We start from the raw sequence: 114005 nt of genomic DNA, 5'->3' as shown, positions 1-114005 counted from the left end.
TATTCGCCGGCCCAGGCGCCTAGCCAGGCTGCCGCCGAACAGGGCTGGAAGCAGTTTTTCCATGACCCGGCACTGCAACAGATGATTCAGGTAGCCCTGGAAAACAACCGTGACCTGCGTGTCGCGGCCCTGAACATCGACGCGTTCTCCGCTCAGTACCGCATCCAGCGTGCCGATCTGTACCCGGCCATCTCGGCCAATGGCACCGGCAGCCGTCAGCGGCTCCCGGCGGACGCCTCGACGAGCGGTAAAGCGGGTATCAGCAGCTCGTACTCGGCCACGGTCGGCATCAGCGCCTATGAGCTCGACCTGTTTGGTCGGGTTCGCAGCCTGAGCGAAGAAGCCCTGCAGAAGTACTTCGCCACCGAAGAAGCACGGCGCAGTACCCAGATCAGCCTGGTGGCCAGTGTGGCCAACGCCTACATGACCTGGCAGGCCGACAAGGAACTGCTGAAACTGACCCAGGACACCCTCGGTGCGTTCGAGCAGAGCTACAAGCTCACCGCGCGCAGCAACGAAGTTGGTGTCGCTTCGGCTCTGGACCTGGCGCAGTCGCGTACCTCGGTGGAAAACGCCCGGGCGCAACTGGCCAAGTACACCCGTCAGGTCGCCCAGGATGAAAACAGCCTGGTGCTGCTGCTCGGCACCGGCGTCCCGGCCAATCTGCAAGCCGCCAAGCCACTGTCTGATGACCTGCTGAGCGATGTTCCGCCGGGCTTGCCGTCGGACTTGCTGCAACGTCGTCCGGATATCCTCCAGGCCGAATACAACCTGAAAGCCGCCAACGCCAACATCGGCGCGGCGCGAGCGGCGTTCTTCCCGAGCATCAGCCTGACCGCCAATGCCGGGACCCTGAGCCCGGACCTGTCCGGTCTGTTCAAGGGTGGTTCGGGCACCTGGCTGTTCTCGCCGCAGATCAACCTGCCGATCTTCAACGCCGGCAGCCTGCGCGCCAGCCTGGATTACTCGAAAATCCAGAAAGACATCGGCGTGGCGAACTACGAGAAGTCCATTCAAACGGCCTTCCAGGAAGTCGCCGACGGCCTGGCTGCCCGCCAGACCTACACCGATCAGTTGCAGGCTCAGCGTGATTTCGTTACCGCGAACCAGGACTACTACCGTCTGGCCGAGCGTCGCTACCGCATTGGTGTCGACAGCAACCTGACCTTCCTCGACGCCCAGCGTCAGCTGTTCAGTGCCCAACAGGCGCTGATCACCGACCGTTTGGCGCAGTTGAACAGCGCAGTCAATCTGTACAAGGCGCTGGGTGGTGGCTGGAACGAACAAACGGCGAAGAACGAGCCGTTGAAAGAAGAAGCGCCGAAGTTGAAGTTGTTCTGATAGCGCTTTGAAAAACAAGAAGCCCACCGATTGGTGGGCTTTTTGTTGGCTGCAGGAAAAAGTTGTGTCGACACTCATGACCCCTTCGCGAGCAAGCCCGCTCCCACATTTAACCGTATTCATCCTGGAGGAACTCGGTCGAATGTGGGAGCGGGCTTGCTCGCGAAGAGGCCCTGAACCTCACCCAAAAACCCGGTTCAATCTTGCGTTCGATAATCGCCCAAAACCCGCTTTCCCCAATTGAATCCGAACATCCGCGCCCCGCACCATTCGATCCACAAAACCAATAACAACAGGTTCGACACCATGCCCCCGCGCCCTGCCCTGTCCGGCTGATCGCCGCCGCTCCGCCCCCTGAATCCATCGTATTTCTGCACCGCTGAAAACGGCCGCAGCGCCGCCGTTCGCCCTAAAAAACAAGAGAGACTCCAGCTATGACCACCTCCCCCGTGCCTTACGCATTTCCCGGGCTGATCGCCCTGGCCCTTGCCGGCAGCGCCCTGCCCGCCGTGGCCGATGAGTCGGGTTTTGTCGATGGGGCCAAGGTCGACCTGAACCTGCGCAACTTCTTCATCAACCGCAATTTCACCAACCCGACCAAGGCCCAGGGCTTGGCTCAGGAGTGGACGCAAAGTTTTATCCTCGACGCCAAGTCCGGGTTCACTCAGGGCACCGTCGGGTTCGGTATGGACGTGCTGGGGTTGTACTCGGTGAAACTCGACGGCGGCAAAGGCACCGGCGGCACCCAGTTGCTGCCGCTTGATCACGACGGGCGCCCGGCGGACACCTTTGGCCGTACCAACGTGGCGTTCAAGGCCAAGCTGTCCCAGACCGAAGTGAAGGTTGGCGAGTGGATGCCGGTGTTGCCGATTCTGCGTTCGGATGACGGCCGCTCCCTGCCGCAAACCTTCCGTGGCGGGCAGATCACCTCGAAGGAAATCGACGGCCTGACGCTCTACGGCGGCCAGTTCCGCGCCAACAGTCCACGGGACGACAGCAGCATGACCGACATGTCGATGGTCGGAAAAGCCGCGATCACCTCGGACCGTTTCAACTTCCAGGGCGGCGAATACACGTTCAACGACAAGCACACCCAAATCGGCCTGTGGAATGCAGAACTCAAGGACATCTACAGCCAGCAATTCGTAAACCTGACCCATACGCAACCCATCGGCGACTGGACGTTGGGCGCCAACATCGGGTTCTTCTATGGCAAGGACGACGGCAGCGCCCTGGCTGGCGAACTGGACAACAAGACCTGGTCCGGCCTGTTCTCGGCCAGATACGGCGGCAGCACCTTCTACGTCGGCCTGCAAAAACTCACCGGCGACAGCGCCTGGATGCGCGTCAACGGTACCAGCGGCGGAACCCTGGCCAACGACAGTTACAACAACAGCTATGACAACGCCCAAGAGCGATCCTGGCAACTGCGCCACGACTACAACTTCGCCGCTCTGGGCGTGCCGGGCCTGACCCTGATGAACCGCTATATCAGCGGTGACAACGTGCACACCGCCACCACCACCGACGGCAAGGAATGGGGCCGCGAAAGTGAACTGGGCTACACCGTGCAAAGCGGCACGCTCAAGAACCTGAACGTCAAATGGCGCAACTCGAGCTTGCGTCGGGACTTCAACAACAACGAGTTTGATGAGAACCGGTTGATCGTCAGTTACCCGATCAGCCTGCTGTAAACACCCCTTCACCCCTGATGGCGCTCGGTCGGCGAAGGCCTGCATTTGATCGAAGTGATCCCTGCGTCCCTTAGGAGCTGCCGCAGGCTGCGATCTTTTGATCCTGAAACAACGTCAAAAGATCGCAGCCTGCGGCGGCTCCTACAGGGGAACCGTGCCATTTGTCAGGAGAAGTGGCACTTTGCCGGCCGGCGAGTAAAGTGACCAAACCTGAAGGACTCAGGTGAATAACCTTCCCGCTTCCGTTAGTTGATGTCGGTCCCCCAGTTGTGAGCCAGGTTGTCATCGGAAGACACCGTTGATCAGCAGAGGACCGCCTCATGATCGCCCGACTTACCGTCGCACCCGACTGGAACGCCAAAGCGTACCAGCAGTTTTCCCGCCTCAGGCAACGCCCGGTCACCGAACTGCTCGACCGCGTCAACCTGCGAAACCCCAAACACATTTATGACCTCGGTTGCGGCACCGGCATTGCCACGCAACTGTTGGCCAAACGTTGGCCACGTGCGCAGTTGCTGGGCGTCGACAGTTCCGCGCAAATGCTCGAAGAGGCGCGGTGCCTGCCGATCAAAGCTTTGTGGCAGCAGTGCGACCTGCTCGACTGGCAGCCCGAAAAACCGGCAGACCTGCTGCTTGCCGCCGCCGTGCTGCACTTCATCGATGGTCATCAAACGTTGCTGCCCAAGCTGCTCAGTCAATTGAATACCGGCGGCTGCCTGGCTGCGCACATGCCAGATTGGCGTGATGCGTTGTGGTATCGATTGATGCTCGACACCCTCGAAGACGGCGGCCCCGGCGGCACACCATTGGGTACGCCTGAACTGCGCCAGCGCATGGCAGCGCAGCCGTTATTGGCGCTGGAGGATTACTACCGTTTGCTCGCACCGTTAACCACTTCGCTGGATATCTGGGAGACCGAGCAGTTGCAAGTGGTCGACGGCAAATCGCCGGTGTATGACTGGGTCAAAGTGTCGGCACTGCGACCGGTGATGCAGGCGCTGGATTCAGCGGAGCAGGCGCGGTTTATCTATCACTATCTGATGCGAGTGCATAAACATTATCCGCAGGAGGCGAATGGGCATACGCTGTTTGCGTTCAAGCGGATATTTATTGTCGCCACGGTCTGATCGTCGCATCCACTACCGCTTTCGCGAGCAGGCTCGCTCCCACAGGGGAAATGCATTCCAATGTGGGAGCGAGCCTGCTCGCGAAGACGTCAGAAGGGGCAACCACTATTCGCGGGATTCGGTACCCAACTCATCCCAAACCGATTCCGCCAGATGGAACGTCGCATTCGCCGCCGGAATCCCGCAATAAATCGCGCTCTGCATGATCACCTCCTTGATCTCGCCACGGGTCACGCCGTTATTGGCGGCGGCGCGCAGGTGCAACTTGAGCTCTTCGTTGCGATTCATGCCGATCAGCATGGCGATGGTGATCAGGCTGCGGGTGTGGCGCTCCAGGCCCGGGCGGGTCCAGATATCGCCCCAGGCGTGACGGGTGATCATCTCCTGGAACTCCGAGTTGAACTCGGTCAGCGCGTTCAGGCTGCGGTCGACGTGAGCATCGCCGAGGACCGCGCGGCGGACTTTCAAGCCCTCGTCGTAACGTTGTTTCTCGTCCACAAAAAAACCCTCAATGGTTCGACAAAAACGCCAGCACCCGCTCGCTGAACGCGGCGCCGGCCTGGACGTTGGACAGGTGCGCGGCGTAGAACTCGGCGTACTCGGCGCCCTGCACGTGTTCCTGAATAAAGTGCCCACCGGACGGCGGCGTGACCGCGTCTTCGGTACCCGCGATCACCAGCAGCGGCACCTTGATCGAGGACAACTGATCACGAAAATCAGCATCGCGCACGGCGGCGCAATTGGCTGCGTAACCTTCAGGTGAAGTGGCGGCGAGCATGTCGGTGATCTTCTTCGCCGCCGCCGGATTGGCCTCGGAAAAATCAGCCGTAAACCAGCGCGCAATCGACGCATCACGCAACGCGACCATCGCTGCCGGGCCGTCACGCACCACGGTTTCGATTCGCGGGTTCCACACCGACGGGTCGCCGATTTTCGCGGCGGTGTTGCAAACGATCAGTTTGTTCAAACGTTGGCCGGCATTGATCCCCAGCCATTGGCCGATCAAGCCGCCCATGGACAAGCCACAGAAATGCGCACGTTCGATGTGCAACGCATCCAGCAGCGCCAGCACGTCACGGCCCAATTGCTCGATGCTGTAAGGTCCCGGCGTCACCAACGATTGACCATGGCCACGGGTGTCGAAACGTAGCACCCGGAAATGCTCGGTGAACGCTGAAATCTGCGCGTCCCACATGTGCAGGTCGGTGCCCAACGAGTTGGACAACACCAGCACCGGCGCATCGACCGGGCCATCGAGTTGCGGCCCTTGAATTTGGTAGTGCAGTTCGCCCTCGGCGAGTTGTACGAATGCCACAGCAGTCTCCTTCAGGCAGTCAACGCAAAATGTTCAGCCACCGCGCGCTCGACCCAGGTATGGGCCTGGCCGAGGTAGTGGGCAGGGTCCAGCAGTCGATCCAGTTCAGCAGGTGAAAGCTCAGCGGTCACTTGCGGCTCATCGCCGAGGACCGCGCGTAGATGACGCTGTTCGGCCACTGCGCGTTTGCAGCATTGTTCCAGCAGATGGTGCGCGGTATCGCGGCCGACTCGTTGCGCGAGAACGATGCTCACCGCTTCGGCCAGCACCAGACCTTGGGTCAAGTCGAGGTTGCGGGCCATGCGCATCGCGTCCACTTCCAGGCCTTCGGCGACCAGCAGTGCCTGCTGCAAACTGCCGGACACCAGGCAGCAAATCTCCGGCAGGGTTTCCCACTCGGCATGCCACAGGCCGAGGCTGCGCTCGTGTTCTTGCGGCATGGCGCTGAATAAGGTCGAGAGCAAACCCGGCACCCGCGTCGCCGCACCGATCAACACCGCCGCGCCCACCGGGTTGCGTTTGTGCGGCATGGTCGAGGAACCGCCCTTGCCCGGCGCCGAGGGTTCGAAGGCTTCAGCCGCTTCGGTCTGCATCAACAGGCTGATGTCGCGACCGAACTTGCCGAGGCTGCCAGCGATCAAACCGAGCACCGAACCGAACTCCACCAACCGATCTCTCTGGGTGTGCCAGGGTTGCTCCGGCAGCGCCAGTTGCAGCTCTTCGGCCAAGGCTGTGGCAATCGGCATCGCCTGTTCGCCGAGGGCCGCCAGGGTTCCGGAGGCGCCGCCGAATTGCAGCACCAGCAAGCGTGGTTTCAGTTCGCGCAGACGCTGGCGACTACGGGTCACGGCACCGAGCCAACCGGCGATTTTCATCCCGAGGGTGACCGGCGTCGCGTGTTGCAACCAGGTGCGTCCGGCCAGGGTTGTGGCGGCGTAACGTTGAGCCTGGGTAGCGAGGGTTTCCCCCAACTGCGCCAAATCGTTTTCGATCAGCGCCAGTGCACGACGCAGTTGCAACACCAGACCCGAGTCCATCACGTCCTGACTGGTGGCGCCCAAGTGCACGTAACGCTCGGCTTCGGCGTCGTTCGCGGCAATCTGTTTACCCAAGGCCTTGACCAGCGGGATCGCCGAATTGCCGGCCGTGGCAATCGCTTCACCGAGGGCGCCAAAATCGTAATGCCCGGCCTGACAAGCGGCTTCGATTGCGGCGACAGCCGTTTGAGGAATCAACCCGACGCGCGCCTCGGCCCGGGCCAGTGCGGCTTCGAAATCGAGCATGGCCTGAACCCGGCCCTGATCGCAGAACACTTCGCGCATATCGCGGGCAGTGAAATAGGCATCGAACAATTGATTGTTCGGTCGCTGGTTCATAAACAGTCCCTGGAAGCGTGGGCCGGCGCGGCCCACGGATGAAGATCAAAGGTCGTGGTGCAAATACTTCGCTTGTTTGGGCAGGCGCAGGCTGAACAGGAACGCCACCGCCATCATCACCGTGACGTACCAGTAGAAGGAGTTTTCCATACCCCCGGCTTTAAGGCTCAAAGCCACGTATTCGGCAGAGCCACCGAAGATCGCATTCGCCACGGCGTACGCCAGGCCGACGCCCAGTGCGCGCACTTCCGGCGGGAACATTTCGGCTTTTACCAGGCCACTGATCGAGGTGTAGAAACTGACAATCGCCAGCGCCACGGTAATCAGCACGAAGGCCAGAAATGGACTGCTGACACTTTTCAGACTCAACAGAATAGGCACGGTGAACAATGTTCCAAGGGCGCCGAACCAGAGCATCGAGTTACGTCGACCGATCTTGTCCGCCAGCATCCCGAACAACGGCTGCATGCACATATAAAGGAAGAGCGCGCCGGTCATGATGTAGCTGGCGGTCTTGGCGTGCATGCCGGCGGTATTCACCAGGTATTTCTGCATGTACGTAGTGAAGGTGTAGAAAATCAGCGAGCCACCGGCGGTGTAGCCGAGCACGGTGATGAACGCAGCCGTGTGGTTGCGGAACAGCGCAAGGATGCTGCCGGCGTCCTTGTTTTCGCGCATTTCCTTGCTGCTGGTTTCCTTGAGCGAACGCCGCAGGAACAGCGAAATCACCGCCGCCACTGCGCCGACCACAAACGGAATCCGCCAGCCGTAGGCACGTAAATCATCTTCAGTGAGGAACTGCTGCAGGATCACCACCAGCAACACCGCCAGCAACTGCCCGCCAATCAGTGTCACGTACTGGAACGAGGCGAAAAAACCGCGCTGGCCCTTGAGCGCAACTTCGCTCATGTAGGTCGCGGTGGTGCCGTACTCGCCACCCACCGACAACCCCTGAAGCAGACGCGCGAACAGCAACATGATCGGCGCCCAGACGCCGATGCTGTTGTAAGTCGGTAGACAAGCGATGAGCAATGAGCCGAAGCACATCATCAGCACCGAAATCATCATCGAATTCTTGCGCCCGTGCTTGTCCGCAACACGGCCAAAAATCCAGCCGCCAATGGGCCGCATCAGGAACCCGGCGGCGAACACGCCAGCGGTGTTAACCAGTTGCACCGTGGGGTTGTCGGACGGAAAAAAGGCAGGCGCGAAATAGATCGCACAAAAGGCATAGACGTAAAAGTCGAACCACTCGACCAGGTTGCCGGACGAGGCGCCGACAATCGCGAAGATCCGCTTATTGCGCTCCTCGCCGGTGTAGTGTTCGGTTGAAGCGGTAGTCGTTGTCATTGTTTTTCTACTCAATGGGGACAGTGAGAGTCTAGACATACTTCGCAACAGTCCTGTTCCACAGATGCTTTGGCAACACATATCCCTGTGGGAGCGAGCAAGCCCGCTCCCACAGGGGTTGCGGTGTTCATTCAATAATCGAAGAACACCGTCTCCTCATCTGTCCCCTGCAAAATCACGTTCCACTGATAAACACCCGATGCATCGGCCTTCGCCAGCAACGTACTGCGACGCTCCGCCGGGACACATTCGAGCAGCGGGTCCGCCACGTTGGCCGGCTCGCCATCAAAGTAGATCCGCGTCAGCAAGTGCTTCACCAACCCACGGGCAAACACCAGCACTACCAGATGCGGTGCCTGGGTCGAACCGTTCAAACCTTCAACCGTCCCAGGCTTGATCGTGGTGAAACGAAAGCGCCCTTCGGCATCCACCGGCACCCGGCCAAAACCTTCGAAGTTCGGGTCCAGGGGTTTGTCCTGCTCGTCTTCGGGGTGGTCATACTTGCCGGCGGCGTTGGCCTGCCAGACTTCCAGCATGGCGTCGTTGACGACATCACCGTTGCCATCCACCACTTGCCCGGTGATCGCCACGCGCTGGCCGAGGGTTTGTTCGACGGTCAGGTCTTCGCGGTTCAGCCAGGTCAGGCCGATGTGGTAATACGGCCCGACGGTGTGGGACGTGGTCGCGTTCAGCGTCATCTTATTTCTCCATCGGCGTGGCTTCGCGGCCGCGCAAGACGATGTCCCAACGGTAACCGAGGGCGTAGGAAGGGATGGTTTTTTCCAGGTCGAAACTGGCGATCAAACGTTCTTTGGCGCGGGTATCCGGCACGCAGTTGTAGATCGGGTCATAGGCCAGCAACGGATCACCCGGGAAATACATCTGAGTCACCAGCCGCGTCAGGATGCTCGGCCCGAACAGTGAGAAATGGATGTGCGCCGGACGCCAGGCGTTATGGTGGTTGCCCCACGGGTAGGCGCCAGGCTTGATGGTCTGGAACTGATACCAGCCATCGGCGTCGGTCACGGTGCGGCCGGTGCCGGTGAAGTTCGGGTCCAGCGGCGCGTCGTGCAGGTCGCGGGCATGGTTGTAGCGGCCGGCGGCGTTGGCCTGCCAGATCTCCACCAGAATCCCCGGCACCGGCAAGCCGTCTTCATCCAGCACGCGGCCGTGGATGATGATGCGCTCGCCCTGTGGTTCGCCCGTGTGCTGTGCAGTCAGGTCATTGTCCTGCGGGTTGATGCGCTCGGCGCCGATGGTCGGGCCGGTAATTTCCGACAGCGAATGGGGCAAAAACACCAACGGCTTCGACGGCGCGCGCCGGTTGGTGGATTGATACGTCGGGTGCAGGTATTCCGGCTGGGTGCCTTCTTGCGGGCGACGGTAACCAGGCTTGTCAGTCATTTCGCTTTCCTCTGTTCTTATAGTCGCGGCGGCGTGTCAGACGCGTTCGATCGCGAGTGCCAGACCTTGGCCGACGCCGACGCACATGGTCGCCAGACCTTTCTTGCCACCGGTCTTTTCCAGGTGATGCAGCGCGGTCAGCACCAAACGTGCACCGCTCATGCCCAACGGATGACCCAAGGCAATGGCGCCGCCATTCGGGTTGACCTGTGCGGCGTCGTCCGCCAGCCCCAGTTCACGCAGCACCGCCAAGCCCTGGCTGGCGAACGCTTCGTTGAGTTCGATCACGTCGAAATCGCTGACGGCCAAGCCGAGGCGCTCAGTGAGTTTTCGCACCGCCGGCACCGGGCCGATGCCCATGACCCGAGGGGCGACACCGGCGCTCGCCATGCCGAGCACTTTGGCGCGGGCCGTCAGGCCGTGTTTCTTCACGGCGTCGGCCGAAGCCAGAATCAACGCCGCCGCGCCGTCGTTCACACCGGAAGCATTGCCAGCAGTGACGGTTTTGTCGGGGCCGTTGACCGGTTTGAGTTTGGCCAGTGTTTCCAGCGTGGTGTCGGCGCGAGGATGCTCATCCTGCGTGACGACCGTTTCACCCTTCTTGTGGGCAATCCGCACTTCAACGATTTCTTCAGCGAAAAATCCTGCAGCTTGCGCGGCGGCTGTCCGTTGCTGACTGCGCAGGGCGAAAGCGTCCTGGTCCTCGCGGGAAATTTCGTAATCGTCGGCCACATTGTCGGCAGTCTGCGGCATCGCATCGACGCCGTACCGGGCTTTCATCAACGGGTTGATGAAACGCCAGCCGATGGTGGTGTCTTCCAGCTTCATGTTGCGCGAAAACGCCGCATCGGCCTTGCCCATCACGAATGGCGCGCGGGACATCGACTCGACGCCGCCGGCAATCGCCAGCTCCATTTCGCCGCTGGCAATCGCGCGGAACGCGGTGCCGATGGCGTCCATACCCGACGCGCAAAGGCGATTGAGCGTAACGCCCGGAATGCTTTCCGGCAGTCCGGCCAGCAGCAGCGCCATGCGCGCCACGTTGCGGTTGTCTTCGCCGGCCTGGTTGGCGCAGCCGAGGAACACCTCGTCCACCGCGTTCCAGTCCACCGACGGGTTGCGCTCCATCAGCGCCTTGATCGGCACGGCGGCCAGATCGTCGGCGCGAACCGCCGACAAGCCACCGCCGAAGCGGCCGATGGGGGTGCGGATCGCATCGCAGATATAAACGTCACGCATCATGCTTCTCCCGGTGCCTGGCCGTGGGCGGCGGCGGTGCGCGCTTCGAGATCGCGCAGCGCGGTCAGCTCGACCTCGGACGGTTCGGCGCTAGTCGCAACGTCATCGGCAAAACGAATCGCCCAACCGGTGGCCGCCGTGACTTGCTCGCGGGTCACGCCCGGATGCAGTGCGGTAACCACGAATTCATGAGTCTCGGCTTCCGGTTCCATGATGCACAGGTCGGTAATGATGCCGACCGGCCCGGCGCCCGGCAGGCCGAGACGCTTGCGCGAATCACCGCCCTCGCCATGGCCGACCGAAGTAATGAAGTCGAGCTTTTCCACAAACGAACGCGACGACTGTTTAAGGATGATCAACACGCTTTTGGCCGAGCCAGCAATCTCCGGCGCACCACCGGCACCCGGCAGGCGGACTTTTGGCGAGAAGTAATCGCCGACCACGGTGGTGTTGATGTTGCCGAAGCGATCGACCTGCGCCGCACCGAGAAACCCGACGTCGATGCGTCCGCCCTGCAACCAATAGCGAAAAATCTCACCGGTCGGTACGACGGTGTCAGCGGTTTCCGCCAGTTCACCGTCACCAATCGACAGCGGCAACACGCTCGGCTTGGCACCAATCGGACCCGATTCGTAGATCAGGACTACATCAGGTGAGGAAGTCAGCCGCGCCAGATTGGCGGCTTTCGACGGCAGGCCGATGCCGACGAAGCACACCGAACCGTTCTTCAAACGGCGGGCGGCGGCGACAGTCATCATTTCATTGGTGGTGTAAGTCATTACTTGGCCTCCGAAGCAGCGGCCAGCTTGGCCTGGAACTCGCTGAAGTCAGCGCAGCCGTGGATGTACTCGTTGATCCACGCGGTGAAGGTGTCGCGGTCCCGGGCAATCGGGTCCCAAGCCTGATAGAAACGATTGTCACGCTCGGTGTAACCGTGGGCGTAGGACGGATGCGCGCCGCCGGGCACATGGCAAACCGCGCTCAAGGCCCAGGTCGGCAGCACACAGGAGTTCATCGGCGCATTGAGGTCGTCGACAATTTCTTCGACGGTGACGATGCAACGCTTGGCCGCCAGCGCCGCTTCTTTCTGCACGCCGAGAATGCCCCACAGCAGCACGTTGCCCTTGCGGTCAGCCTTTTGCGCGTGAATCACGGTGATGTCCGGACGCACCGAAGGCACCGCCGCCAGCACTTCGCCGGTGAACGGGCAGGTAACAGTCTTGATCAGCGGGTTGACCTTTGGCAGGTCAGAACCGGCGTAGGCCCGCAACACCGCGAACGGCAGGCCGGAGGCGCCAGCGACGTAGGCATTGGCCAGGTCGGCGTGGCTGTGTTCTTCGATTTCCAGTGGGTGCGGCCACTGTTTCTCAACGGCGTCACGCAGACGGTGCAGCGAACCCACACCGGGGTTGCCGCCCCAGGAGAAAATCAGTTTGCGAGCACAACCGGCACCGATCAACTGGTCATAGATCAAGTCAGGCGTCATCCGCACCAGGGTCAGATCTTTCTTGCCCTGGCGAATGATTTCATGACCCGCCGCCGTCGGAATCAGGTGAGTGAAGCCTTCGAGCGCGACGGTATCGCCGTCGTTGACGAATTGCTTCACCGCGTCATGCAGCGAAAGGATTTCAGCCATGGGGCAGGCTCCCGTTTTGTTGTGAACCGACAGTGGAAGAAAAAGGCGCGAGGTTCAGCGCCGAAGTCCCTGAAGATTAAGCCCGCTAAAAATGCCAAACAATCCGATAATCGACTGAGTGTTCGTTTATCGAACAGATTGTTGTCTGGCTATCATTCTGTGTTGCCCCAAAAAGATCGCAGCCTTCGGCAGCTCCTACAGTGGAATGTGTACGCCTGTAGGAGCTGCCGAAGGCTGCGATCTTTTCCCACAACACCGCTATCTCAACCTGGAATCAGGTCGCATCCGCATGACTGACCATGCCTTTGATCACTACCGCCGTGGTCGCTAATGCCGCCGGTATCACCAACGCCGTCAGCACCTGCTCGAAGTTCCAGCCCAGGCCCAGCAGGGTCGCGCCCATCCACGCACCGAGGATCGCGCCGAAGCGACCAATCCCGAGCATCCACGACACACCAGTCGCCCGCCCCTGGGTCGGATAAAACCGCGCCGCCAGTGACGGCATCGCCGATTGCGCGCCGTTGACGCACATCCCGGCCACCAGCACCAACGTCGCCAGTAGCGTGATGTGGCCCAGGCTCTGCCCTACCGCGTAGGCAAACACCCCGGCCAACAGGTAGAAAATGCCGATGACCTTGTGCGGATTGAACCGGTCCATCGCCCAACCGACACCGACCGCGCTCAACACCCCGCCGAACTGGAACAACGCGCCAATGAACGCCGCCTGCTCCATGCTCGCGCCGCTGTCACGCATCAGCGTCGGCAGCCAACTGGTCAGCAGGTAAACGATCACCAGACCCATGAAGTAGGTCAGCCACAGCAGCAAGGTGCCGGTGCTGTAGGTACCGGAGAAAATCACCGCAAACACGTTGCGGGCCTTCACGGTTTTCTGTTCCGGCACGCTGAAGCTGGACGCCTGGGCCACCACTGTCGGGTCGATGGGTGCCAGGGTTTTGCGCACTTTGTCGGTGCCACGGTTACGGACCACAAGGTAACGCGCCGATTCCGGCAGCCAGAACAGCAAAACCACCGCGAGGATCAGCGGCAGAATCCCACCGATCAGCAACAGGCTGTGCCAGCCGAACGCCGGGATCAGCTTGGCCGAGATGAACCCGCCGCCAGCCATGCCGAGGTTGAAGCCGCAGAACATGCTGGTCACCAGCAGGGACTTTTTGCGCTCCGGGGTGTATTCCGACAACAGCGTGGTGGCATTCGGCATCCCAGCGCCCAAACCCAGGCCGGTCAGGAAACGCAGCACCAGCAATTGATCAACGTTGCTGCTGTAGGCCGAAGCCAGGCTGAAGATGCCGAACAGAAACACCGCGCCTACCAGTACGACTTTTCGCCCGAAGCGGTCAGCCAACGGGCCGGAACCCAGTGCACCGAAGACCATGCCAATCAGCGCGGCACTCATCACCGGGCCGAGGCTGGCGCGGTCGATGCCCCAGTCCTGGGAAAGGGCCGGCGCGATAAAACCCATGGCAGCGGTGTCGAGGCCATCGAGGAAGACAATCAGGAAACACAGGATCACCACCCGCCACTGGTAGCGCGAAATGGGTTGGGCATTGATGAAGGACTGCACGTCGAGGCAGTTTCCTACAGCAGACTGAGGCTGGTTCATTATTTTTATTCCACGCAAAGAACGCAGTCGAACAGGTACCGGCCAACGGCTGGCGCTGTCAAAAAAAGGAAGGTGTCGGGATCAGGCGACCTGGGTTTGGCAGGAAAACCGGTGGAAGCAGCGACAGTCGGGAAACGTACGCATGGGGGGTGGCCTCTTCTCATTATTATTGGGGTCGTCGTCCGGCGGCTGACCGAGGGTCAACAGCGCCGGATGACGCTGCCGCGACATTAATGATCCGAGGGAAAGAGCGTCAATTCGATAAACGCAACTCTGTGCGTTTATCGAACAGCTTAGGCGAAGACTGCTTATGCAAAAAGTTGTGCGCTGAGGTCGCGGCTGGCACTTAGCAAACCGGGCAAGAAGCGCTGCTCCAGTTCGTTGCGACTGACGCGTCCTGCGTGGGTACTGACGTTTAAAGCCGCCACCACCTGGCCGGAAGCGTCGTAAACCGGAACGGCAATCGAGCGCAGGCCTTGTTCCAGTTCCTGATCAACGATGCACCAGCCTTGCTGTCGCACCTCTTGCAGGCATTCAAGCAAGGCTTCGGGGGTGTGCAGGGTTCGGCTGGTCTTGGCCTGAAAATCCGCATGTTCGAGGTATTCGCCCAGCGTCGTGTCGTCCAGCGCGGCGAGCAGAATCCGGCCCATGGACGTGCAATAGGCCGGCAGACGCCCGCCCACCGACAAGTCCACGGAAATCAGCCGCTGGGTGGTCGCCGAGCGAGCGATGTAAAGAATGTCATCGCCTTCCAGCGTCGCCATGTTGCACGCCTCATGGAGTTGCTCGCTCATGCGGTCCAGGTACGGCTGGGCGGAGACCGCCAGTGGGGTCGAGGACACGTAGGCATGACCCAGGGTCAGGACTTTGGGCAGCAGCGAATAGGTGCGACCGTCGGTGGTGGCGTAGCCGAGTTTGATCAGGGTGTGCAGGCAACGTCGCACGGCGGCGCGGGGGATTTCCGTCCGATGGCTGATCTGGGCGATGGTCAGGTGGCGCTTGCGCTCCTGAAAGGCTTGCACCACCGCCAGGCCACGGGCCAGGGAGGTCATAAAGTCGGGGTCGCCGGTCATGGCCTGGATTCGTTTGGCCGGCGAGGCGACGATCGGCGGCGCCACTGAAGCGAAGGAGTTGCGCAGTTGATCGTTCATATCAGGTCCTTTTCCTACACGGATCAGTGGCTATTACAAGCGGCTCCTGGCCAGTACACAAGTCGCCGGCGACAAGATTGGGCGATTATCGAACCATCGACCGATAATCGCAATCGACGGCCGCCACCACCAGGCCCCTCAGTTTCCTATTCAGTAATGCTGTGAAATAAGGTTACTGTTGAGTGATCGCCGACTTAAGGGGCAATGTATGAGACCGAACTTGTCCGAGTTGTTGGCGCCAGAAACAGGTCGCTGAAAGTGGCAATGCGGAACTCTAATGCCCCTTAAAAGTTACGAGTAAAAAAAACATCACACACCAGGAACCACTTTTAACTCTCAAGAGATAGTGTTCTTCGAATCGACCGCTATAATGCACATCAGTGGCCCGCCGGTTTCTTACTTGCCGATTGTGCCACCCGGAGCGCGATGTCCCATCGCCGCCGCCCGCAGCAAGCACCTGACGCTTATGTGATAGACACCGCCAACGCGCTCGCTGAAACAGGATACTGAAGCTACGTCAGCTGTTTTCTCTGGTGCCGTGGCCGCCTGCAATATGGAACTGTTGATCACTCTGTCGTTAAAAAGCCGATGCCCTTTCAGGCATTGTCCTTTCAACGAACGTGGTCAGTAAATTCGATGCAGCGCGTTTCACCAGAATTTATCTCAACTCAATCAGGTAGCACTGTGACGAAAGACGAACTGCGCGCGGAACTTGAGCGCCAGGAACAACGTTACAAGGAAGTTTACGGCGGGGAAGTCACCACCTACGCCGCCCAGCCCGAACCGGAACGCAAGCCCTGGCGTAAACGCGCCACCGTTCAAGATCAGGCTTTCACCCAAGAACTACAGAAGATGGAAAAGGAACTCAAAGCCGAAGAGCCTTGACCGCTCCGGCTTGAATCCTTCAAGGGTCTGCGTCTGCTCCCGCTAAAAGCGCGGTGTATCGACCATGCCTTTCGCGCCCGCTACAAGCGGGCGGCGGCCACCTCACCCACCGGATGAGGCAAATGGCGCATGTCCGACCCTCTTCTCAGATATTTCATACAAGCGGTTTAGCCTCTCGCGCCCTCGAGAGAAACCCTTGTGGCTGCTAGCTTTTCAAAGAAAATCAAAGAGTTGCAAACCCCAGTAAAAAGCTGGGGCTTTGGGCTTCGCTACAAACTAATTCGTTGAAGAATGTTACCGACGAGCAGCTAGTGCATCGATTTCCAGTCTTTTCTGGCATAATCGCGCCCCCTTACGACCGGGTCAGAAAACCTTCATGATCGATTTATTCAGCGGACTAGATGCTTGGGTGCTTGTGAGCCTCTTGCTCGCCCTGGCCTTTGTCCTCGCCTTCGAGTTCATCAACGGCTTTCATGACACTGCCAACGCGGTGGCCACTGTTATCTACACCAAAGCCATGCCGCCTCATCTGGCGGTGTTCTTTTCCGGTGTGTTCAACTTTCTCGGCGTGCTGCTGGGCGGTGTGGGCGTGGCGTATGCCATCGTTCACTTGCTGCCGGTAGAGCTGCTGATCAATGTGAACACCGGACACGGACTGGCCATGGTGTTCTCGTTGCTTGCCGCCGCCATCACCTGGAACCTGGGCACCTGGTACTTCGGTATCCCTGCCTCCAGCTCCCACACCCTGATCGGTTCGATCCTCGGTGTCGGCCTGGCCAACGCGTTGATCAACGACATTCCGTTGGCCGATGGCGTGAACTGGCAGAAGGCGATCGATATCGGCGCGTCCCTGGTGTTCTCGCCAATAGCCGGCTTCATCGTTGCCGCGCTGGTGTTGATCGGCCTTAAATGGTGGCGCCCGCTGTCGAAGATGCACAAGACGCCGGACCAGCGTCGCAAGCTCGACGACAAGAAGCACCCACCGTTCTGGAACCGTCTGGTACTGGTGATCTCGGCCATGGCCGTGAGCTTCGTGCACGGTTCCAACGATGGCCAGAAAGGTATCGGCCTGATCATGCTGGTGTTGATCGGTATCGTGCCGGCGCAGTTCGTACTCGACCTGAGCAGCACCACTTACCAGATCGAACGTACCCGCGATGCGACCCTGCACTTGAGCCAGTTCTACAAGCGCAATGCCGACACCCTGGGTGAATTCCTGGCGCTGGGCAAAAGCGTGGAAGGCGACTTGCCGGAGAAATTCCGTTGCAACCCGCAACAGACCGAACCGACCATCAGCGCCCTGCTCGACACCCTCAAGGGTGTAGCCGACTACCATTCGCTGCCGTCGGAAAGCCGCATCGAAGTGCGTCGCTACCTGCTCTGCCTGGATGACACAGCACGCAAAGTCGCCAAGCTCCCAGGCCTGCAAGCCCGTGAAAAGGCTGACCTGGACAAACTGCGCAAAGACCTGACCACCACCACTGAGTACGCCCCGTTCTGGGTGATTCTGGCGGTTGCCCTGGCCCTGGGCCTGGGCACCATGGTTGGCTGGAAACGCGTGGTACTGACCATCGGCGAGAAGATCGGCAAGCAAGGCATGACCTACGCACAAGGCATGTCGGCACAAATCACCACCGCCGGCATGATCGGCCTGGCCAACATCTTCAGCCTGCCGGTGTCCACCACCCACGTCCTGTCCTCGGGCGTGGCCGGCACCATGATCGCCAACAAAAGCGGCCTGCAAGGTGGCACCGTCAAAACCATCCTGCTGGCCTGGATCCTGACCCTGCCAGCCACTGTAGCCCTGTCGGCCGGCCTGTTCTGGCTGGCGTCGAAGGCGCTGGGTAGCTGATACATCGCTGCAACGAAAAAGGCGCGTTCCGTGAGGTTCGCGCCTTTTTTGCTTTTTGGAGGTTTGGTTGGGGGGCATATCCGTTGCTGCGGGTGTTGCCGCTGGCGGTTTCGCCCTTACGGCGAGGCACTTTTTTCAAACGCCAAAAAAGTACCCAAAAAGGCTCGCCCCGGCGTCCGGCCCCTCGCCTAGGCTCGGCGTGCCTTCGTTCCGGTATTCATCTGGGGGCATCGCCTACGGTCGGCTTCGCTTCGACCTCCTCTCGATGTGTGCAGCTTCGCCGCACGGCGCTACGCGCCCACCCCCAGATGAACACCTCCACTCAGCCTCCCGAAGGGGCTGAAGATCAAGAGCCCCTCACCCTAGCCCTCTCCCGGAGGGAGAGGGGACTGACCGAGGTGTTTGGGGGAGCTACGCCGACGTGAAATACCGCGTCGAACTCAGACTTGAAAAGCACACAAATCGGCCCCCTCTCCCTCGGGAGAGGGCTGGGCGGGCGGCGTTCCGATGAGGGGCGAATCCACCACAAAACCAAAGCCGACCCTCTCGCTCTTCACCACTCATTAGGCCGAGCGTTAGCTCGCCTGCTCTTGATCTTGCTCTACCCGCCCCTTCGGGAGGCTGAGTGGAGGTGTTCATCTGGGGGGTGGGCGCGTAGCGCCGTGCGGCGAAGCCGCACACATCGAGAGGAGGTCGAAGCGAAGCAGACCGTAGGCGATGCCCCCAGATGAATACCGGAACGAAGGCACGCCGAGCCTAAGCGAGGGGCCGGACGCCGGGGCGAGCCTTTTTGGGTACTTTTTTGGCGTTTGAAAAAAGTGCCTCGCCGTAAGGGCGAAACCCTAAGCAGCCGTTACCGCAGCAACGGATATACACCCCCCCAAGAGCCCCAACCCCCCAAGAGCCTGGTCGGCCCAAAGGCCGCCAAGGCAAAAAAAGGGCAACCGAAGTTGCCCAAAATGCCTTGCGTGCTCATTGCGTCCGGAAAGACCTACGGTTTGCGCTTATGGGAATCCTTCCAGATGAAATATCCAAACCCTGCAAAAAACAGAACCATGAGGCCGACTGTCAGCACTCCGGCGATCACCACGTTATCGAAAAACATGACTGGCCTCCTGCACTTGCCCTGTTGCGATGGGGCTAAGTTAACCAATCGGGCAGGAGAGAAAATTGACCGGGATCAATGCCGCCCGAGACTGGGCGTAAAGGAGGGGAAATAACTGACCTGCATCAATCGATGCAGGGGGTTTCAACGCTTTTTCGGTTTGTTTTTCGGCTTTTTCTTCGCTTTACCCAACGGCATGGCCTGCTCGAACGCCTGGCGGACTTCGTTCAGGCGCTTATCGTTGAGGTCATGAACCCGCTTGGCGCGTTCGGCATTAAGGTCGATCAGTTTGTCGTCTTGGCTCATGGTGTTCAGTGCATCGCTGGAAAGAATCACAACTGCCGCATCACTGGCAGGACTGAACCAATAATGCAGCCTGACGCCAGCGCTGACCAGCCACCGGCTTAAACAGCCTAAAACAATTCATGTGAGCGACAACGGTCAAATCTGGATATCGACCCAAAGCCCTTGGCGCGGCTGATCGTCTATCAACGGTGCGACCGGCACGGTGTTGTCGGCATTGAGTTCGTCACCGGGAATCGCCAGGTGTTCTTCCGGGTCCTCATCGGCCTCGCGACGGCGGCGATCTTGCTCCTGCTTTCGGCGCTGTTCTTCGCGCAGTTGCAGGGCGGCCTCTTCCGGGTCGCGTTTTTGCATGTCGATCGTGCTGTCGCTGGAGCTTTCCTGCACAGGCACTACCGGCGGAATGTCCGGGCGCTGGCGGATCGGGTCCTGCTGTGAGGTGATCGGCACGGCACTCAAGGGCAGCATCGGTTGCAGCATAATTATTAGTCTCCTGTCTTCAGGCTGTCGGCTGCGCAGGTTGCGACTTGAGCCATCGGTCGCAAAGTTGTGAACCAGCACACGTGCGGGCCGCTATGTTTTATCCGACAGCACAGAACTCAAGCGTTCCCCAAGATCAAAAGATCGCAGCCTTCGGCAGCTCCTACATGAGTAATCCTTTGGCCCTGAAGGCTCATTCCGTTAAGATAGCCCGCTTTTTCAAGGTGGGAGTCAGGCAGCATGGCGCAGCAGTATCAACCGGGGCAACGCTGGATTAGTGACAGCGAAGCCGAGCTGGGTTTGGGCACCGTTCTGGCACAGGACGGCCGCTTGTTGACCGTGCTCTATCCGGCCACTGGCGACACTCGTCAGTACGCGCTACGGAATGCGCCCCTCACACGTGTGCGGTTTTCGCCGGGTGACTCGATCACTCACTTCGAAGGCTGGAAACTGACCGTACAGGAAGTCGACGACGTCGATGGCCTGCTGGTCTACCACGGCCTCAACGCGCAGAACGAAGCGGTCACCCTGCCGGAAACCCAACTGTCGAACTTCATTCAGTTCCGTCTGGCCAGCGACCGTCTGTTCGCCGGGCAGATCGACCCGTTGGCCTGGTTCTCCCTGCGTTATCACACGCTGGAACACACCAGCCGTCAGTTGCAGTCTGCCCTCTGGGGCCTGGGCGGCGTGCGTGCGCAGCCAATCGCGCACCAATTGCACATCGCCCGTGAAGTCGCCGACCGTATCGCGCCTCGGGTTCTGCTGGCGGACGAAGTAGGCCTGGGTAAAACCATCGAAGCCGGCCTGGTCATCCATCGCCAACTGCTCTCGGGTCGCGCCAACCGCGTGTTGATCCTGGTTCCTGAGAACCTGCAACACCAGTGGCTGGTCGAGATGCGCCGCCGCTTCAACCTGCAAGTCGCGCTGTTCGACGAAGAACGCTTTATCGAAAGCGATGCCGGCAACCCGTTCGAAGACACCCAGCTCGCGCTGGTTGCACTGGAATGGCTGGTGGACGACGAGAAGGTGCAGGACGCTCTGTTCGCTGCCGGTTGGGACCTGCTGGTGGTCGACGAAGCGCACCACCTGGTCTGGCACGAAGAAAAAGCCAGCCCTGAATACACCCTCGTCGAGCAACTCGCCGAGACTATTCCTGGTGTGCTGCTGCTGACCGCGACCCCGGAACAACTGGGCCAGGACAGCCACTTCGCGCGTCTGCGCCTGCTCGACCCGAACCGTTTTCATGACCTGCACGCCTTCCGCGCCGAGAGCGAAAACTATCGCCCGGTGGCCGAAGCCGTTCAGGAGCTGCTGGACAAAGGGCGCCTGTCGCCTGAAGCGCACAAGACTATTCACGGTTTCCTCGGCAACGAAGGCGAAGCGCTGCTGACCGCGGTCAACGATGGCGACGCCGAAGCCAGCGCCCGTCTGGTGCGCGAGTTGCTCGATCGCCACGGCACCGGCCGCGTGCTGTTCCGTAACACCCGCGCCGCCGTGCAGGGTTTCCCGGAGCGCAAACTGCACCCGTACCCGCTGCCGTGCCCGGACGAATACCTCGAACTGCCGCTGGGCGATCACGCCGAGCTGTACCCGGAAGTCAGCTTCCAGGCCCAGCCGGATGCCAACGAAGAAGAACGCTGGTGGAAATTCGACCCGCGCGTCGAGTGGCTGATCGATCAGCTGAAAATGCTCAAGCGCACTAAAGTGCTGGTGATTTGCGCCCACGCCGAAACCGCCATGGATCTGGAAGACGCCCTGCGCGTACGTTCCGGCATTCCGGCCACGGTCTTCCACGAAGGCATGAACATCCTCGAGCGTGACCGCGCCGCCGCCTACTTCGCGGATGAAGAGTTCGGCGCGCAAGTGCTGATCTGCTCGGAAATCGGCAGTGAAGGTCGCAACTTCCAGTTCTCGCACCACTTGGTGCTGTTCGATCTGCCGGCGCACCCGGACCTGCTCGAGCAGCGTATCGGTCGTCTGGACCGGATCGGCCAGAAACACATCATCGAGCTGCACGTGCCGTATCTGGAAACCAGCCCGCAAGAGCGGCTATTCCAGTGGTACCACGAAGCGCTGAACGCGTTCCTCAACACTTGCCCGACCGGCAACGCCTTGCAGCATCAGTTCGGCCCGCGCCTGCTGCCGCTGCTGGAAAACGCCGACGATGGCGAGTGGCAAGCCCTGATCGACGAGGCCCGCGGCGAGCGTGAGCGTCTGGAAGCCGAGCTGCACACCGGTCGCGACCGCTTGCTGGAACTCAACTCCGGCGGTTCGGGCGAAGGCGATCAGTTGGTCGAGGACATCCTTGAGCAAGACGATCAGTTCGCCCTGCCGATCTATATGGAAACCCTGTTCGACGCGTTCGGCATCGACAGCGAAGACCATTCGGAAAATGCGCTGATCCTCAAGCCGAGCGAAAAAATGCTCGACGCCAGCTTCCCGCTGGGCGACGACGAAGGCGTGACCATCACCTACGACCGCAACCAGGCGCTGTCTCGCGAAGACATGCAGTTCATCACCTGGGAACACCCGATGGTCCAGGGTGGTATGGACCTGGTGTTGTCCGGTTCGATGGGCAACACCGCCGTAGCGCTGATCAAGAACAAGGCGCTGAAACCTGGCACCGTGTTGCTGGAACTGCTCTACGTCAGCGAAGTGGTTGCCCCGCGCTCCTTGCAACTGGGCCGTTACCTGCCGCCGGCCGCCCTGCGCTGCCTGCTCGATGCCAATGGCAACGACCTGTCGGGCCGGGTGTCGTTCGAAACCCTGAACGATCAACTGGAAAGCGTGCCTCGCGCCAGCGCCAACAAGTTCGTCCAGGCTCAGCGCGATCAGCTGACGCCACGGATCAACGCCGGCGAAGAGAAGATCGCCCCGCGTCACGCCGAGCGTGTGGCTGAGGCGCAACGTCGCCTGGCTGCCGACACTGACGAAGAACTGGCACGCCTGACCGCGTTGCAAGCGGTCAACCCGACCGTACGCGATAGCGAACTGGTTGCCCTGCGCAATCAGCGCGAGCAAGGCCTGGCCATGCTCGACAAGGCTGCGCTGCGACTGGAAGCAATTCGGGTGTTGGTAGCGGGTTAATCGCCCTCTCCTACTCCGTAGAAACAAAAAAAGGCCCGCAGTGATGCGGGCCTTTTTTTGTCTGCCGGAATGATGGGGTGTGGCTGATGGCCTGATCGCGAGCAAGCTCGCACCCACAGGGGATCTGTGGCGTTCACAAATCCAATGTGGGAGCGAGCTTGCTCGCGATGGCGGTTACGCAGTCACCGCAGCACCTTCAGGCTCAACGACAGCCACCAACCCGTCCTTCATCCGCTTTGCATCACGCACAAAACACCGCGACGCCATAAATAGAAACACCATGGTGAAAAACAGCGCCACCGGGATCAAGTACATCGCGTCATGCAGACCGATAGCCTTGAACGCTTCGGTCATCTGCTCGGCACCCTCCGTCAGCATCGCCGAATGCGCAAAGTGATCGGATAACCCACCGACCACCACCGGCCCCAATCCACCGCCCAACAAATACAACCCGGCAAAGAACAACGCCATGGCCGTTGCCCGCAGGCGCGGTTCGACCACGTCCTGAATCGCCGTATAAACGCAGGTGTAGAAGTTGTAGGCAAACAGCCAGCCCAGACTGAACACCGCGACAAACACCCCGATTTCAATGCGCCCGGCATGCAGCGCACACGCGGTGCACACCGTCGAGATGATCAAACTGAACGCGGCAAACAACAGTCGCCCATTGGCCACACGCTGGTGAATCTTGTCGGCGATCCAGCCGCCCAGGGTCAAGCCGAACAGCCCGGTCACGCCGACGATCACCCCGGTCGCCACCGCCGCTTCCTGCAACGGCATCAGGAAATAGCGCTGCAGCATCGGCACCAGGAACGAGTTGCAGGCGTAGGTCGCGAAGTTGAAGCACAGCCCTGCCAGCACCAGCCAGAGGAACGTCGGCACCGCCAGAATCCGTCGAATCGGCTTGTCGACTTTTTCCTGGGACACTTGCACGCTTTCCGCTGCGCCGCGTTTCGGTTCTTTAATGAAGAACATGAAGATCGCCAGGATCAACCCCGGCACCGCCGCGATAAAGAACGGTGCGCGCCAGCTATCGAAAGCCTTGACCATCGCGCCGATGGTGAAGAACGCCAACAGCAGGCCCAGCGGCAGCCCGAGCATGAAAATCCCCATGGCTCGCGCCCGACGGTGGGCCGGGAACAGGTCGCCAATCAGCGAGTTGGCCGCTGGCGCGTAACTGGCTTCACCGATGCCGATGCCCATGCGCACCAGCAGGAAGCCCCAGAAACTGCCGACCAGGCCATTGACCGCCGTCAACCCGCTCCACACCGCGAGGCCCCAGCCCATTAACTTGCTGCGCGAACCGGTATCGGCCATTCGCCCCAGCGGCAGACCGGCAATCGCGTAGACGATGGTGAACGCGGTGCCGATGATCCCAAGCTGAAAGTCGCTGAGGTGCCATTCCTTACGGATGGGCTCAATAATGATGGCGGGGATGGTGCGGTCGAAGAAGTTGAACAGGTTGGCCAGGAACAGCAGGAACAGAATGCGCCAGGCATTCGCCGCTTGGGTCGAGTTCTGCATGGGGTCCGTCTCTTTTATTGTTATGAAGGCTTCGCTGCCCCCGGAATCTGCAATCTAGTCAGGCTCGTGCGGCGTGTCTGTGATCATTCGCCAGCCTGATATCGGGCCATGCCACTGTAACGAAACGTAAGCCTTTGATAAGTCAGCAATCCCCCGAAAACCGGGGCTTTTACGGCAAAACCCTGGCACAAAAAAATAGTTTCGCGCCCCCCTTCCCAAGTCCGTGGCGAAGCCTAGAATAGCCGCCGGATCCGTCCGGATTCGCCGATCAATCCCTTTGATGCCCTCCCCATGTCCGAAGCCAGTCCGTGTCTGAATTGCGGTGCCTGCTGTTCTCATTTTCGCGTGTCTTTTTTCTGGGGTGAATGCACCTCGGCCGGGGGTACGGTGCCCGACGATCTGGTCGCGCCGATCAGCCCCAGCAGGGTCGCCATGCTCGGCACCGACTGCAAACCCACCCGCTGCGTCGGGTTGGTCGGCGAGGTCGGCAGTACCGTGCAGTGCTCGATTTACGATCAGCGTTCCAGCACTTGCCGGGAGTTCGATGCGTCCTGGGCCAATGGCGAAGCGAACGTGGATTGCGATGCGGCGCGGGCTGCATTCGGCCTGCCGGCGCTGCAACCGGACTGGGCTGAAATCCCCTTCGAACAAAGCGCCTGACTCTATTAGTGCCAATCGCTATGACACTAATGCCGAAATCGTTAGCGCCAATATGCCACTACCGCATACGTTGCAAAAACCGCCTCTATACTCCTGTCATTCGCCTGCGATGACGACGCAGTAAGGACGACTTCAGAGACGGGGCATGCTATGGAGTGGCTTGGTTTGCAGTTCGTTACCGAGCTGCCGCAGAACGGGCAGGTCATCCTCAACTGTACGTACAACCCCTTTCTGGTGCTGTTGGCCTACGTAGTGGCCTGTGCGGCCGGTTTCGCCACACTGGACATGACCGAACGGGTCGGCCACGTGGAAAAGTCCGGTTCCCAGCGGCTCTGGCGCTGGGTCGGTGCCGGGTGCCTGGCGGGCGGGATCTGGGCCATGCATTTCATCAGCATGCTGGCGTTCCAGGCGCCGATCGAGATTCACTACCAACTGCCCATCACCCTGCTCTCGCTGTTATTCGCCCTGACCGCATCGTGGCTGGCCATGCACACGCTCAGTCATCCTGACCTCAATTTCTGGCAATACCTGCGCGCCGCGATCTGGATCGGATTGGGCATCGCAACCATGCACTATGTGGGGATGGCCGCCATGCGTTCGGTGGCGACGGCTTATTACCACCCAGCCCTGTTTGCGCTTTCCATCGTGATCGCGATTGGCGCCAGCCTCGCCGCACTGTTGATTTCCAGTCGCCTGCGCGATGGCAACGGCACGTTTCATCAACTGCTCAAATTCACCGCCAGCCTGGTGCTTGGCGCCGGTATCGTCAGCATGCATTTCACCGGCATGGCGGCGTTAAGTCTGACGCTGCCCGTCAACAGCCTGCCAACGCTACCCACTGAAAACAGCCATCTGCAACTGGGGCTGACGGTGGCGATCATGACCCTGCTGATCATCGGCAGCTGCATCAGCGCGGCATTGGCCGACAAGAAACTGCAAAACAAGGAACACGACCTGCGCCGGGTCAACGCCCTGCTCAGCCAACTGGACCAGGCGCGCATGTCGCTGCAACAGGTGGCGCACTACGACGCCCTGACCAACCTGATCAACCGCCGTGGTTTCAATCAGATCTTTGCCGAGAAGCTGATCGAGAAAACCAACGAGGGCGGCATGCTCGCGGTGATGTTCCTCGACATCGACCACTTCAAACGCATCAACGATAGCCTCGGCCACGACGCCGGCGACGAGTTGCTCAAAGTGCTGGCCGGGCACATCAAGGGTTCGGTCCGCAGCCACGACGATGTGGTGGCGCGTTTCGGCGGCGACGAGTTCTGCATCCTCATCGGCCTGCACGACCGCGAAGAAGCCCGGCACATGGCCCAGCGCATCATGCTGAAAATGAAGGACCCCATCGAGCTGTCGGGACGGCGCATGGTCATGACCACCAGCATCGGCATCAGCCTGTTCCCCGAAGACGGCACGACCTGCGAGGACCTGCTGAAAAACGCCGACCTGGCGCTGTATCAATCCAAGGGCGGCGGTCGCAATAGCCTGCACTTCTTCAGCTCGAACCTCAGAACCCGGGCCACCATGGAGCTGCAACTGGAAGAAGAACTGCGCCACGCACTGCGCGAAGACGCCGGGCTGATGCTGTATTACCAACCGATCTACGACCTGAAAACCGGCCAGGTCACCAAGCTTGAAGCACTGATTCGCTGGCAACACCCGACTCACGGTTTGCTCACGCCGGACCGGTTCATCGCCATTGCCGAAGCCAACGGATTGATCGCAGAGCTGGACAACTGGGTGCTGCGCAAGGCCTGTGAAGACTTGGGCGAATTGTCCCGCCACGGCTGTGAAGAGTTGAAAATTGCAGTGAACTGCTCACCGATTAACCTGGCACGCGAAGAACTGGCTGACGAAATCGAGCACGTCCTGCGCGTAACCGGAGTGGAGCCCCAGCGCCTGGAGCTGGAAGTCACGGAAAACGCGCTGATGGGCAATATCGCCAACACCCTGGTGCTGCTGCGGCAGATTCGCGCCCTCGGCGTGTCACTGTCGATCGACGATTTCGGCACCGGTTACTCTTCCCTGGCTTACCTCAAGCGCCTGCCGCTGAACACGCTGAAGATTGATCGCTCATTCATCCAGGACATCCCCAAGGCGTCCCAGGACATGGAAATCGTCCAGGCAATCATCGTCATGGCGCATACCCTGCATTTGCAGGTGGTCACCGAAGGCGTCGAGACCTTCGAGCAATACGAATTTCTTGAACGCCACGGCTGCGATTTCGTCCAGGGTTACCTGCTCAGCCGTCCGGTGCCGCTGGAGGAATTACGCCCGGTGCTGGACGAAATCAACCAGCGCAAGCACACGCACACGGTCAATCCGCTGAGTCTGGCTCGCGGTATAGCTGCACTAACGTTGACGGATCCTTTTCCAAAAAGCCCTGGCCCCCATGCAGGCGCATCAGTTGTGCGGCCAATCCGCTGATCGGCGTGGCCGAACCTTGTTCGCGCGAGAATTTCACTGCGGTGTCCAGATCCTTGAGCAGTGTGCGCACGTGCCATTTCACCGGTTCGAAACGGCTCTCGGCCATTTGCGGGGCGAGGATCTGCAAGGGTTTTGAATCAGCGAAACCGCCGGCCAGCGCTTCGGCGATCAGACTGGCGTCAACGCCGGAACGTTCGGCCAGCGCCACGACTTCGGCAATCACCAGCGCATTGCAGGCGACGATCATCTGATTGCAGGCCTTGGTCACCTGGCCGGCACCGATGGCGCCCATGTGCGTCACGCGTTTTCCCAGACTCAGCAGCACCGGCCGCACCCGCTCAAGATCCGTCGCTGCGCCACCGACCATGATCGCCAGGCTGCCCGCCTCGGCACCGACTACTCCGCCCGACACTGGCGCATCCAGCCAACCCATGCCGGTTTTTCTGGCAAGTTCTGTCGCCATTTCCCGCGTGGCGGTGGGCTCAAGGCTGGAAAAATCCACCAGCAACTGGCCGTTTTTCCCACGCTCGGCAACGCCTGTCGGGCCGAACACCACCTCACGCACCACCGCCGTGTCCGCCAGGCACAGCATCACCACATCCGCGTGTTCGCACAGCTCAGCGGGCGTCGCGACCTGCCGTGCACCAGCCTCGACCAGCGGCGCGCACTTGTCCGGATTGCGGTTCCACACCGTCAGCGGATAGCCCACCGCCAGCAGACGCCGGCACATCGGCAAGCCCATCAAGCCGATCCCGGCGAACCCCAGTGAAGGTAACGCTGCCATCATTTAGCCTCCTTTTGATTAAAGATCGCCGAATACTGGCCGATTCATCATGACTCAGGAAAGGATTCCCCCCGAGCGATACGCAGGCTTTGGCCCTGTCGCCTGGGCAATACACGCGCAACAAGACGCGAGATCCCATTCCGTGAGGTTCGATGACAGCGTGTCGTCGAGTCAACCAGTCCAGGTACATGGCGCACAATGACTTCTAAAAACAATCCGGCCACTGCGGTATCCGATCTGACTCTGAGCCCAGCGGCGAACAGCCCATCGCCGTCGCCGTCGAAGCCATTGATTCCGTCGCGCCCATTGGCGACCCAGCAGTACCTGTACTTCACCGAAACCAATACCGACCGCATCCTCGACAACCTCGACGGCCTGCGCGACATGGTGTTCCCGCGCCCACCACATCTGGAAGGCGACGGCGAACAGCACAGCGAACAGGAATTCCCGTCGGTGTGCCTGATTGGCCTCGGTCGCTGCGGTTCGAACATCGCGCTGGACGTTGCCGAACTGGTGTACAACGCGCGCAAGTTCTACCTCAACGAATTCAACAACGAAGACCGTCTTTCGCCGGACAAACGCTACGCCGAAAAAGGCTACGGCCCGGCCCAATGGATTCGCAACAATTTGCGCCTGGGGTCGAACAAGGCCACCAAACCGGTGTTCCTGGTCGAACCGCTGGTAATGCTTGGCGACCTGGACAAAGACATCGCCGGGCGTATCCGTTTTTCGCGCAAAGGCGAAAAAAGCGGCTTCCTGCGCGACTACAGCAAAATGAAGATCATGGACTTGTCGGAAGTCCACGCCGGCGGCGCCGGTAACGCGCCGATCCTCGGCCAGTACTTGGCCAAGATCATCCTGAACAAGGACACCCAGCGCTTCTCCAGCCCCGACTGGAAGATGATTCACTCGTACCTGATCGACAGCTGCGGGATCAAGGCCAACCAGTCGCGCCTGTATTTCTCGATCTTCAGCGCTGGCGGCGGTACCGGTTCTGGCATGGCCTCGGAATTCGGCCTGGCCCAGCAGCACTCGTACATGAACAAGACGTTCGACACCAAGCCAATGGACGAGCACGACAGCAAAAGCGGCCACGCTTTCGTTTTCGAGCCGATCTTCACCAGTGGCATCTGTGTGCTGCCGAATATCTCCGACCACCGCAGCGAAATGTCCGAGGCGCTGCACATCAACGCCGGTCGCCTGCTGTGCAAATACCTGTCGGAAGAATGGGACTTCTCGTACAACTTCGACAATGAAGACAGCAGCGAAGCCAGCGTCATGGGCCGTATCCGCCCATGGAACGCGATGATGCTGATCTCCAACGACATCATGCGTTACGCCGAAGAGAGCGATGACGGCAACATCCAGAACATTGACGTCAATGCGATGGAAAAGCACGCCAACCAATACATCTCGCAACAGATCTTCAACATTCTGACGGCGCAGGCGGTCACGACTGACTACGACCAGAACTATTTCCGTCGTGCAGGCATCGACATCGGCGAAACCATTCGCCTGGACGCCAACGACCTGTTCATGAGCCTGGCCGGCCCGGTGGCGATTGCCTACGCCGAATCCGTGGTGCCGGAAACCCCGCCGCCAAGCAGCGACAAGTTCAAGGTGTTCGACAAAGAGCCGCAGCGCCTGAACATCGACGACCTGTTCTTCCGCTCCATCGACCTGCCGCACTTCAACAAGGTCACCCAGGCCATCGAAGGCATCAGCCTGTTGCCGATCGAGTCCAAGCGCTATCGCGCCTCGCTTGAGCAGTACAAGAATTCCGGTTACGACGCGGCCGCGTTGCACGACCTGCATTTCTTCAAGAATTGCTCGTCGGTGGTGTCGATCGTTTCGTTGCCGAAAGACTACAAACTGTCCTACATGGACCTGAACCGGTTGAAGACGCATCTCAACAGCCTGTTCCCGAACACCACGCTCAAGCGTTATGCGCTGGTGATCGGTGCCTCGGCCAACCTGTCGCTGACCACCCTGATCGCCAAGAGCCCGTGCCTGTCGGACGATTTCCTGACGTTGATCGTGGCCTTCATCAAGCGCTGCTTCGCGAAAAACCCGTACCGCTTCGACGAGACACTGGACAACTCGATCCTGGACTTCATCATCCATGAAGACTTCGACGAAGACCGGATCGACGACCTGCTCAACGAATTCGAAAACCCGGCGAAGATCCTCGACACCAACTGGTACGCGATCAAGCCGATGTACGAGAAGAAGTACCGCGAGCTGATCAACGACAAAGACAAGTTCGTCTCGATCAATGACATTCGCTTGTCGCGCGATTGCGTGAAGAAGGCTATCAAGTACCTGCGTGAGATTTACCGTCACCGGATTGGCAAGACCAAGGTTATTTCCCTTAATAACCACACGGGTAAAACCGCTTAGTCAGTGATGGGCCCTTCGCGAGCAAGCCCGCTCCCACATTCGACCGCGTTCCTTCAGGAAAAACGCGGTCACCTGTGGGAGCGGGCTTGCTCGCGGAAGCGGCTTTAAATTCGCCACATCTTTCACTTTTTACTCACACTCAGAAACAATTAAGCAGCCCTCAGGCTGCTCATAAAACTGTTCCCGTTACGTGCACGTCACCCTCGCCAAGACCCTTCTGTGGCCTTTCTCTACGGCAACATGCCATCACGCTACTCGCCTACACACTTTTGCCCGGCCAAGTAGCGCACTTAATTGGTGCAAGCCTTCAGTTCGTCGCCCTTTCCTGGATCAGAATCCACGGCGAAACCACTACCGCCCACAACTGAGGGTCGCGCTCGAAAAGATCCAGCGCCCGCGTTTCAGAGAGCTTGGCGAGGGTGTCGGCGGCCAGCCAGGCAGCCACTTTCTCGCCTTCATCCGTGGCCACGGCTTCGGCGGCAGCGATCAAATCCAGGCTTGGGTCGACCCACAATAGGGCACCCTTGGCAAAGAACGGTTCCAGTTCCTTCCAGGTAATAGATGCGGTCTCACCAAGCAGCTTGGCATAGAGGGTGCTAGGTTCTTGAGTCATGGGTCCTGTCCGGAAAAGAAATCGGCGTGAATGATAACGTCGGTGGTCTGGCAGAAAAACCCGGATGCAATTGAGTTACCGAATGAAATTCGCAGGAACGCCAAGGAATGCTGATGAATCAAGCGATTAGCCAGCTAACATCCCGCCGCAATTCTGTCTTTTTCTTTCAAAATAGCGACACCCTCAGGTTTTGCCCCCCGGCGCTGCCTTCCCAGGCTAACAATCGGCGCTCTACACTGTACCGGTACAGTTGCCGGGGGCATTTTCCGGAGGATATCCAAGATATCTGACCCGGTTCTGCTGCTACGGCGCCAGGACTATAAAAACTACAACAGTAAGAGTGGAGCACTATGACTAAGGCTACTAAGCAGATTTCCAAACTGTTTGCCGCTATGGTTCTGGCCGGGGTTGCCAGCCATTCGTTCGCAGCTGACACCATCAAGATCGGTATCGCCGGCCCTAAAACCGGCCCGGTAGCCCAATACGGCGATATGCAGTTCAGTGGCGCCAAAATGGCCATCGAACAAATCAACGCCAAGGGCGGTGTCGACGGCAAGAAGCTCGAAGCCGTTGAATACGACGATGCCTGTGATCCGAAACAAGCGGTCGCTGTAGCGAACAAAGTCGTCAACGACGGCGTCAAGTTCGTGGTCGGTCACCTGTGCTCCAGCTCCACTCAACCCGCGTCCGACATTTACGAAGACGAAGGCGTGGTCATGATCACCCCGGCTGCCACCAGCCCGGACATCACCGCCCGTGGTTACAAAATGATCTTCCGTACGATCGGTCTGGACAGCGCCCAGGGCCCTGCCGCCGGTAACTACATCGCGGATCACGTCAAACCGAAAATCGTTGCTGTTCTGCACGACAAACAGCAATACGGTGAAGGCATCGCGACTGCCGTCAAGAAAACCCTCGAAAGCAAAGGCGTGAAAGTTGCCGTGTTCGAAGGCATCAACGCCGGCGACAAAGACTTCTCCTCGATCATCTCCAAGCTCAAGCAAGCCAACGTCGACTTCGTCTACTACGGCGGCTACCACCCGGAGCTGGGTCTGATCCTGCGTCAATCCCAGGAAAAAGGCCTGAAAGCCAAGTTCATGGGTCCGGAAGGCGTGGGTAACGACTCCATTTCGCAGATCGCCAAGGACGCTTCCGAAGGCCTGCTGGTGACCCTGCCGAAATCCTTCGACCAGGATCCGGCCAACGTCGCCCTGGCTGACGCGTTCAAAGCCAAGAAAGAAGATCCGAGCGGTCCGTTCGTGTTCCCTTCCTACTCGGCTGTTGAAGTCATCGCCGGTGGTATCACTGCCGCCAAGAGCGAAGACCCTGCAAAAGTGGCTGCAGCCATCCACGCAGGTTCCTTCAAGACCCCGACTGGCGACCTGAGCTTCGACGCCAAGGGCGACCTGAAAGACTTCAAGTTCGTGGTTTACGAGTGGCACTTCGGCAAACCTAAAACCGAAGTTTCGCCTCAGTAAGGCGTAGCCGACTGACTGCCAATAAAGCCCACGGCGTGCCGTGGGCTTTGTTTTACGAACGTATTGGGCCGCGCTGGCGTGATCCGCCAGTCTCCCCACCTGAAAATCTCAAAACCGTCATCAGCGGTTCGCTGGCAAACCTCGAATTCGAAGTGGATGCAGATCCACGGGGCTCGAGCGGGAAAATGACTCCACCAGTGAAATGCGTATCAGGTTTTTAGGAGCGCAGTAATGCCTGACATCTATCACTTCTTCCAGCAGCTGGTTAACGGCCTGACCGTTGGCAGCACATATGCCCTGATCGCCATCGGCTATACGATGGTTTACGGCATCATTGGAATGATCAACTTCGCCCACGGCGAGGTGTACATGATTGGCTCCTACGTGGCGTTCATCGCCATCGCGGGCCTGTCCATGATGGGACTCGACAGTGTTCCGCTGTTGATGACCGCCGCCTTCATCGCAACCATCGTTGTTACCAGTGCCTACGGTTACAGCATCGAACGGATCGCCTACCGCCCTCTTCGCGGCAGCAACCGTCTGATCCCGCTGATTTCCGCCATCGGCATGTCGATCTTCCTGCAGAACACGGTTCTGCTGGCGCAAGACTCCAAGGACAAATCCATCCCCAACCTGATCCCCGGCAACTTATCCATCGGGCCAGGTGGCGCACATGAAGTGCTGATTTCCTACATGCAAATCGTGGTGTTCGTGGTGACCCTGGTCGCCATGCTCGGCTTGACGCTGTTCATCTCCCGCTCTCGCCTGGGTCGCGCCTGCCGCGCCTGTGCCGAAGACATCAAGATGGCCAACCTGCTGGGTATCAACACCAACAACATCATCGCCCTGACCTTCGTCATCGGTGCTGCGCTGGCGGCCATTGCGGCCGTGCTGCTGAGCATGCAATACGGCGTGATCAACCCCAACGCCGGTTTCCTCGTCGGCCTCAAGGCCTTCACCGCCGCAGTACTGGGCGGTATCGGCAGCATCCCCGGAGCCATGCTCGGCGGGCTGGTGCTCGGGGTGGCGGAAGCCTTCGGTGCCGATATCTTCGGCGACCAATACAAGGACGTCGTGGCGTTCGGTCTATTGGTTCTGGTGTTGTTGTTCCGGCCTACCGGCCTGCTGGGCCGTCCGGAGGTTGAAAAAGTATGACTAGGAATCTTAAACAGGCGTTGTTCAGCGCCTTGCTGGTGTGGGCTGTTGCCTATCCGGTACTCGGTCTGAAGCTGACCATCGTCGGCATCAACCTCGAAGTTCATGGCACCAGCAACGCCACGCTGATCACCATCGCCGTCTGTTCGGTGCTGATGTTCCTGCGGGTAATGTTCGACCAGAAGATCAGCGCGACGTGGAAATCCTCGCCAAGCATGCCGGTGATGCCGGCCAAGGTCAGCACCTTCCTGACTCTGCCGACCACCCAGCGCTGGATCATCATTGCGCTGATCATCGGTGCACTGGTGTGGCCGTTCTTCGGCTCCCGTGGCGCGGTGGACATCGCGACGCTGGTATTGATCTACGTGATGCTCGGCCTCGGCTTGAACATCGTGGTCGGCCTGGCCGGCCTGCTCGACCTCGGTTACGTCGGTTTCTATGCCGTCGGCGCCTACAGCTATGCGCTGCTGTCGCACTACTACGGTCTGAGCTTCTGGATCTGCCTGCCCATCGCCGGGATGATGGCGGCCACCTTCGGCTTCCTGCTCGGCTTCCCGGTCTTGCGCCTTCGTGGTGACTACCTGGCGATCGTGACCCTGGGCTTCGGTGAAATCATCCGTCTGTTCCTGCGTAACCTGACCGACATTACCGGTGGCCCGAACGGCATCAGTAACATTCCCAAGCCAACGCTTTTCGGACTGACCTTCGATAAAACTGCTGCCGAGGGCCTGCAGACGTTCCACGAATACTTCGGTCTGACCTACAACCCGGTCAACAAGGTGATCTTCCTTTACCTGATTGCGGTGGTGCTGTCGTTGTTCGCACTGTTCGTCATCAACCGCTTGCTGCGCATGCCGTTGGGTCGTGCCTGGGAAGCGCTGCGTGAAGACGAAATCGCCTGCCGTGCGCTGGGTCTGAACCCGACCATGATCAAGCTTTCGGCGTTTACCCTGGGTGCCTGCTTCGCCGGTTTTGCCGGCAGCTTCTTCGCCGCGCGCCAAGGGTTGGTGACACCGGAGTCCTTCACCTTCATCGAGTCGGCGACCATCCTCGCCATCGTGGTGCTGGGCGGCATGGGCTCGCAACTGGGCGTCGTACTCGCCGCTACAGTGATGATCCTGTTGCCGGAAATGATGCGTGAATTCAGTGAATACCGCATGTTGATGTTCGGCGCCTTGATGGTGCTGATGATGATCTGGCGTCCTCAGGGTCTGCTGCCCATGCAACGTCCTCACATGGAGCTGCGAAAATGAGCCGCGAGATCCTCAAAGTCGACAATCTGAGCATGCGCTTCGGCGGTTTGCTCGCGGTTAACGGCGTGGCCCTGACCGTGATGGAAAAACAGGTCGTGGCGCTGATCGGCCCTAACGGCGCCGGCAAGACCACCGTGTTCAACTGCCTGACCGGTTTCTACAAGCCAAGTGGCGGCAGCATCCTGCTCGACGGCCAGGCCATCGAAGGCCTGCCCGGCCACGAGATCGCCCGCAAAGGCGTAGTGCGGACCTTCCAGAACGTGCGGTTGTTCAAGGACATGACCGCGGTCGAGAACCTCTTGATCGCCCAGCACCGTCACTTGAATACCAACTTCCTGGCCGGTCTGTTCAAGACTCCGGCGTTCCGCAAAAGCGAACGCGAAGCCATGGAGTTCGCCGAGTACTGGCTGGACAAGGTCAACCTCAAGGCCTTCGCCAACCGTCCGGCCGGCACCCTGGCCTACGGTCAGCAACGTCGCTTGGAAATCGCTCGCTGCATGATGACCCGCCCGCGGATCCTCATGCTCGACGAACCGGCCGCCGGCCTGAACCCGAAGGAAACCGAAGACCTCAAGGCGCTGATCAGCGTGCTCCGCGAAGAGCACGACGTGACCGTGCTGTTGATCGAACACGACATGAAGCTGGTCATGAGCATTTCCGACCACATCGTCGTGATCAACCAGGGCACGCCCCTGGCCAACGGCACGCCGGAACAGATCCGCGACAATCCTGAAGTGATCAAAGCCTACCTGGGGGAAGCGTAAATGCTGCAATTCGAAAACGTTTCCACCTTCTACGGCAAGATCCAGGCCCTGCACGGCGTCAACGTGGAAATCCGCCAGGGCGAAATCGTCACCCTGATCGGCGCCAACGGCGCGGGTAAATCCACCCTGCTGATGACGCTGTGCGGTTCGCCGCAAGCCCACAGCGGTAGCATCAAGTACATGGGTGAAGAGCTCGTGGGGCAAACCTCGGCGCAGATCATGCGCAAGAGCATTGCCGTGGTGCCGGAAGGTCGTCGGGTGTTTGCCCGCCTGACCGTGGAAGAAAACCTCGCCATGGGCGGCTTCTTCACCGACAAGGGCGATTATCAGGAACAGATGGACAAGGTTCTCGGACTTTTCCCACGCCTGAAAGAGCGCTTTGCCCAACGCGGCGGCACCATGTCCGGCGGCGAACAGCAAATGCTCGCCATCGGCCGTGCGCTGATGAGCAAGCCCAAGCTACTGCTGCTCGACGAGCCTTCGCTGGGTCTGGCGCCGATCATCATCCAGCAGATCTTCGACATCATCGAACAACTGCGCAAGGACGGTGTGACGGTGTTCCTGGTGGAGCAGAACGCCAACCAGGCGCTGAAAATTGCTGACCGCGCGTACGTTCTGGAGAACGGCCGGGTGGTGATGCAAGGCACTGGTGAAGCGCTGCTGACTGATCCGAAAGTGCGCGAGGCGTATCTGGGGGGTTGAGTCATTTCGCTAAACAAAAAACGGCCTTCGGGCCGTTTTTTTAATTTGCAACGCCTTCGACTTTCCGAATATTTCTCCACATCCAAATTATTACCTGACGTTTGCATTAACATAGTTCAAAGCCTGCTCAACAGTTGTGATTCTTTCGGCTTCTTCATCTGAAATTTCCATTTGAAACTCATCCTCCAACGCCATGATCAATTCAACCGTATCCAACGAATCAGCTCCTAAATCGTCTACAAAAGAGGCTGACCGTCTAACTTCACCTTTAAGCAAACCCAGTTGTTGTGAAATAACTACTATTACTCGATCTTCTACAATACTCATTTGACACTCCTGATTTCTGATAAGTCCTTGAGTATTCCGCGTCAACAAAAAGTCATAATGTGCTTTTGCTGCGGAATAAAGATTAATTAGGCATGACCAACATCATCATTTGTCAATCTTTGAACGCAGCGTCTCCTTTGGAGACAAAAGCCCCAAAATCTGCATAAGATTATTCATCGCGCGAAGAACTCCAACATCTTCGAGCGTTGCCTTCTTATTTAAAATGCGGCGTATACAAAAATACAGCTGCATTTCTCCTAGAGCAGTGCCATCATGAACCATATCTTCATCAATTATGATTTTCGCTTTTTCATTGATCTTTACTTCCAGATAACCTTCCAGCTCAGCCCTGTTCATAAATAATCTCCTGATTAATGTATCAACAAGCCTTGAATATATCTGACGCAAAAAACATCAACCACTGTCAGAAATGACAGTTTTTTATATTTAAAGGCGATAAACAACTGACACATATTCTATATATACATGACGCACTATTACTCGTTCACCACTAGTTGATTCCCCAGACGAAAAAAACGGCCTTCCGGCCGTTTTTTTGTGCCTGCCACAATCCTTGAATTCTCCAACATCCCTTGTAGGAGTGAGCCTGCTCGCGACAGCAGTCATTCAACATCACGGGGTTAAACGACGCCATCGCGAGCAGGCGAACGCCTGCAGTGGACGCTCATTACGGATTGCAGTGCTACGCTACCGCCGTGGCCTGATCGACGTAAGGCCCTTGCTCCTTGACTGGCAGGTTCAACGCTGCCGCATCGGTTGGGGTTCGCAGGATCAGACCAGCCGGATGAATGAGAATTTTGGTACTCAGATCCTTGCGAATCCACGAGTAGGAGGTCGCACCGATCTTGACCGCGTAGGGGCTGTAATCCCAGGGGTTGAACGGCCCGTCGTTGACCATGCGCAAGGTCACCCCGCTGCAATAGTAGAGACCGCGCGGGGCACCGGTGTCCGGCTCCTGGCACTCTTGCTTGAGGGTGTTGTAGTTGTAATTGATGCGCTTGAGCGTGTCCTGCGGATCAAGCAACGGCTGCGCGGCCAACGCACTGCACAGCAACGGCAGCGCGCACGCCAGGGCCCAAGTTGAAGTCCTGCGCGATAGCACGCGTGAGTCTGAGCGCTCCGTTTTCATAAGATACCGTCCTGGTAAATCGGCCTGTGAAAGTGGCCATTGAAATGACTATAGAACACTCCCCCTGTAGGAGCTGCGGCACGCTGCGATCCTTTGATCTTGTTTTTAAGATCAAAGATCGCAGCGTGCCGCAGCTCCTACAGGGGGCGATGTTTTTTCAAAAAAGTTTTCAGGAGGCTGTAACGCATCGCCATGACCGTTCTCTAGTGGGGTAAGCAAGCGCACTTCGCTTGTAAAAACCCTAGCTCAACTCGGAGAAACATCATGACTGCTACCACTCGCACCCTGTCCGCCACCGCCCTGGTTCTGGCCCTCGGCTCTGCTCTGAGTATGGCCGCCGTATCGACCGTCCACGCCGCTGACGACATGGAGAAATGCTTCGGCGTGGCGATGAAAGGTCATAACGATTGCGCCGCAGGTGCAGGCACCACCTGTGCCGGCACCGCGAAAATGGACTACCAGGCCAACGCCTGGAAACTCGTTCCGAAAGGCACCTGCGCCACCACTGAAAGCAAGACCTCGCCGACCGGTTTCGGCCAGATGGAAGCCTTCAAAGCCAAGTCCTGATCCACGGCCTGCCTGAGTGACGATCATGTTTACAGTCAACGAACCTGCCCTTTCCGACACTCAGGCAGCCCACTCCGGGCTCCCTGCCCGCGCCGGGCTGGGGCTCAAGACCGGGCACTTCAGGGAAGTGCTCGGTTCACAACCGGACCTTGGTTTTTTCGAAGTCCACGCCGAAAACTACATGGTGGCCGGCGGTCCGTTTCATCATTTTCTGGGATTGATTCGCGAACAGTACCCGCTGTCGCTGCACGGTGTCGGGCTGTCCATCGGCGCTGAAGGGCCACTGGATGTTCAACATCTCAAGCGTCTCGGTGCACTGATCGAACGCTATCAACCGCACTCCTTTTCCGAACACCTGGCCTGGTCCAGCCATGGCCCGGTGTTCCTCAATGATTTGCTGCCACTGGCCTATGACACGCCGACGCTGAACCGCGTCTGCGAGCACATAGACCAAGTGCAGAACAGCATCGGGCGCCCCATGCTGCTGGAAAATCCGGCGACGTATCTGGCCTTTCAACGCTCGACCATTGACGAAGCTGACTTCATTGCCGACGTCATCGGCCGTAGCGGCTGCGGCCTGCTGCTGGACGTCAATAACGTCTACGTATCGTGCATCAACCATCAACGCGACCCATTGGCCTACCTCGATGCCTTGCCATTGCACGCGGTTGGCGAGATTCATCTGGCTGGGTTTGCAGAAGATCGCGACAGTCTCGGCGACCGTTTGCTGATCGACGATCATGGTGCGCCGATCGATCTGGCTGTATGGAATCTGTACCGCCAAGTGCTGGAGCGCACAGGCCCGGCAGCAACGCTGATCGAACGCGACAACAGTTTGCCGGCGTTCAGCGTCTTGCTCGCCGAGGCCCGGCAGGCTGATGACTTGCTGATGCAAGCCAGGGGTCGATCATGAGCACTCAAGCGACCTTCGCGGCGGCACTGCTCGATGTGCGATCGCCTTGCCCCGAAGGCCTGTGCAGCGCCAACGGTGCCGATCCCGAGAGCCGTTTCGCGGTGTATCGCAACAACGTGCAAAGTTCGCTGATCAACGCTCTGGGTGACAGTTATCCGGTGGTTGCGCAACTGGTGGGCGAGGAGTTCTTCCGCGCCATGGCGGCCGTTTTCATCCAGGCTCAGCCACCCCACAGTCCGTTGATGAGCCTTTATGGCGAAGATTTTGCGGATTTCATCGAAAGCTTTGAACCGGCATTCAGCGTGCTCTATCTGGCCGATGTCGCACGTCTTGAACACCTGCGTACTGTCGCCTACCACGCCGCCGATGCCAGCCCGATAAGTCCGGAAGAAATCACCGCCGCACTGTCTGCACCCGACTCTTTGAGCAAACTGCGTTTCGGGCTGCACCCGTCGTTACGCCTGCTCGACTCAAGCCATGCCGTTGTCGCGATCTGGGCAGCGCATCAACACGACGCAACACTTGAGGGCATCAACCTCCACCAAGAGCAGTACGCCCTGGTCTTGCGCAACTGTCTGGACGTCGAGGTGTTTGCCCTCGAACACGGCGCCAGCCTGTTTATCCGTCAATTACTTGATGGCCAGCCACTGCTGGCAGCGGCGCAAAACAGCCCGCCGTTCGACCTAAGTCAAACCCTGGCCCTATTGATTGCACACAACGCCATCACTCATCTGAACGACAAGGAATCGCCATGAACACGCTGGTCCCCCGCGCCATCGCGCTGCTGGAGAAAATCCCCCACAGTCTGATCGCGCTCATTGCGCGTTTTTCGATTGCGGCAGTGTTCTGGAAATCCGGGCAGACCAAGGTCGAGGGTCTGGCCATCGACCTGATTGACGGGACGTTTCAACTCGGCTGGCCGCGTCTGGCGGATTCAACGATTCCACTGTTCAAGAGCGAATACCACGTGCCACTGCTGTCGCCGGAAATCGCCGCGCACATGGCTGCGTTTGCCGAGCACTTTTTCCCGGTCCTGATCCTGATCGGATTCGCCACAAGGTTTTCAGCCCTGGCGCTGCTGGGGATGACGCTGACCATTCAGCTGTTTGTCTATCCAGACGCCTATCCGACCCATGGCACGTGGGCAGCGGTGTTGCTGTTCCTGATGGCTCGCGGCCCCGGCAGGCTGTCGATAGATCACTTGGTCGCACACCGTTTCGCCAAATAAGCAAATCCCCTGTGGGAGCGAGCCTGCTCGCGAAACGGTTTCACATTCACATCATGTGTTGACTGAATCAATGCATTCGCGAGCAGGCTCGCTCCCACAGGAAAATGACGTCAGCGCTGAAGTCGGTCGAGGGCCTCACCACTGCGCTTGAACCAACCAATCAAATAATCCGCCAACACTTGGGTGCGCTTCGGCAAACCGCCCTGATACGGATGCACCAGGTACATCGGCATACGCCGAGTCTGATAATCACGCAGGAGCCAGCGCAATCGTCCGTCAGCCAATTCCGCTTGCAGCAGGTACGACGGCAACCGCGCGATACCGGCGCCGGCCAACGCCGCTTTCTTCAGCAGGCTGTAATGATTGCTGGCGAACGGTCCCGAGACACGAACTCGCAACAACTCGTGTTGCTGGTGATACAGCCATTCTTCGCGGCCGCTGTAATGGCTGTTGAGTAAACAACGGTGTTCGGCGAGGGATTGAGGCGTCAGCGGTTCGCCGTATTGCTCTAGGTAGGCCGGGCTGGCGCAGGTCATTTCGTGCCAAGCCAATAGCGGCCGGGCCACCAGGCGCTCGTCATTGTTCACCTCGGAGCGAACCGCCAGATCAAAACCGTCGCGGGACAAATCACGGTAGTTGTTGCTCAGGTCGAGTTCGATCTGCACCTCGGGGTACTTGCTGGAGAACTCCAGCAGCAAGCCATCGAAGAAGGTTTCCCCCAACGACACCGGAACTGTCATACGCACCGGTCCGGCCATGTCGTCCTTCAACCGCGCCAATGCCTGACGCGCTCGCTCCACTTGGACTACCAGCGCCTGGGCTTGCGGCAGCAGCGCCGCACCTGCTGCCGTCAAACTCAGGCGGCGAGTGGTGCGTTGCAGCAGGACCACGGAAAACCGCGACTCCAGCAGGCTGATGCGTTTGGAGAGTTGGCCCTTGCTGCAACCCAATTGCTGGGCCGCCAGGGTAAAACTCCCGGCTTCGATCAGCACCGCGAACGCCGCCAGGTCATCCATTTCGCTCATGGATTGTTTCCATTTGAAAACCAAAGGTTGCCTATTAGCACGCTTATCAACGGGAAAATCCACTCTAGACTTAGGCCTCGTTCAACCACTTCGAGGAACAGCACGATGAAGATTCTTTTGATAGGCGCAGGCGGCACCATCGGTTCGGCGGTCGACAAAGAGTTGTCGCAACGTCACGAAGTCATCCGCATCGGCCGCAACAGCGGTGATTTGCATGTGGATATCAGCGACAGCGCCTCGATCCGCGCCCTGTTCGAAAAGACCGGAAAGTTCGATGCGCTGGTCTGCGCCGCCGGTAACGTGACCTTCGCCCCGCTGGACGAAATGACCGCTGACAGCTTTGCCCTGGGCCTGAAAGACAAGTTAATGGGCCAGGTCAACCTGCTGCTGATTGGCCGCGAATTCGCCAATGATGGCGCCTCGTTCACCTTCACCACCGGCGTGCTCAGCCACGACCCGATTCGCAGCGGCGCCTCGGCAGCGTTGGTCAACGGTGCGCTGGACAGCTTCGTCCGTGCGGCCGCCATCGAATTGCCTCGTGGCCTGCGCGTGAACTCGATCAGCCCGACCGTGCTGCTCGAAGCCATGGGCAGCTACGCGCCGTACTTCCGCGGCTACAAGCCGGTTCCGGCAGTGGATGTGGCATTGGCCTACGCCAAAAGTGTGGAAGGCTTGCAGACTGGTCAGACATTCCACGTCGGTTAAGATCAAGAGATCGCAGCCTGCGGCAGCGCCTACACGGGGAAATGCGTTTCCATGTAGGCGCTGCCGCAGGCTGCGATCTTTGCATTTGACTGACAGGCTGCGTAACGTGGCGGCACTTGTCTGGAGAACCAAAGATGCGTGTTGCCCGTTCCCTCGTCCTCGTTGCCCTGCTTCCATTGTTCGCCGCGTGCCAGTTGTTTGATGGTCCACGGCAAAGCGCCTCTCACGTCGGGCAAACCCGTATGCAGGGTCAGTTGACGGCGGCCGACGGCAAACTGGTGTTTCAGCCATGCAATGAATCGCGCAGCTTTGTGGTCAACGACACCGGTGGCACCAGCATCCTGCAAGAAGCCGCGACCCTGGCCGATGATCAGGGCAAGCTGTTCGCCGATGTGCGTGGCCGGATCGATGGCAGCCGTCTCGACCTGGAGCAGCTGTACCGCGTCGAGCGCTCGGGCACAGCGTGCGACGATCCCAACTTCAAACTGCTGATACTGCGGGCCGCCGGTCACGGACCAGAGTGGAACGTCAAAGTCAGCGGCAAAGGCATGGTTATCGACCGCGCCGGCGAACCTCCATTGGCGGTGCCGTATGTTGAGGAGCAACTGGGCGATGGTCGTTTCAACCTCAGCAGCGAAGCCAACGGCAAGCACATTGAACTGTGGGTTGCGCCCAAACGCTGCGTCGACAGCAGCACCGGCAGTGTCCAGCACATGAGTTCTGAACTGCGGATCGACGGCCAGGTGCAGCGCGGCTGCGGGTATTTCGGCGGCTCGCGCAACGACTGATCGTTTTTGCCTCACGAGACCGGCGTTTGGGGCTTATAATCGCCGCCTTCAAACGCCTTGGCGCAGTTGTGCGCCCCGCGAACCGGATCCTGTCATGTTACGAATCACCGAACTCAAGCTGCCGATCGACCATCCCGAAGAAGACCTGCGCCCTGCCATCGTGCAGCGCCTGGGCATCGCCAGTGATGACCTGCTCGATTTCACCTTGTTCAAGCGCAGCTACGATGCGCGCAAAAAATCCTCCGAACTGTGCTTCATCTACACCATCGACCTCACCGCCAAGGATGAGGCGGCGCTGCTGCACAAGTTCGCCGATGACCGTAACGTCAACGTGGCGCCGGATGTCAGTTACAAAGTGGTCGGCCAGGCACCGGCCGATCTTGCGCAACGCCCGATCGTCGTCGGTTTTGGCCCGTGCGGGATCTTCGCCGGGCTGCTGCTGGCGCAGATGGGCTTCAAGCCGATCATCCTCGAGCGCGGCACCGAAGTGCGTCAGCGCACCAAGGACACGTGGGGCCTGTGGCGTAAAGGCGTGCTCGACCCTGAATCCAACGTGCAGTTTGGTGAAGGTGGCGCTGGGACGTTCTCCGACGGCAAGCTCTACAGCCAGATCAAGGACCCGAAGTTCATCGGTCGCAAAGTCCTGCATGAATTCGTAAAAGCCGGCGCGCCGGAAGAAATCCTCTACGTCAGCAAACCGCATATCGGTACGTTCCGTCTGACCGGCGTGGTGGAAAACATGCGCGAGCAGATCCGCGCATTGGGCGGCGAAGTACGCTTCCAGCAGCGGGTCACCGATGTATTGATCGAGGACGGCCAACTGGTCGGCGTCGAGCTCAATGGCGGTGAGCAGATCCATTCGAAACACGTGATTCTGGCCCTCGGCCACAGTGCCCGCGACACCTTCCGCATGCTCCACGGCCGTGGCGTGTTCATGGAAGCCAAGCCGTTCTCGGTGGGTTTCCGCATCGAGCATCCACAGTCGCTGATCGACCGCGCGCGCCTGGGAAAATACGCCGGCCACCCGAAACTCGGCGCTGCCGACTACAAACTGGTGCACCACGCCAAGAACGGTCGTTCGGTCTACAGCTTCTGCATGTGCCCGGGAGGCACCGTGGTAGCGGCGACGTCCGAGCCGGGTCGCGTAGTCACCAACGGCATGAGCCAATACTCGCGTAACGAGCGCAACGCCAACTCCGGGATCGTCGTCGGGATCACCCCGGAAGTCGATTACCCGGGCGGCCCGCTGGCCGGCATCGAGCTACAGGAACGCCTGGAATCCCACGCCTTTGTGCTCGGTGGCAGCAACTACGAAGCCCCGGCGCAACTGGTCGGGGACTTCATTGCCGGCAAACCGTCCACCGAGGTGGGCAGCGTCGAACCGTCCTACAAACCAGGCGTTGCCTTCGGTGATCTGGCCTTGGCCTTGCCGGCGTTTGCCATCGAAGCCATTCGTGAAGCATTGCCAGCGTTCGAGAAGCAGATTCGCGGATATTCACTGCACGACGCGGTGTTGACCGGTATCGAGACGCGCACTTCGTCGCCGTTGCGGATTACCCGCAACGAGTCGATGCAGAGCTTGAACATCAAAGGCTTGTTCCCGGCCGGTGAAGGCGCGGGTTATGCGGGCGGGATTTTGTCGGCGGGTGTTGACGGGATTCGGATTGCCGAAGCCGTGGCTCGCGACATCCTCGGCCTTACTGACTGACTGGCGCCACCCCCTGTAGGAGCAAGGCTTGCCCGCGAAGGCGACAGATCAGCCAGCTTAATGTTGAATCTGAATCCGTCTCCGCGGGCAAGCCTTGCTCCTACAAGGGCTGTGTCAGATATTGGCGCGCAGCACGCTGGCCGGCAGCGGCTCGCCGCGCTCGACACTCGCCGCCACCGCATCGATCAAGCCACTCAGTTCATACCCTTGGCCCTTGAGCCAATCCTGATCGTAATAGGTGGTGGCGTAGCGTTCGCCGCCGTCGCACAGAATCGCCACGATCGACCCCGACTCCCCCGCCGCAACCATCTGCTGGGCCGCCATCAAGGCGCCGATCAGGTTGGTCCCGCTCGACCCGCCCACTCGCCGGCCCAAGCGCTGCGCCAGGTAATGCATGGCTGCCAGGGACAGCGCGTCCGGCACCTTGACCATCGCATCGATCACTTTGGGCAGGAACGACGCTTCCACCCGTGGCCGACCAATCCCTTCAATCCGCGAACCGCAGTCCAGGCGCAGACTGGCGTCGCCGGTCAGGTAGTAATCAAAGAACACCGAGCGCTCGGCATCGGCGCACAGGACTCGAGTGCAATGCTGACGATAACGCACGTAACGGCCCAGGGTTGCAGTGGTGCCGCCGGTGCCAGGGCTGGAAATCAGCCAGCTCGGCTCCGGGTGCTGCTCGAAGCGCATCTGCTGAAAAATCGATTCGGCGATGTTGTTGTTCGCCCGCCAGTCGGTCGCACGTTCGGCGTAGGTGAACTGGTCAATGAAGTGGCCATCGTTTTCGCGCGCCAGGCGCTCGGATTCGGCGTAGATCTGAGTCGGATCGTCCACCAGATGGCTCTTGCCGCCGTAAAAAGCAATCTGCGCGATCTTCTCTTTGGAGGTGGTCGCCGGCATCACCGCAATAAACGGCAAACCGAGCAAACGAGCGAAATACGCCTCGGAAATCGCCGTCGAACCGCTGGACGCCTCGATCACCGGCGCGCCGGGCTTGAGCCAGCCGTTACACAGCGCATAGAGGAACAGCGAACGGGCCAGCCGATGTTTCAGGCTGCCGGTGGGGTGGCTGGACTCATCCTTGAAGTACAACTCGATGCCCGGCAAGCCCGGCAGCGGCAAGGGGATCAGGTGGGTGTCGGCGCTGCGCTGGAAGTCAGCTTCGATGATCCGGATGGCTTCGCGGGCCCACTGTCGATTGTCGCTCATGGTGGTGATCTCGTTGAATCAGGCAAGAGTCGGCCTTGTTTCAAGGCTCAGCCCACAAGCTTAGGAAAATTCCTGCATCACGCACAGATACAGCTGAGGTCCAATACGCCGGACAACTGCTAGGCTCAGGATCGTGCCCACCGCTTGCGCTGTAACGACATATAACAAAAAAGAATATAACTTTTGTTTTAACAACTAACGGTACGGGTTAGGGTGTGCCACCTTTTGAATTTATCGATGGAGAGCGACCTTGCCTCTGCGTAGCACTTTCACGCGTTTCTTTCAGTTGGAAGCTGCCAGCGGTCTGTTACTGATCGCCGCTGCAGCCCTGGCTTTAATCATCAACAACTCGTCGCTGTCGTGGCTCTATAACGGCCTGCTGGACACCCCCGTGGTGGCCCAGATCGGCGCGCTGAAAATCGCCAAGCCTTTGCTGCTGTGGATCAATGACGGCCTGATGGCGATGTTCTTCCTGCTGATCGGCCTGGAAGTGAAGCGCGAAGTCCTCGACGGCCAACTGTCGAAACCGTCGCAGATCGTTCTGCCCGGCGCGGCGGCGATTGGCGGCATGGTCGTGCCAGCATTGGTCTACTGGTTCCTCAACCGCGACGACCCGGTGGCGTTGGGTGGCTGGGCGATTCCGATGGCTACTGACATTGCCTTCGCCCTTGGCGTACTCGCCCTGCTGGGCAAGCGCGTGCCGGTGTCGCTGAAGTTGTTCCTCATGACCCTGGCGATCATTGACGACCTGGGTGCGATCATCGTCATCGCGATCTTCTATTCCGGCACGCTGTCGACCCTGTCCCTGGCACTGGCCGGCGCCTGTATCGTCGCGCTGATCGCGATGAACCGGCTCGGCGTGGTCAAGCTCGGGCCGTACATGCTCATTGGTCTGATCCTGTGGGTCTGCGTGCTCAAGAGTGGTGTCCACGCGACACTGGCCGGCGTAACCCTGGCCTTCTGCATTCCACTGCGCACCAAAAACGCCGAGCCTTCACCGTTGATGACGCTGGAGCACGCCCTGCATCCGTGGGTGGCCTACGGCATTCTGCCGCTGTTTGCCTTTGCCAATGCCGGCCTGTCCCTCAGTGGCGTGACCGTGGAAAGCTTCACCCACCATGTACCGATGGGCATCGCCGCCGGCCTGCTGCTGGGCAAGACCGTCGGCGTGTTCGGCCTGACCTGGCTGTCGGTGAAAATCGGCATCGCCTCCCTGCCCCAAGGCGCCAACTGGGGCCAGGTGTTGGGTGTGGCGATCCTCTGCGGGATTGGTTTCACCATGAGCCTGTTTGTCGGTTCCCTGGCGTTTGTGCCGGGCGCCAGTGAATACGCTGGGATGGACCGGATGGGGATTCTGACCGGTTCGATTCTGGCTGCGTTGATCGGTTATGCGGTGACGGCGGCGGCGAGTCGAAAGAGTGCCGCGCTGCAATCCTGAGAAACAGAGAATACTCCTCAGGACATTGAAGACTCGTCCTACAGCCACGGTTAGCCACGTTCGTTAACGTCGTGCAGTCCCTTTAAGGGGGCTGCCGATGGACGAATGAAAGGATAATCAGTGGCTGGCAACAAGGACATTCCCCGGGTTAAAAATTCACCGTCGGGTGACGGCCATCACGTCACCCATCGCTTCATGACTGCCGCCGAGCTGGCCGCGCGGGACGCCAGGCAAAGCGCCTACGACGCCATGCTTGCCAGGCAAGACGCCTTCGAACGCAGTCTTACGGTCGTCTCGTCAAAGGACGAAACCGTTCGGGCCGGCTGCGTCTTCGCCAAATCCTGCAACTTGCCGGACGCGATCATCGATTATTCCAACCCTTCGGGAATGGTGCCGACCGACAGCCTCAAGGATTACGGGGAAGTCGCCTGGCTCGGTGCTCGCGAAGCCGATGAACGCGGCGCAGTGCATCTCTAGAAAATCGGTGCAACGGCCATCCCTCCAGGATTTGGCAGTTTTGCGTTGGCGGGTTCGGCTTTCGAAGCGCTGCCCGCAATTGTATCCACCGCAGTGATTACGCCATTGGTGGGTCTGGTAATGGGAGCTTCAATGTTACCGAAAAGTGGGTTGCTATCATTCAGCCGAACTTTCAACATCAAATCACCCTGAGTACCAACGACTATCAAATTTCGTTTGACTACAGCTAATAGCGAAAAAAGGCTGATTAACCGTATGCGCTACCTTTCGATCACCGGATTTTTTCCTGATGAAGTTCAGGACGACTCCTTGCAATTCGAGCGGTACATCACCGGTAACGAGATGAATGAGAAAGTCGCACAACTCATTGAGTCCAAACCTGTGAGTGAACTGGAGCCTGGCGAGTTGTTATTGAGCACGGATCAAATAGCTGCTCTGGAATCTCTTCTCAACGAGAGCTTCCCGAAAGGCTTGGATTACTTCATGGGAACCTGTTTCGATTACTGACTCAACGAGCTGAAAGCAAAAAACAAACCCCGACCAGTCACCTGATCGGGGTTTCGTCTTGTTACTCGCTCCCGCTTAGTGCGAAACGCGGCTAGTCCCACCAACCGTGGAGATGCGCACGCGCTCACCCACACGGAACACTTCGTTTGGCTGAACTTCCTGGACGTAGGCACGCATGCTGCCGTCGTCTTCACGAACGGTGATTTCCACACCTTGGGTGCGGGTCAGGCCTTCTTCAGCAGCCGAACCGACCAGACCGCCAGCAACGGCACCGATTACCGCTGCCACGATGCTGCCGCGACCGCCACCGATGGCGCTGCCGCCAACACCACCGACCACGGCACCGGCTACGCCGCCGATTGGGGTCTTGGTGCCTTCAATTTTCACTGGGCGCAGGGATTCGATGGTACCCATACGAATCGTCTGCACGCGACGCGCTTCGTCACGGGAGTAGGAGTCACCGGTCAGGCTCGATTGGCAGCCGGTGAGCAACATCGCCATCGTGGAAAAGGAAGCAACCAGCAGAACAGACTTACGCATAGCATCAACTCCAAAGGACAGGTATTCATTAAACTCCGCAGCTTGACGCCTGTCACGGCATCGCCCGGATAAAATTGTTTTCATTCAGGCCCGGTACAGGCGCCTCTGAACTGACAACACAGTAGCGTCAAATGACTAAAACTGCGCCGTTGAGCCAAGGATTTTCATGGATTATTTCATCATTGTGGTCACGACGCTGGCCGGTTTGTACTTCCACGGGTGGCTGTACATACGGATCAAACGCTGGATGGACCGCGATCTGGCGTTAGCCTTGGCCGGGAAGGACGAGCAGAAAAAAGCCTTCATGCTCCAGCAACTGGCGAACGCTCAAGCGCAGAGAATCAAGCGTCGAGACCTGCCGCAGTGGCTTGAAGCCGCTGCAGCAGGCTATCCCGGTCGATAGAGTGCTTAGGGTGCCAGACGTTCAAGAATCCAGTCAGCGCCCTGTAAGCGGTAGTTGAGGCGATCGTGCAGGCGGCTCGGACGGCCTTGCCAGAACTCGATGCGCTCGGGTAGCAAACGATAACCGCCCCAATGTTCCGGGCAGTCAGGTTGAGTGTCGCTGAAACGCTGCTCGGTAGCCTTGAGCAAGTCTTCCAACTCGCCACGACCGGCGATCACGCGGCTCTGGGGCGAAGCCCAGGCACCGAGGCGGCTGCCCAGTGGCCGAACCTGATAGTAGGCGTCGGACTCTTGCGGCGTAACCTTCACCACGCGGCCCTCTATGCGCACCTGACGCTCCAGGGTCGGCCAGAAAAACGTCATGGCGGCGAACGGGTTCGCCGCCAACTGCTCGCCCTTGGCGCTTTCGTAGTTAGTGAAGAAGGTAAAGCCCTGAGCATCCAGGCCCTTGAGTAGCAAAATGCGGCAATGCGGTCGACCGTCCGGATCGACGGTGGCCAGGGTCATTGCATTGGCCTCGACCGGCACCTGCTCGGTTTTCACCGCATCGGCGAACCACTGATGGAACAGCGCGAACGGCTCGGCCGGGGCTTGCGCCTCGGTCAAGCCGTCGCGGGTGTAGTCGCGACGCATATCAGCCAGGGCCTGGGTCATGGCGCATTCCTTCTGGTTAACGAATTACTTTTTGCTGGCGTCAGCGACTTTGCCGTCGTCAGACGCGTCTTTGACCGGGGCCGTTTTCTTGGCTGGGGTTGCAGCCTTCTTGGCCGGGGCCTTCTTCGCTGGAGCCTTGGCCGCCGCTTTCTTGGCTGAAGCCTTTTTCGTGGCGGGCACAGCAGCTTTCGTCGCGGCAGGTGCAGGTGTGACTGGCGCGGCCACAGGCTTGACGGTCTGAGCAGCGATCATGGTCATCGGCGCCGGAGCTGGCATGTTGTACTTGCTCAGCAACGCTACCATGGTGTTTTGCGGGGTCACCAGCAGTTCCACACGACGGTTCATGGCTCGACCTTCCTGGCTGTCGTTGGCGGCACGCGGTGCGTCACCGCCCATGCCACGCAACATCAGGCGATCACGCTGCAAACCACTGAGGCGGAAGATCGCTGCAACCGATTGCGCACGCTCCTGGCTCAGTTTCACGTTATCCGTGGCGACGCCCGTAGTATCACTGTGACCGAGGACCAGCACGGCGGTTTTCGGATCGACTTCGAGAATCTTCGCCACGCGAGTGAACGGGCCAAGGGTTACCGGCAGCAGCATGCCCGGACGCTTCGGGTTGAACGAGCTGTCAATCGGCGCGATCACGACCAATACGTTTTCACGGCGTTCGAGTTGCAGGTTGCTGTCCTTGATCGCTTCACGCAGACGCGGTTCGTAGTCATCAAGCCAGGCCTGGGTGACTTTCGGGTCCGGCATCGGCACGACTTTGGCGGTAGGTTGGTCTTTGCCGCCGAACGGCCACCACCACTTGCTACCGGTGTCGGCATCGGCCTTGGCCACAACGGCAGGCGTGGCTTGGGGTTTGACTTCAGCTTTTACGTCAGGCGTGGCGGCAGGCTTGGCGGCACCGTCATCGGAACCGAACGGCCAGTACCAATGGCTGGCGCTTTCAGCCTTGGCAACCGGCGCGGCGGCGGCCGCTTTCACTGGAGCCGGAGCAGCGGCAGGTGTCGCAGCAGGCTTGGCGGCTGGCGCCGAATCCTTGGTCGCCACTTTGTCGGAGGAACCGAACTGCCACCAGTGGCTGTCGCCCGCGGCGTCATTTTGCGGAGTTTGTGCGCAACCGGTGATGGCGAAGCACACTGCCAAAGCGAGAGTTTTATTAGATGACATTGGATATCCACAAAATGAAGTAATAAATGCACGCCCACAACGGACCGCATAAACAGACGCTTTGAATCAAAAAAGGTAACGAGGTTCCTGTGCAGGACCTTTCAGCATCGCTTTACAGACAAGCGGCAAGTACCCGTACGAGCTTTTGTGCGCGTGGATCCATCAACACGTACGGCCCCAAGGTATTTGTCACAAAGCCGAAGGCCACATCATGTTCTGGGTCAGCAAAACCGATGGAGCCGCCCGCACCCGGATGACCGAACGCCCGTGGGCCGAGGCCGTAAGTAGCGTTCGGGACATCTGGTTGATCGAGCATGCAACCCAGGCCAAAACGGGTCTGGGTCAGTAAAGTCTTGTCCTCACCGAGGCTGTGTTCGCGGGTCAGCTCATCGAGCATTTCGCTTTCCAGCAGGCTACCGTCCAGAAGACCGGCGTAGAAACCGGCCAGGCTGCGGGCATTGCCGTGGCCATTGGCGGCGGGTTGTTGCATGCGCCGCCATTCCGGTTTGTTGGTGCTGGTCATGATCGACGGCGGGTTGGTGAACGCCCGGGTGGTCATGGCCGTTGGCTCGCGCATTGTCACTTGCAGCAGGCGCTGGGCCGCAGCATCGCCGACGTTACCCTTGCCCCGTGCGATATGCGCCACGCGATGAAACTCTTCGTCAGCCAGGCCGACGTGGAAGTCCAGGCCCAACGGCTTGGCGACCCGCGCCACAATCGACTCCCCCGGCCCACGACCGTCGGCACGACGCAGTAACTCGCCCACCAGCCAACCGTAAGTGATCGCGGCATAGCCGTGGCCCTGGCCCGGCGTCCACCACGGGGCTTCGGCGGCCAACGCGTCAACCATGGTTTGCCAGTCATAAAGCGCTTCAGGGGCCAGCAGCTCGCGCAGGGCCGGCAGACCGGCCTGATGGCAGAGCAATTGGCGCAACGTCACGGACTCTTTACCGGCGGCGGCAAATTCGGGCCAGTAGCGCGCAACCGGAGCATCGAGTTGCAGCTTGCCTTCGGCCACCAGTTGCAGCGCGGTGACGGCGGTGAAGGTCTTGGTGCAGGAGAACAAGTTGGCGATGGTATCGCTGTGCCAGGCTTCGGTGCCGTCCTTGTCGGCGGTACCGGCCCAGAGATCGAGAACGGTTTCACCGCCGACCTGGATGCACAGCGCCGCGCCACGTTCCTGGGGATCGTCGAACAGCGCGGCGAAGGCTTCGCGCACCGCTTCGAACTTAAGCTCGTAATGACCCTGAATCTGCACCCGCAACTCCCCCGGATTAACGCTCTACAAAGTGGTCCGCATTGTTCCAGCCCCGGAGGGTTTTGGGAACAGGTGCGGGCTAGACGGTTATTTCGGAATTTTCGTTGAGACAGCTGACGCCTTCGCGAGCAGGCTTGCTCCCTCAGCAGATCTTCAGTGATACAGAGATCCAGTGCGGGAGCGAGCCTGCTCGGCGGCGTTCCGACGAAGAACGAAAACGCGGTGCCTCAGGACTCAGTGACCATTGCCTGAGTGCCCGCCGGCATGCCCTGCGCCCGGACCCTTGCCGGCCTCACCCTTGCGCCCGCCCTCAGCTTCGTGACCGGCCGCAGTGGGCGCTTTCTCGGCCTCTTTGCCCAGTTGATCGACGGCCAGCAAATTGCTTTTGCGCACGCTGTCGACGAAACCCTGGAATGGTAGATCAGTGATGCCCACCAGACCAAAGTGCCCGTTTTCACCATCCAGCAGACGACCGGTCACCGGTTGGTCGAGGTACTGGAACCAGTGCACACCGACAATCGACGGTTCACTCATCGCCTGTTTGAGGAAGTTGGCGTAAGCCAGGCCACGATCTTCTTCCTTCGCCAGTTGCGTCACGCCGCCCCAGAACGGGCCGCGATCCGCCGAGCCAAAGTTGAACTCGGTGATCAGCACCGGTTTGTCGAGGCTACGCAGCTTGGCGAAGTCGTAACCGTCCTGCGGTTGCAGGGTGTACATGTTGAAACTCAGCACATCGCAATACTGCGCGCAGGACTCGACGGCCTCTGGGGTGCTGATGGCGAAACGACCACCCAACAACAACTGGTTCGGCGCGTGCCACTTGAGCGAATCGGAAATGGTCTTGAAGTAGGTGTCCGCAAAGACCTTCTGGAAGTATTTGAAGTCAGCTTCGATTTCCGGGTGATCGGCGCTTGGCAGCGGCGCTTCGAAGCCCGGGTCTTCCATCAATTCCCAGGCCGGCAGATCAATGCCCCACGCTTTCGACAGGCCCGCCTGGTTGCGGTACTTGTCGCGCAATTGCTTGAGAAATGCGCGTTTGGCCGGCACGTCGGTGGTCATTTTCAACGTGCCGTAGGCCAGGGCGTAACGGGATTTCGGATCATCGCCGGGACCGGCCCAAGCCAGTTCGTTGTCTGCGAAGTAACCGATCAGCCACGGGTCGTCACGGTGATCCCGAGCCGCGATGGCCACGGCACGCTCGGTGGCCATGGCGAAACGCGGGTCGAACGGGTCGGGCATGCCGCCCCACCAGTCAGTTCCGGTGCTGATGCTGGCGTAATCGCCGACGATCGACAGCGGCAAGGTGTACGGCACGCGGTCAGCATTGCCCAGTGCCGGGGCGCTCCAGTTGCCGATGGTGTTGAAGCCCCAGGCTTGCAGGCGATCCAGGGTATGACTGGCCCAGCGTTTTTCATCAACCACTGCTTTGCAGCGCTCGGTGGTTTTTGGCTCGGCTGCTTTCGCGACAGTCGCTTCTACGGCGCCGTTCTTGGCAGCTTCGGCGACACCGGATTCGGTAGCCGAAGGAACGACCGGCGGTTCAGCGGCTTTCTCAACTGTCGCCGCAACCGCGTCGGCCTTGGCGGCTTCGGCAACACCGGCCTTGGTGTCGCTGCCCGGTGCGCAAGGTTCGCCATAGAGGCGCTGCAGGTTAGCGCCGTAAAAGTCATACCAACGGCCGGCGTTGTAGGCACGGCCCTGATCGGCGCCGTTGCCGCCACGGTTGTCGCCTTCGCCATATTGACTGGCTAGCGGCTCGCCGGGTTTTGGCAGGTTTTCAAACATCCACTCGCGACCGGCGATGTAGGTTTGATTGACGTCCGGGGCGACGGTGTTCACGCCCAGTGAGTAGAACGGGTGTCCTTCAGGCGTTACCAGATACCAGCGACCATCGCGTTTCTCGGTCCGGAAAAAGCCGCTGGCCTTGAACGCCGGGCCTTTGTTCCAGCCACCGTATTGGTCCAGGGACGATTTCTCGCGCTCGGCCAGCCAGGTTTTCAGCTGTTGATGTTCTTTCGCGGCAGCGGATTTCAGCTGCTCGTCGCTGCTGACTTTCTCTGGCCATTTGGCTCGGGTCGATTGACCGTAAGCGTCGACCAAACCGCCATAGGCGGCTTTGGTCACGTCCGCGCCGTCCTGCACGCCGAAGCGTTCCAGCAAGATGCTTTGGGCGACTTTCGGCTGATCCATCGACAAGGTCACCGACACGATCTGGCTGCGATCCAGCTCACCGGCGCTGCTGGCCAGCAACACGCGCTGACCGTCAAAGGTCATCGGCATCGGCGGACCGGCCTTCATGCCTTGGCTCAACGGCGAACTGGCGACCAAGGGCACCAGCAGGGTTTGCGCCGGGCCGGCCGGCAGATCGACGCGGCTGACCAGGGTCTTGCCATCGTTGCTCTGGATCGTCACGTAGAGGGTCAAGGCCCAGTTCATCGCGCTCTGGACCCGCAAGCTCATGACACCCGACTGCGACCAGTCCCAGGCACCCGTTTGCGGGGTCAGGCGCAAGGTTGGCCGGGCCACTGGGTTGAACGTGACCCGGCGCAAGACTTCGCCTTCGGCCGTTTGTTCGGCGTTGGATTGCGGCAGGCTGGCGTCCTGGGTCGCCACCGAAACCACATCAGCGGGGCGCACAAAGTTAAACAGCGTCTGTTGGCCTGCGGGAGCGGCCAGCAAGGGCGTTGCGAACAACAGGGCAAATACAGCAGGCAGCGAACGACGAATCATGAGAACGAAATTCTCCCTAACGACCTCAATGGGCCAGTGGAAAAGCGATGGCGGAGAAATAGACAACGGGTTGGGCAAAACTGCCCACCCGTGTATCAGGAAATTTCACGTCGGAAGGGTGGCAACGCATTGAGGATCGCTTTGCCATAGCGTTGGGTGACCAGACGCCGATCCAGCAAAGTGATGGTGCCGCGGTCTTCTTCAGTCCGCAGCAAGCGACCGCAAGCCTGGACCAGTTTCAGCGAGGCGTCCGGCACGGAGATTTCCATGAACGGATTGCCGCCCCGGGCTTCGATCCATTCGGCCAACGCGGCTTCCACCGGATCGTCGGGCACCGAGAATGGAATCTTGGCGATCACCACGTGCTCGCAATACGCACCGGGCAAGTCCACGCCTTCGGCAAAACTTGCGAGGCCGAAGAGCACGCTGGAATCCCCGCCATCGACCCGCGCCTTGTGCTTGTTCAGGGTTTCCTGTTTCGACAGGTTGCCTTGAATGAACACTTGTTTGCGCCAATCGCGGTCGAGGCCGTCGAACACGTCCTGCATCTGTTTGCGCGAGGAGAACAGCACCAGGGTGCCGCGCGAGCCTTCGACCAGTGCCGGCAGATCGCGAATGATCGCGGCGGTGTGGGCCGGCGCGTCACGCGGATCGGCTTTCAGGTCCGGCACCCGCAGCACACCGGCATCGGCGTGATGGAACGGACTCGGCACCACCGCCGTCACGGCTTTTTTCGGCAGGCCGGCGCGCATGCGAAAGCGGTCGAACGTGCCGAGTGCGGTCAGTGTCGCCGAGGTCACCAATGCGCCGTAGGCCACGTTCCACAGATTGCGGCGCAGCATTTCTGCCGCGAGGATCGGGCTGGCGTTGACCTCGATGTCGAACAGCGAACCGCTTTCGGCCAGGGTCAGCCAACGGGCCATCGGCGGGTTGTCTTCCGGGTCTTCGGCGGTGAACGCGGTCCACAACTCCCAGTTGCCCGAAGAGCGCGACAACAAGCTGCCGAACAACGGATACCACTCTTCAGCCTGGTTGCTGGCGATGCCGATGTTGACCTCGCCATCCATGCCTTCCTTGAGCAACTCGGTGAGGCGGGTGAACAAATCGGTCAGGCGGGCGAAGGCTTTCTTCAGCTCGACGCCCATCTCGCGCATGTGCTCGGGGATCACTCCAGCGACGAAGCGGTGACGCGGCCGCTCACGGCCTTCGACGTCTTCGCCGGGTTTGAAATCGGCGACCTGCTCGCACGCAGTGAACATAAACTGCTGCTGAGTCTTGATCTCGCGAGCCAGCTCCGGCACCTGCTCGATCAACTTGCCCAAATCGCCCGGCAACGGGTGCTGGGCGAGCAATTTGGTGAGGTTCTTGGCGGTGGCTTCCAGCCAGTCGGCAGTGGAACGCAGGCGTGTGTAGTGAGCGAAGTGACCGATCGCCTTGTCCGGCAGGTGATGGCCTTCGTCGAACACGTAGATGGTGTCGCGCGGGTCCGGCAACACGGCGCCGCCACCTAGGGCCAGGTCGGCCAGGACCATGTCGTGGTTGGTGACGATCACGTCAACCTTGCCCATGCCTTCGCGGGCCTTGTAGAAGGCGCACTGGCCAAAGTTCGGGCAATGACGGTTGGTGCACTGGCTGTGATCGGTGGTCAGGCGCGCCCAGTCGGCATCTTCCAGGGCGGTGGACCAACTGTCGCGGTCGCCGTCCCATTTATTGCCGGCAAGCTTTTCAATCATGCTGGTGAAGAGCTTCTGGCTGGCCTCATCGACCTCGATCTTGAAGCCTTCTTCTTCGAACAGCTGCGCAGTGGCGGTTTGCGCGTGACCTTCCTGCAGCAACATGTCGAGCTTGGACAGGCACATGTAGCGCCCACGGCCCTTGGCCAGCGCGAAGCTAAAATTCAGCCCGCTGTTGCGCATCAGGTCAGGCAAATCCTTGTAGACGATCTGCTCTTGCAGGGCCACGGTGGCCGTGGCGATCACCAGGCGTTTGCCCGCCGCCTTCGCCGTCGGGATCGCCGCCAGGCTGTAGGCCACTGTTTTGCCGGTACCGGTGCCGGCTTCCACCGCGACAATCGCGGGGTCGCCACTGCGCCGGCCTTCGTCGTCGGTGTCGATGTCACCGAGGACTTTGGCAATTTCGGCGATCATCAGGCGTTGGCCGTAGCGCGGTTTGAGGCTCTTGGCTTCAAGAAAACGCGAGTAGGCGCCCTGGATCGTGGTTTTGAGTTCGGTACTGATCATGGATTGTCGGGCGCAAAAAACGCTGGATAAATTTTCAGTGGTTCGGATGGGCGGCTATCATACCGCGCTAATTAATCCCGCGCAGAACGGAGTACCTCAATGACCGCTTTTAGCCTCGTTTATACCCTGCATGTCCTGTCCGCCCTGGTGTGGGTGGGCGGCATGTTTTTCGCCTGGATGGTCCTGCGCCCGGCGGCGATGAAGGCCCTGGAAGGCCCCGGCCGATTGAAGCTGTGGGTAGAAGTGTTTCAAGGTTTTTTCCGCTGGGTCTGGGTGGCGGTGGTGCTTTTGCCGATCAGCGGTGTGGGCATGATTCATTTGCAGTTCGCAGGCTTTGAAGCGGCGCCGCGCTATGTGCAGGTGATGATGGGGCTGTATGTGGTGATGACCGCGCTGTTTATCCGGATTCAGGCGTTGTTGCTGCCGGAGTTGCGTACAGCGGTGGCGGCGCAGGATTGGCCGACTGGCGCAGCGACGCTTGGGAAGATTCGGCGGTTGGTGGGGATTAATCTGATTGTCGGGTTGGTGTTGGTGGCGATTGCGGCCGCAAGACCGATGATCTGAAAATCAAAAGACCCTCACCCTAACCCTCTCCCGGAGGGAGAGGGAACTGAATGGGGAATATTCAAGAGTTACGCCGACTTGAGAGATTTTCTCCGAATCCATAATCGACAAGGTTTTTCAGGTCGATGGATAGCCTGAGTCACCTTGCCCTCTCCCGGAGGGAGAGGGCACCAATGGGGGATATTCCAGAGTTACGCCGACTTGAGAGATTTTCTCTGAATCCATAATCGACAAGGTTTTTCAGGTCGATGGATAGCCTGAGTCACCTCGCCCTCTCCCGGAGGGAGAGGGCACCAATGGGGGATATTCCAGAGTTACGCCGACTTGAGAGATTTTCTCTGAATCCATAATCGACAAGGTTTTTCAGGTCGATGGATAGCCTGAGTCACCTCGCCCTCTCCCGGAGGGAGAGGGAACTGAATGGGGGATATTCCAGAGTTACGCCGACTTGAGAGATTTTCTCTGAATCCATAATCGACACGGGTTTTTCAGGTCGATGGATAGCCTGAGTCACCTCGCCCTCTCCCGGACGGAGAGGGAACTGAATGGGGAATATTCAAGAGTTACGCCGATTTGAGAGATTTTCTCTGAATCCATAATCGACAAGGTTTTTCAGGTCGATGGATAGCCTGAGTCACCTCGCCCTCTCCCGGACGGAGAGGGCACTAATGGGGAATATTCAAGAGTTACGCCGACTTGAGAGATTTTCTCTAAATCCATAATCGACACGGTTTTTCAGGTCGGTGGCTAGCCTGAGTTACCTCGCCCTAACCCTCTCCCGGAGGGAGAGGGAACTGAATGGGGGATATTCCAGAGTTACGCCGACTTGAGAGATTTTCTCTGAATCCATAATCGACAAGGTTTTTCAGGTCGATGGATAGCCTGAGTTACCTCGGTCGGCCCCCTCTCCCTCGGGGAGAGGGCTGGGGTGAGGGAAAGCTTTTACAGACGTTGCACGGTCACGGCACCTGGCGCCCCTACAGGCCCAGGCTGACCGTCCACCCCGGCCTTGCCACTCTTGCCGCCATCTGCGCGATACACCAGGCAGCCCTTGGACTTGCCACCCTTGCCTGCCTTGCCGCCCACACCCGCCGGGCCACCGGCGCCGCCAGCCACATTGACCTTGATCAGCTCGGCTGGAAACTCACGCGGTACTTCAAGGCGTACCAGCGCCCCCGGTGCGCCCGGCTGACCGTCGCTGCCGTTGCTGCCATCAAAACCGTGCCCGGCCGAGCCATAGGTGCAGCCCGGATCTTCCCCGTTTCCGCCATCAAGCCCAACAAAACCCGGCGCACCGGTGCCGCCCCGGGCATCGACCAACAGTTGCGGCGCGTTCAATGCCTTGAACTGCAGATTCAGATTGCGCCCCGCACGGGCGGCTTTTTCGTAAGTCCCCGGCGCACCGCGCGCGGTGATCTGGCTGCCATCGCTCAGTTCTGCGCGAATGACTTTCATGTCCAAAGCCTGTTCGCCCGGCACGATCGCGATGCGCGCTTCATGGCCCAGACGCAGTTCACCGACGCTCAGCTCTGTCACGTTCGATGGAATCAGCAACGTGCCGTAATCGGCGACTTCCAGTTTTTCCAGCTGCAAGGTGCCGGCCGTGTTGGGCAAACGCATCAGCGAATTGGCTTCGACGCTGACCACCTGAGCGCAGGCCAGTGGACTGATGAATGCAGCGAGCAAGCAGAGTTTACGCATGGGAAGAAGCCTCCGGAGCGGCCGGGGCCGGGATGGTTTGCAGGTGGAATACGCCAAAAAGCAGAATGCGAGCACGGTCACGCCAAGGATGCGCACGACCCTTGAGGCTGCGATTGCACAGCAGCACTTCAAGCACATGGATGAGCAATAACAGACCGCCAGCCAGATTGACCAGCAGGTGTAGCGGATGTACGAACGGCACCAGTTGATTGGCCAGCACCACACAGCAGAACAGCAGGGTCAATAACCGCCCCAGCCCCCAGAACACTTTCATACGCTCCCCCGTGTTGCGAATTATTCTTTGCATGCACAGTAACGGCTTCTGCGGGGGATAAGCCAGAGGCGCAAATGAAAAAACTTCTGCCAAGCGCCGGATGGCTGCCGAGGTGACGATGATCGTCACCCGGCAGCTCTAGCCCGTGGCCTTCAGACACGTCCTAACGATTGATGTGCAACTCCACGCGACGGTTTTTCGCGCGCCCCTCATCGGTGGCGTTATCGGCGACCGGCTCGCTTTCACCGCGCCCTTCACTGGTGAGTTTGTTCGGCGCCAGACCTTGGCTCAGCAGATACGCCGCGACACTGCTCGCACGGCGTTCCGACAAGGCCTGGTTGTATGCATCCGAACCTTTGCTGTCGGTATGACCGACGACTTTGATACTGACCACGTCGGCATTGCGCAATTTGTCCATCAGCGTATCGAGTTGCGCTTTCGCTGACGGGGTCAGGTCGGACTTGTCGAAATCAAAGAGGACGTTGCCGGCATCGCTGAGGGTGATCACTTCAGTCTGCGGCGCCGGCTCGGGTACTTTCTCGGTGACTGGATATTGCGGCAGCGGGCAACCACGGTGGTCGACCGGGGTATTGGCTGGTGTATCCGGGCAACGGTCGCGGCGGTCGAATACGCCGTCGCCGTCTTCATCGCCGTCCTGGGCATAACAGATCAGTCCGCCGGTAAGAATCCCCAGCGCTGCGCCGCCACCGGCCCAGCCACCACTTTCGATAGCGCCCTGGCCACCACCGACCAGGCCGCCGATAACGCTGCAGATCGGTCAGGTACGTTGATTCAGAGGGGCAGTGCCATCGCTGTGAGTAGCGCAAGCGGTCAAGAGGCTGCCAAGCAGCAGAGCCGGCAGGACAGTCCTTGCGAGAACGCTCATGGTGAATGCTCCTGTGTGACCGGCCCATACCGGTCACACAGGAGTGAAAGACCCGCATCCGCGACTGCACAAGCCGCGGCGCGGAAGGGGTTTAACGGTCGATTTTGATTTCGGTACGACGGTTCAATGCGCGGCCATCCGCAGTTTTGTTGTCGGCTACTGGCTGGCTTGCGCCTTTACCGGTGACAGACACGAAGCTGCTGCGCGGTACGCCATCATGGATCAGGTACTCCACCACCGAATGCGCGCGTCTGTCCGACAGCTTCTGGTTGTAGGCAGCGTGGCCGACGCTGTCGGTATGACCGGTCACGGTCAGGCGTGCGGTAGAGGACTCCTGTTTCAGGCGAGTAGCGACTTTATCGAGGACCTGTTTGTCAGAAGGTGTGAGCGTGGCTTTGTCGAACTGGAAGTGAACATCGCGGATGACGATGGTTTCTTCCTTGACCACCACGACTTCTTCAACCACTGGTGCAGGAGGTGCGGCGACAGGGCAACCGTCAGCATCGACCGGTACGCCTTTGGGTGTGCCCGGGCACTTCTCGGGTACTGCGCCGTGCACCCAGCAATAAGCGGCTGCCGTGCCGCCGATCAGCAGCGCGCCATACCCCGCCCACGCCGAACTCTCGGTCGCGCCGATACCGGCACCGACGACACCGCCGACCGCCGCACAGGTCGGCCAGTCGGTTTTCTGCAAACCTGCGCAACCAGTCAACACACTGGTTAGCAGAACCAAGGGTAATGCTGTCCGAACTATGCTCATCTAGTTTTCTCCTGAGGGATCGGCTTAGAACCGATTCAGGTAGTAAAGACCGGAGTTTTAATCTCCGCCAGCAATAGGCCATTGCTGTTTGCGACCGTGTTCACAGGACTTCGCCGCTTTGCTCGCAAAGCGGCGGCACAGGGCTCTTTGCCGGCGCAGTCAGGCAGGCTAGTCTTGGCAGACTCTGATTGAGGATCTTTGATGATTGCAGGTATTTCTTCGCGCACGCCCCAGCAAGCGCTGGCCGCTTTGCTTGACCGCTATGCACCCATGCGCCTGTTGCTGATAGGCGCCAGCCAGTTCCCGGCACTTGAGGCGTTCAAGCTCGCGCACCCGGACAGTTGTGTCGCTCACGCCGCCCCCGGCGCCTTGCCTGCGGAACTGGCGGCGCAACGCTTTGATCTGGCGCTGGTGGTCGATTGCCTGGAGCACCTGCCCAAACGCGACGGTCTGAATCTGCTGGGCGGGATCCGCAACCTCAACGCCAGTCGTATCGCAGTGCTGGCGGATTTACCGGCCAGTGGCTGGCAGGAAACAGACTTTTTTTCCCTGGCCCTGCAAGCCAGCGAACGCTTCCAGCGCGACGATCAGGTGTTGACGTTGTTCACCTATGATTTGCTTGACTATAAACAGGTGCCCGACTGGCTCAACTCACGGTTCTGGGCCAATCCGGAAAACTTCGGGAAATACTGGTGGTAACGCAATGAGTACATCCATTTGCCCGTGTGGCAGCGGCACCCTGCTCGATGCCTGTTGCGGTCATTACCATGCCGGTCATCCGGCCCCCTGCGCCGAAGCCCTGATGCGTTCGCGCTACAGCGCCTATGTGTTGGGGCTGATTGACTATCTGGTGGCGACTACCCTGCCCGCCCAACAGACAGGGCTGGATCGTCAATCCATCGGTGACTGGAGCGCGCAAAGCACCTGGCTGGGCCTTGAGGTGGAAAGCTCCGAGGTGCTCGGCGGCCAACCGGAACACGCCTTCGTCACCTTCACGGCGCGCTGGCACGACAGCACCGGTGAACATAGTCATCGCGAGCGTTCTTCGTTTGTGCAGAACACCGGGCGCTGGTACTTCATCGACCCGACCGTGCAGCTCAAGGCCGGACGAAATGATGCGTGCCCATGCGCGAGCGGGCAGAAATTCAAGAAGTGTTGTGCGGGGTATTTCGGGGTTTGAGATAAAGGCAAAAGATCGCAGCTTTTCGTAGGAGCGAGCGGTGCGGCGATCCGACTTGCCCGCGAAGAAGCTGATGCGGTCTTTCTGAAAGTCCGCGTTATCGTTTTTCGCGGGCAAGTCGGATCGCCGCACCGCTCGCTCCTACAAAGGTTGAGATCTTTTAGGACTAGACTGGGCCTCAAGGGAGAAACACCATCATGCTCAGTCAACGTCGCGCCTTATACCTTGTCACCTTGCTCACTTTCCTGAGCCTCAGCGGCTGCGCGTCCTGGTTTAGCGACGACGAACCGGATCCTCAGGTGCATCTGGTCAAGGTAGAGGTGGTGCGGGCCAAACTGCTGGAGCAGAAATTCCTGCTGCACTTTCGTGTCGACAACCCGAACGACAGTGACTTGACCGTTCGCAGCATCGAATACCGCATTCATCTGGGCGACATGCTGCTGACCGAAGGCGAACACGAGCACTGGTTCACAGTCGGCCCCAAGCACAGCGCCTATTTCAAAGTGCCGATCCGCACCAACCTGTGGCCCAAGGTCCGGGACGTGGTGAAAATGTTGAAAAACCCCAAGCAACCCGTGCCCTATCGTCTGGAAGGTGAATTGGAAACCGGTTTATTCATCGCGCACTACGTGCACCTGGCGCGCAATGGCGTGATAATCCCCGCCGATTTAATTCCGGAGTAACCCCGATGACCCAACAACCCCATGTCCATGGCCCAGACTGCAACCACGATCATGACGATCACGCCCACGACCAGCATGATCACGACCATGGCCATGTCCACGGCCCAAACTGCGGCCACGCTCACCAGGAACCGGTGCGCAACGCCTTGAAAGACGTCGGCCGCAACGACCCTTGCCCATGCGGCAACGGCAAGAAATTCAAGAAGTGCCACGGCGCTTGATGCGTCGGGCGAAGATCGTCTTCGCCCGCTGAATCGCCATCGCGAGCAGGCTCGCTCCCACATTTGATCTGCGTGAGACCCGATTCTGCGGTCACCACACATCCGCTGTGGGAGCGAGCTTGCTCGCGATGACGGACTGACATTCAACATTTATGTCGACTGATACACCGCTATCGCGAGCAAGCTCGCTCCCACAGGGATTTCAGATTTCAGTCAGCCTTCAGGATCTCTGCGGTGCTGACGACGGTGGCGTACTCGCCATGCAAATTCCCCAACGACATGGCATGCACCTCCTCGGCTGAACGGGCCGTGCCGAAAAAGTCAGCCTTGTCGAAGGTAAAGCACGCATCCTCCGCCACCCACGCATCAAACCCCAGATTGCCGGCCGTTCGCGCCGTGGACTCCACCGAGTTGTTGGTCGCCACGCCAACGATGATCAGTTGATCAATCCCCGCCTCGCGCAAACCCGCCTCCAGCCCCGTCGCACAAAACGCATCCGGCACCTGCTTCTGAATCAGTTGCTCACCGGCCTTTGGCTGAAATCGTTCCTGAAACTCCACGCCGGATTGTTGCGGCCAGAACACCGACTCCGGTGAGCGAGACAGGTGCTGCACGTGAATCACTGGCCGCCCGGTTCGACGCCAAAACGTCAGCAAATCGAGGATTCGCTGCTCGGCCTGAGGATTATTTCGACGCCCCAGTTTTGGATGCAGGATGCCTTTTTGCTGGTCGATGATGACCAGTGCCGCGTTGGTCTTGAGCTCCATGCTGACTTTTCTCGTGTCGGGTCATTGAATTTCACGCACTTCAGCATCACCTCTTCCTACAGGCAAGCTCTCCAGTGCAAACAGGACGACCTAATGCGAGCGGTTGCTGTCCGTATCTAACGACGTCTATTTTTTGGAGCATTCCATGATCGACCTGTATTACTGGACCACCCCCAACGGTCACAAAATCTCGATTTTCCTCGAAGAGGCTGGCCTCAAGTACGACGTGTACCCGATCAACATCAGCCAGAACGATCAATTCAAACCTGAGTTCCTGAAGATCTCGCCGAACAACAAAATTCCGGCCATCGTCGATCATGAGCCGGCTGATGGCGGCGCGCCTTTATCGCTGTTCGAATCCGGGGCGATTCTGTTGTACCTGGCGGAGAAAACCGGGAAGTTCCTGCCCAAGGACCTGCGCGGGCGTCAGCAAGCGCTGCAATGGCTGTTCTGGCAGATGGGCGGTCTGGGGCCGATGGCCGGGCAGAATCACCACTTCAGTCAGTTCGCGCCGGAAAAAATCCCTTACGCGATCAAACGCTACATCGACGAAACCGCCCGCCTCTATGGCGTGCTCGACAAGCAACTGGCGAGCAATGAATTCGTCGCCGGCAGCGAGTACAGCATTGCTGACATGGCGATTTACCCGTGGATCGTTTCCCACAAGTGGCAGAGCCAGAACCTGGAAGACTTCCCCAACGTGCTGCGCTGGTTCACCCACATCCAGAACCGCCCGGCGACGGTGAAGGCGTATGCGCTGGTGCAACAGGTCAACCCACCAAAACCCTAATCCTGAGTGAGGGGTTTTTGTGGCGAGGGATTTAGCGAAACGTCGCACCGCCCCGTTGGGCTGCGAATTCCTGCTACCAGGATGTGTCTGACACACCGTGATTGCAGGTTTTGGGGCTGCTTCGCTGCCCAACGGGGATAAATCCCCTCGCCACGGGTATGTGATCTGTTCCAGGGTGTGGTTTATCCGACAAATCCTGAAATAACCCTGCGCCCCGCTTGCGCGGCCACCTCCTGCTCACTAACGTAGCGCCTTTATTGCGTTACTACCCCCGCAGGAGCTTTGCCATGGCCTCGCCAGCCCTTACACATTTTCTTCCCCGGTTCGGCGTTGCCGCAGCAGTGGCCGGTGTTTTGAGCCTGACCGGTTGTCAGACCTGGAACACCCAGGACACCCTCCCGCCGACCTCCGGCGTGCAGCCGCTCAAAGGCCTGGCGCAGAACGTTTCGGTTCGGCGCAATGCCATGGGCATGCCGTTGATCGAAAGCAACAGCTTCCACGACGCGCTGTTCACCCTCGGTTACGTGCACGCCAGCGACCGCATCACCCAAATGGTGACCATGCGCCTGTTGGCTGAAGGCCGTCTGGCAGAAATGTCCGGTCCGGACCTGCTCGACGCCGACCGCTACATGCGCGCCGTCAATCTAAAGAAAAGCGCCGGCGAGCTGTACAAGGCGTCTTCGCCACGGCTCAAGCGCTTCTTTGAAGTCTATGCCCGGGGCGTCAACGCCTATCTGTTCCGCTATCGCGACAAGCTCCCGGCGGACCTCGCTGCCACCGGCTACAAACCTGAATACTGGCAGCCGGAAGATTCGGCGCTGATTTTCTGCCTGTTGAATTTCAGCCAGTCGGCCAACCTGCCGGAAGAAATCTCTTCGCTGGTCATCGCCCAAACCGTCAGCACCGATAAGCTCCCGTGGCTGACGCCCTCCGCTCCCGACGAAAAACTGCCGTTGGCTGAAGCGGAAAAACTCCAGGGCATCAAGCTCAACGGCGCGATCCCGGGCCTGGCCGAAATCACCAAAGCCACCGGGCAACTGTCCGACCTGAACCTGCTGGGCGCCACCTCGTCGAACAACTGGGCGATCGGCCCGCAACGCAGCCGCAGCGGCAAAAGCCTGCTGGCCAGCGACAGTCACGGGCCGATGGGCGTGCCGTCGCTGTACAGCTACGTGCAGATCCGCGCGCCGAAATATCAGGCCGCTGGCGTCAGCATCGCCGGCCTGCCTATGGTACTGGGTGGTTTCAACGGCAAAGTGGCGTGGAGCATGACCACGGTCATGGGCGACAACCAGGACCTGTTCCTGGAAAAAATCAAACGCCAGGGCAATGGCCTGTCATACGAAGTGAACGGCAAATGGCAGCCGGTGGGCGTGCGTAACGAAACCTACTTCGTCAAAGGCCAGCGGCCGATTCGCGAAGCGGTGTACGAAACCCGCCACGGGCCGCTGCTCAACAGTGCCCAAGGCCTGACGATGGCCAATGGTTTCGGCCTGGCCTTGCAGACCCCGAGCTTCACCGACGACAAAACCCTGGATGCATTTTTCGACCTGTCCCGTGCGCAGACCGTCGAGAAAGCCTCGGATGCAAGCCGTGAAATCCGCGCCATCGCCCTCAACCTGGTGTTTGCCGACGCCAGCAGCATTGGCTGGCAGGTCACCGGTCGTTACCCGAACCGCCGTGAAGGCGAAGGCTTGCTGCCATCGCCGGGCTGGGACGGTCGCTACGATTGGGACGGTTACGCCGACCCGATGCTGCACCCGTACGATCAGGACCCGGCCCAAGGCTGGCTCGGCACCGCCAACCAGCGTGTCATTCCACATGGTTACGGCATGCAGTTGTCCAACTCCTGGGCAGCCCCGGAACGTGGCGAACGTCTGGCGGAACTGGCCGGCGTCGGCAAGCACGACACCCGCAGCCTGATCGCCATGCAATACGACCAGACCACCACTTTCGCCGCCAAATTGAAGAAAATGTTTGAGGCGCCGGGCATGTCCCAGCCGCTGAAACAGGCGATCGAAGCGCTGCCGGTGGCCGATCGTGGCAAGGCGCGCGAGGCGTTGACGCGTTTGATGGCGTTCGACGGCAAGCTCAGCCCGACCTCCGCCGATGCAGCGATTTATGAGCTGTTCCTGCAAGAAAGCATGAAGCAAATCTTCCTTGACGAACTGGGCCCGGAAACCAGCCCGGCGTGGAAAGCCTTTGTCGCCAACGGTAAGTTGTCCTACGCCGCTCAGGCCGATCACCTGCTCGGTCGCGAGGACAGCCCGTTCTGGGATGACGTCCGCACGCCGCAGAAAGAAGATAAACCGGCGATCCTCGCCCGTAGCCTGGCGGCAGCGATCACTGCGGGGGACAGTCAGTTGGGCGGCGATCACAAAGCCTGGCAGTGGGGCAAACTGCACCGCTACGAGTGGAAAAATGCCAGTGGCCAGACCGTGCGCGGTCCGTTGGCGGCCGGTGGCGATCACACCACGCTGAACACTGCGGCGTTCGCTTGGGGTCAGGACTTCAACACCACGCTGGTGCCGTCCATGCGCTTTATCGTCGACTTCGGCCAGGTCGAACCGCTGATGGGCCAGAACGGTACGGGCCAGTCCGGCAACCCGGCGAGCCCGAACTACCTCGACAGCATCGATCCGTGGCTCAAGGGCCAGTACATGAGCCTGCCAATGCAGCCGCAGAACTTTGACAAGGTGTATGGCAAGGTGCGGTTGACGCTAATCCCCGGTAAGTAAGCATCACCACCAACCCCATGTGGGAGCGGGCTTGCTCGCGAAAGCGGTGTGTCAGGCAACGATGATGTTGACTGACACGACGCCTTCGCGAGCAAGCCCGCTCCCACATGGGAATGTCGCTAGACCCGAAAGCCCGATAGAACTTCTCGCCCCGCGCAAACCTCATAGCTAACAAGTCCCTCCATTTTGGTAACAACATGGATCTTGTTATCGCTCGTCCCGAAGGTTTGTACTGCCCCGCCGGGGATTTCTATATCGACCCGTGGCGCCCGGTGGAACGTGCGGTGATCACCCACGCGCACGGTGATCATGCCCGCGCCGGCAATCAACACTACCTGGCGGCCGCCCCCGGTGAAGGCATCCTGCGCGCACGGCTTGGCCAAGACCTCAACCTGCAAACCCTGCCCTACGGCGAGCGCTTGCTGCATCACGGCGTCACCCTGAGTTTTCATCCGGCCGGCCATGTGCTCGGCTCGGCCCAGGTGCGCCTGGAATACGGTGGTGAAGTCTGGGTTGCCTCGGGGGATTACAAGATCGAGCCCGACGGCACCTGCGCGCCCTTCGAACCGGTGCGTTGCCACACTTTCATCACTGAATCGACCTTCGGCTTGCCGATCTATCGCTGGCAACCTCAGGCGCAGGTCTTTGCCGAAATCAATCAGTGGTGGCAGGCCAACGTCGTGGCCGGGAAAGCCAGCGTGCTGTTCTGCTATTCCTTCGGCAAGGCGCAACGGATTCTCCACGGCATCGAGGCCAGCATCGGCCCCATTCTGGTGCATGGCGCCGTTGAGCCGCTCAACCGGGTTTATCGCGACGGTGGGATTTACTTGCCGCCAACGATTTATGCCGGTGAGGTACAAAAGAACGACCCGATCATGCGCAGGCGCTGGTGCTTGCCCCGCCATCCGCAGGTGGCAGCAGTTGGATGCGTCGGTTCGGCGATTACAGCGATGGTTTTGCCAGTGGCTGGATGCGTTTGCGCGGCACCCGGCGGCGGCGCGGTGTGGATCGCGGTTTCGTGCTCTCGGACCACGCCGACTGGCCGGGACTGCTCTGGGCCATCGAACAGACCGGCGCGGAACGGGTGATGGTCACCCACGGCTCGATTGGCGTGCTGGTGCGGCATTTGCGCGAACAGGGTCTCGATGCCCAAGGTTTCAACACTGAGTACGGCGATGACGAAGAAGACAACATCGCCGCCGAGCCCCCATCGCCGAGGCATCTGTATGAAGGCCTTCGCCGAGCTGTACGCCGAACTCGACGCCACCACTTCAAGCAACGACAAACTGGCGGCGATGCAGGCTTACTTTGCCCAAGCCGCACCAGAAGATGCGGCGTGGGCCGTGTACTTTTTGTCTGGCGGCCGCCCTCGGCAGTTAGTGCCGGTGCGTGCGCTGCGGGAATTGGCGGTGGAGATTTCCGGGTTATCGACATGGTTGTTCGAAGAGAGTTATCAAGCGGTTGGCGATCTGGCGGAAACCATCTCGCTGGTGCTACCCGAAGCCACCCACAGTTCTACCGACGGGCTGGCCGTCTGGATCGAAGACAAGCTGCTGCCGCTGCGAGGTGAAAACCCGGAGTTCCTGGCCAGGCGATTGCCCGCCCTGTGGGCGCAACTGGACCGCGCCAGCCTGATGCTGTGCATCAAACTGATCACCGGCAGTTTTCGCGTCGGCGTCTCCAAATTACTGGTTACGCGAGCGCTGGCAGCCATGGCCGGGCTCGACAGCAAACGCGTGGCGCAGCGCCTCGTGGGGTATACCGATCTGTCCAAACGCCCGACGGCCGCCCATTACCTGAAACTCATCGCGCCGCCCTCCGACGATGAATATGCCCAACGCGGTGGCCAGCCTTATCCGTTTTTCCTCGCCCATGCCTTGTCGCAACCGGTCGAGCAGTTCGAAGCCCTGCTCGGTCCCGCCAGCCAATGGCAGGTGGAATGGAAGTGGGACGGCATCCGTGCCCAAGTGGTCAAGCGCGAGGGGCGACTGTGGATCTGGTCCCGGGGCGAAGAACTGGTCAGCGAGCGATTTCCCGAACTGGAAACGCTGACCCATGGTTTACCGGACGGCACGGTGATCGATGGCGAAATCGTCGCCTGGAAGTCTGCACACCCCACCACCGAGGATGCCTTCGACCCGCAATCCTCAAAGCCCCCGGCGGTGCAACCCTTCGCCTTGCTGCAACAACGCATCGGCCGTAAAACCCTGGGCAGGAAAATCCTCGATGAAGTGCCGGTGGTGTTACTCGCCTACGACCTGCTGGAATGGCAAGGCGAAGACTGGCGCAACCAGACTCAGGCAAAGCGTCGCACCCAATTGGAGCAAGTCATCGCCACCTGCAACAGCCCGGTGCTGCTGGCGTCGCCAGTACTGACCGGCGAAGACTGGTTCGACCTCGCCGGGCAACGGGAAGCCTCTCGCCGGCTCGGTGTCGAAGGCATGATGCTCAAGGCCCGGGATTCGCTGTATGGCGTGGGTCGGACCAAGGACATGGGCGTCTGGTGGAAATGGAAAGTCGAGCCGTTCAGCGTCGATGCGGTGTTGATCTATGCGCAACAGGGTCATGGTCGTCGAGCGAGTCTCTACAGCGACTACACGTTCGCCGTGTGGGACGGGCCGCCCGAGGCGAGCGAGCGGACGCTGGTGCCGTTCGCCAAGGCGTATTCAGGACTGACCGATGAGGAAATGCGCAAGGTCGACGGCATCGTCCGCCAAACCACGGTAGAGAAGTTCGGGCCGGTGAGCAGCGTGACGCCAAGCCTGGTGTTTGAGCTGGGGTTTGAGGGGATCGCCCGGTCGCGGCGGCACAAGAGTGGGATTGCGGTGCGGTTTCCAAGGATGTTGCGGTGGCGCCAGGATAAGACCGTGGAGGAAGCGGATAGCCTCGCCACCCTGCAAGACCTCCTCGCCTAAACCTCTTCTCCGATGCAACGCATCCCCCTGTGGTGAGGGGATTTATCCCCTCACCACAGGGAAATTCTATCCCGCAAAACCTGGGGCTTGATCCGAAAGGGTGCAACGAAATCGCAATGCCCATTTCCGGGCATTCAATCGCCCTCATCCCTCCCCGCCCAACCTTTTAAAACGCTTGTTCGGGACTCTGGTTCGGAAATTGCTACTTTCATTAGGTCTTACGCTTTCCAGTAACAATAATTCTGCGCCACAAGCGCTCATATTGGTTCTTAGGGATTGAATAATGAAAAAAGCATTGCTGACCCTTTCTGCACTGGCGTTGTGCATGGCTGCTGGCTCCGCGCTGGCCAAGGAATACAAAGAGCTGCGTTTTGGCGTTGACCCTTCCTACGCACCGTTCGAGTCCAAAGCGGCGGATGGCAGCCTGGTTGGCTTCGATATCGATCTGGGTAACGCGATCTGCGCCGAGCTGAAGGTCAAGTGCAAATGGGTCGAAAGCGATTTCGACGGCATGATTCCGGGCCTCAAGGCCAATAAATTCGACGGTGTGATCTCTTCGATGACCGTCACCGAAGCCCGCGAAAAAGTCATCGACTTCTCCAGCGAGCTGTTCTCCGGCCCGACTTCCCTTGTCTACAAGAAAGGTTCCGGCGTCACCACCGACATCGCTTCGCTGAAGGGTAAAAAGGTCGGTTACGAGCAGGGCACCATCCAGGAAGCCTACGCCAAAGCCGTGCTGGACAAGGCTGGCGTGACCACTCAGGCCTACGCCAACCAGGACCAGGTCTATGCGGACCTGACTTCCGGTCGTCTGGATGCTTCGATTCAGGACATGCTGCAAGCCGAACTGGGCTTTTTGAAGTCGCCACAAGGCGCCGATTACGAAGTCAGCAAGCCATTTAATGACCCACTGCTGCCAGCCAAAACAGCTGTCGGTATCTCGAAAGGTAACAAAGACCTGAAGGCACTTCTGGATAAAGGTATCAAAGCGTTACACGACGATGGCACCTACGCCACCATTCAGAAAAAACACTTTGGCGATCTGAATCTGTACAGCGGCAAATAATGCCCGGCGCCCATCTCGCGATGGGCGCTTTTTTTACTCGATCAGGTTGCTGATTTATGTTCGAAAACCTCTTACAAAACCTGGGGCTCTCAGCCTTCAGCCTCAAGGGCTTCGGTCCTTTGCTGTTGGAAGGCACCTGGATGACCATCAAATTATCGGTCTTGTCGCTTTTAGTGTCCGTTTTGCTCGGACTGCTGGGCGCCAGTGCCAAACTGTCCAAAGTCAAACTGCTGCGCGTACCCGCGCAGGTCTACACCACGCTGATTCGCGGCGTGCCGGATCTGGTGTTGATGCTGCTGATTTTCTACAGCCTGCAAACCTGGCTGACGACGTTCACCGAGTACATGGATTGGGAATACATCGAGATCAACCCGTTCAGCGCCGGCGTCATCACCCTGGGCTTCATTTACGGCGCGTACTTCACTGAAACCTTCCGCGGGGCGATTCTCGCCGTGCCGCGGGGCCAGGTTGAAGCCGCCACCGCCTATGGCCTGAAACGCGGCCAACGTTTTCGTCTTGTGGTGTTCCCGCAAATGATGCGTTTTGCCCTACCGGGCATCGGCAACAACTGGATGGTGATACTCAAAGCCACTGCCCTGGTCTCGATCATCGGCCTTGCCGATCTGGTCAAGGCTGCGCAGGACGCCGGTAAAAGCACCTATCAACTGTTCTATTTCCTGGTGCTGGCAGCGCTGATTTACCTGCTGATCACCAGTGCTTCCAACTTCGTCCTGCGCTGGCTTGAACGCCGCTACGCCGCCGGCTCCCGGGAGGCCGTACGATGATCGAACTCTTGCAGGAATACTGGAAACCCTTCCTTTATACCGACGGTTACCACATCACCGGCCTGGCCATGACCATGTGGCTGCTCAGCGCCTCGATCTTCATCGGGTTCCTGGTGTCGATCCCGCTGTCCATCGCCCGGGTGTCGCCGCACTTCTACATCCGCTTGCCGGTGCAGTTCTACACCTACCTGTTCCGTGGTACGCCGCTGTATATCCAGCTGCTGATTTGTTACACCGGGATCTACAGCCTGGCCGCGATCCGTGCGCAACCGGTGCTGGACGCGTTTTTCCGTGATGCGATGAACTGCACCATCCTGGCCTTCGCCCTGAACACCTGCGCTTACACCACGGAGATTTTCGCCGGGGCGATCCGCAGCATGAACCACGGTGAAGTCGAAGCGGCCAAGGCTTACGGTCTGACTGGCTGGAAGCTCTATGCCTACGTGATCATGCCCTCAGCCCTGCGTCGTTCGTTGCCGTACTACAGCAACGAAGTGATTCTGATGCTGCACTCGACCACTGTCGCCTTCACCGCGACCATCCCGGACATCCTGAAAGTCGCAAGGGACGCCAACTCGGCGACCTTCCTGACCTTCCAGTCGTTCGGTATCGCCGCGCTGATCTACCTATGCGTGACCTTTGCGCTGGTCGGCCTGTTCCGCCTCGCTGAACGCCGATGGCTGGCCTTCCTCGGGCCGACTCACTAGGATTTTTTCAGATGCGCCACCAGAAACATGACTTGCTGGCCCCACTGCCTGGGACCGCACGACAGATCCACAGCTTTCATTTCGGCCCGGCCAACGTCGCGGGCAAGATCTACATCCAGTCGTCCCTGCACGCCGATGAAATGCCCGGCATGCTGGTGGCCTGGCACCTCAAGCAGCGTCTGGCGGAGCTGGAAGCCGCCGGCCGCCTGCGCAGCGAAATCGTGTTGGTGCCCGTGGCCAACCCGGTCGGCCTGGAACAGGTGTTGATGGATGTGCCTCTGGGCCGCTACGAACTGGAAAGCGGCCAGAACTTCAACCGCTGGTTCGTCGATTTGAGCGAAGAAGTCGGCAATGAGATCGAAGGCCAACTCGGCGACGATCCGCAGCACAACCTCACACTGATTCGTACCAGCCTGCGCAATGCTCTCGCCCGCCAAACGGCTGGCACTCAACTGCAATCCCAGCGCCTGACCCTGCAACGGCTGGCCTGTGACGCGGACATGGTGCTCGACCTGCATTGCGATTTCGAAGCCGTCACGCACCTTTACACCACGCCCGAGGCCTGGCCGCAGGTTGAGCCGCTGGCGCGCTACATCGGTGCCGAGGCGAGTTTGCTGGCCACCGACTCTGGCGGTCAGTCGTTTGATGAATGCTTCACCCTGCTCTGGTGGCAGTTGAAGGAACGCTTCGGCGAGCACTTCGATATTCCGCTGGGCAGCTTATCGGTCACCGTCGAGTTGCGTGGCCAGGGCGACGTCTATCACCCGCTGGCCAGCGCCGATTGCCAGGCGTTGATCGATTACCTGATTCACTTCGGCGCCATTGCCGGCGAACCCACGTCATTGCCCGAACTGCCCTACCCGGCCACGCCGCTGGCCGGAGTGGAGCCGGTGGCCACGCCGGTGGGCGGGTTGCTGGTGTTCACTGCGGTGCCAGGGCAATACCTGGAAGCCGGGCAACTGATCGCCGAAGTCATCGACCCGATCCATGATCGTGTCACCCCTATCCATTGCACCGCCGCCGGGCTGATGTACGCCCGTTCGCTGCGACGCATGGCCACTGCCGGCATGGTGATCGCCCATGTCGCGGGCACCGAAGCCTATCGCAGCGGCTACCTACTTTCGCCTTGAGGATGCATGCCCCATGTACAAACTGACCATCGAAGGCCTGCATAAAAGCTACGGCGATCACCAGGTGCTCAAAGGCGTTTCGCTCAAGGCCAAGACCGGCGACGTCATCAGCCTGATCGGCGCCAGCGGCTCGGGCAAAAGCACCTTCCTGCGCTGCATCAACTTCCTCGAACAGCCGAACGACGGCGCCATGAGCCTGGACGGCCAGAACATCCGCATGATCAGCGATCGCCACGGCATGCACGTGGCCGATCCCGATGAACTGCAACGGATCCGCACTCGCCTGGCGATGGTGTTCCAGCACTTCAACCTGTGGAGCCACATGACGGTCCTGGAAAACATCACCATGGCCCCGCGCCGGGTGCTGGGTTGCAGCAAGGAAGAAGCCGAAGACCGTGCTCGGCGTTATCTCGACAAAGTTGGCCTGGCAGCACGCGTCGCCGACCAATACCCGGCGTTTCTCTCGGGTGGCCAGCAACAACGGGTTGCGATTGCTCGCGCCTTGGCGATGGAACCGGAAGTCATGCTGTTCGACGAACCGACCTCGGCACTCGACCCGGAGCTGGTGGGTGAAGTACTGCGCGTGATTCAGGGTTTGGCTGAAGAAGGCCGGACCATGATCATGGTGACCCACGAAATGAGCTTCGCCCGCAAAGTGTCGAGCCAGGTGTTGTTTCTGCACCAAGGGTTGGTGGAGGAAGAAGGGGCGCCGGAGGATGTGTTGGGGAGTCCGAAGAGTGAGCGGTTGAAGCAGTTCCTCAGCGGCAACCTCAAATAACACCTTGCTCATGTAGGAGCTGCCGCAGGCTGCGATCCTTTGATCTTGCTCTTGTTTAGAGAAACCAGGATCAAAGATCGCAGCCTGCGGCAGCTCCTACACGGGATTGCGATTAAACCTTTGCCATATCCGTGCGGTCACTGGAAGAACACCTCCAGAGCGCGCGCAGCCCGCATGGCGAAATCCCCCGACCTCGCAAAAATCTGGTTCAGCGCCCGCGACTGGAAGCCGTTCGCTTTTCAGAAACAAGTCTGGGCGGCGGTCAAACGCGGTGAATCCGGATTGCTGCATGCCAGCACCGGCGCCGGTAAAACCTATGCAGTGTGGTTCGCCGCGCTCAATCGCTACGCCAGGCCCTCTGCGATTACTGAAACTTCACGCAAGCGCAAACCAGCCGCCGAACCACTGACCGTGCTGTGGATTACGCCCATGCGTGCGCTCGCCGCCGATACCGCGCGCGCCCTGCAGGTGCCTGTTGATGATTTGCAGCTGCCGTGGAGTGTCGGCCTGCGCACCGGCGACACCAGCAGCAGCGAACGCGCCCGGCAGAGCCGACGCCTGCCGACCACGTTGATCACCACGCCAGAAAGCCTGACTCTGTTGCTGGCCCGTGCCGATGCGCAAGTTGCACTATCGACATTACGCATGATCGTCGTCGACGAATGGCACGAATTGCTGGGCAATAAACGCGGTGTGCAACTGCAACTGGCCCTCGCCCGTCTGCGTCACTGGCAACCCGACCTGATCGTATGGGGTGTTTCTGCAACCCTGGGTAATCAATCCCACGCCGAGCAGGTACTCATCCCATGCGGCGACGGCATCAGCGTTCAGGGTCAAAGCGAAAAAATCTTGAAGGTCGACACCCTTATCCCACTGTCCACTGAGCGTTTTCCCTGGGCCGGACACATCGGTCTGAAGATGCTGCCGCAGGTGGTTGCCGAGCTGGACGCCTGCGCCAGCACGCTGGTGTTCACCAATACCCGAGCGCAGTCGGAAATCTGGTATCAGGCATTGCTTGAAGCCCGGCCGGATTGGGCCGGATTAATTGCCCTGCATCACAGTTCACTGTCCCGCGACACCCGCGACTGGGTCGAAAAAGCCTTGAAGGACGGTTTTTGAAAGCCGTGGTCTGCACCTCAAGTCTGGATCTGGGCGTGGATTTTTTACCCGTCGAACGCGTGCTGCAAATCGGCTCGGCCAAAGGTGTCGCACGCTTGATGCAACGCGCCGGACGTTCGGGACACGCACCGGGACGCAGCTCGCGGGTGACGCTGGTGCCGACCCACAGCCTTGAACTGATCGAAGCGGCAGCCGCCCGCGATGCTGTCGAGCAACGGCGCATTGAACCCCGTCTGTCGCCGCACAAACCGCTGGATGTGTTGGTGCAGCACTTGGTCAGCATGGCCCTCGGCGGCGGATTTTTACCTGATGAGTTGTACGAAGAAGTCCGCGGTGCCTGGGCCTATCGCGATCTGACGCCTGAGGACTGGGCCTGGGCTCTGGCTTTCGTACGCCATGGCGGGATGTCTCTGACAGCCTATCCGGATTATCGCCGGGTAGAACCGGACGAAAACGGCGTCTGGCGTGTTCCGGACGCGCGCCTCGCGCGCCGCCATCGCATGAGCGTTGGCACCATCGTCAGCGACGCGAGTATTCAATTGAAATTCTGGAGCAAGGGCGGCGGTGGCAAGCAGTTGGGCAGCGTAGAGGAAGGTTTTATCGCTCGACTCAAACCAGGTGATGGCTTCCTCTTCGCCGGGCGTTTGCTGGAGTTGGTGCGAGTGGAAAACATGACGGCCTACGTGAAACGCAGCAGCGTAGAAAAAGCCGCCGTGCCGCGCTGGAATGGCGGACGTATGCCGCTGTCCAGCGAATTGGCCGAAGCCGTGGTCACTCGCTTCAGCGCTGCGGCACGGGGCGAGTTCAGCGGTCCGGAAATGCAGGCCTTGCGACCGTTGCTGGACACTCAAGCGCAATGGTCTGGCTTGCCTACGTCAGAAAACCTGTTGGCAGAAGTGCTGAAGTCCCGCGAGGGCTGGCACCTTTTTCTTTATCCGTTTGCCGGTCGGCAGGTGCATTTGGGGCTGGCGAGCCTGCTGGCGTGGCGCGTCAGTCAGCGTCAGCCCGTGACCTTTTCGATCGCGGTGAATGACTACGGGCTGGAGCTGCTCAGCGCCACGGCTGTCGATTGGGCTGAGCATCTGAACGCTTCACTGTTGAATACCGATCATCTGTTGCTGGATGTGCTGTCCAGTCTGAATGCCGGAGAACTGGCCTTGCGGCGCTTCCGCGAAATCGCGCGAATTGCCGGCCTGGTGTTCGCCGGCTACCCCGGCGCGCCGAAAAGCACCCGACAGGTGCAGGCCTCAAGTGGGCTGTTCTTTGAAGTGTTCAAACAATACGACGCAGACAATCTGTTGCTGGCCCAGGCTGGGGAAGAAGTCCTGCGCGAAGAACTGGATATTCGTCGGTTGGAGCAGACGCTGGAGCGCATCAACCGGATGAACCTGGATGTGCATCAGATCAAACGTCCTACCCCGTTGGGGTTTCCGCTATTGGTTGAACGCATGCGCGAAAGCATGAGTTCAGAAAAGCTTGCTGATAGGATCAGACGGATGGTGGGTGACTTGGAAAAATCCGCCGACAAGAGTTCATCTCGATGAGCGCGCCCTACCCTGTGCGCCTCGCCGGCGAGGAATTGTGGCTGCTGCCGGAAAAAGCCCTGTACTGGCCGGCGCAACAGGCGTTGCTAATTGCCGACGTGCATTTCGGCAAAGCGGCGGCCTATCGCAGCCTCGGCCAGCCGGTTCCACAAGGCACCACGGCGAGCAATATTTCGGTGATCGATCATTTGCTGGCAAAGTTGCCGTGTCGGCAACTGATCTTTCTAGGCGATTTCCTCCATGGCCCAGGTTCACATGCGGCGGGCACGTTGAACGCCTTGGCGCAGTGGCGGGCACGCCACGTTGATCTGCCGATGACACTGATTCGCGGCAATCACGACAAACGCGCGGGCGATCCCCCGGCATCGCTGAACATAAGGGTGGTGCCGGAGCCGCTGCTGCTGGGGCCTTTCGCTCTACAGCATGAACCGGATCCACATCCTGAAAGGCATGTACTGGCCGGTCACGTACACCCGGTTTATCGATTACACGGCAGGGGCCGACAGAGCCTGCGGCTGGCGTGCTTCAGATTAGGTGAGCGCATTAGCCTGTTGCCGGCGTTTGGCGCGTTTACCGGGGGCTATCCGGTGGAGAGGGATGACAACTGCAAAATCTTTGTCATCGGCGACAACGAAATCTGGCCAGTCAACTAAACCTGCCCACTCCCTCGCGTCTGTAGGAGCAAAGCTTGCTCGCGAAGGCGTCTGCACATCCATCAAAGATGAAACAGACACACCGTCTTCGCGAGCAAGCTTCGCTCCTACAAGGGCAGAAACAGGTATCAAGCAACCGGCGCCGGAGGCGGCTCGTCCGGCAGGGTGGGTTCGCCGGGCTCGGTGGGTTGTTCGTTGGGGGTATCGGGATCAGGCTGGCCGGGGATGCCCCCGGCCATGCTGACGGACGGATGTGCCAACAAGGACCAGGCCAAAACGCCAATCTGATTGGGCTCAAGCCTTGCCAGTTCGGCACTTATTCGGGGATCGATCTTCATAGAGCACTCCTCGGCGAAGGCCCGTTTTGCCAGAAACAAAAACGGGCAGTACACCCAGTAGAGTGTCTACCCGCCCAAGAATTCCCGCGAACTGCCAGATGAATGGATCAGGTGCGCGGCAAGGTGACGCCGCGCTGGCCCTGGTACTTGCCGCCACGGTCCTTGTAGGAGACTTCGCACTCTTCGTCGGATTCGAAGAACAGCATCTGAGCCACGCCCTCGTTGGCGTAAATTTTCGCCGGCAAGGTGGTGGTGTTGGAGAATTCCAGGGTCACGTGGCCTTCCCACTCAGGCTCGAGCGGCGTCACGTTGACGATAATGCCGCAGCGCGCGTAGGTGCTTTTACCCAGGCAGATGGTCAGCACGTTGCGCGGAATGCGGAAGAATTCCACGGTGCGGGCCAGGGCGAAGGAGTTCGGCGGGATGATGCAGACATCGCTGGTCACGTCGACGAAGCTCTTTTCATCGAAGTTCTTCGGGTCGACGATCGCCGAGTTGATGTTGGTGAACACCTTGAATTCACCGGCGCAGCGCACGTCGTAGCCGTAGCTCGACACGCCGTAGGAAATCAGCCGCTCGGCACCTTCGCCGCGCATCTGGCGCTCGACGAACGGTTCGATCATGCCGTGCTCTTGCGCCATGCGGCGAATCCACTTGTCCGATTTGATGCTCATGGCGGGGTGTCCTGAATAGCGAGGTGGAAAAATTCTGTCCGGCATCTTACTAGGCGCGCGCCCCGGGTTCAAAGTGCGAGGCATAATTCTCGGCAATCCCCCCTGATTCCCGGGCCTTTGGGCCGATCCGATGCACCGTCAGTCACGAAAACAGAGAAACCTTCGCAGGAAGCATTGGCACGTCCCGGAAAAAGGGTTAAGGTGGCGCCACTGTGCTGCTTGTGTCACTGAGAATCTCTACACGATATGTTGAATTTCGATCCAACCATCTACAAGAATTTTTCCTGCTCTTTGCACTCAGTCTCGGCCAGGGTTCTTCCTGCGTCGCAGTTATCTTTGTTCAAGGAGTTACACCATGTCTAATCGCCAAACTGGTACCGTTAAGTGGTTCAACGATGAAAAAGGCTTCGGCTTCATCACTCCACAATCCGGTGACGACCTGTTCGTTCACTTCAAAGCTATCCAATCCGACGGCTTCAAAAGCCTGAAAGAAGGCCAACAGGTTTCTTTCATCGCTACCCGCGGTCAGAAAGGCATGCAAGCTGAAGAAGTTCAAGTTATCTAACTTGTACTTGCTTTAGTAAAAAGCCCCGCCCTTAAAAGCGGGGCTTTTTTGTGAGCGCTTGTTTTGTGCAGACGCAAAAAAGATCGCAGCCTGCGGCAGCTCCTACGGGGATGAATGTAGGAGTTGCCGAAGGCTGCGATCTTTTGCTTTTGCCTTACCAAGCCACGCCAAACCCTGCGGTATAGCGCGTCTTGTTCAAATCAGCATCATTGGTCCCGCTGATGATATCCCGCTCGGCCTTCAGGTTAAGCGAAGCCCAATCCGTCACCTTGTAGCGCAACCCCATCTCGGCATCGAGCGCGTAGTCGGCCACGCCGGACAGCGGCTTGCCCAGCTCGCCATTGGTGAAGAACTCGACCTTTTTGCCAATCAGGTAGCGGTTGTAGTCCCATTTCATGGCCACGGAATAGAAGTTGTCCTTGCTGCCATCCCGGTATTCGTAATCGGTGCGGTTGAGCAGCGAGCCGAGCGAGAATGCGCCGAGTTCGTTGTCCCAGAATTGATACCCCGGACCTGTACCCACTACGCGCTGACGGGCCAACTCTTCAACGTGGTCGCTTTTGTAATTGATTCGACCTTGCCAGAACCAGTTATCCGTCAGGAATCGGTCAAGGGAGTATTCGGCACGCCAGTTGTCGGTAGTGACCTCGCCATCCTGGAATTCCCGGTTGTACTCGCCCTCCGCCGTATGGCGCCAGCGACCATGCCGGGCCGAGGTTTTGAAGCCGATGTCGTAGTCGTCAGTGTCTTTCTCTGCGCGCTGGTAATCCAGCGCCATGTCGACATTGCCCTTCCACACCAGGTCTTCGACCACAGGCTTGGGCTTGAGGATCTGCTGGATACTCGCCAGCTCGACCGTTTTCGGCGCTTCGCCATTGGCCAAGGTGACCTTGCCGTCTTCGGCCGCTTTTAATGATTTGGCTTTCTCGCCGTTATAGGCATCCTGCTTGACCAGCAATTCCTGATCGCTTTCCAGGGTTTTGACCTGTTTCCAGTCAATCGGAACAGCACCGGCATAGGCCGTCTGGATCAACAGTTTGCCGCCATCGAACAGGGTGATCTTGCCACTCAACTTGTCACCGTTTTTCAACCACACGGTGTCGGCGAGCAAAGGCGTGGAAGCACTGAAAACAGCGAGGCACAGCAAGGTTCTGGACAACATAAGCGAATCAAAGGCTCTGGTTTGCGAAAAAAAGTCGGCATTATCCGTAGGAATAACGCGCTAGCAAGGACTGACCCGACTATTTCTATTGAGTTCATTTCTCAATTGACACTCCAGGACTTAATCTACTGACAGCAAAGTAAATTTCTTCAGGAACCGCGGACGTGACAGACACGACCACCGAAACCGAAAGCCCAGCCCAAATCCGACGCACGGCGCTCTACCTGACGCTGGCCCAAGTGCCTGAGGGTAAAGTCGTGAGTTACGGACAACTGGCCGAACTGGCCGGCCTGGGCCGCGCCGCTCGCTGGGTCGGACGTACATTGAGCCAATTGCCCGGCGACACCAAGCTGCCCTGGCACCGCGTGCTGGGTGCCGGCGGTCGGATCAGCCTGCCTGTCGGCAGCCCTTCCGGGGACGAGCAACGCGCGCGTTTACGCACCGAGGGCATCAGTATCCTGAACAATCGTGTTGATATTCAGCGTCATGGCTGGCGCCCGGTAGAGCACAGCGGTTAGAGTGCGCGCTTTGTTTCCGTAATCTTGAGGCAGACTTCAGCCCATGCCCCGTAAAACCTGGCGCGCCGCGCTCGCCGCCTATGCCAGCCCTTCAACACTCGTGCTGTTGCTGCTTGGTTTCGCCGCCGGCCTGCCCTACATGTTGGTGTTTTCGACGCTGTCGGTCTGGTTGCGTGAGGCCGGTGTGGCCCGCGAAACCATCGGCTATGCAAGCCTGATCGGTTTGGCCTACGCCTTTAAATGGGTGTGGTCCCCCCTGCTCGATCAATGGCGCCTGCCATTACTCGGAAAACTGGGCCGCCGACGTTCCTGGCTGGTGCTGGCCCAATCGCTGGTAATCCTAGGCCTGATCGGCATGGGCTTCTGCGACCCGCAGAAGCACCTGTCCTGGCTGATCGCCATTGCCGTGGTCGTCGCTTTCGCCTCCGCGACACAAGACATCGCGGTGGACGCCTATCGCCTGGAAATCGCGGAAGACAGTCGCCAGGCTGCGCTGGCCGCCAGTTATATGTCCGGCTATCGGATCGCGGCGTTGCTGGCTACCGCCGGTGCGCTGTTCTTCGCGGAAGGCTTCGGCTCTACCGGCTTCAACTACCAGCACTCGGCCTGGACCGGCACCTATGTGCTGTTTGGCGCCTTGATGATCCCGGCGCTGCTCACCACCTTTTTTATGCGCGAACCGCCGGTGCCACTGCGCACGCAGCTTCAGGCCGGGCGCTACAGCTTTGCGCATCAACTGATGTCGGTGTTCGTGCTGATCGTGTTGCTGGTATCCGTGCCCGCCATGTTCACCCAGCTCTATAACACCGACTTTGCGAGTGTGCTGTTCGGCGGCGTAAGCCTGCTCGACCTGCTGCTCGAAGACCGCGCCTTCCTGCGCGCGATCCTTTACACCCTGCTCACCGCCCTGTGCCTTTCGACCATGGGTCGCCGCGGCCTGGCGCCGGTGCTGACGCCGGTCAACGACTTTATCCTGCGCTACCGCTGGCAGGCCTTCCTGCTGCTGGGGCTGATTGCTACCTATCGAATGTCCGACACGGTCATGGGCGTAATGGCCAACGTGTTCTATATCGACCAGGGCTTCACCAAGGATCAGATTGCCGGCGTCAGCAAAATTTTCGGCCTGATCATGACGCTGCTCGGCGCCGGCATGGGCGGCCTGCTGATCGTACGTTTCGGCATCCTGCCGATCCTGTTCATCGGCGGTGTCGCCTCGGCCGCCACCAACCTGTTGTTCGTGATGCTCGCCGACATGGGCGCCAACCTGCAGATGCTGATTGTCACCATTTCCCTGGACAACTTCAGTTCGGGCATGGCGACCTCGGCGTTCGTTGCCTACCTGTCGAGCCTGACCAACCTCAAGTTCTCGGCCACCCAATACGCCCTGCTCAGCTCGATCATGCTCTTGCTGCCGCGCCTGATCGGTGGTTACTCCGGAGTCATGGTGGAGAAGTTCGGCTACCACAACTTCTTCATCATCACCGCGCTGCTCGGCGTGCCGACACTGCTGCTGATCGCGCTGCACTGGTATCAGGAAAACCGCCGCGCCGGCCCCACGCCAACACCCGAACGGGTACAAACCCCGATCGCGGAAGAGTCGTAGGAAACGTCCCGAAGGGCTGGAGAAATCCGCCCTTGCGGCCTCACCGCCGGCCGCACTTCTGTACGTCAGCAGATCTCGCCCGTACAATGCTCCGTCATTTCTCGTCATCAGCAACCGACAACGGCCAACCATGCGCACCAGTCAATTTTTGCTCGCCACACAGAAAGAAACGCCTTCCGACGCGGTCGTGATCAGCCACCAGCTGATGCTGCGCGCCGGCATGATCCGCAAACTCGCCTCGGGCCTGTACACCTGGCTGCCGATGGGCTTGCGAGTAATGCGCAAGGTCGAAGCCGTCGTTCGTGAAGAAATGAACGCCGCCGGCTCGCTTGAAGTGTTGATGCCGAGCACTCAACCGGCTGAGCTGTGGCAGGAATCCGGTCGCTGGGAAGAATACGGCCCGGAATTGCTGCGCTTCAAGGATCGTCACGGTCGCGATTTCTGCGCCGGCCCGACCCATGAAGAAGTGATCACCGACCTGATGCGCAACGAGTTGAGCAGCTACAAACAGCTGCCGATCAATCTGTATCAGATCCAGACCAAGTTCCGTGACGAAATCCGTCCACGCTTCGGCTTGATGCGCGGTCGCGAATTCATCATGAAGGACGCCTACTCCTTCCACGCCGATCAGCCATCGCTGCAGGTCACCTATGACCGCATGCACCAGGCTTATTGCAACGTATTCACTCGCTTGGGCCTGAAGTACCGCCCTGTTGAAGCCGACAACGGCTCCATCGGCGGTGCCGGCTCCCACGAGTTCCACGTACTGGCCGAGTCCGGCGAAGACGATATCGTGTTCAGCAATGGCTCCGACTACGCCGCGAACATCGAGAAAGCCGAAGCCGTACCGCGCGAAACTTCCCGCGCTGCGCCTGCCGAAGAGCTGCGCCTGGTCGACACCCCGAACGCCAAGACCATTGCGCAACTGGTCGAAGGCTTTGGCCTGCCGATCGAAAAAACCATCAAGACCCTCGTGGTTCACGCCGAAGAAGCAGGCAAGCTGATTGCCCTGATCATCCGTGGCGACCACGAGTTGAACGAAATCAAGGCCGCCCAACAGCCAGGCGTTGCCAGCCCACTGGTCATGGCTTCCGAATCCGAACTGCGCGACGCCATTGGCGCTGGTGCCGGCTCGCTCGGCCCGTTGAACCTGCCGCTGCCAATCATCATCGACCGTTCGGTCGAGCTGATGAGCGACTTCGGGATTGGCGCCAACATCGACGACAAGCACTACTTCGGCGTGAACTGGGAGCGTGATCTGCCGGTTCCAACCGTCGCTGACCTGCGTAACGTTGTCGCCGGCGACCCAAGCCCGGACGGCAAGGGCACCCTGGAAATCAAGCGCGGCATCGAAGTCGGGCACATCTTCCAGCTGGGCAACAAGTACAGCAAAGCGATGAAGTGCGAAGTACTGGGCGAGAACGGCAAGCCGGTCACCCTGGAAATGGGTTGCTACGGTATCGGCGTGTCCCGCGTGGTGGCTGCGGCCATCGAGCAGAACAACGACGACAAAGGGATCATCTGGAGCGACACCCTCGCACCATTCCAGATCGCTTTGGTGCCACTGCGCTACGACAACGAACAGGTTCGCGAAGCCACCGACAAGCTGTACGCAGAACTGACTGCGGCCGGTTTCGAAGTGCTGCTGGACGACCGCGACAAGAAAACCAGCCCAGGCATCAAGTTCGCGGACATGGAGCTGATCGGCATTCCTCACCGGATCGTGGTCAGTGACCGCGGCCTCGCCGATGGCAATCTGGAATACAAGAGCCGCACCGAGGCCGAGGCGCAAGCGCTGCCGGTCGCTGACGTGCTGTCCTTCCTCCAGGCCCGTATCCGCCGCTGACACCAGATAGAGAAGTCATGTTCAAGCGAAACACCTTAGGCCTCGGTGGTGCCGCACTTTGCGGCACCCTGTTGGTCAGCGGCTGTGCCAATCAGATGTCACAACGCAGCGAGCACGAGGAACGGGTCGAGCGCAAATTGCTCGATCACAGCCTGCTGATCGATGTCGGCGAGCCCAAGACACTTGAGCTGCCGCAACGACGGGTGAAAATCCACGAGCAAAAAACCTTCGAAGTCACTGAATACGAAGTGACCCGTCGCTATGACCGCTACACGCCGTACCAACCCTGGCGGGAGATCTACGAGATCCCGCTGGGCATGGTGGCGATAGTGGCAGGCGTCGGCGCGAACGTGGTCAACGTGTTTGCCTTCGGCACCTTGCCGGACAGTGTGACGAAGGACTGGCTCAGCTACGGTTTCGCCGGGATCAACCCGTTCATGAACGTGCAGTCCCACGGTCGCGCGCAGCAAAACCTGGCTGGCATCGACGAAGTCCAGCGTGATAAACGCACGGAATACTCGAGCCTGCCTTGGAGCGAGCGCCCGGTGCAGGTCAAGGCCGGCAAGGACACCTTCGAACTGACCACCGACAAGAACGGCGTATTGCGCCTGAACCTGTTGGACAGCCCGTTCGCCGAACATGACATCAATCATCTGACCCGGCTGTTGATCACGGTCGAAGATGGCCAGGACGATGTGCACACCGATTCGTCCCTGGCGATCAGCAGTACCTTGCGCAGCAAGCTGCTCGAAGCGCACGGGCTGATTTACGACGATCTCGAAGACGACGAAGTGAGCCAGTGGGTACACCGGGTCAAACGCTTGTCGGAACTCGGGTTGGAAGAAGAAGCCAGCGAGCTGGAACAGAGCCTGATCGAACTGACGCGCAACGATCCTGAATTGCAGACCGAATTCCTCAAGTCCTTGACCAGGGATGCGGGGCGATTGGTGGCGGATCCAGGGCCGAATTAACAGCAACAGCTAAAAGCTTCGCGAGCAGGCTCGCTCCCACATTGGATTTGTGTCGTATACAAAAACCATGTGGGAGCGAGCCTGCTCGCGAAGGCTGACCGACACTCATCGCAAAACTACCGCTCGAACAACTCCATCTGCTCAAACCCGCCGCGCAAATCCTCCAGCCGCACCCCAACCCCCAATAACCGCACCGGTTTCCCGCCGCGATTGAACGCCTGCGTCAGCATCAACTGATAACTGCCCAGATCCCGCCCTGCCCCGGCCTGCTCCAGCGTCGTCTGGGTAAAGTCATGAAACTTCACTTTGACGAACGGCTTGCCCGGTCGATAACTGCTGTCGATCCGTGCCATGCGCGTTTTCAGGGTTTCCAGCAACTCGGGCAGCTTATCCAGGCAGCTCACCAGATCCGGCAGATCCACGTCATAGGTATTTTCGACGCTGATGGACTGCCGACGGTTGTCGTTATGCACCAGCCGCTCATCGATCCCACGGGCCAGGCTCCAGAGTCGCTCACCGAAACTGCCGAATTCGCGCACCAGCGCCAACTTGTTCCACTCACGCAACTGCGCGCAGTCATTGATGCCGAGCTTACTGAGCTTGTCGGCCGTCACCTTGCCCACACCATGCAGCTTGCTCACGGGTAAACCGCTGACGAAGTCGTCCACCTGATCCGGTGTGATCACGAACAAGCCGTTGGGCTTCTTCCAGTCACTGGCGATCTTGGCGAGAAATTTGTTCGGTGCCACCCCTGCCGAGACGGTGATGTGCAATTGATTGGAGACCCGGCGCCGGATGTCCTGGGCAATTCGCGTGGCGCTGCCGCCAAAGTGTGCGCAGTCCGACACGTCCAGGTAAGCCTCATCGAGGGAAAGCGGCTCGATCAAGTCGGTGTAATCGCTGAAGATCGTATGAATTTCCTTCGACGCTTCTCTATAGGCATCCATCCGCGGCTTGACGATGGTCAGGTCCGGACACAGCTTCAAGGCATGCCCGGAAGACATTGCCGAACGCACACCATAGGCCCGTGCTTCGTAATTGCAGGTGGCAATCACCCCGCGCCGATCTGCCGACCCGCCCACCGCCAATGGCTTACCCGCCAGGCGCGGGTCATCACGCATCTCGATGGCGGCGTAGAAGCAGTCACAATCGACGTGGATGATTTTGCGCTGAGTCATATAAAGGCAGTGTTCATGGCAAGGAAAAGACGTAATGACGAGCCGGACCGGCAGTATCTCACTGACACCTGTATATAGCACCAGTACTCTGAATCTTCTTATCCTCCCGTAAGAAAAGGCCACATGAATTTATTTTCTCAATCGAAAAGCACTCGCCGATAGAGCTGCAAGCCTTGCCACGCGTGCCTTACAGCGCAGTCACCCCTCCCTTTTTGCAGCTAAGCGATTGAACAGGAAGAGGTTTTATCTAAATTGAAGGTTGACACACCAGCGCTGCGCTGTAGAATGCCGACACACAGACGCGGGATGGAGCAGTCTGGTAGCTCGTCGGGCTCATAACCCGAAGGTCGTCGGTTCAAATCCGGCTCCCGCAACCAAACATCAAAAAAGGCTACTCGAAAGAGTGGCCTTTTTTGTGCGTGCTCGTTTTGTACGATCGAACGCAGAAACAGACCGTTCATCCACGCGCCAGGCAAAAACAAGAAATCGTTCAGATTCCGAAACTTATCGCTCCCCCACCACCGTTCGACACTAATTCACGCTTATTTGACCTGATTCAAGATTAACCGTTGACACCCCGGCGTTCCGCTGTAGAATGCCGCCACACAGACGCGGGATGGAGCAGTCTGGTAGCTCGTCGGGCTCATAACCCGAAGGTCGTCGGTTCAAATCCGGCTCCCGCAACCAAACATCAAAAAAGGCTGCTCGAAAGAGTGGCCTTTTTTGTATCTGTTGAAAAAGTCCTTTCGCAACAATGATCTGTCACTGTGCAGTGAACCGTTTGGGATCACCTACAGTCTGAGTTCAGACTATGCTCTGTGCCAGACAGGCCCTCTACGACCGATGACGTGCCATCACCCTAAACCGGTGAGAGGCGTTAATATTTGTGATTATTTTTTTCTACAGGGATTGGTAACTTGGCTCGATACCTCCATCCTGTCGCGCACAATCCAAGAGGTGATTGATGCGCGCCAACTCGTCTGATCCACAAGACACCGTCACAGCGACACAACCTATCAAGGCCGAGCGTTTGCGCCTGCTTGATCTGGTCAGCAAATACCGTCAGCCCATCGGGCTTGCGGTCACTTTGCTATTGTTCGCTATCGCGCTGATTGCCTGTCGCCATCTATTAAGCGAACTCGATCTGTATGCGCTCCACGACTCTATTCTGGAAGTCCCTAAACCGGCATTGATCGGCGCATTGGGCGCGACCGTCGTCGGCTTCATCATTTTGCTCGGCTACGAATGGTCCGCCAGCCGCTATGCCGGCGTCACATTGGCGCCACGCACGCTGGCCCTGGGCGGCTTCACCGCATTCGCCATTGGCAACGCCATCGGTCTGTCGATGCTGTCGGGCGGCTCGGTTCGCTACCGTTTATATGCACGTCACGGTCTGGGGGCTTCCGATGTCGCCCACATGACGCTGTTCGCCAGCCTCTCCCTCGGTTGCGCCCTGCCCCCGCTGGCGGCATTGGCAACCCTGAGCAACCTGCCCGCCGCGTCTGCCGCCCTTGGCCTCTCAGAGACCTTGCTGGGTGTGATCGCCGCTGGCGTCCTGCTGCTGGCGACCGTGCTGGCGATCGGCATTTATCGCCGGCGCCTGCCGGAGCAACCTTACCCGGACAACCTGCTGGTCAAGGCCGGACGTCGCACGCTGCGCCTGCCAGGTCGTCGCCTGACGTTCCTGCAACTGGTGATCACCGCTCTGGATGTGGCCGCTGCCGCGACCGTGCTCTACCTGTTGCTGCCGGAAGCCCCACCGTTTGGCGCCTTCATGCTGATCTATCTGCTGGCCCTGGCCGCCGGCGTACTCAGTCATGTGCCCGGCGGTGTCGGGGTATTCGAAGCGATTCTGCTGGCCGCGTTCGCCGACAAGCTCGGCGCTGCACCCTTGGCCGCCGCCCTGCTGCTGTATCGACTGATTTATGTGGTGCTGCCATTGCTGGTCGCCTGCCTGCTCTTGTTGATCAACGAAGGCCAGCGCCTGTTCCAGTCCCGCCAATCACTTCGGGCGGCCTCGGGTCTGGCGGCGCCGATCCTGGCGTTGCTGGTGTTCATGTCCGGCGTGGTGCTGCTGTTCTCCGGCGCAACCCCGGAAATCGACACTCGCCTGGAACACATCGGCTTTCTGATTCCACATCGACTGGTTGATGCCTCCCACTTCGGCGCCAGTCTGGTCGGCGTACTGTGCCTGTTGCTGGCGCAGGGCCTGCGTCGTCGATTGTCGGCAGCGTGGATGCTGACCACCATTCTGTTGCTGGTCGGCGCCGTGCTTTCGCTGCTCAAGGGTTTCGATTGGGAAGAAGCCTGCCTCATGACCCTGACCGCGAGCCTGCTCGGGGTGTTCCGGCGCTCGTTCTATCGTGCCAGTCGCCTGACCGAACTGCCGTTCTCGCCGCTGTATCTGGTCTCAAGCCTGTGCGTACTCGGCGCTTCGATGTGGCTGCTGCTGTTTGCTTATCAGGACGTTCCGTACAGCCATCAACTCTGGTGGCAGTTCACCCTCGACGCTGACGCGCCCCGCGGCTTGCGTTCGCTGCTGGGTGCCGCCGTGCTGTTGGTGGTGGTATCGCTGACCTGGTTGCTGCGTACTGCGCGCCCGATCATCCATCTGCCGACACCGGACGAACTGGATCGCGCGGTAAAGATCCTGATGGCCTCGTCGCAACCCGATGGCGGTCTCGCGCTGACCGGTGACAAGGCGTTGCTGTTCCACCCCAACGATGAGGCGTTTCTGATGTACGCCCGCCGTGGCCGCAGCCTGGTGGCGCTGTACGACCCGATCGGCCCGACCCAGCAACGGGCGGAAATGATCTGGCAGTTCCGCGACCTCTGCGACCTCCACCACGCCCGCCCCGTGTTCTATCAAGTGCGCGCCGAGAACCTGCCGTACTATATGGACATCGGCCTGACGGCGATCAAACTCGGCGAAGAAGCCCGGGTGGATCTGCATCGCTTTGATCTCGAAGCCAAAGGCAAAGAGATGAAAGACCTGCGCTACACCTGGAACCGTGGCACCCGCGATGGCCTGTCGCTGGAGATCCATGAGCCGGGGCAGGCACCGATGGACGAGCTGCGGGTGATTTCCGATGCCTGGCTGACCGGCAAGAATGTCCGCGAGAAAGGCTTCTCCCTCGGCCGCTTCAGTGATGATTACATCAAGCATTTCCGCGTCGCGGTGATTCGTTTCGAAGGGCGCCCAGTGGCGTTCGCCAACCTGCTCGAGACCTACAGCCATGATTTGGCCAGCCTCGACCTGATGCGCGCGCACCCTGATGCCCCCAAACTGACCATGGAATACATGATGGTCGGCCTGATTCAACATTATAAAAATCATGGATACGCGCGCTTCAGCCTGGGCATGGTGCCGCTGTCGGGTCTACAACCCCGTCGTGGCGCACCGCTGACCCAGCGTCTGGGCTCGATGGTTTTCCGCCGTGGTGAGCAGCTCTACAACTTCCAAGGCTTACGCCGCTTTAAAGACAAGTTCCAGCCTGACTGGGAACCCCGTTATATGGCCGTGCCCGCCGGACTCGATCCGCTGGTTGCCCTGGCCGATACTGCTGCCCTGATTGCGGGCGGCTTGACTGGATTGGTGAAACGCTGATGATTCAACGCTCCTTGCGGTACGTACTGGCCACACTGGTAGTGCTGGCCCTGATTGTCGGTGGCGGTTACTGGTACATGAAACGCCCGTTACCAGAACCGACCCTCGAACTGCTGACGCCGGCTGACGGCATCACGCTGACCCGAGTGACACCCGGCACCAAGGCAAAGGCCCAGGTGATCGTGGCTGTCGCCGACGAACAAAAGCTCAGTGACCAGCAACTCAAGGCATTGAGCCGCAGTGCTTCGGCACACATCGTCCAGGTGATTCTGCCCAAGGACTGCCTGCTGCAAGACCGCGCCCTGCAAGCGGCCGAGCGCGAGCTCAAAGCTCCGGCGACCCTGGTCAGCGGCATCGGCCCTGGCGCCGTGCTGGCCTGGCGCTGGCTGGCCGAGCAGAAGGACGACAAGGCCCAGGCCATCTCGGTGGACCTGGCGCTGGAAAAGGCCACCTGCACCAATAAGCTGATGCCGAAGAAAGCGGCTCACGGCCACTGGCTGGTAGCCTGGAACGACAACCCGGACGACACCAGCGCCGGTTTCGTGCGCGACCAACCGAATGCCGAAACCAGCATCAGCGACTACGACATCAACCTGCCGCAAGTGCTGAACAACGAACTGCGCAAAATCCTCGTCGGCACCGACAAGGGCAACGGCGGCCTGCAAATTCCAGTGGTTGAAGTCCCGGCCGGTCAGGCCAAGGACACCGTCACCCTGTTCCTGTCCGGTGACGGCGGCTGGCGCGACCTGGACCGCGACGTTGCGGGCGAGATGGCCAAAATCGGCTACCCGGTGGTCGGCATCGACACCCTGCGCTACTACTGGCAGCACAAGAGCCCGGAGCAAAGCGCTCTGGACCTGGCCGAACTGATGCAGCACTACCGCCAGAAGTGGGGCACCAAACGCTTCATCCTGACCGGTTACTCGTTCGGCGCTGACGTACTGCCGGCGATCTACAACCGTCTGGCAGAGTCGGAACAGCAGCGGGTTGATGCGATCATCCTGCTGGCCTTCGCCCGCACCGGCAGCTTCGAAATTGAAGTCGAAGGCTGGCTCGGCAACGCCGGCAAAGAAGCCGCCACCGGCCCGGAAATGGCCAAGCTGCCACCGGAAAAAGTGGTGTGCATCTACGGCGCAGAAGAAGTCGACGAGAGCGGCTGCACCGACAAGACCGCCGTGGGCGAAGCAGTGAAGCTGCCTGGCGGCCACCACTTCGACGAGAACTACCCGGCGCTGGCACAGCGCTTGGTGGACATCATCGTCAAGCGTCAGGCAGCAAGCCAGGTCGCCGAAGAGTGATCTGAGCCACGCCACCGAAAAGCCCTCGCAACTGTGAAGCTGCGGGGGCTTTTACATTCCAGCAGCCACCAAAATCCCCTGTGGGAGCGAGCCTGCTCGCGAATGCAGTGGGTCAATTTGCAGATTCGTCGACTGACACTACGCCTTCGCGAGCAGGCTCGCTCCCACAGGGGAATTGCGCTGGACTCAAATAATCGTCAATCCTCGCAGGCGTACTTTGCCCGCATATCGTCATGGCTGATTGCTTGGGCCAGATCAAAAATAAGCAATCGTTCACTGGCCCTCTTTTCGATCCGGAGGTCCTTCGGTTCATCCCGTACTTCTTGTTCCGCTGATGCCGTCATACGTACCTGAATGATTTGCACACGGTCGACACTGAGTCTGAATGTGCCAGCCTCATCGCTGGCAAGCCAGCTCCCACAGGGGATTTGTGGTGCATTTGGGGTTTATCTGCGGGCACAAAAAGCCCCCGCCAGCCGCAGGGCTGACGGGGGCTCTCTGATGACGCCGGCTTACATCTCGACCTGAGTACCCAGCTCAATCACCCGGTTCACCGGCAGCTTGAAGAAGCGCAGGTTGCCGTTGGCGTTCTTCAGCATGAAGGCGAACAGCGCCTCACGCCAGCGCGCCATGCCTTCGAGCTTGGAGGCGATGACCGTCTCGCGGCTGAGGAAGTAGGTGGTGCGCATCGGGCTGAAATCCAGCTCGTCGAGGTGGCACAGTTTCAGGGCTTGCGGCACGTCCGGCTCGTCGGTGAAGCCGAAGTGCAGGATCACCCGGAAGAACCCTTCGCCGTAGGAATCGACTTCAAAGCGTCGTTGCGCCGGTACCCGCGGGATGTCTTCGTACACCACGGTCAGCAGCACCACTTGCTCATGCAACACCTGGTTATGCAGCAGGTTGTGCAACAAGGCGTGGGGCACAGCGTCCGGGCGCGCGGTCAGGAACACGGCAGTGCCCTGGACCCGATGCGGCGGCTGCACACGGATACTGCTGATGAAGATCGGCAGCGGCAGGCCGCCCTCGTCCAGTCGATCCACCAGCAGCTCTTTACCGCGCTTCCAGGTGGTCATGAGGATAAACAGCACGATCCCCGCCAGCACCGGAAAGGCACCGCCCTGAATGATTTTCGGCACGTTGGCGGCGAAGTACAGCCCGTCCACCAGCACGAAGCCAATCAGAATCGGCACCGCCAGTATCGGTGGCCATTTCCATAGCAGCAACATCACCGCCGACACCAGAATACTGGTGATCAACATGGTCCCGGTCACTGCTACACCGTAGGCCGAAGCCAGGGCGCTTGAAGATTCAAAGCCAATGACCAGCAGGATCACCCCGACCATCAGCGCCCAGTTCACCGCGCCAATGTAAATCTGCCCCTGCTCGGCACTGGAAGTGTGCTGAATGTGCATGCGCGGGATGTAACCCAACTGGATCGCCTGGCGGGTCAGCGAGAACGCGCCGGAAATCACCGCTTGCGAAGCGATCACCGTGGCCAGCGTCGACAACACCACCAGCGGAATCAACGCCCAGTTCGGCGCCAACAGGTAGAACGGGTTACGCGCCGCTTCCGGATCACCCAGCAGCAAGGCGCCCTGACCGAAGTAGTTCAGCACCAGCGCCGGCAGCACCAAGGCGAACCAGGCACGGGCGATCGGTTTACGACCGAAGTGGCCCATGTCTGCGTACAAGGCCTCGGCACCGGTCAGCGCCAGCACCACGGCGCCGAGAATCGCCAAACCCATGCCTGGATGCACCGTGAAGAACCGCACGCCCCAGACTGGATTCAGTGCATTGAGGACTTCTGGATGCTTCAGGATGCCGCTGACACCGAGCCCGCCCAGCACCACAAACCACAACACCATGACCGGGCCGAACAACTTGCCGATGCGATCTGTACCGTGCTTCTGGATCAGGAACAGTGCCACCAGCACCACCAGCGATAACGGCACGACCCAGCGTTCCAGTCCATCGAACGCCAATTCGAGACCTTCCACCGCCGACAACACGGAGATCGCCGGGGTGATCATGCTGTCGCCATAAAACAGCGCTGCGCCGATCAGCCCCAGAATCACCAACACCGCACGCAGTCTCGGATAAGGCGAAGCCGCACGACGAGCCAGAGCGGTCAGCGCCATAATCCCGCCTTCCCCCTGGTTGTCGGCGCGCAGAATAAACAGCACGTACTTGATCGAAACGACCCAGATCAACGACCAGAAGATCAGCGCCAGAATGCCGAAGACCCCGTCATGGTTGACCGGCACACCGTAATGCCCAGAGAAAACCTCTTTAAGGGTGTACAGCGGGCTTGTGCCGATATCGCCGTAAACCACCCCGACCGCCGCAACCAGCATGCCGATCGGTTTTGCTGTCGAATGCTCGCCGCCCGCTGCCTGACTACTTGCCTGCCCCATCCAAAACTCCTACTACTCAGACCCGGACTTCTTATAAGAAGCACTATGCTTTGCCGTGCAGCATGCGCTGTTTTACGTAAGGTTACAGACGATTTGTTGACTGTAAAAATTCGGTAAAGCGTAACGGCGCGAAGCATAGCGCAGCACTCGTCGCATTTCCCTCATAATGCTGGTCAAGTGCGCGTCTCATCGCTAGAATTGCGCACTTTTTGATCAGAGGCGCACAAAACGTCCTGTCTCGCGACTCACTGCTGCTTTTTGACGACGTCAAAAACAGCGTATTCACGAGACAGGACGTAAGCGCCCGTTCGTCGCCTTGCCGATCACGGCTGGAGGCGTCACAAATACCGAGGTTAGACATGTCCACCACTCCTGCGCCGGCCAATCCAAAGGTTGGCTTCGTATCCCTGGGTTGCCCCAAAGCACTGGTCGACTCCGAGCGCATCCTTACCCAGTTGCGCATGGAAGGCTATGACGTTGTGTCCACTTACGAGGACGCCGACGTCGTGGTGGTCAACACCTGCGGCTTCATCGACTCGGCCAAGGCTGAATCCCTGGAAGTAATCGGCGAAGCCATCAAGGAAAACGGCAAGGTCATCGTGACCGGCTGCATGGGCGTCGAAGAAGGCAACATTCGCAAAGTACACCCAAGCGTGCTGGCCGTGACCGGTCCGCAGCAGTACGAGCAAGTGGTCAACGCCGTGCACGACGCCGTGCCGCCGCGCCAGGATCACAACCCGCTGATCGACCTGGTGCCGCCGCAAGGCATCAAGCTGACCCCGCGCCATTACGCGTACCTGAAGATTTCCGAAGGCTGCAACCACAGCTGCAGCTTCTGCATCATCCCGTCGATGCGCGGCAAACTGGTCAGCCGTCCGGTCGGTGATGTGCTCGACGAGGCCCAGCGCCTGGTCAAGGCCGGCGTCAAAGAGCTGTTGGTGATCTCGCAAGACACCAGTGCCTATGGCGTCGACGTGAAGTACCGCACCGGTTTCTGGAACGGCGCGCCGGTCAAAACCCGCATGACCGAACTCTGCGAAGCCCTGAGCAGCCTTGGCGTCTGGGTTCGCTTGCACTACGTTTACCCGTACCCGCACGTTGACGAGCTGATCCCGTTGATGGCCGCCGGCAAGATCCTGCCGTACCTGGACATCCCGTTCCAGCACGCCAGCCCGAAAGTCCTGAAAGCCATGAAACGCCCGGCCTTCGAAGACAAGACCCTGGCACGAATCAAGAACTGGCGCGTGATCTGCCCGGACCTGATCATCCGTTCGACCTTCATCGTCGGCTTCCCCGGCGAAACCGAAGAAGACTTCCAGTACCTGCTGGACTGGCTGACCGAAGCGCAACTCGATCGCGTCGGCTGCTTCCAGTACTCGCCGGTCGAAGGCGCACCGGCCAACCTGCTGGACGCGGCTATCGTGCCGGACGACGTCAAGCAAGACCGTTGGGACCGCTTCATGGCGCACCAACAAGCCATCAGCTCGGCGCGCCTGCAACTGCGTGTCGGCCGTGAAATCGAAGTGCTGGTGGACGAAGTCGACGAGCAAGGCGCAGTCGGCCGCTGCTTCTTCGACGCCCCGGAAATCGACGGCAACGTGTTCATCGACAACGGCAGCAACTTGAAGCCAGGCGACAAAGTCTGGTGCAAAGTGACCGACGCCGACGAATACGACCTGTGGGCTGAACAGATCTAAACGCAAAAAATACGAAAAGCCCCGCTCTCTTGACGAGATGCGGGGCTTTTTTACGTCTATCGTTTTGTGGAGAAAGGACTCGCATCATTCACAAAACGAGGGGCATCGGGCCATGCGCCGACATTCGGTCATCCACACACCGAAACAGAGCGACTACGAAGAACTCACCCGGGTCTGGGAGGCCTCGGTGCGCGCCACCCACGACTTTTTGCCGGACAGCTACATCGAACTGCTGAAGAACATGGTGCTGACCCGCTACCTCGACGCGGTGATGCTGGTCTGCACCAAAGATTCGCGCCAGCGCATCACCGGGTTCGCGGGTGTCGCAGCGGGCAAGGTCGAAATGCTCTTCATTGATCCGGCCCATCGCGGCCAAGGGCTAGGCAAGCAACTGCTGCGCTATGCCCTGGAACACCTGAACGCCGATGAACTGGACGTCAACGAACAGAACCCGCAAGCCCTGGGGTTTTACTTCAAGCAGGGTTTCGAGGTGATTGGCCGCTCGGAAGTCGATGGTATGGGCCAGCCTTATCCGCTGTTGCACATGCGTATGCGCCAAAATCAACAGCGCTCAAACCATGCCTGACACACCACAACCCCACTGTGGGAGCTAGCCTGCTGGCGATGCAGGCGCTGCGGTCATCCAGATTCACCGCGGTGATGCAATCGCCAGCAGGCTAGCTCCCACAGGGAATACGAGCACCGTGTAAATGGAGCCGGGATTAACCGGCGCCCAGCAGGTACAATGCCCACCCCCTTTTTGTTACGGCCCTGTCATGACTGACCCGATTCGTCTCTCCAAACGCCTCATCGAACTCGTCGGCTGTTCCCGTCGGGAGGCTGAGCTGTTCATCGAGGGCGGCTGGGTCACCGTGGACGGCGAAGTCATCGACGAGCCGCAGTTCAAGGTCGAGAACCAGAAAGTCGAGCTCGATCCGCAGGCCCAGGCCACTGCGCCGGAGCCGGTGACGATTCTGCTGAACGTGCCCGTGGGCGTGGATGCGGAAACGGCGATGGCAACCATCAGCGCCGAAACCCTGAGCGAAGAACACCGCTTCAGCAAACGTCCGCTCAAGGGCCACTTCCTGCGCCTGACCGCCAGCACCGACCTGCAAGCCAACGCCAGCGGTCTTCTGGTGTTCACCCAGGACTGGAAGATCCTGCGCAAGCTCACCGCCGATTCCGCGAAAATCGAACAAGAGTATGTGGTCGAAGTTGAAGGCGAGATGGTGGCTCACGGCCTCAATCGCCTGAACCATGGCCTGACTTACAAGGGCAAGGAACTGCCGCCGGTCAAGGCCAGTTGGCAGAACGAAAACCGTCTGCGCTTTGCGATGAAGAACCCACAACCGGGCGTCATTGCCCTGTTCTGCCAGGCCGTTGGTCTGAAGGTCGTCGCCATCCGCCGCATCCGCATCGGCGGCGTGTCCATCGGCAAAGTGCCGCTGGGGCAATGGCGCTACCTGTCCGGCAAAGAGAAGTTCTAAGACTTTTCCCGCCGCCCTACATCTCGGCGCCGCTGTTTATGCGGCGCCCACTGCCGAATATCAGGATTGCACACCATGATTCACAACGACGTACTGCGCAGCGTGCGCTACATGCTCGACATCAGCGACAAGAAAGTCATCGAGATCATCAAGACCGGCGGCATGGACGTGTCCATGGAAGACCTGCTGACCTACCTCGATAAAAAAGAGGAAGACGAGGAAGGCTTCGTACGCTGCCCGGACGACGTCATGGCGCATTTCCTCGATGGTTTGGTGATCTTCAAGCGTGGCAAGGACGAAAGCCGTCCGCCGCAGCCGATCGAAACGCCGGTGACCAACAACATCATCCTGAAGAAACTGCGCGTGGCCTTCGAACTGAAAGAAGACGACATGCACGCGATCCTCAAGGCCTCCGAGTTCCCGGTGTCCAAGCCTGAGCTGAGCGCGCTGTTCCGCAAATTTGGCCACACCAACTACCGCACCTGTGGCGACCAGTTGCTGCGCAACTTCCTCAAGGGCCTGACCCTGCGCGTGAGAGCGTAAAAGCAGCTACAAGCTGCAAGCTGCAAGTGGCCACCGCGCTTCGACTGGCCGCTTGTAGCTTGCAGCTGGCCGTATGGCCCCCCATTCCTCGCAAAAATAGTGGCTCCGCTTTTGGCGGCTGACGGCTAGGGTGTATTGACCCTCCGCACTCAGGATTCGCCATGCACCCCTACTTTTCCCTGCAAGGCCGCACCGCCCTGGTGACCGGCGGCACCCGTGGTATCGGCAAAATGATCGCCAAGGCTTATGTCGAGGCCGGCGCCACGGTGTACGTCTGCGCGCGGGATGCCGAGGCCTGCCTGCAAACGGCCGAGGAGCTGAGCGCGTTTGGTCGCTGCCACGGCTTGGCGGCCAACCTGGCCACCGAAGAAGGCGTGCTGCAACTGGCTACGCGGCTGGGCGAGCAGATCACCCATCTCGACATTCTGGTCAACAACGCCGGCACCACGTGGGGCGCGCCGCTGGAAAGCTACCCGATCAAGGGTTGGGAGAAGGTCATGCAACTGAATGTGACCTCGGTGTTCAACTGCATCCAGCAGTTTCTGCCGCTGCTGCGCAAGGGCGGATCGGCGGCGAATCCGGCGCGGATCATCAACATTGGGTCGGTGGCAGGGATTTCTTCCTTCGGTGAACAGGCTTATGCCTACGGGCCGAGCAAGGCGGCCCTGCATCAACTGTCGAGGATTCTGGCGCGGGAACTGGTCAGCCAGCACATCAACGTCAACGTGATCGCGCCGGGACGTTTCCCGAGCAAGATGACCCAGCACATTGGCAGTGATGAGAAAGCATTGGCGGAGGATACGGCGTTGATTCCGATGAAGCGCTGGGGCCGGGAGGAAGAGATGGCGGCGCTGGCGATCAGTTTGGCGAGTACGGCTGGGGCGTATATGACCGGGAATATTATTCCGCTGGATGGTGGGTTTAGTCTCTAGATCGGCGGCGCGGCCTTCGCGAGCAAGCTCGCTCCCACAATTGATCCGGGGTGGTCACAAATTTTGTGAACCCAGCAGGTCCCCTGTGGGAGCGAGCTTGCTCGCGATGACGGACTGACAGGCGCCACCGAACCTGAGGGCGATCGGGTTATCATGCCCGCCTCCTACCCCGCTTCGACCCCAGACCATGACCTACAGCGTTTCCCCCATCGGCTTCGTGCGCTCCTGCTTCAAGGAGAAATTCGCCATCCCGCGCCAACCGCAACTGGCCCCGGCCGCTCGCGGTGTGTTGGAGCTGGTGGCGCCGTTCGATCAAGGCGATGCGGTGCAAGGGCTGGAGCAGGTCAGCCATGTCTGGCTGCTGTTCCTGTTCCATCAGGCCCTGGAAGAAAAGCCACGACTCAAAGTCCGCCCTCCTCGCCTCGGCGGTAATAAATCCATGGGCGTGTTCGCCACTCGTGCGACGCATCGGCCCAACGGGATCGGCCAGTCAGTGGTCAAACTGGACAAGGTTGAAGCCAATCGGCTGTGGATTTCCGGGATCGACTTGCTCGACGGCACGCCGATTCTCGACATCAAACCCTATGTGCCTTACGCCGACATCATCGACACGGCGTCCAATAGCATCGCCAGCGCCGCGCCGCAGCTGATTCCCGTGCAGTGGACGGATTCGGCGCTGCAACAGGCTCACGCACATGCTCAGCGCCTTGACGAGCCGTTAGTGGCGCTGATTGAGCAATGCCTGGCGCAAGACCCACGTCCGGCGTACCAGATTCCTACGCCGGAAAGGGAATATGGCGCACAGTTCTGGGACCTGGATGTGCGCTGGCATTACCCGGAGGCCGGGGTGATCCGAGTCCTGGAAGTCATCCCGGTTCCCAACACGTAGGAGCAGCCTCGTTTCACTCGTCAGCTCCTACGGAGGATTGTGTCAGGCATAAAAAAGCCCCCATCGCCTGCACAGGCAATGGGGGCTTTTCAGTGATGCGGTGTGCTTACTTCTCGACGAACGCACGCTCGATCAGGTAGTCACCCGGCTCGCGCATCCGCGGCGAAACTTTCAGGCCGAAGCTGTTCAGCACTTCGCTGGTTTCGTCGAGCATGCTCGGGCTGCCGCACAGCATGGCGCGGTCGTCCTGCGGGTTGATCGGTGGCAGACCGATATCGCTGAACAGCTTGCCGCTGCGCATCAGGTCGGTCAGGCGACCTTCGTTCTCGAACGGCTCGCGGGTCACGGTTGGGTAGTAGATCAACTTGTCACGCAGGGCTTCGCCGAAGAATTCGTTCTGCGGCAGGTGCTCGGTGATGAATTCGCGGTAAGCGACTTCGTTGACGTAACGTACGCCGTGGCACAGGATCACTTTTTCGAAACGCTCGTAGGTTTCCGGGTCCTGAATGACGCTCATGAACGGCGCCAGACCAGTACCGGTGCTGAGCAGGTACAAATGTTTGCCAGGCTTCAAGTCATCCAGCACCAGCGTGCCGGTAGGCTTCTTGCTGATGATGATCTCGTCGCCTTCCTTCAGATGCTGCAACTGCGAAGTCAGCGGACCATCAGGCACCTTGATGCTGAAGAACTCGAGATGCTCTTCCCAGTTCGGGCTGGCAATCGAGTAAGCGCGCATAAGCGGGCGGCCGTTGGGCTGTTGCAGGCCGATCATCACGAACTGACCGTTCTCGAAGCGCAGGCCCGGGTCGCGGGTGCACTTGAAGCTGAACAGAGTGTCGTTCCAGTGATGAACACTGAGGACACGCTCGTGGTTCATGTTGCTCATGTACGTCGGACTCCTGGAGATTGGTCTGCGCGTGCTCTGCGCCTGCTCCACAAAAAAGAGCGGCTGCGCGCAATTGCATCGCATTCTAATGGCAGCCACAATATCTGTTAACTGGATTATTAAGATAAGGGTTATCGGTTATATCGATATGCGATTTACTCTGCGTCAACTTCAAGTCTTCGTCGCCGTCGCTCAGCAGGAAAGCGTGTCCCGTGCTGCGGGCCTGCTCAACCTCTCGCAGTCGGCGGCAAGCACCTCGATCACCGAGCTAGAGCGCCAGTGCAGCTGTCAGTTGTTCGACCGCGCCGGCAAACGGCTGAGCCTCAACGCCCTCGGCAAGCAGCTGCTGCCCCAAGCCGTGGCCCTGCTCGACCAGGCCAAGGAAATCGAAGACCTGCTTAACGGCAAGTCCGGTTTCGGCTCGCTAGCGGTCGGCGCGACCCTGACGATCGGCAATTACCTGGCGACGTTGCTGATCGGCAGCTTCATGCAGCGCCATCCGGAAAGCCAAGTGAAGCTGCATGTGCAGAACACTGCCAACATCGTGCAACAAGTCGCCCACTATGAAATTGATCTGGGTCTAATCGAAGGCGACTGCAGCCACCCCGACATCGAAGTGCAAAGCTGGGTCGAAGATGAGTTGGTGGTGTTCTGCGCCCCCCAGCATCCGCTGGCCAAACGCGGCACGGCGAGCATGGAAGAGCTGACCCATGAGGCCTGGATCCTGCGCGAACAAGGCTCGGGGACGCGACTGACTTTTGACCAGGCCATGCGTCACCATCGCAGCGCGCTGAACATTCGCCTGGAGCTAGAACACACCGAAGCGATCAAACGCGCGGTGGAGTCAGGCTTGGGGATTGGCTGTATTTCGCGGCTGGCGCTGCGGGATGCCTTTCGACGCGGCAGTTTGGTCGCGGTGGAGACACCGGATCTCGACCTGGCGCGGCAGTTCTATTTCATCTGGCACAAACAGAAATATCAGACATCGGCGATGCGCGAATTCCTCGATCTGTGCCGCGCCTTCACCGCCGGGGTTCAGCGCAGCGACGAGATCGTGCTGCCCACCATCGCTTAAAGCAGAATGACCGCCCACACCAGCGCAATCATGCTCAACGCCACGAATTGCGCGGCGCTGCCCATGTCCTTGGCGTTCTTGGACAGTGGGTGCAATTCAAGGGAAATGCGATCGATGGCCGCTTCTACCGCCGAATTGAGCAACTCGACGATCAGGGCCAGCAGACAGACGGCGATCAATAACGCCTGTTCGACGCGGCTGACGTTCAGGAAGAACGAAATCGGAATCAGGATGACGTTGAGCAACACCAACTGACGAAAAGCCGCTTCGCCAGTGAAGGCGGCGCGCAGGCCATCCAGCGAGTAACCGGAGGCGTTAAGGATGCGTTTTAGGCCGGTCTGGCCTTTAAAAGGTGACATATCGTGGGCAACTGAACCAAAAAGGAGTGGGAAAGCTAGAGTAACGAAAGTCAAAAAAGCGTGAATAGGCCAAGCCTTAGTGACTCGAAATTGACTCAAGTTGTTGCAAGAGTAACGCTGCCTGGGTCCGGGTCCGCACATTCAACTTGCGGAAAATCGCCGTCACGTGAGCCTTGATCGTCGCTTCGGAAACGCTCAGCTCGTAGGCAATCTGTTTGTTCAGCAAGCCTTCACAGACCATGGTCAACACCCGGAACTGTTGGGGCGTCAGGCTCGCAAGCCCTTCGCTGGCAGCCTTTGCCTCCGCCGAGACGATGACGGCTTCGAACGCCTGGGGCGGCCAGAAGACATCGCCATCCAGTACCGCACGCACGGCTTTTTGAATAACGCTCAGGTCGCTCGACTTGGGAATGAAACCGCTGGCGCCAAACTCACGAGACTTGACCATGATCGAGGCTTCTTCCTGGGCCGAGACCATCACCACCGGAATCTGCGGGTACTGACCGCGCAACAGCACCAGCCCGGAAAAACCGTAGGCCCCCGGCATGTTCAGGTCCAGTAGCACCAGGTCCCAGTCGGCCTTTTCGTCCAGGCGGGTTTCCAGCTCGGCAATGCTCGCCACTTCCACCAGACGGACATCCGGGCCCAGGCCCAGGGTCAACGCTTGATGCAGGGCACTACGAAAAAGAGGATGGTCATCGGCAATCAGGATTTCGTATGTGGCCATTTTTCAAATGATCCTGTTTTTTATGGGACGCCTGATGCATTCAGGCCTCGCCAAAACAACTCGAGGTACAGCCACGGAGCTGCACCAACAGGGCACGTTCAACGCCAATCACGTGGCTATCACGTAAAGAATACGGCGTATCAAACCTTGGCCGCGCCCTAATCGGCGCCAAGCATGCCCAGCGAAGCCGGGGTGGTCAAGTTGCGTGGCCCGCCCCGCTGTTTGCAGTATGGGCGACTCTCAGCACATCACCGGCGCCGCGCCTTGAACGAAGGGCATCAGTTCCGCGTGGGCCGGGGTTGAAACGTTCATATCCAGCTGACGCTTGGCGTCCAGGTAATGTTGGCTGAACACATCGAAGTAAGCGTCCAGTGCCGATGCCGCGTCGTTATCCCCCGCCAGATCCAGGCACAGCGCCGCCACTTCGGCGGTGCACAGATGCTCGCTGCGGGTCGAGCGACGCAAGCGGTAGCGGGAGAGTTTTTCGGGCAGCAGGCTGAGGATCGGCAACCGGTCAAAGTAAGGGCTCTTGCGGAAGATCTTCCGCGCTTCAGTCCACGTCGCGTCCAGCAGAATAAACAGCGGCCGCTTGGCGCTATCGGTGTCGACCGTATTCGTTACCCGCTCAGGCTCGACATATTCGCCCGGAAACACCAGGTAAGGCTGCCATTGCGGGTCGGCGAGCAGATCCAACAGTTGCTGATCGACTTCGGTACGCGACCAGATGAACGCATGGTTGTCGCGCACCACATCAGCGATCAGCCAGCCGGTGTTGCTCGGTTTGAACACTTCCTTGTTGGTCATGATCAGGCACACGCTGGAGCGGGTTTCAACCTGCGGACGCCAGGCGCACAGGCAATGGCTCTCGATCACCCGGCAGGCACGGCAACGGGTGGCGCGCCAGCCACGGGCCTGAATCGGCTTGATGCCGGCCTCTTCACGCTCATCGCGCAAACGGGCGACGGCGTTTACCGCAAACTCAGCAGGGACGGAATTCATCGCAGGCAACGCCGACAGGTAAGGAAAATCGACACAAAAAGCACTCGGCAAGACAGAAAAGTGCAGGCAGTTTACCAGAGCGGCCGGTGCAAGCCTGTACCGTCCGGGCCTGCTCCCCTATAATTCGCCGCCACTGAACGCACAGTCATGTGGCTGGTCGAAACCACCAGTCACTGAACCAGGAGAGTTTCATGCTGCGCCTTATCGTTCCCACCGCTGCCATTTTGCTGGCGTCGTCCTTCAGCGCTCAGGCTGCTTCCTTAAGTGAGCAGAATCTCAACAGAGAGCTGCGAAACGTCGCCGCACAAAGCAGCGCCGGCACGCCACGGGCGATCAACGAAGACATTCTTGATCAGGGCTACACCGTCGAAGGCAATGTACTGATCAACCACTTGAGCGTGCAAAGCAGCCATGCCGACCAGATGCGTGCCGATCCAAAAGCTGTGTATTTCCAGCTGGGTGCCTCTGTCTGCAATAACCCATCGTTCCGCAAACTGATGGCCAAGGGCGCGGTCATGCGTTACGACTTCACCGAGGTGAAGACCAACCGCTCGGTCGGCTCCGCCAGCTATCAGGAATCGGATTGCCCGAAAGCCACACCTGCGAAGAAGAAGTAACTATCGAGCATTAGCGCGCCGCTGTTCATCTTCGGCGCGCAGTTCTGCCAGCAAGGCCTGCAAATACCGCGAACGGCGCTCGCCGCCGCCCAGACGCCGGCAGCACTCCTCCTCAAGACTCAAATGATTGGCCTCGGCTGACGATTTCAACAATCGATACAGTTGCGCATCGATCTCCAGAGTCACTCTGGCCATGATTTCCCGCCTCCCTGCACACTCAAATCCCTGAACTGCGCGAACCTTGCGTACTGCCATTGACGCAAAGTTGTCGTGTCACGCCTGTAACTTAGTAAATCAGAGGGATTGCTAGCCGGAGCACGTTCGGACGAGCGGTGTCGGGATTGATAAAACATTAATGAGCGGTTTACAGCCTTAACGTTGCGGCGCAATGATCCAGTCAGCGCAATTGCGCGCAAGGGTCTAAATTCAGAGTATTCCCGATCATGGGTTAACAGCAGGAAAGGAACTGCTGGTCGTGTGTGTTTTTGCAGCGCGGCACTGACGCCGCGCGTCAGGGCCATCCGCTCTGTGCATAAGGAGAAGTTGAATGCCTTACCAACCGAATGACCTCCTCAGCCGTCATTTCGAAGAAAGCGGCCACGACCTCACCAGCAAGGTCGAAGAGCAACTCAACCTGGTTTCACCCAACAGCCCCAACATCCCGATTTACCGCGACATGATCCTGACCGTGCTGCGCATGGCCCAGGAAGATCACAACCGCTGGAACGCCAAGATCACCCTGCAAGCCCTGCGCGAACTGGAGCATGCTTTCCGTGTGCTGGAACAGTTCAAAGGGCGGCGCAAAGTCACTGTGTTCGGCTCTGCCCGCACACCGATCGAACACCCGTTGTATGGCATGGCCCGAGAGCTCGGCGCCGCGTTGGCGCGCTCGGACCTGATGGTCATTACCGGTGCCGGCGGCGGCATCATGGCGGCAGCCCATGAAGGCGCCGGCCTGGAACACAGCCTGGGGTTCAACATCACGCTGCCCTTCGAGCAGCATGCCAACCCTACTGTCCAGGGCACCACCAACCTGCTGTCCTTCCACTTCTTTTTTACCCGCAAGCTGTTCTTCGTCAAGGAAGCCGACGCGCTGGTCCTGTGCCCGGGCGGTTTCGGTACGCTGGACGAAGCACTGGAAGTGCTGACCCTGATCCAGACCGGCAAAAGCCCACTAGTACCAGTGGTGTTGCTGGATACGCCGGGTGGCAAGTTCTGGCAAGGCGCACTGGACTTCATCCACCATCAACTGGAGGAGAATCGCTACATCCTGCCCACCGACATGAAGCTGGTGAGCCTGGTCTACAGCGCCGAAGAGGCGGTGGAGCAGATCAACCAGTTCTACAGCAACTTCCACTCCAGCCGCTGGCTCAAGCATCAATTTGTGATTCGCATGAATCACAAGCTCAGCGACGGAGCGCTCAAACACATGCAGACGGCATTCGCCGACCTGTGCCTGAGCGACCACTTCCATCAGCATACCTACGCCGGTGAGGAGCACGATGAGCCGCAGTTCAGCCATCTGGTGCGACTGGCCTTCACCTTCAACGCCCGTGATCATGGGCGCTTGCGGGAGTTGGTGGACTTTATCAACCTGCCGGAAAACTGGGCGCAGCCCAAACCCCAGGCGCAGCAGCGCACTCGGGAACCGTCCAAAGTGACCTAAATAAAAGGCAAAAAAAACGGCCCGCTATCGAAATAGCGGGCCGTTTTTATTTAATCGTCCATTCCTCGACCGCTGAACAAGCGGTTGATCATCTCCATGGAAAAACCCCGATAAGCCAGGAAGCGCCCTTGCTTGGCACGCTCGCGCATGTCTATCGGTAAGTGCCCGGCAAACTTGCGCCGCCAGGTGTCTTCCAGTTGTTCGTGCCAGTTGATACCGCTTTCGCGCAAGGCAAGCTCGATATCGGTACGTTGCAGGCCGCGCTGGCCCAGCTCTTCACGAATGCGCAAAGGGCCGTAACCGGAACGGGCACGGTAGGAAACGAAGCTTTCGAGGTAACGGGATTCGGACAGCAGCCCTTCTTCCGTCAGCCGGTCGAGTGCTGTGTCGATCATTTCAGGGAGAGCGCCGCGCTGACGCAGTTTACGCGTCAGCTCGACTCGACCGTGCTCGCGTCGTGCGAGCAGGTCCATTGCGGTTCGCCGCACCGCGACGAGTGTATCGAGTACGGCGGTCATCGGATCAATCAGATATCAGCGTCAGCCAGGTCATCAGCAGTCTCTTTGACTGGCGATGCTTTGACGTCCGGCGCTGGAGTCAGCAGTTTGTCGCGCAATTGCTTCTCGAGCTTCGCGGCGATTTCCGGATTGTCTGCCAGGAACTTGGCCGAGTTGGCCTTGCCTTGACCGATCTTAGTGCCTTCATAGGCATACCAGGCACCGGATTTCTCGACGAAACCGTGCAGAACACCCAGGTCGATCATCTCACCGTTGAGGTAGATGCCTTTGCCGTAAAGAATCTGGAACTCGGCCTGACGGAACGGCGAAGCCACCTTGTTCTTCACAACCTTGACGCGGGTTTCGCTACCAACAACCTCGTCACCTTCTTTCACCGCACCAGTACGGCGGATGTCCAGACGAACCGAAGCGTAGAACTTCAGCGCGTTACCACCGGTGGTGGTTTCCGGGCTGCCGAACATCACGCCGATTTTCATACGGATCTGGTTGATGAAGATAACCAGGCAGTTGGCGTTCTTGATGTTACCGGTGATCTTACGCAGCGCCTGGGACATCAGACGGGCTTGCAGGCCCACGTGCATGTCGCCCATTTCGCCTTCGATCTCGGCCTTTGGCACCAGAGCGGCTACGGAGTCGACGATGATCACGTCAACCGCGTTGGAACGCACCAGCATGTCGGTGATTTCCAGTGCCTGCTCGCCGGTGTCCGGCTGGGAAACCAGCAGGTCGTCGACGTTGACGCCCAGCTTGCCGGCGTACTCAGGGTCGAGGGCGTGTTCGGCGTCGACGAATGCGCAGGTCGCGCCGGCTTTTTGAGCCTGGGCGATCACGGACAATGTCAGCGTGGTTTTACCGGAGGATTCAGGACCGTAGATTTCAACGATACGGCCTTTTGGCAAGCCGCCAATGCCGAGCGCGATGTCCAGACCCAGAGAGCCAGTGGAAATAGCCGGGATCGCCTGACGGTCCTGATCGCCCATACGCATTACGGCACCCTTGCCGAATTGACGTTCGATCTGACCCAGGGCCGCAGCCAAGGCTTTCTTCTTGTTGTCGTCCATTAAAGTCCTCACGTAATCAATAAGGCCTGACGGCCAACACCTGTATAAGTAGCCAGTATTATTCCACAGCGTTTCAGGATCGCCTACCCCTGATTTGAGATTTCTCCAGCGGCATGGCGCAGCAGCCCCTCTAGCGCGGCCTTCACCGTTTGTCGGCGGACCTCGTCGCGGTTGCCGGGGAAGTGCTGGACCTCGCTGAACACCTGTTCGCCGACGCCCCAGGCCAGCCAGACCGTGCCTACGGGTTTGCTCGCAGAACCGCCGTCCGGCCCCGCGATACCGCTGACTGCCACGGCAAATCGCGCATGGCTTTTGTCCTGCGCGCCCAGCACCATGGCCTCGACCACCTCGCGACTGACCGCCCCCGCCGTCGTAAACAACGCCTCGGGCACATTCAGTTGCAGGGTTTTCTGGCGGTTGGAGTACGTCACGTAACCGGCCTCGAACCACGCCGAACTCCCGGGGATGCGAGTGATCGCCTCGGCGATGCCGCCGCCGGTGCAAGACTCGGCGGTGGTGACGTGGGCATTGAGAACCTGCAGGCGTCTGCCAAGTTCCGCGGCGAGCTGGGTGATTTCTTTCACGGTCCACTCCTGATCAGTTGAATGGAACCACCGTACACGAGCAAACCACGCTTGCAAGACGCAGAACCGATCAAAATGTTAGCGAACGATGGCTCTGATATAGGCCTGACAAGCCTGCAACGCAATCAATCCGTTATCTCCGGCGTCGGTGATGGCGACAATTCGTTGAGCATGCGCCGGGTCAAGTCGGGCTCGCGGGGCGCCATGATCCACGCCGCTGGCGCCGGAGGCGGCTGGCACTGCACTGCCTGAGGCAACGTCACGGGCATCGAGGAGGACTGACAACCGCACATCAGAAGTGGCAAGACGATCGCGCAGGCGACCTTGATCACGTTGGGCATCGCTAAGCGCTCGATAATGGGTTTGCTCACTGGCCGACAGCCGTTGCTCCAAGGCCAGACGCTTATCCTGCTCGGCCTGTTGTTGCGTGGCGGCCGCCTGGGTTAGCTGGTTCAGCGTCTCGGCCTGCAACCTGGCCTGTTCCGCCAGTTGCCGACCATAGCGCCAGTCCTGAAAGTGCCAGGCCAGCGCCGCCGAGAAACCGGCCAACACAACGATGCCAGTCACCCGCCAGGAAATCAGACCGAAGGCTGGCATAGCACCGCCCTCGCCCGCGCCCAAATTTGCAGGCGATCCTCGAGCCCGTTCAGGCCACCGTTGATCCGGCGCGTGATGCTGTTGAACTGGTCGCGATCAGCCAGATCGTTCAAGCCGTTCAGTTCCCAGAACCACGCTGCCGATTCGGCGGCCCATTGCGGTTGTTCCAGCAGTTCAGGCAGCGACAGCAGGCGCTCATCGCCGAACAGGCCGAGGCTGCATTGCTGGTAGTTGTTACGCCCGGTGATCTGGATTAACCCACGGCCCCGGTATTTCTGGCCGTCACCGTCGGCTTCTGGCGTGTTGCCTAAACGTAGAGCCAGCGTGCCGGTGTCGTATTTGCTCAGGTATTGGTTGTTGCCCAGTTCTCGCACGTACTGCAACTGCCCGGACTCATGGCCAACTTGCGCGAGGAAAGCGGCGATGCGTTTGGGGGTGTTGATGTTGCGGTGGTTCATGGCGGTATTGAGGGCGGAAATGAAAACGCCCGCTTGGGAGCGGGCGTTGGGCATGATGTCGATAAGGTTGTTTTCAGTTATTTGCATAATGCTTGATCCTCCCTGGATATTGCCCGGATTGAACCATGACTTGCCGCCGGTGCCTGCCAGCCATTTCTTTCCGGAGTTTTCCGGCGACAGCGTCCTCATGAAATCCTGTTGAATCAAAGTGCCGCAGCCAACCAACGCGGTGCCACCGGTCGATGTTCGCTGAATGGAAATAAGGAGCCCTGCGGCCAGTCGCGCAACTCGCGCCGATAAGTTTGCAGTTCAGCGTATTGCGCGGTGGTGAGTGTCGTACCGCCGCCGTCTTCGAGTTCATCACGGTCGCGCGCGACCAAACCATCGGTGTCCGCCAGTTGTGCGGTGCGCCAATTGCGCTCGGTATCTGCCGCTTGTTCTGCCGAAGGAGGCGGCGGATCAATCAGGATCGGATAACCGGTTTCCACATGCACACCAATTACTTTCGCGGTGACCGCCAATTGCTGGAGCAACGAAATCCAATAGGCCTGAGGAATTTCGATGACGTCGTCCGGAATGTCCGATGAGTTGATACCCGGTACGTACACTCCTCGGGTACTCGCACTGAAGAAAACGTTGAAGGTATTCATTTAATAGCCCTTGGCGAAGTAAAACACGGTCCAACCTGCCGCGACCCTGTTCATCGCGTCACGCACTTTCAAGCGAACACCTTGTTTGGTAGCGGTGCCTCCAACAACAATCACCATGGCGCCATCACCGCCGACATGGTTGGCGACGCACGAGAAAAAAGCATTCGGGAAGGAGGTCGGGAAATTCACCCACATTTCACCGTTGACATCTGTAGTACCGAATCCCCATTGATCAATGTTTCCACTGGCGTGTTTCTGATATCCGGGATTACCCGCCAAACCAGAAAACAGCGCGGCATATTTCAGACTGGCCGTCCCGTGAACAGTCCAGATCCCACTTTCTTTAACAAGGGTGGCGCTCTCTCCACCGTTCATCACAATCGAATTCAACAAAACGCCCTGCGGGCTTATTCGTGGATTGCCAGGGTGCGCAATCGTGACAGGGGAATTGCTACGGCAGTGAAAGCCCAATGTTGCGCCATTGGGAACCGTGGTGACATCCGGCAACGTCACGGTGTAAGACGAGTCGCCCCCAGACCTACCGAAAAGCCCACATCGGCTATCGTCAGTTGCGTGGCGCCAGTGATGCCTCGCGAACCTGCATAGCTACCCAGCGATCGTTGTACGAACTCGCAAGTAGCTGCCGAACGGCTGACATCGAATGGCGCAGCAGTCTTGAACAACTGGGTACTCCGAAGTGCGCCAAGCAATTGAGTGTTGGACGCTTCACTTGGCGTCAGTCCGCCCGCTCGCACAACACCCAGAATTTCCTCAGTAACGCCGTTGCCCCAACTCGCCGGAATCAATGATCCCGGTTTGCCCGTCAGCGGGTCTTCATCAACAAACTTGCCGTTCACCAGCCCTGCGCTGGGCATACTATTTGGATAATCCATTACTTCTCTCCTGCTCTGAAAGCGATCCATGTCGGGGTCGAGGGTCGGGAAGCCGGCGCCGGAAACTGGCTTGATTCAGGCCAGTCGCGCAGCGCCTGGCGGTACTCGAGCAGTTCCAGAAATTGCGCAGCCTTGAGTGAGGTTCCACGCCCCAACTCCTGCTCATCGCGATGACGCGTCACCCACCACTCGGAGGCCAAAAGGGACGTATCTCGCCACGTGCGATCAGATTCCGCAGGCTCTTGCTCCGCAACAACGGCTGCCTGAGCTGTCACTTGAGATTGCTGAACCTGCTGCGGCTCGAGTACCTGCTGGGCCTCACTCAGCGGCGCGCCGATTTCAACTGTCATGCCCTCCGGCACTTGAACCATCGATTCAACGAAAGAAGGGGCAAACAGTTGCTCGATCGTGTAGTCGCCGGTGTCGATCAATTCAACCGCGACACCTTTCTCCATCCGTGCATATCGAGCCATTATTCGTACTCCCAGATTTCACAGAAGGCGTTGCCACCAGCGCCGCTGAGCACTGAGGCGGAAGCATTGGTTGAGCAGGAGCCACTGCCGCCGGAACCACGCCCGCCAGCGATGCCATTGCCATTGACACCCACGCGTACGCCACCGCCGTCGAACGGACTGGCAGCTCCGGCGCCGGAGACCACTCCCCAGTTGGCGTTGTACATCGCGAACTCGCCATGTGTGCCACGCGCATTGGCAAGACCACCGCCCGTAACGAGTTGTCCACCGGTCCCGCCCATGACAAATCCCACTGCCGTTGCTGTCACTGTGAATGACAGGATTTGCCCGCCCGCACCGCCAGCCGCGCTCATATAGCTACCGAAGGACGCGCCGCCACCCGCCTGACCCAGTACATTGCTCGGCGCGCCGCCGGCGCCCAGCGAAACAGGCACGCCTGCCAACATTTCCGCGGTCACGAAATACAGGCTTTCTGCATAGGCCCCGGAACCACCGCCACCACCGATACGATGGTTATTCGCGGCGACAGGCTCGCAGCCACCGCCAGATCCACCCGCCCCCACCAATCGCACACGAATGCGTTTGGCCTTGGGGTTGGGCTTGTAAACCGTGATCCCGACGGTCTCGATCTGCCTGACGGCTAACAGCCGTCCCACCGCATCAGTAATGCCGTAACCCGCCAAAGTGGTCGGAGTGTTTTTCAGTTTGGTGAAGTCGACCAGCGCGCCTATCGCGGTGGCCAACTGATCGGTTTTGGCTTCATCGGGCGCCAATCCGGCAGCCTTGATTGCGTTGAGAATTTCTTGCGTGACGCTGTTGCCCCAAGCAGCGGGGATCAACGAACCCGGTGTTCCGGCCACAGGGTTTTCATCGATAAATCCCCCGTTGACCAGGCCAACGCCGGGAATGGTTTTTGGATAGTCCAAGGCACAACCTTCCATTTTTTACAGGCAGCCGAATGCCGGCAGCGCCCGACCGCCTGTAAGGTTTCTGTTGATTGACTAGCGAGTTAGACGTTTGGCAAAACAACTGATTTGGCCGGTGCGGTCGGCCAGATGATGCTCAGTGGGTAATCCGGTTGAAGCTCAATCTGGGTCAACTTCAGGGCGTAGCGTTTCCAAGCTTGCAGCGCGGTCAATTGCTCGCTGGTGGCTTCGCCCAAATCGTAGGCGTATTGCAGTGGCGCGACACGGATAACCACAGTACGCAAACGGTTATCACGATCGATCTCAGCCTGTGCCGCCTCGCCTTCACGCTGCAGGTCGAGATCCAGCGCCCAATCATCATCCCTCCAGGCGTGATAGAGACTCGGCCGGGGCTTGAAGGTCAGGTTATCCGGCAATGGACCCAACTCGGTCCAGTACTGAGGCATGCCATTGTCTTTGCGGTAAGCCAGTTGGTTACGCATATCGAGCAACTGCACGGTCACGCCGTTGCGCCATGCCCACACATAACTGGCCTCGGCCGGCGGCAAGAGCTCTGGCAACTCGATCACATTACCCGGGATGGAACCCTCCATACCCGGAACAACCGGCAGGCTCACGGGGCCGCTGATTTGCTGGGTCATTTCATCTACAAGATAATAGTAAGCCATTGTTTTTTCCTTTTCGGGGTGTTGATCAGAAGACAGAAAAGCCTGCTTCAGATGAGTTTTATCCGGCCTGGGTAAGCGATGTTTCGCGGAC

At 59.4% G+C, this 114005-nt stretch carries 106 protein-coding genes, 2 tRNA genes and 6 pseudogenes (2 of these 114 cut by a window edge); 60 read left to right on the top strand and 54 right to left on the bottom strand.

The genetic code is table 11. The features are described 5' to 3' along the window. The 3 genes from emhC to JFT87_RS11410 form a co-directional block, all read left to right on the top strand. Nucleotides 1-1341: the 3' portion of an efflux RND transporter outer membrane subunit EmhC gene (gene emhC / locus JFT87_RS11420; RefSeq protein ID WP_201201328.1), read on the top strand. The gene continues 120 nt to the left of window position 1, outside the view; only the last 1341 of its 1461 coding nucleotides appear in the window; the start codon falls outside the window, past its left edge; the stop codon is at nt 1339-1341. Between the two features lie 434 nt (nt 1342-1775). Beyond that, nucleotides 1776-3035 carry an OprD family porin gene (locus JFT87_RS11415; RefSeq protein WP_201201327.1) on the top strand — a complete coding sequence of 420 codons (1260 nt, stop codon included), beginning with the start codon at nt 1776-1778 and terminating at the stop codon, nt 3033-3035. A 320-nt stretch (nt 3036-3355) separates the two neighbouring features. Then, nucleotides 3356-4162: a methyltransferase domain-containing protein gene (locus JFT87_RS11410; protein ID WP_201201326.1), complete on the top strand. Its 807-nt coding sequence runs from the start codon at nt 3356-3358 to the stop codon at nt 4160-4162. Between the two features lie 105 nt (nt 4163-4267). Here JFT87_RS11410 and pcaC read toward each other — a convergent pair whose 3' ends face one another. From pcaC to pcaR, 11 genes are all read right to left on the bottom strand, one after another. After that, nucleotides 4268-4660 (bottom strand): 4-carboxymuconolactone decarboxylase, encoded by a 393-nt coding sequence (pcaC, locus tag JFT87_RS11405; protein WP_201201325.1) that lies wholly within the window; start codon nt 4658-4660, stop codon nt 4268-4270. Between the two features lie 10 nt (nt 4661-4670). Next, entirely contained in the window at nt 4671-5477 is an 807-nt protein-coding gene (pcaD, locus tag JFT87_RS11400) for a 3-oxoadipate enol-lactonase (RefSeq protein ID WP_201201324.1), read from the bottom strand. A gap of 11 nt (nt 5478-5488) precedes the next feature. Beyond that, a complete protein-coding gene (locus JFT87_RS11395) occupies nt 5489-6853 on the bottom strand; it encodes a 3-carboxy-cis,cis-muconate cycloisomerase (protein ID WP_201201323.1) in 1365 nt (454 codons plus the stop codon). 45 nt (nt 6854-6898) lie between these two features. Continuing rightward, nucleotides 6899-8203 carry an MFS family transporter gene (locus JFT87_RS11390; RefSeq protein ID WP_201201321.1) on the bottom strand — a complete coding sequence of 435 codons (1305 nt, stop codon included), beginning with the start codon at nt 8201-8203 and terminating at the stop codon, nt 6899-6901. A gap of 131 nt (nt 8204-8334) precedes the next feature. Then, nucleotides 8335-8901 (bottom strand): protocatechuate 3,4-dioxygenase subunit alpha, encoded by a 567-nt coding sequence (gene pcaG / locus JFT87_RS11385; protein WP_201201319.1) that lies wholly within the window; start codon nt 8899-8901, stop codon nt 8335-8337. A gap of 1 nt (nt 8902) precedes the next feature. Continuing rightward, entirely contained in the window at nt 8903-9607 is a 705-nt protein-coding gene (gene pcaH, locus JFT87_RS11380; protein ID WP_201201318.1) for a protocatechuate 3,4-dioxygenase subunit beta, read from the bottom strand. Nucleotides 9608-9643: 36 nt separating this feature from the next. Further along, on the bottom strand, nt 9644-10849 hold the full coding sequence (gene pcaF, locus JFT87_RS11375) for a 3-oxoadipyl-CoA thiolase (protein WP_201201317.1): 1206 nt from the start codon (nt 10847-10849) through the stop codon (nt 9644-9646). Further along, nucleotides 10846-11625 (bottom strand): CoA-transferase subunit beta, encoded by a 780-nt coding sequence (locus JFT87_RS11370; RefSeq protein WP_201201316.1) that lies wholly within the window; start codon nt 11623-11625, stop codon nt 10846-10848. Before JFT87_RS11370 ends, pcaF begins: the two co-directional genes overlap by 4 nt. Further along, nucleotides 11625-12482 carry a CoA transferase subunit A gene (locus JFT87_RS11365; RefSeq protein WP_201201315.1) on the bottom strand — a complete coding sequence of 286 codons (858 nt, stop codon included), beginning with the start codon at nt 12480-12482 and terminating at the stop codon, nt 11625-11627. Before JFT87_RS11365 ends, JFT87_RS11370 begins: the two co-directional genes overlap by 1 nt. Nucleotides 12483-12756: 274 nt before the next feature. Next, nucleotides 12757-14103 carry an MFS transporter gene (locus JFT87_RS11360; protein ID WP_201201314.1) on the bottom strand — a complete coding sequence of 449 codons (1347 nt, stop codon included), beginning with the start codon at nt 14101-14103 and terminating at the stop codon, nt 12757-12759. A 308-nt stretch (nt 14104-14411) separates the two neighbouring features. Continuing rightward, nucleotides 14412-15254 (bottom strand): pca regulon transcriptional regulator PcaR, encoded by an 843-nt coding sequence (gene pcaR, locus JFT87_RS11355; RefSeq protein ID WP_201201313.1) that lies wholly within the window; start codon nt 15252-15254, stop codon nt 14412-14414. Between the two features lie 684 nt (nt 15255-15938). Here pcaR and JFT87_RS11350 point away from each other — a divergent pair. After that, entirely contained in the window at nt 15939-16139 is a 201-nt protein-coding gene (locus JFT87_RS11350) for a hypothetical protein (RefSeq protein ID WP_007935837.1), read from the top strand. A gap of 376 nt (nt 16140-16515) precedes the next feature. Continuing rightward, nucleotides 16516-17991 carry an inorganic phosphate transporter gene (locus JFT87_RS11345; protein ID WP_201201311.1) on the top strand — a complete coding sequence of 492 codons (1476 nt, stop codon included), beginning with the start codon at nt 16516-16518 and terminating at the stop codon, nt 17989-17991. A gap of 991 nt (nt 17992-18982) precedes the next feature. On the opposite strand, the gene ccoM is transcribed toward JFT87_RS11345, so the two are convergent. The 3 genes from ccoM to JFT87_RS11335 form a co-directional block, all read right to left on the bottom strand. Then, nucleotides 18983-19096 (bottom strand): cytochrome c oxidase subunit CcoM, encoded by a 114-nt coding sequence (ccoM, locus tag JFT87_RS28670; protein WP_054046898.1) that lies wholly within the window; start codon nt 19094-19096, stop codon nt 18983-18985. Nucleotides 19097-19240: 144 nt separating this feature from the next. Then, nucleotides 19241-19402: a hypothetical protein gene (locus JFT87_RS11340; RefSeq protein ID WP_008016476.1), complete on the bottom strand. Its 162-nt coding sequence runs from the start codon at nt 19400-19402 to the stop codon at nt 19241-19243. Nucleotides 19403-19537: 135 nt separating this feature from the next. After that, nucleotides 19538-19879 (bottom strand): aspartate-semialdehyde dehydrogenase, encoded by a 342-nt coding sequence (locus JFT87_RS11335; protein WP_201201309.1) that lies wholly within the window; start codon nt 19877-19879, stop codon nt 19538-19540. Nucleotides 19880-20119: 240 nt separating this feature from the next. Between JFT87_RS11335 and rapA the strand changes: the two genes are divergently transcribed. After that, nucleotides 20120-22966 (top strand): RNA polymerase-associated protein RapA, encoded by a 2847-nt coding sequence (rapA, locus tag JFT87_RS11330; RefSeq protein ID WP_201201307.1) that lies wholly within the window; start codon nt 20120-20122, stop codon nt 22964-22966. 174 nt (nt 22967-23140) lie between these two features. Here rapA and JFT87_RS11325 read toward each other — a convergent pair whose 3' ends face one another. Next, nucleotides 23141-24490: a spinster family MFS transporter gene (locus JFT87_RS11325; protein WP_201201306.1), complete on the bottom strand. Its 1350-nt coding sequence runs from the start codon at nt 24488-24490 to the stop codon at nt 23141-23143. A 291-nt stretch (nt 24491-24781) separates the two neighbouring features. Here JFT87_RS11325 and JFT87_RS11320 point away from each other — a divergent pair, with 291 nt between their 5' ends. Together JFT87_RS11320 and JFT87_RS11315 are read left to right on the top strand one after the other, a co-directional pair. After that, complete coding sequence (locus JFT87_RS11320; RefSeq protein WP_201201305.1) at nt 24782-25150, top strand: YkgJ family cysteine cluster protein; 369 nt, start codon at nt 24782-24784, stop codon at nt 25148-25150. A gap of 150 nt (nt 25151-25300) precedes the next feature. After that, nucleotides 25301-27583 carry a putative bifunctional diguanylate cyclase/phosphodiesterase gene (locus JFT87_RS11315; protein WP_201201304.1) on the top strand — a complete coding sequence of 761 codons (2283 nt, stop codon included), beginning with the start codon at nt 25301-25303 and terminating at the stop codon, nt 27581-27583. Here JFT87_RS11315 and JFT87_RS11310 read toward each other — a convergent pair. Then, entirely contained in the window at nt 27474-28370 is an 897-nt protein-coding gene (locus tag JFT87_RS11310; protein ID WP_201201303.1) for an NAD(P)-dependent oxidoreductase, read from the bottom strand. The genes JFT87_RS11315 and JFT87_RS11310 overlap by 110 nt on opposite strands. A gap of 195 nt (nt 28371-28565) precedes the next feature. On the opposite strand from JFT87_RS11310, the gene JFT87_RS11305 reads away from it, so the two are divergent. Then, on the top strand, nt 28566-30767 hold the full coding sequence (locus tag JFT87_RS11305) for a hypothetical protein (RefSeq protein ID WP_201201302.1): 2202 nt from the start codon (nt 28566-28568) through the stop codon (nt 30765-30767). A gap of 307 nt (nt 30768-31074) precedes the next feature. Here JFT87_RS11305 and JFT87_RS11300 read toward each other — a convergent pair whose 3' ends face one another. Further along, on the bottom strand, nt 31075-31380 hold the full coding sequence (locus JFT87_RS11300) for a DUF2288 domain-containing protein (protein WP_201201301.1): 306 nt from the start codon (nt 31378-31380) through the stop codon (nt 31075-31077). 350 nt (nt 31381-31730) lie between these two features. Here JFT87_RS11300 and JFT87_RS11295 point away from each other — a divergent pair, with 350 nt between their 5' ends. The 5 genes from JFT87_RS11295 (at nt 31731) to JFT87_RS11275 (ending at nt 36732) form a co-directional block, all read left to right on the top strand. Then, nucleotides 31731-32858, top strand: coding sequence for a branched-chain amino acid ABC transporter substrate-binding protein (locus tag JFT87_RS11295; RefSeq protein WP_201195380.1), 1128 nt, complete (start codon nt 31731-31733; stop codon nt 32856-32858). Nucleotides 32859-33089: 231 nt separating this feature from the next. After that, a complete protein-coding gene (gene livH / locus JFT87_RS11290) occupies nt 33090-34013 on the top strand; it encodes a high-affinity branched-chain amino acid ABC transporter permease LivH (protein WP_201201299.1) in 924 nt (307 codons plus the stop codon). Next, a complete protein-coding gene (locus JFT87_RS11285; protein WP_201201296.1) occupies nt 34010-35266 on the top strand; it encodes a high-affinity branched-chain amino acid ABC transporter permease LivM in 1257 nt (418 codons plus the stop codon). Before livH ends, JFT87_RS11285 begins: the two co-directional genes overlap by 4 nt. Continuing rightward, complete coding sequence (livG, locus tag JFT87_RS11280) at nt 35263-36030, top strand: high-affinity branched-chain amino acid ABC transporter ATP-binding protein LivG (protein WP_201201295.1); 768 nt, start codon at nt 35263-35265, stop codon at nt 36028-36030. Before JFT87_RS11285 ends, livG begins: the two co-directional genes overlap by 4 nt. Then, complete coding sequence (locus JFT87_RS11275) at nt 36031-36732, top strand: ABC transporter ATP-binding protein (RefSeq protein WP_201201292.1); 702 nt, start codon at nt 36031-36033, stop codon at nt 36730-36732. Between the two features lie 90 nt (nt 36733-36822). On the opposite strand, the gene acpP is transcribed toward JFT87_RS11275, so the two are convergent. From acpP to JFT87_RS11260, 3 genes and pseudogenes are all read right to left on the bottom strand, one after another. After that, nucleotides 36823-37059 (bottom strand): acyl carrier protein, encoded by a 237-nt coding sequence (acpP, locus tag JFT87_RS11270; protein ID WP_201201290.1) that lies wholly within the window; start codon nt 37057-37059, stop codon nt 36823-36825. Between the two features lie 105 nt (nt 37060-37164). Continuing rightward, nucleotides 37165-37416 (bottom strand): hypothetical protein, encoded by a 252-nt coding sequence (locus tag JFT87_RS11265; protein WP_201201288.1) that lies wholly within the window; start codon nt 37414-37416, stop codon nt 37165-37167. A gap of 379 nt (nt 37417-37795) precedes the next feature. Beyond that, nucleotides 37796-38209: pseudogene (locus JFT87_RS11260) on the bottom strand (DUF2599 domain-containing protein); the annotation flags it as partial. A 264-nt stretch (nt 38210-38473) separates the two neighbouring features. Between JFT87_RS11260 and JFT87_RS11255 the strand changes: the two are divergent. Genes JFT87_RS11255 through JFT87_RS11240 form a run of 4 tightly spaced genes read left to right on the top strand, consistent with a single transcriptional unit; the run spans nt 38474 to nt 40917 of the window. Continuing rightward, nucleotides 38474-38776, top strand: a complete 303-nt coding sequence (locus JFT87_RS11255; RefSeq protein WP_201201286.1) for a BufA1 family periplasmic bufferin-type metallophore — start codon at nt 38474-38476, stop codon at nt 38774-38776. A gap of 25 nt (nt 38777-38801) precedes the next feature. Next, complete coding sequence (gene bufB, locus JFT87_RS11250; RefSeq protein WP_201201284.1) at nt 38802-39689, top strand: MNIO family bufferin maturase; 888 nt, start codon at nt 38802-38804, stop codon at nt 39687-39689. Further along, the gene (locus JFT87_RS11245) at nt 39686-40444 is read left to right on the top strand and encodes an HvfC/BufC N-terminal domain-containing protein (protein ID WP_201201282.1); all 759 of its coding nucleotides are present in this window, start codon (nt 39686-39688) and stop codon (nt 40442-40444) included. The genes bufB and JFT87_RS11245 overlap by 4 nt, the downstream gene beginning before the upstream one ends. Then, complete coding sequence (locus tag JFT87_RS11240; RefSeq protein WP_201201280.1) at nt 40441-40917, top strand: DoxX family protein; 477 nt, start codon at nt 40441-40443, stop codon at nt 40915-40917. The genes JFT87_RS11245 and JFT87_RS11240 overlap by 4 nt, the downstream gene beginning before the upstream one ends. Nucleotides 40918-41027: 110 nt before the next feature. Here JFT87_RS11240 and JFT87_RS11235 read toward each other — a convergent pair whose 3' ends face one another. Then, nucleotides 41028-41942 (bottom strand): LysR family transcriptional regulator, encoded by a 915-nt coding sequence (locus JFT87_RS11235; RefSeq protein ID WP_201201279.1) that lies wholly within the window; start codon nt 41940-41942, stop codon nt 41028-41030. 105 nt (nt 41943-42047) lie between these two features. Here JFT87_RS11235 and JFT87_RS11230 point away from each other — a divergent pair, with 105 nt between their 5' ends. The 3 genes from JFT87_RS11230 to JFT87_RS11220 all read left to right on the top strand — a co-directional run bounded on the left by JFT87_RS11230 (nt 42048) and on the right by JFT87_RS11220 (nt 45143). Further along, on the top strand, nt 42048-42647 hold the full coding sequence (locus tag JFT87_RS11230) for a short chain dehydrogenase (RefSeq protein ID WP_201201277.1): 600 nt from the start codon (nt 42048-42050) through the stop codon (nt 42645-42647). Nucleotides 42648-42781: 134 nt separating this feature from the next. Next, entirely contained in the window at nt 42782-43435 is a 654-nt protein-coding gene (locus JFT87_RS11225; RefSeq protein WP_201201275.1) for a COG3650 family protein, read from the top strand. Nucleotides 43436-43529: 94 nt separating this feature from the next. Then, a complete protein-coding gene (locus JFT87_RS11220; RefSeq protein WP_201201273.1) occupies nt 43530-45143 on the top strand; it encodes an NAD(P)/FAD-dependent oxidoreductase in 1614 nt (537 codons plus the stop codon). Between the two features lie 114 nt (nt 45144-45257). On the opposite strand, the gene JFT87_RS11215 is transcribed toward JFT87_RS11220, so the two are convergent. Beyond that, nucleotides 45258-46352: a PLP-dependent cysteine synthase family protein gene (locus JFT87_RS11215; RefSeq protein WP_201201271.1), complete on the bottom strand. Its 1095-nt coding sequence runs from the start codon at nt 46350-46352 to the stop codon at nt 45258-45260. A gap of 250 nt (nt 46353-46602) precedes the next feature. Here JFT87_RS11215 and nhaA point away from each other — a divergent pair, with 250 nt between their 5' ends. From nhaA to JFT87_RS11195, 4 genes and pseudogenes are all read left to right on the top strand, one after another. Beyond that, on the top strand, nt 46603-47790 hold the full coding sequence (gene nhaA, locus JFT87_RS11210) for a Na+/H+ antiporter NhaA (protein ID WP_201201269.1): 1188 nt from the start codon (nt 46603-46605) through the stop codon (nt 47788-47790). A gap of 120 nt (nt 47791-47910) precedes the next feature. Then, nucleotides 47911-48402, top strand: a pseudogene (locus JFT87_RS11205) (toxin); the annotation flags it as partial. Next, nucleotides 48351-48497 carry a colicin E3-like toxin immunity protein gene (locus tag JFT87_RS28820; RefSeq protein WP_446739730.1) on the top strand — a complete coding sequence of 49 codons (147 nt, stop codon included), beginning with the start codon at nt 48351-48353 and terminating at the stop codon, nt 48495-48497. The pseudogene JFT87_RS11205 and the gene JFT87_RS28820, both read left to right, overlap by 52 nt. Before the next feature lie 25 nt (nt 48498-48522). Next, nucleotides 48523-48774, top strand: coding sequence for a pyocin S6 family toxin immunity protein (locus JFT87_RS11195; protein WP_201201267.1), 252 nt, complete (start codon nt 48523-48525; stop codon nt 48772-48774). Between the two features lie 75 nt (nt 48775-48849). On the opposite strand, the gene JFT87_RS11190 is transcribed toward JFT87_RS11195, so the two are convergent. Continuing rightward, nucleotides 48850-49314, bottom strand: coding sequence for a glycine zipper 2TM domain-containing protein (locus JFT87_RS11190; RefSeq protein WP_201195394.1), 465 nt, complete (start codon nt 49312-49314; stop codon nt 48850-48852). 166 nt (nt 49315-49480) lie between these two features. Between JFT87_RS11190 and JFT87_RS11185 the strand changes: the two genes are divergently transcribed. After that, nucleotides 49481-49717: a hypothetical protein gene (locus JFT87_RS11185; protein WP_201201266.1), complete on the top strand. Its 237-nt coding sequence runs from the start codon at nt 49481-49483 to the stop codon at nt 49715-49717. A gap of 5 nt (nt 49718-49722) precedes the next feature. Here the strand turns inward: JFT87_RS11185 and pdxH are convergent, their stop codons facing one another. The 5 genes from pdxH to dinG form a co-directional block, all read right to left on the bottom strand. Next, nucleotides 49723-50370: a pyridoxamine 5'-phosphate oxidase gene (gene pdxH / locus JFT87_RS11180; RefSeq protein ID WP_201201265.1), complete on the bottom strand. Its 648-nt coding sequence runs from the start codon at nt 50368-50370 to the stop codon at nt 49723-49725. A 24-nt stretch (nt 50371-50394) separates the two neighbouring features. Next, the gene (locus JFT87_RS11175; protein WP_201201263.1) at nt 50395-51546 is read right to left on the bottom strand and encodes an OmpA family protein; all 1152 of its coding nucleotides are present in this window, start codon (nt 51544-51546) and stop codon (nt 50395-50397) included. A gap of 112 nt (nt 51547-51658) precedes the next feature. Beyond that, nucleotides 51659-52804, bottom strand: coding sequence for a serine hydrolase domain-containing protein (locus tag JFT87_RS11170; RefSeq protein WP_201201261.1), 1146 nt, complete (start codon nt 52802-52804; stop codon nt 51659-51661). A gap of 234 nt (nt 52805-53038) precedes the next feature. Continuing rightward, a complete protein-coding gene (locus tag JFT87_RS11165; RefSeq protein WP_201201259.1) occupies nt 53039-55534 on the bottom strand; it encodes a beta-agarase in 2496 nt (831 codons plus the stop codon). Nucleotides 55535-55629: 95 nt separating this feature from the next. Next, nucleotides 55630-57774: an ATP-dependent DNA helicase DinG gene (dinG, locus tag JFT87_RS11160; RefSeq protein ID WP_201201257.1), complete on the bottom strand. Its 2145-nt coding sequence runs from the start codon at nt 57772-57774 to the stop codon at nt 55630-55632. Between the two features lie 99 nt (nt 57775-57873). On the opposite strand from dinG, the gene JFT87_RS11155 reads away from it, so the two are divergent. Then, a complete protein-coding gene (locus JFT87_RS11155) occupies nt 57874-58338 on the top strand; it encodes a CopD family protein (protein ID WP_201201255.1) in 465 nt (154 codons plus the stop codon). Nucleotides 58339-59280: 942 nt separating this feature from the next. Here the strand turns inward: JFT87_RS11155 and JFT87_RS11150 are convergent. The 4 genes and pseudogenes from JFT87_RS11150 to JFT87_RS11135 form a co-directional block, all read right to left on the bottom strand. Next, the gene (locus JFT87_RS11150; protein ID WP_201201253.1) at nt 59281-60039 is read right to left on the bottom strand and encodes a collagen-like protein; all 759 of its coding nucleotides are present in this window, start codon (nt 60037-60039) and stop codon (nt 59281-59283) included. Beyond that, on the bottom strand, nt 60032-60313 hold the full coding sequence (locus JFT87_RS11145) for a DUF1145 domain-containing protein (protein ID WP_201201251.1): 282 nt from the start codon (nt 60311-60313) through the stop codon (nt 60032-60034). Before JFT87_RS11145 ends, JFT87_RS11150 begins: the two co-directional genes overlap by 8 nt. 163 nt (nt 60314-60476) lie before the next feature. Beyond that, nucleotides 60477-61199, bottom strand: a pseudogene (locus JFT87_RS11140) (OmpA family protein). A 91-nt stretch (nt 61200-61290) separates the two neighbouring features. Then, on the bottom strand, nt 61291-61959 hold the full coding sequence (locus JFT87_RS11135) for an OmpA family protein (RefSeq protein WP_201201249.1): 669 nt from the start codon (nt 61957-61959) through the stop codon (nt 61291-61293). Between the two features lie 201 nt (nt 61960-62160). On the opposite strand from JFT87_RS11135, the gene JFT87_RS11130 reads away from it, so the two are divergent. The 4 genes from JFT87_RS11130 to JFT87_RS11115 all read left to right on the top strand — a co-directional run bounded on the left by JFT87_RS11130 (nt 62161) and on the right by JFT87_RS11115 (nt 64043). Next, the gene (locus JFT87_RS11130; RefSeq protein ID WP_201201247.1) at nt 62161-62658 is read left to right on the top strand and encodes a DUF6231 family protein; all 498 of its coding nucleotides are present in this window, start codon (nt 62161-62163) and stop codon (nt 62656-62658) included. A gap of 4 nt (nt 62659-62662) precedes the next feature. After that, a complete protein-coding gene (locus JFT87_RS11125; RefSeq protein WP_201201245.1) occupies nt 62663-63139 on the top strand; it encodes a YchJ family protein in 477 nt (158 codons plus the stop codon). A 197-nt stretch (nt 63140-63336) separates the two neighbouring features. Then, complete coding sequence (locus tag JFT87_RS11120; RefSeq protein WP_201201243.1) at nt 63337-63822, top strand: LEA type 2 family protein; 486 nt, start codon at nt 63337-63339, stop codon at nt 63820-63822. A 5-nt stretch (nt 63823-63827) separates the two neighbouring features. Next, nucleotides 63828-64043: an SEC-C metal-binding domain-containing protein gene (locus tag JFT87_RS11115; protein WP_201195404.1), complete on the top strand. Its 216-nt coding sequence runs from the start codon at nt 63828-63830 to the stop codon at nt 64041-64043. 209 nt (nt 64044-64252) lie between these two features. Here the strand turns inward: JFT87_RS11115 and JFT87_RS11110 are convergent, their stop codons facing one another. Then, nucleotides 64253-64810, bottom strand: a complete 558-nt coding sequence (locus JFT87_RS11110; RefSeq protein ID WP_201201239.1) for a cysteine hydrolase family protein — start codon at nt 64808-64810, stop codon at nt 64253-64255. A 145-nt stretch (nt 64811-64955) separates the two neighbouring features. Between JFT87_RS11110 and JFT87_RS11105 the strand changes: the two genes are divergently transcribed. From JFT87_RS11105 to pdeM, 11 genes and pseudogenes are all read left to right on the top strand, one after another. Next, entirely contained in the window at nt 64956-65600 is a 645-nt protein-coding gene (locus JFT87_RS11105; protein ID WP_201201238.1) for a glutathione S-transferase N-terminal domain-containing protein, read from the top strand. 287 nt (nt 65601-65887) lie between these two features. Then, nucleotides 65888-68338: a penicillin acylase family protein gene (locus JFT87_RS11100; protein WP_201201236.1), complete on the top strand. Its 2451-nt coding sequence runs from the start codon at nt 65888-65890 to the stop codon at nt 68336-68338. Between the two features lie 197 nt (nt 68339-68535). Beyond that, nucleotides 68536-69536 (top strand): annotated as a pseudogene (locus tag JFT87_RS11095) (ligase-associated DNA damage response exonuclease); the annotation flags it as partial. A 28-nt stretch (nt 69537-69564) separates the two neighbouring features. Beyond that, the gene (locus tag JFT87_RS11090; protein WP_201201234.1) at nt 69565-71253 is read left to right on the top strand and encodes an ATP-dependent DNA ligase; all 1689 of its coding nucleotides are present in this window, start codon (nt 69565-69567) and stop codon (nt 71251-71253) included. Between the two features lie 283 nt (nt 71254-71536). Next, entirely contained in the window at nt 71537-72319 is a 783-nt protein-coding gene (locus tag JFT87_RS11085) for a transporter substrate-binding domain-containing protein (protein WP_201201232.1), read from the top strand. Nucleotides 72320-72375: 56 nt separating this feature from the next. Further along, the gene (locus JFT87_RS11080) at nt 72376-73104 is read left to right on the top strand and encodes an ABC transporter permease (protein WP_201201230.1); all 729 of its coding nucleotides are present in this window, start codon (nt 72376-72378) and stop codon (nt 73102-73104) included. Then, entirely contained in the window at nt 73101-73811 is a 711-nt protein-coding gene (locus JFT87_RS11075; RefSeq protein ID WP_201201228.1) for an ABC transporter permease, read from the top strand. The genes JFT87_RS11080 and JFT87_RS11075 overlap by 4 nt, the downstream gene beginning before the upstream one ends. Nucleotides 73812-73822: 11 nt before the next feature. Continuing rightward, entirely contained in the window at nt 73823-74941 is a 1119-nt protein-coding gene (locus JFT87_RS11070; protein ID WP_201201226.1) for a succinylglutamate desuccinylase/aspartoacylase family protein, read from the top strand. A gap of 13 nt (nt 74942-74954) precedes the next feature. Continuing rightward, nucleotides 74955-75719, top strand: a complete 765-nt coding sequence (locus JFT87_RS11065) for an ABC transporter ATP-binding protein (RefSeq protein WP_201201224.1) — start codon at nt 74955-74957, stop codon at nt 75717-75719. A 174-nt stretch (nt 75720-75893) separates the two neighbouring features. Next, nucleotides 75894-78382 (top strand): annotated as a pseudogene (locus JFT87_RS11060) (ligase-associated DNA damage response DEXH box helicase). Further along, nucleotides 78379-79035, top strand: coding sequence for a ligase-associated DNA damage response endonuclease PdeM (gene pdeM / locus JFT87_RS11055; RefSeq protein WP_201201222.1), 657 nt, complete (start codon nt 78379-78381; stop codon nt 79033-79035). Before JFT87_RS11060 ends, pdeM begins: the two are co-directional and overlap by 4 nt. A gap of 128 nt (nt 79036-79163) precedes the next feature. On the opposite strand, the gene JFT87_RS11050 is transcribed toward pdeM, so the two are convergent. Both JFT87_RS11050 and dcd read right to left on the bottom strand, forming a co-directional pair. Next, a complete protein-coding gene (locus JFT87_RS11050) occupies nt 79164-79373 on the bottom strand; it encodes a hypothetical protein (RefSeq protein ID WP_201201219.1) in 210 nt (69 codons plus the stop codon). Between the two features lie 107 nt (nt 79374-79480). Further along, nucleotides 79481-80047 carry a dCTP deaminase gene (gene dcd, locus JFT87_RS11045; protein WP_054047011.1) on the bottom strand — a complete coding sequence of 189 codons (567 nt, stop codon included), beginning with the start codon at nt 80045-80047 and terminating at the stop codon, nt 79481-79483. Nucleotides 80048-80402: 355 nt separating this feature from the next. Between dcd and JFT87_RS11040 the strand changes: the two genes are divergently transcribed. Beyond that, a complete protein-coding gene (locus JFT87_RS11040) occupies nt 80403-80612 on the top strand; it encodes a cold-shock protein (protein WP_002554837.1) in 210 nt (69 codons plus the stop codon). Nucleotides 80613-80766: 154 nt separating this feature from the next. On the opposite strand, the gene JFT87_RS11035 is transcribed toward JFT87_RS11040, so the two are convergent. After that, nucleotides 80767-81774: a DUF481 domain-containing protein gene (locus JFT87_RS11035; protein ID WP_201201217.1), complete on the bottom strand. Its 1008-nt coding sequence runs from the start codon at nt 81772-81774 to the stop codon at nt 80767-80769. A 164-nt stretch (nt 81775-81938) separates the two neighbouring features. Here JFT87_RS11035 and JFT87_RS11030 point away from each other — a divergent pair, with 164 nt between their 5' ends. The 4 genes from JFT87_RS11030 (at nt 81939) to JFT87_RS11015 (ending at nt 86712) form a co-directional block, all read left to right on the top strand. Then, nucleotides 81939-82292: an MGMT family protein gene (locus tag JFT87_RS11030; RefSeq protein ID WP_201201215.1), complete on the top strand. Its 354-nt coding sequence runs from the start codon at nt 81939-81941 to the stop codon at nt 82290-82292. Nucleotides 82293-82335: 43 nt separating this feature from the next. Then, complete coding sequence (locus JFT87_RS11025; RefSeq protein WP_201201213.1) at nt 82336-83895, top strand: AmpG family muropeptide MFS transporter; 1560 nt, start codon at nt 82336-82338, stop codon at nt 83893-83895. Nucleotides 83896-84025: 130 nt separating this feature from the next. Beyond that, nucleotides 84026-85741 (top strand): proline--tRNA ligase, encoded by a 1716-nt coding sequence (locus JFT87_RS11020; protein WP_201201212.1) that lies wholly within the window; start codon nt 84026-84028, stop codon nt 85739-85741. A 17-nt stretch (nt 85742-85758) separates the two neighbouring features. Then, on the top strand, nt 85759-86712 hold the full coding sequence (locus JFT87_RS11015; RefSeq protein ID WP_201201211.1) for a hypothetical protein: 954 nt from the start codon (nt 85759-85761) through the stop codon (nt 86710-86712). Between the two features lie 116 nt (nt 86713-86828). Here the strand turns inward: JFT87_RS11015 and dinB are convergent, their stop codons facing one another. Then, nucleotides 86829-87890 carry a DNA polymerase IV gene (gene dinB, locus JFT87_RS11010; RefSeq protein WP_201201210.1) on the bottom strand — a complete coding sequence of 354 codons (1062 nt, stop codon included), beginning with the start codon at nt 87888-87890 and terminating at the stop codon, nt 86829-86831. A gap of 300 nt (nt 87891-88190) precedes the next feature. Here dinB and JFT87_RS11005 point away from each other — a divergent pair. The 4 genes from JFT87_RS11005 (at nt 88191) to JFT87_RS10990 (ending at nt 92795) form a co-directional block, all read left to right on the top strand. Beyond that, nucleotides 88191-88267: transfer RNA gene (locus tag JFT87_RS11005), tRNA-Met, on the top strand. 233 nt (nt 88268-88500) lie between these two features. Further along, nucleotides 88501-88577 (top strand) — tRNA-Met (locus tag JFT87_RS11000). Nucleotides 88578-88854: 277 nt separating this feature from the next. Then, the gene (mprF, locus tag JFT87_RS10995; protein ID WP_201201206.1) at nt 88855-91497 is read left to right on the top strand and encodes a bifunctional lysylphosphatidylglycerol flippase/synthetase MprF; all 2643 of its coding nucleotides are present in this window, start codon (nt 88855-88857) and stop codon (nt 91495-91497) included. Then, a complete protein-coding gene (locus tag JFT87_RS10990) occupies nt 91497-92795 on the top strand; it encodes a virulence factor family protein (RefSeq protein ID WP_201201204.1) in 1299 nt (432 codons plus the stop codon). The genes mprF and JFT87_RS10990 overlap by 1 nt, the downstream gene beginning before the upstream one ends. Nucleotides 92796-93307: 512 nt before the next feature. Here JFT87_RS10990 and JFT87_RS10985 read toward each other — a convergent pair. Next, nucleotides 93308-95209, bottom strand: coding sequence for a potassium transporter Kup (locus JFT87_RS10985; protein WP_201201203.1), 1902 nt, complete (start codon nt 95207-95209; stop codon nt 93308-93310). A gap of 359 nt (nt 95210-95568) precedes the next feature. Here JFT87_RS10985 and rimO point away from each other — a divergent pair, with 359 nt between their 5' ends. The 6 genes from rimO to tsaA all read left to right on the top strand — a co-directional run bounded on the left by rimO (nt 95569) and on the right by tsaA (nt 100757). Continuing rightward, nucleotides 95569-96906, top strand: a complete 1338-nt coding sequence (gene rimO, locus JFT87_RS10980) for a 30S ribosomal protein S12 methylthiotransferase RimO (RefSeq protein ID WP_201201202.1) — start codon at nt 95569-95571, stop codon at nt 96904-96906. A 112-nt stretch (nt 96907-97018) separates the two neighbouring features. Next, entirely contained in the window at nt 97019-97492 is a 474-nt protein-coding gene (locus JFT87_RS10975; protein WP_201201199.1) for an acetyltransferase, read from the top strand. Nucleotides 97493-97682: 190 nt separating this feature from the next. Then, nucleotides 97683-98393 carry an rRNA pseudouridine synthase gene (locus JFT87_RS10970; protein WP_201201197.1) on the top strand — a complete coding sequence of 237 codons (711 nt, stop codon included), beginning with the start codon at nt 97683-97685 and terminating at the stop codon, nt 98391-98393. Nucleotides 98394-98468: 75 nt separating this feature from the next. Beyond that, complete coding sequence (locus JFT87_RS10965) at nt 98469-98936, top strand: DUF1456 family protein (RefSeq protein WP_201201195.1); 468 nt, start codon at nt 98469-98471, stop codon at nt 98934-98936. 161 nt (nt 98937-99097) lie between these two features. Continuing rightward, entirely contained in the window at nt 99098-99868 is a 771-nt protein-coding gene (locus JFT87_RS10960) for an SDR family oxidoreductase (RefSeq protein WP_201201193.1), read from the top strand. Between the two features lie 187 nt (nt 99869-100055). After that, entirely contained in the window at nt 100056-100757 is a 702-nt protein-coding gene (gene tsaA / locus JFT87_RS10955) for a tRNA (N6-threonylcarbamoyladenosine(37)-N6)-methyltransferase TrmO (RefSeq protein ID WP_201201192.1), read from the top strand. A gap of 106 nt (nt 100758-100863) precedes the next feature. Here tsaA and fpr read toward each other — a convergent pair whose 3' ends face one another. Then, nucleotides 100864-101643, bottom strand: a complete 780-nt coding sequence (gene fpr / locus JFT87_RS10950; RefSeq protein WP_003443014.1) for a ferredoxin-NADP reductase — start codon at nt 101641-101643, stop codon at nt 100864-100866. 148 nt (nt 101644-101791) lie between these two features. Here fpr and JFT87_RS10945 point away from each other — a divergent pair, with 148 nt between their 5' ends. Then, the gene (locus tag JFT87_RS10945; protein WP_201195435.1) at nt 101792-102718 is read left to right on the top strand and encodes a LysR family transcriptional regulator; all 927 of its coding nucleotides are present in this window, start codon (nt 101792-101794) and stop codon (nt 102716-102718) included. Here JFT87_RS10945 and JFT87_RS10940 read toward each other — a convergent pair. From JFT87_RS10940 to JFT87_RS10930, 3 genes are all read right to left on the bottom strand, one after another. After that, on the bottom strand, nt 102715-103077 hold the full coding sequence (locus JFT87_RS10940; RefSeq protein ID WP_046029258.1) for a diacylglycerol kinase: 363 nt from the start codon (nt 103075-103077) through the stop codon (nt 102715-102717). The two genes, JFT87_RS10945 and JFT87_RS10940, sit on opposite strands and share 4 nt — an antisense overlap. Before the next feature lie 76 nt (nt 103078-103153). After that, nucleotides 103154-103804, bottom strand: coding sequence for a response regulator transcription factor ErdR (erdR, locus tag JFT87_RS10935; RefSeq protein ID WP_201201191.1), 651 nt, complete (start codon nt 103802-103804; stop codon nt 103154-103156). A 240-nt stretch (nt 103805-104044) separates the two neighbouring features. Next, nucleotides 104045-104803, bottom strand: a complete 759-nt coding sequence (locus JFT87_RS10930) for a tRNA-uridine aminocarboxypropyltransferase (RefSeq protein ID WP_201201190.1) — start codon at nt 104801-104803, stop codon at nt 104045-104047. 191 nt (nt 104804-104994) lie between these two features. Here JFT87_RS10930 and JFT87_RS10925 point away from each other — a divergent pair, with 191 nt between their 5' ends. Next, nucleotides 104995-105420, top strand: coding sequence for a PA3611 family quorum-sensing-regulated virulence factor (locus tag JFT87_RS10925; protein ID WP_201201189.1), 426 nt, complete (start codon nt 104995-104997; stop codon nt 105418-105420). On the opposite strand, the gene JFT87_RS10920 is transcribed toward JFT87_RS10925, so the two are convergent. Beyond that, the gene (locus JFT87_RS10920) at nt 105421-105615 is read right to left on the bottom strand and encodes a hypothetical protein (protein ID WP_201201187.1); all 195 of its coding nucleotides are present in this window, start codon (nt 105613-105615) and stop codon (nt 105421-105423) included. A gap of 352 nt (nt 105616-105967) precedes the next feature. Between JFT87_RS10920 and JFT87_RS10915 the strand changes: the two genes are divergently transcribed. Continuing rightward, entirely contained in the window at nt 105968-107086 is a 1119-nt protein-coding gene (locus tag JFT87_RS10915; RefSeq protein WP_201201185.1) for an LOG family protein, read from the top strand. A 50-nt stretch (nt 107087-107136) separates the two neighbouring features. On the opposite strand, the gene recX is transcribed toward JFT87_RS10915, so the two are convergent. From recX to JFT87_RS10860, 11 genes and pseudogenes are all read right to left on the bottom strand, one after another. Beyond that, nucleotides 107137-107604 carry a recombination regulator RecX gene (recX, locus tag JFT87_RS10910; protein WP_201201183.1) on the bottom strand — a complete coding sequence of 156 codons (468 nt, stop codon included), beginning with the start codon at nt 107602-107604 and terminating at the stop codon, nt 107137-107139. 8 nt (nt 107605-107612) lie between these two features. Continuing rightward, complete coding sequence (gene recA, locus JFT87_RS10905; RefSeq protein WP_007907270.1) at nt 107613-108665, bottom strand: recombinase RecA; 1053 nt, start codon at nt 108663-108665, stop codon at nt 107613-107615. A gap of 83 nt (nt 108666-108748) precedes the next feature. Further along, a complete protein-coding gene (locus JFT87_RS10900) occupies nt 108749-109249 on the bottom strand; it encodes a CinA family protein (RefSeq protein WP_201201181.1) in 501 nt (166 codons plus the stop codon). Nucleotides 109250-109327: 78 nt separating this feature from the next. Continuing rightward, nucleotides 109328-109846: a lysis system i-spanin subunit Rz gene (locus tag JFT87_RS10895; RefSeq protein WP_201201179.1), complete on the bottom strand. Its 519-nt coding sequence runs from the start codon at nt 109844-109846 to the stop codon at nt 109328-109330. Continuing rightward, nucleotides 109828-110391, bottom strand: coding sequence for a glycoside hydrolase family 19 protein (locus tag JFT87_RS10890; RefSeq protein WP_201201177.1), 564 nt, complete (start codon nt 110389-110391; stop codon nt 109828-109830). Before JFT87_RS10890 ends, JFT87_RS10895 begins: the two co-directional genes overlap by 19 nt. A 116-nt stretch (nt 110392-110507) precedes the next feature. Continuing rightward, entirely contained in the window at nt 110508-110954 is a 447-nt protein-coding gene (locus JFT87_RS10885) for a phage tail assembly chaperone (RefSeq protein ID WP_201201176.1), read from the bottom strand. After that, nucleotides 110955-111847 (bottom strand): annotated as a pseudogene (locus JFT87_RS28815) (gp53-like domain-containing protein). After that, nucleotides 111847-112320, bottom strand: a complete 474-nt coding sequence (locus JFT87_RS10875; protein ID WP_201201175.1) for a phage tail assembly chaperone — start codon at nt 112318-112320, stop codon at nt 111847-111849. The pseudogene JFT87_RS28815 and the gene JFT87_RS10875 overlap by 1 nt, the downstream one beginning before the upstream one ends. After that, the gene (locus JFT87_RS10870) at nt 112320-113246 is read right to left on the bottom strand and encodes a glycine-rich domain-containing protein (RefSeq protein WP_201201173.1); all 927 of its coding nucleotides are present in this window, start codon (nt 113244-113246) and stop codon (nt 112320-112322) included. The genes JFT87_RS10875 and JFT87_RS10870 overlap by 1 nt, the downstream gene beginning before the upstream one ends. 83 nt (nt 113247-113329) lie before the next feature. Continuing rightward, nucleotides 113330-113914: a tail fiber assembly protein gene (locus tag JFT87_RS10865; protein ID WP_201201171.1), complete on the bottom strand. Its 585-nt coding sequence runs from the start codon at nt 113912-113914 to the stop codon at nt 113330-113332. Nucleotides 113915-113961: 47 nt separating this feature from the next. Then, nucleotides 113962-114005, bottom strand: the final stretch of a protein-coding gene (locus JFT87_RS10860) for a phage tail protein (protein ID WP_201201167.1). Its footprint extends 991 nt past the window's final position; only the last 44 of its 1035 coding nucleotides appear in the window; its start codon lies off the right edge, out of view — the gene reads right to left on this strand; the stop codon is at nt 113962-113964.

It is taken from the genome of Pseudomonas sp. TH15 (assembly GCF_016651105.1).
GTDB lineage: Bacteria > Pseudomonadota > Gammaproteobacteria > Pseudomonadales > Pseudomonadaceae > Aquipseudomonas.
The sequence above is the reverse complement of the archived record's forward strand: the minus strand, read 5'-3'. Positions and strand labels throughout refer to the sequence as shown.

Bases quoted from the DNA above. Each gene is read 5' to 3' on its own strand.
- JFT87_RS10925 (WP_201201189.1), top strand. From the start codon at position 104,995: ATGCTGCGCCTTATCGTTCCCACCGCTGCCATTTTGCTGGCGTCGTCC.
- JFT87_RS10890 (WP_201201177.1), bottom strand. From the start codon at position 110,391: ATGCAAATAACTGAAAACAACCTTATCGACATCATGCCCAACGCCCGC.
- JFT87_RS11395 (WP_201201323.1), bottom strand. From the start codon at position 6,853: ATGAACCAGCGACCGAACAATCAATTGTTCGATGCCTATTTCACTGCC.
- JFT87_RS11145 (WP_201201251.1), bottom strand. From the start codon at position 60,313: ATGAAAGTGTTCTGGGGGCTGGGGCGGTTATTGACCCTGCTGTTCTGC.
- livH (WP_201201299.1), top strand. From the start codon at position 33,090: ATGCCTGACATCTATCACTTCTTCCAGCAGCTGGTTAACGGCCTGACC.
- JFT87_RS11310 (WP_201201303.1), bottom strand. From the start codon at position 28,370: ATGATGGCAGCGTTACCTTCACTGGGGTTCGCCGGGATCGGCTTGATG.
- JFT87_RS10965 (WP_201201195.1), top strand. From the start codon at position 98,469: ATGATTCACAACGACGTACTGCGCAGCGTGCGCTACATGCTCGACATC.
- JFT87_RS11080 (WP_201201230.1), top strand. From the start codon at position 72,376: ATGTTCGAAAACCTCTTACAAAACCTGGGGCTCTCAGCCTTCAGCCTC.
- JFT87_RS11390 (WP_201201321.1), bottom strand. From the start codon at position 8,203: ATGACAACGACTACCGCTTCAACCGAACACTACACCGGCGAGGAGCGC.
- JFT87_RS11195 (WP_201201267.1), top strand. From the start codon at position 48,523: ATGCGCTACCTTTCGATCACCGGATTTTTTCCTGATGAAGTTCAGGAC.
- acpP (WP_201201290.1), bottom strand. From the start codon at position 37,059: ATGAGTATTGTAGAAGATCGAGTAATAGTAGTTATTTCACAACAACTG.
- JFT87_RS11115 (WP_201195404.1), top strand. From the start codon at position 63,828: ATGACCCAACAACCCCATGTCCATGGCCCAGACTGCAACCACGATCAT.
- JFT87_RS10875 (WP_201201175.1), bottom strand. From the start codon at position 112,320: ATGGCTCGATATGCACGGATGGAGAAAGGTGTCGCGGTTGAATTGATC.
- mprF (WP_201201206.1), top strand. From the start codon at position 88,855: ATGCGCGCCAACTCGTCTGATCCACAAGACACCGTCACAGCGACACAA.
- JFT87_RS10920 (WP_201201187.1), bottom strand. From the start codon at position 105,615: ATGGCCAGAGTGACTCTGGAGATCGATGCGCAACTGTATCGATTGTTG.
- fpr (WP_003443014.1), bottom strand. From the start codon at position 101,643: ATGAGCAACATGAACCACGAGCGTGTCCTCAGTGTTCATCACTGGAAC.
- dcd (WP_054047011.1), bottom strand. From the start codon at position 80,047: ATGAGCATCAAATCGGACAAGTGGATTCGCCGCATGGCGCAAGAGCAC.
- JFT87_RS11415 (WP_201201327.1), top strand. From the start codon at position 1,776: ATGACCACCTCCCCCGTGCCTTACGCATTTCCCGGGCTGATCGCCCTG.
- JFT87_RS11240 (WP_201201280.1), top strand. From the start codon at position 40,441: ATGAACACGCTGGTCCCCCGCGCCATCGCGCTGCTGGAGAAAATCCCC.
- JFT87_RS10915 (WP_201201185.1), top strand. From the start codon at position 105,968: ATGCCTTACCAACCGAATGACCTCCTCAGCCGTCATTTCGAAGAAAGC.
- JFT87_RS11340 (WP_008016476.1), bottom strand. From the start codon at position 19,402: ATGAGCCAAGACGACAAACTGATCGACCTTAATGCCGAACGCGCCAAG.
- JFT87_RS11275 (WP_201201292.1), top strand. From the start codon at position 36,031: ATGCTGCAATTCGAAAACGTTTCCACCTTCTACGGCAAGATCCAGGCC.
- JFT87_RS11050 (WP_201201219.1), bottom strand. From the start codon at position 79,373: ATGAAGATCGATCCCCGAATAAGTGCCGAACTGGCAAGGCTTGAGCCC.
- JFT87_RS11215 (WP_201201271.1), bottom strand. From the start codon at position 46,352: ATGAGCGACAATCGACAGTGGGCCCGCGAAGCCATCCGGATCATCGAA.
- rimO (WP_201201202.1), top strand. From the start codon at position 95,569: ATGTCCACCACTCCTGCGCCGGCCAATCCAAAGGTTGGCTTCGTATCC.
- JFT87_RS11015 (WP_201201211.1), top strand. From the start codon at position 85,759: ATGTTCAAGCGAAACACCTTAGGCCTCGGTGGTGCCGCACTTTGCGGC.
- JFT87_RS11120 (WP_201201243.1), top strand. From the start codon at position 63,337: ATGCTCAGTCAACGTCGCGCCTTATACCTTGTCACCTTGCTCACTTTC.
- JFT87_RS11025 (WP_201201213.1), top strand. From the start codon at position 82,336: ATGCCCCGTAAAACCTGGCGCGCCGCGCTCGCCGCCTATGCCAGCCCT.
- JFT87_RS11305 (WP_201201302.1), top strand. From the start codon at position 28,566: ATGACTTCTAAAAACAATCCGGCCACTGCGGTATCCGATCTGACTCTG.
- pcaR (WP_201201313.1), bottom strand. From the start codon at position 15,254: ATGAACGATCAACTGCGCAACTCCTTCGCTTCAGTGGCGCCGCCGATC.
- JFT87_RS11090 (WP_201201234.1), top strand. From the start codon at position 69,565: ATGAAGGCCTTCGCCGAGCTGTACGCCGAACTCGACGCCACCACTTCA.
- JFT87_RS11285 (WP_201201296.1), top strand. From the start codon at position 34,010: ATGACTAGGAATCTTAAACAGGCGTTGTTCAGCGCCTTGCTGGTGTGG.
- JFT87_RS11370 (WP_201201316.1), bottom strand. From the start codon at position 11,625: ATGACTTACACCACCAATGAAATGATGACTGTCGCCGCCGCCCGCCGT.
- JFT87_RS10990 (WP_201201204.1), top strand. From the start codon at position 91,497: ATGATTCAACGCTCCTTGCGGTACGTACTGGCCACACTGGTAGTGCTG.
- JFT87_RS10975 (WP_201201199.1), top strand. From the start codon at position 97,019: ATGCGCCGACATTCGGTCATCCACACACCGAAACAGAGCGACTACGAA.
- pdeM (WP_201201222.1), top strand. From the start codon at position 78,379: ATGAGCGCGCCCTACCCTGTGCGCCTCGCCGGCGAGGAATTGTGGCTG.
- JFT87_RS10940 (WP_046029258.1), bottom strand. From the start codon at position 103,077: ATGTCACCTTTTAAAGGCCAGACCGGCCTAAAACGCATCCTTAACGCC.
- JFT87_RS11130 (WP_201201247.1), top strand. From the start codon at position 62,161: ATGATTGCAGGTATTTCTTCGCGCACGCCCCAGCAAGCGCTGGCCGCT.
- JFT87_RS11105 (WP_201201238.1), top strand. From the start codon at position 64,956: ATGATCGACCTGTATTACTGGACCACCCCCAACGGTCACAAAATCTCG.
- JFT87_RS11150 (WP_201201253.1), bottom strand. From the start codon at position 60,039: ATGCGTAAACTCTGCTTGCTCGCTGCATTCATCAGTCCACTGGCCTGC.
- pcaG (WP_201201319.1), bottom strand. From the start codon at position 8,901: ATGACGCTGAACGCGACCACGTCCCACACCGTCGGGCCGTATTACCAC.
- JFT87_RS11265 (WP_201201288.1), bottom strand. From the start codon at position 37,416: ATGAACAGGGCTGAGCTGGAAGGTTATCTGGAAGTAAAGATCAATGAA.
- JFT87_RS10930 (WP_201201190.1), bottom strand. From the start codon at position 104,803: ATGAATTCCGTCCCTGCTGAGTTTGCGGTAAACGCCGTCGCCCGTTTG.
- JFT87_RS11185 (WP_201201266.1), top strand. From the start codon at position 49,481: ATGGATTATTTCATCATTGTGGTCACGACGCTGGCCGGTTTGTACTTC.
- JFT87_RS10885 (WP_201201176.1), bottom strand. From the start codon at position 110,954: ATGAATACCTTCAACGTTTTCTTCAGTGCGAGTACCCGAGGAGTGTAC.
- JFT87_RS11155 (WP_201201255.1), top strand. From the start codon at position 57,874: ATGACCGCTTTTAGCCTCGTTTATACCCTGCATGTCCTGTCCGCCCTG.
- JFT87_RS11325 (WP_201201306.1), bottom strand. From the start codon at position 24,490: ATGCAGAACTCGACCCAAGCGGCGAATGCCTGGCGCATTCTGTTCCTG.
- JFT87_RS11300 (WP_201201301.1), bottom strand. From the start codon at position 31,380: ATGACTCAAGAACCTAGCACCCTCTATGCCAAGCTGCTTGGTGAGACC.
- JFT87_RS11135 (WP_201201249.1), bottom strand. From the start codon at position 61,959: ATGAGCATAGTTCGGACAGCATTACCCTTGGTTCTGCTAACCAGTGTG.
- JFT87_RS11320 (WP_201201305.1), top strand. From the start codon at position 24,782: ATGTCCGAAGCCAGTCCGTGTCTGAATTGCGGTGCCTGCTGTTCTCAT.
- JFT87_RS11255 (WP_201201286.1), top strand. From the start codon at position 38,474: ATGACTGCTACCACTCGCACCCTGTCCGCCACCGCCCTGGTTCTGGCC.
- JFT87_RS11065 (WP_201201224.1), top strand. From the start codon at position 74,955: ATGTACAAACTGACCATCGAAGGCCTGCATAAAAGCTACGGCGATCAC.
- JFT87_RS11100 (WP_201201236.1), top strand. From the start codon at position 65,888: ATGGCCTCGCCAGCCCTTACACATTTTCTTCCCCGGTTCGGCGTTGCC.
- JFT87_RS11235 (WP_201201279.1), bottom strand. From the start codon at position 41,942: ATGAGCGAAATGGATGACCTGGCGGCGTTCGCGGTGCTGATCGAAGCC.
- dinB (WP_201201210.1), bottom strand. From the start codon at position 87,890: ATGACTCAGCGCAAAATCATCCACGTCGATTGTGACTGCTTCTACGCC.
- livG (WP_201201295.1), top strand. From the start codon at position 35,263: ATGAGCCGCGAGATCCTCAAAGTCGACAATCTGAGCATGCGCTTCGGC.
- JFT87_RS11345 (WP_201201311.1), top strand. From the start codon at position 16,516: ATGATCGATTTATTCAGCGGACTAGATGCTTGGGTGCTTGTGAGCCTC.
- JFT87_RS11410 (WP_201201326.1), top strand. From the start codon at position 3,356: ATGATCGCCCGACTTACCGTCGCACCCGACTGGAACGCCAAAGCGTAC.
- JFT87_RS11225 (WP_201201275.1), top strand. From the start codon at position 42,782: ATGCGTGTTGCCCGTTCCCTCGTCCTCGTTGCCCTGCTTCCATTGTTC.
- JFT87_RS10895 (WP_201201179.1), bottom strand. From the start codon at position 109,846: ATGCCAGCCTTCGGTCTGATTTCCTGGCGGGTGACTGGCATCGTTGTG.
- pcaF (WP_201201317.1), bottom strand. From the start codon at position 10,849: ATGATGCGTGACGTTTATATCTGCGATGCGATCCGCACCCCCATCGGC.
- JFT87_RS11295 (WP_201195380.1), top strand. From the start codon at position 31,731: ATGACTAAGGCTACTAAGCAGATTTCCAAACTGTTTGCCGCTATGGTT.
- erdR (WP_201201191.1), bottom strand. From the start codon at position 103,804: ATGGCCACATACGAAATCCTGATTGCCGATGACCATCCTCTTTTTCGT.
- JFT87_RS11110 (WP_201201239.1), bottom strand. From the start codon at position 64,810: ATGGAGCTCAAGACCAACGCGGCACTGGTCATCATCGACCAGCAAAAA.
- JFT87_RS11085 (WP_201201232.1), top strand. From the start codon at position 71,537: ATGAAAAAAGCATTGCTGACCCTTTCTGCACTGGCGTTGTGCATGGCT.
- JFT87_RS11075 (WP_201201228.1), top strand. From the start codon at position 73,101: ATGATCGAACTCTTGCAGGAATACTGGAAACCCTTCCTTTATACCGAC.
- rapA (WP_201201307.1), top strand. From the start codon at position 20,120: ATGGCGCAGCAGTATCAACCGGGGCAACGCTGGATTAGTGACAGCGAA.
- JFT87_RS10945 (WP_201195435.1), top strand. From the start codon at position 101,792: ATGCGATTTACTCTGCGTCAACTTCAAGTCTTCGTCGCCGTCGCTCAG.
- JFT87_RS11035 (WP_201201217.1), bottom strand. From the start codon at position 81,774: ATGTTGTCCAGAACCTTGCTGTGCCTCGCTGTTTTCAGTGCTTCCACG.
- JFT87_RS11315 (WP_201201304.1), top strand. From the start codon at position 25,301: ATGGAGTGGCTTGGTTTGCAGTTCGTTACCGAGCTGCCGCAGAACGGG.
- JFT87_RS11365 (WP_201201315.1), bottom strand. From the start codon at position 12,482: ATGGCTGAAATCCTTTCGCTGCATGACGCGGTGAAGCAATTCGTCAAC.
- JFT87_RS10970 (WP_201201197.1), top strand. From the start codon at position 97,683: ATGACTGACCCGATTCGTCTCTCCAAACGCCTCATCGAACTCGTCGGC.
- JFT87_RS11190 (WP_201195394.1), bottom strand. From the start codon at position 49,314: ATGCGTAAGTCTGTTCTGCTGGTTGCTTCCTTTTCCACGATGGCGATG.
- JFT87_RS11070 (WP_201201226.1), top strand. From the start codon at position 73,823: ATGCGCCACCAGAAACATGACTTGCTGGCCCCACTGCCTGGGACCGCA.
- tsaA (WP_201201192.1), top strand. From the start codon at position 100,056: ATGACCTACAGCGTTTCCCCCATCGGCTTCGTGCGCTCCTGCTTCAAG.
- JFT87_RS11020 (WP_201201212.1), top strand. From the start codon at position 84,026: ATGCGCACCAGTCAATTTTTGCTCGCCACACAGAAAGAAACGCCTTCC.
- JFT87_RS11335 (WP_201201309.1), bottom strand. From the start codon at position 19,879: ATGCTGCAACCGATGCTGCCCTTGAGTGCCGTGCCGATCACCTCACAG.
- dinG (WP_201201257.1), bottom strand. From the start codon at position 57,774: ATGATCAGTACCGAACTCAAAACCACGATCCAGGGCGCCTACTCGCGT.
- JFT87_RS10985 (WP_201201203.1), bottom strand. From the start codon at position 95,209: ATGGGGCAGGCAAGTAGTCAGGCAGCGGGCGGCGAGCATTCGACAGCA.
- JFT87_RS11175 (WP_201201263.1), bottom strand. From the start codon at position 51,546: ATGTCATCTAATAAAACTCTCGCTTTGGCAGTGTGCTTCGCCATCACC.
- recA (WP_007907270.1), bottom strand. From the start codon at position 108,665: ATGGACGACAACAAGAAGAAAGCCTTGGCTGCGGCCCTGGGTCAGATC.
- JFT87_RS11230 (WP_201201277.1), top strand. From the start codon at position 42,048: ATGAAGATTCTTTTGATAGGCGCAGGCGGCACCATCGGTTCGGCGGTC.
- pcaH (WP_201201318.1), bottom strand. From the start codon at position 9,607: ATGACTGACAAGCCTGGTTACCGTCGCCCGCAAGAAGGCACCCAGCCG.
- JFT87_RS11165 (WP_201201259.1), bottom strand. From the start codon at position 55,534: ATGATTCGTCGTTCGCTGCCTGCTGTATTTGCCCTGTTGTTCGCAACG.
- JFT87_RS11040 (WP_002554837.1), top strand. From the start codon at position 80,403: ATGTCTAATCGCCAAACTGGTACCGTTAAGTGGTTCAACGATGAAAAA.
- JFT87_RS11245 (WP_201201282.1), top strand. From the start codon at position 39,686: ATGAGCACTCAAGCGACCTTCGCGGCGGCACTGCTCGATGTGCGATCG.
- JFT87_RS10960 (WP_201201193.1), top strand. From the start codon at position 99,098: ATGCACCCCTACTTTTCCCTGCAAGGCCGCACCGCCCTGGTGACCGGC.
- JFT87_RS11360 (WP_201201314.1), bottom strand. From the start codon at position 14,103: ATGAACCAGCCTCAGTCTGCTGTAGGAAACTGCCTCGACGTGCAGTCC.
- JFT87_RS11220 (WP_201201273.1), top strand. From the start codon at position 43,530: ATGTTACGAATCACCGAACTCAAGCTGCCGATCGACCATCCCGAAGAA.
- JFT87_RS11125 (WP_201201245.1), top strand. From the start codon at position 62,663: ATGAGTACATCCATTTGCCCGTGTGGCAGCGGCACCCTGCTCGATGCC.
- JFT87_RS10865 (WP_201201171.1), bottom strand. From the start codon at position 113,914: ATGGCTTACTATTATCTTGTAGATGAAATGACCCAGCAAATCAGCGGC.
- bufB (WP_201201284.1), top strand. From the start codon at position 38,802: ATGTTTACAGTCAACGAACCTGCCCTTTCCGACACTCAGGCAGCCCAC.
- pdxH (WP_201201265.1), bottom strand. From the start codon at position 50,370: ATGACCCAGGCCCTGGCTGATATGCGTCGCGACTACACCCGCGACGGC.
- ccoM (WP_054046898.1), bottom strand. From the start codon at position 19,096: ATGTTTTTCGATAACGTGGTGATCGCCGGAGTGCTGACAGTCGGCCTC.
- recX (WP_201201183.1), bottom strand. From the start codon at position 107,604: ATGACCGCCGTACTCGATACACTCGTCGCGGTGCGGCGAACCGCAATG.